Annotated in this window: 125 protein-coding genes, 3 pseudogenes and 1 riboswitch (1 of these 129 cut by a window edge); of the genes and pseudogenes, 84 read left to right on the top strand and 44 right to left on the bottom strand. The window is 34.5% G+C overall.

All coding sequences use genetic code 11. From position 1 onward, the window contains the following. The 6 genes from iadA to ACOZIR_RS17470 all read left to right on the top strand — a co-directional run. Window positions 1–1048, top strand: the 3' portion of a protein-coding gene (gene iadA / locus ACOZIR_RS17445) for a beta-aspartyl-peptidase (RefSeq protein WP_310878966.1). It extends 125 nt beyond the left edge of the window; 1048 of the gene's 1173 nt are visible here — the last part of the coding sequence; its start codon lies off the left edge, out of view; it ends in the stop codon at window positions 1046–1048. Between the two features lie 93 nt (window positions 1049–1141). Further along, on the top strand, window positions 1142–3700 hold the full coding sequence (locus ACOZIR_RS17450; RefSeq protein ID WP_340141438.1) for a cyanophycinase: 2559 nt from the start codon (window positions 1142–1144) through the stop codon (window positions 3698–3700). 212 nt (window positions 3701–3912) lie between these two features. After that, a complete protein-coding gene (locus ACOZIR_RS17455) occupies window positions 3913–5286 on the top strand; it encodes a sigma 54-interacting transcriptional regulator (protein WP_421535720.1) in 1374 nt (457 codons plus the stop codon). Window positions 5287–5431: 145 nt separating this feature from the next. After that, a complete protein-coding gene (locus ACOZIR_RS17460) occupies window positions 5432–5611 on the top strand; it encodes a hypothetical protein (protein ID WP_416226470.1) in 180 nt (59 codons plus the stop codon). A gap of 225 nt (window positions 5612–5836) precedes the next feature. Beyond that, window positions 5837–7651: a reverse transcriptase domain-containing protein gene (locus ACOZIR_RS17465; RefSeq protein ID WP_416226469.1), complete on the top strand. Its 1815-nt coding sequence runs from the start codon at window positions 5837–5839 to the stop codon at window positions 7649–7651. A 107-nt stretch (window positions 7652–7758) separates the two neighbouring features. Beyond that, window positions 7759–8487, top strand: coding sequence for a sigma 54-interacting transcriptional regulator (locus tag ACOZIR_RS17470; protein ID WP_421535738.1), 729 nt, complete (start codon window positions 7759–7761; stop codon window positions 8485–8487). A gap of 70 nt (window positions 8488–8557) precedes the next feature. Here the strand turns inward: ACOZIR_RS17470 and ACOZIR_RS17475 are convergent, their stop codons facing one another. Further along, window positions 8558–9634, bottom strand: a complete 1077-nt coding sequence (locus ACOZIR_RS17475) for a cyanophycinase (RefSeq protein ID WP_045291360.1) — start codon at window positions 9632–9634, stop codon at window positions 8558–8560. Between the two features lie 410 nt (window positions 9635–10044). Here ACOZIR_RS17475 and ACOZIR_RS17480 point away from each other — a divergent pair, with 410 nt between their 5' ends. Together ACOZIR_RS17480 and ACOZIR_RS17485 are read left to right on the top strand one after the other, a co-directional pair. Beyond that, window positions 10045–11313: an MFS transporter gene (locus tag ACOZIR_RS17480; RefSeq protein WP_045291359.1), complete on the top strand. Its 1269-nt coding sequence runs from the start codon at window positions 10045–10047 to the stop codon at window positions 11311–11313. Further along, window positions 11303–11704, top strand: coding sequence for a MerR family transcriptional regulator (locus ACOZIR_RS17485; protein ID WP_340141437.1), 402 nt, complete (start codon window positions 11303–11305; stop codon window positions 11702–11704). The genes ACOZIR_RS17480 and ACOZIR_RS17485 overlap by 11 nt, the downstream gene beginning before the upstream one ends. A 112-nt stretch (window positions 11705–11816) precedes the next feature. On the opposite strand, the gene ACOZIR_RS17490 is transcribed toward ACOZIR_RS17485, so the two are convergent. Then, the gene (locus ACOZIR_RS17490) at window positions 11817–12563 is read right to left on the bottom strand and encodes a uridine phosphorylase (RefSeq protein WP_340141436.1); all 747 of its coding nucleotides are present in this window, start codon (window positions 12561–12563) and stop codon (window positions 11817–11819) included. A gap of 305 nt (window positions 12564–12868) precedes the next feature. On the opposite strand from ACOZIR_RS17490, the gene ACOZIR_RS17495 reads away from it, so the two are divergent. The 3 genes from ACOZIR_RS17495 (at window position 12869) to ACOZIR_RS17505 (ending at window position 14841) form a co-directional block, all read left to right on the top strand. Continuing rightward, window positions 12869–13426 carry a GNAT family N-acetyltransferase gene (locus tag ACOZIR_RS17495; protein WP_421535721.1) on the top strand — a complete coding sequence of 186 codons (558 nt, stop codon included), beginning with the start codon at window positions 12869–12871 and terminating at the stop codon, window positions 13424–13426. A 52-nt stretch (window positions 13427–13478) separates the two neighbouring features. Next, the gene (locus ACOZIR_RS17500; protein WP_045291352.1) at window positions 13479–13928 is read left to right on the top strand and encodes a GNAT family N-acetyltransferase; all 450 of its coding nucleotides are present in this window, start codon (window positions 13479–13481) and stop codon (window positions 13926–13928) included. A gap of 148 nt (window positions 13929–14076) precedes the next feature. Continuing rightward, a complete protein-coding gene (locus ACOZIR_RS17505) occupies window positions 14077–14841 on the top strand; it encodes a methyltransferase domain-containing protein (RefSeq protein WP_045291351.1) in 765 nt (254 codons plus the stop codon). Between the two features lie 102 nt (window positions 14842–14943). Here the strand turns inward: ACOZIR_RS17505 and ACOZIR_RS17510 are convergent, their stop codons facing one another. Further along, window positions 14944–15579, bottom strand: coding sequence for a YitT family protein (locus ACOZIR_RS17510; protein WP_310878970.1), 636 nt, complete (start codon window positions 15577–15579; stop codon window positions 14944–14946). 112 nt (window positions 15580–15691) lie between these two features. On the opposite strand from ACOZIR_RS17510, the gene ACOZIR_RS17515 reads away from it, so the two are divergent. Beyond that, complete coding sequence (locus tag ACOZIR_RS17515) at window positions 15692–16144, top strand: MarR family winged helix-turn-helix transcriptional regulator (RefSeq protein ID WP_045291349.1); 453 nt, start codon at window positions 15692–15694, stop codon at window positions 16142–16144. 19 nt (window positions 16145–16163) lie between these two features. Beyond that, window positions 16164–16688: a GNAT family N-acetyltransferase gene (locus tag ACOZIR_RS17520; protein ID WP_421535722.1), complete on the top strand. Its 525-nt coding sequence runs from the start codon at window positions 16164–16166 to the stop codon at window positions 16686–16688. Between the two features lie 269 nt (window positions 16689–16957). Here the strand turns inward: ACOZIR_RS17520 and ACOZIR_RS17525 are convergent, their stop codons facing one another. Beyond that, window positions 16958–17566, bottom strand: a complete 609-nt coding sequence (locus tag ACOZIR_RS17525; RefSeq protein ID WP_421535723.1) for a metalloregulator ArsR/SmtB family transcription factor — start codon at window positions 17564–17566, stop codon at window positions 16958–16960. Window positions 17567–17884: 318 nt separating this feature from the next. Here ACOZIR_RS17525 and ACOZIR_RS17530 point away from each other — a divergent pair, with 318 nt between their 5' ends. After that, complete coding sequence (locus ACOZIR_RS17530) at window positions 17885–18553, top strand: type 1 glutamine amidotransferase domain-containing protein (protein WP_340141433.1); 669 nt, start codon at window positions 17885–17887, stop codon at window positions 18551–18553. Window positions 18554–18676: 123 nt separating this feature from the next. Here ACOZIR_RS17530 and ACOZIR_RS17535 read toward each other — a convergent pair whose 3' ends face one another. Next, window positions 18677–18871, bottom strand: a complete 195-nt coding sequence (locus ACOZIR_RS17535; protein WP_045291347.1) for a hypothetical protein — start codon at window positions 18869–18871, stop codon at window positions 18677–18679. 236 nt (window positions 18872–19107) lie between these two features. On the opposite strand from ACOZIR_RS17535, the gene ACOZIR_RS17540 reads away from it, so the two are divergent. Genes ACOZIR_RS17540 through ACOZIR_RS17550 form a run of 3 tightly spaced genes read left to right on the top strand, consistent with a single transcriptional unit; the run spans window position 19108 to window position 20204 of the window. Next, on the top strand, window positions 19108–19572 hold the full coding sequence (locus ACOZIR_RS17540) for a hypothetical protein (RefSeq protein WP_045291346.1): 465 nt from the start codon (window positions 19108–19110) through the stop codon (window positions 19570–19572). A gap of 49 nt (window positions 19573–19621) precedes the next feature. After that, on the top strand, window positions 19622–19981 hold the full coding sequence (locus ACOZIR_RS17545; protein WP_045291345.1) for a hypothetical protein: 360 nt from the start codon (window positions 19622–19624) through the stop codon (window positions 19979–19981). A 28-nt stretch (window positions 19982–20009) separates the two neighbouring features. Further along, complete coding sequence (locus ACOZIR_RS17550; RefSeq protein WP_045291344.1) at window positions 20010–20204, top strand: DUF6980 family protein; 195 nt, start codon at window positions 20010–20012, stop codon at window positions 20202–20204. A 92-nt stretch (window positions 20205–20296) separates the two neighbouring features. Here ACOZIR_RS17550 and ACOZIR_RS17555 read toward each other — a convergent pair whose 3' ends face one another. Next, window positions 20297–20689: a bleomycin resistance protein gene (locus tag ACOZIR_RS17555; protein ID WP_045291343.1), complete on the bottom strand. Its 393-nt coding sequence runs from the start codon at window positions 20687–20689 to the stop codon at window positions 20297–20299. Window positions 20690–20885: 196 nt separating this feature from the next. Here ACOZIR_RS17555 and ACOZIR_RS17560 point away from each other — a divergent pair, with 196 nt between their 5' ends. The 8 genes from ACOZIR_RS17560 (at window position 20886) to ACOZIR_RS17595 (ending at window position 30053) form a co-directional block, all read left to right on the top strand. Further along, window positions 20886–21074, top strand: a complete 189-nt coding sequence (locus tag ACOZIR_RS17560) for a hypothetical protein (protein ID WP_310878972.1) — start codon at window positions 20886–20888, stop codon at window positions 21072–21074. A 382-nt stretch (window positions 21075–21456) separates the two neighbouring features. Continuing rightward, a complete protein-coding gene (locus ACOZIR_RS17565) occupies window positions 21457–21981 on the top strand; it encodes a hypothetical protein (protein WP_328120048.1) in 525 nt (174 codons plus the stop codon). 543 nt (window positions 21982–22524) lie between these two features. Continuing rightward, window positions 22525–23121: a class I SAM-dependent methyltransferase gene (locus ACOZIR_RS17570; RefSeq protein WP_045291339.1), complete on the top strand. Its 597-nt coding sequence runs from the start codon at window positions 22525–22527 to the stop codon at window positions 23119–23121. Between the two features lie 303 nt (window positions 23122–23424). After that, window positions 23425–23640 (top strand): DUF6366 family protein, encoded by a 216-nt coding sequence (locus ACOZIR_RS17575; protein WP_045291338.1) that lies wholly within the window; start codon window positions 23425–23427, stop codon window positions 23638–23640. Window positions 23641–24030: 390 nt separating this feature from the next. Further along, the gene (locus tag ACOZIR_RS17580; protein ID WP_045291335.1) at window positions 24031–24702 is read left to right on the top strand and encodes an HAD family hydrolase; all 672 of its coding nucleotides are present in this window, start codon (window positions 24031–24033) and stop codon (window positions 24700–24702) included. Between the two features lie 797 nt (window positions 24703–25499). After that, window positions 25500–28013 (top strand): PEP/pyruvate-binding domain-containing protein, encoded by a 2514-nt coding sequence (locus ACOZIR_RS17585; protein ID WP_340141432.1) that lies wholly within the window; start codon window positions 25500–25502, stop codon window positions 28011–28013. Window positions 28014–28114: 101 nt separating this feature from the next. After that, window positions 28115–28690 carry a TetR/AcrR family transcriptional regulator gene (locus ACOZIR_RS17590; protein WP_328120050.1) on the top strand — a complete coding sequence of 192 codons (576 nt, stop codon included), beginning with the start codon at window positions 28115–28117 and terminating at the stop codon, window positions 28688–28690. A gap of 16 nt (window positions 28691–28706) precedes the next feature. Next, window positions 28707–30053: an MFS transporter gene (locus ACOZIR_RS17595; protein WP_421535724.1), complete on the top strand. Its 1347-nt coding sequence runs from the start codon at window positions 28707–28709 to the stop codon at window positions 30051–30053. Window positions 30054–30282: 229 nt separating this feature from the next. Here the strand turns inward: ACOZIR_RS17595 and ACOZIR_RS17600 are convergent, their stop codons facing one another. After that, window positions 30283–30477: a hypothetical protein gene (locus ACOZIR_RS17600; protein WP_237758414.1), complete on the bottom strand. Its 195-nt coding sequence runs from the start codon at window positions 30475–30477 to the stop codon at window positions 30283–30285. Window positions 30478–30855: 378 nt separating this feature from the next. On the opposite strand from ACOZIR_RS17600, the gene ACOZIR_RS17605 reads away from it, so the two are divergent. Then, complete coding sequence (locus ACOZIR_RS17605) at window positions 30856–31293, top strand: NUDIX hydrolase (RefSeq protein WP_045291327.1); 438 nt, start codon at window positions 30856–30858, stop codon at window positions 31291–31293. A 105-nt stretch (window positions 31294–31398) separates the two neighbouring features. After that, window positions 31399–31782, top strand: coding sequence for a YkvA family protein (locus ACOZIR_RS17610; RefSeq protein ID WP_045291325.1), 384 nt, complete (start codon window positions 31399–31401; stop codon window positions 31780–31782). Window positions 31783–32292: 510 nt separating this feature from the next. On the opposite strand, the gene ACOZIR_RS17615 is transcribed toward ACOZIR_RS17610, so the two are convergent. Next, on the bottom strand, window positions 32293–32790 hold the full coding sequence (locus tag ACOZIR_RS17615) for a DUF2062 domain-containing protein (protein ID WP_052942376.1): 498 nt from the start codon (window positions 32788–32790) through the stop codon (window positions 32293–32295). Between the two features lie 315 nt (window positions 32791–33105). Between ACOZIR_RS17615 and ACOZIR_RS17620 the strand changes: the two genes are divergently transcribed. Continuing rightward, window positions 33106–34017 (top strand): peptidoglycan-binding protein, encoded by a 912-nt coding sequence (locus ACOZIR_RS17620; protein WP_045291322.1) that lies wholly within the window; start codon window positions 33106–33108, stop codon window positions 34015–34017. 232 nt (window positions 34018–34249) lie between these two features. Here the strand turns inward: ACOZIR_RS17620 and ACOZIR_RS17625 are convergent, their stop codons facing one another. Together ACOZIR_RS17625 and ACOZIR_RS17630 are read right to left on the bottom strand one after the other, a co-directional pair. Then, window positions 34250–35440, bottom strand: a complete 1191-nt coding sequence (locus ACOZIR_RS17625; RefSeq protein ID WP_045291321.1) for an FtsW/RodA/SpoVE family cell cycle protein — start codon at window positions 35438–35440, stop codon at window positions 34250–34252. A gap of 141 nt (window positions 35441–35581) precedes the next feature. Further along, on the bottom strand, window positions 35582–36697 hold the full coding sequence (locus ACOZIR_RS17630; protein ID WP_421535739.1) for an FtsW/RodA/SpoVE family cell cycle protein: 1116 nt from the start codon (window positions 36695–36697) through the stop codon (window positions 35582–35584). Between the two features lie 905 nt (window positions 36698–37602). Between ACOZIR_RS17630 and ACOZIR_RS17635 the strand changes: the two genes are divergently transcribed. Beyond that, the gene (locus ACOZIR_RS17635) at window positions 37603–38199 is read left to right on the top strand and encodes a YdcF family protein (protein WP_045291317.1); all 597 of its coding nucleotides are present in this window, start codon (window positions 37603–37605) and stop codon (window positions 38197–38199) included. Between the two features lie 112 nt (window positions 38200–38311). Here ACOZIR_RS17635 and ACOZIR_RS17640 read toward each other — a convergent pair whose 3' ends face one another. Beyond that, a complete protein-coding gene (locus ACOZIR_RS17640; protein ID WP_045291315.1) occupies window positions 38312–38926 on the bottom strand; it encodes a DUF998 domain-containing protein in 615 nt (204 codons plus the stop codon). 287 nt (window positions 38927–39213) lie between these two features. Further along, on the bottom strand, window positions 39214–39627 hold the full coding sequence (locus ACOZIR_RS17645) for a hypothetical protein (RefSeq protein WP_045291314.1): 414 nt from the start codon (window positions 39625–39627) through the stop codon (window positions 39214–39216). Between the two features lie 98 nt (window positions 39628–39725). Here ACOZIR_RS17645 and ACOZIR_RS17650 point away from each other — a divergent pair, with 98 nt between their 5' ends. Further along, the gene (locus ACOZIR_RS17650; RefSeq protein WP_310878977.1) at window positions 39726–40229 is read left to right on the top strand and encodes a DinB family protein; all 504 of its coding nucleotides are present in this window, start codon (window positions 39726–39728) and stop codon (window positions 40227–40229) included. Window positions 40230–40326: 97 nt separating this feature from the next. On the opposite strand, the gene ACOZIR_RS17655 is transcribed toward ACOZIR_RS17650, so the two are convergent. Then, window positions 40327–40827 carry a GNAT family N-acetyltransferase gene (locus ACOZIR_RS17655; protein ID WP_045291312.1) on the bottom strand — a complete coding sequence of 167 codons (501 nt, stop codon included), beginning with the start codon at window positions 40825–40827 and terminating at the stop codon, window positions 40327–40329. Between the two features lie 130 nt (window positions 40828–40957). Between ACOZIR_RS17655 and ACOZIR_RS17660 the strand changes: the two genes are divergently transcribed. From ACOZIR_RS17660 to ACOZIR_RS17710, 11 genes are all read left to right on the top strand, one after another. Continuing rightward, window positions 40958–41263 carry a hypothetical protein gene (locus tag ACOZIR_RS17660; RefSeq protein ID WP_045291311.1) on the top strand — a complete coding sequence of 102 codons (306 nt, stop codon included), beginning with the start codon at window positions 40958–40960 and terminating at the stop codon, window positions 41261–41263. Window positions 41264–41475: 212 nt separating this feature from the next. Then, entirely contained in the window at window positions 41476–41706 is a 231-nt protein-coding gene (locus tag ACOZIR_RS17665) for a DUF3923 family protein (protein ID WP_045291309.1), read from the top strand. Window positions 41707–41746: 40 nt separating this feature from the next. Next, window positions 41747–41947 (top strand): hypothetical protein, encoded by a 201-nt coding sequence (locus tag ACOZIR_RS17670; RefSeq protein ID WP_152640838.1) that lies wholly within the window; start codon window positions 41747–41749, stop codon window positions 41945–41947. A 115-nt stretch (window positions 41948–42062) separates the two neighbouring features. After that, the gene (locus ACOZIR_RS17675) at window positions 42063–42416 is read left to right on the top strand and encodes a hypothetical protein (protein WP_045291307.1); all 354 of its coding nucleotides are present in this window, start codon (window positions 42063–42065) and stop codon (window positions 42414–42416) included. A gap of 111 nt (window positions 42417–42527) precedes the next feature. Then, window positions 42528–42860, top strand: coding sequence for a hypothetical protein (locus ACOZIR_RS17680; RefSeq protein ID WP_045291306.1), 333 nt, complete (start codon window positions 42528–42530; stop codon window positions 42858–42860). A gap of 92 nt (window positions 42861–42952) precedes the next feature. Continuing rightward, on the top strand, window positions 42953–43528 hold the full coding sequence (locus tag ACOZIR_RS17685; RefSeq protein WP_045291305.1) for a hypothetical protein: 576 nt from the start codon (window positions 42953–42955) through the stop codon (window positions 43526–43528). A 384-nt stretch (window positions 43529–43912) separates the two neighbouring features. Then, window positions 43913–44836 (top strand): LysR family transcriptional regulator, encoded by a 924-nt coding sequence (locus tag ACOZIR_RS17690; RefSeq protein WP_193377148.1) that lies wholly within the window; start codon window positions 43913–43915, stop codon window positions 44834–44836. A gap of 165 nt (window positions 44837–45001) precedes the next feature. Then, the gene (locus ACOZIR_RS17695; RefSeq protein WP_080890148.1) at window positions 45002–45691 is read left to right on the top strand and encodes an alpha/beta fold hydrolase; all 690 of its coding nucleotides are present in this window, start codon (window positions 45002–45004) and stop codon (window positions 45689–45691) included. 249 nt (window positions 45692–45940) lie between these two features. Then, window positions 45941–46171 carry a hypothetical protein gene (locus ACOZIR_RS17700; protein WP_045291303.1) on the top strand — a complete coding sequence of 77 codons (231 nt, stop codon included), beginning with the start codon at window positions 45941–45943 and terminating at the stop codon, window positions 46169–46171. A gap of 98 nt (window positions 46172–46269) precedes the next feature. Then, complete coding sequence (locus ACOZIR_RS17705; protein WP_045291301.1) at window positions 46270–46539, top strand: hypothetical protein; 270 nt, start codon at window positions 46270–46272, stop codon at window positions 46537–46539. Between the two features lie 164 nt (window positions 46540–46703). Continuing rightward, window positions 46704–47117 (top strand): YjdF family protein, encoded by a 414-nt coding sequence (locus tag ACOZIR_RS17710; RefSeq protein ID WP_045291298.1) that lies wholly within the window; start codon window positions 46704–46706, stop codon window positions 47115–47117. Window positions 47118–47158: 41 nt separating this feature from the next. Here the strand turns inward: ACOZIR_RS17710 and ACOZIR_RS17715 are convergent, their stop codons facing one another. The 3 genes and pseudogenes from ACOZIR_RS17715 to ACOZIR_RS17725 form a co-directional block, all read right to left on the bottom strand. Continuing rightward, a complete protein-coding gene (locus ACOZIR_RS17715) occupies window positions 47159–47746 on the bottom strand; it encodes a DUF4825 domain-containing protein (RefSeq protein ID WP_310878980.1) in 588 nt (195 codons plus the stop codon). 119 nt (window positions 47747–47865) lie between these two features. Next, window positions 47866–47977, bottom strand: a pseudogene (locus ACOZIR_RS17720) (IS6 family transposase); the annotation flags it as partial. A gap of 1 nt (window position 47978) precedes the next feature. Next, on the bottom strand, window positions 47979–48818 hold the full coding sequence (locus ACOZIR_RS17725; protein WP_045291296.1) for an alpha/beta fold hydrolase: 840 nt from the start codon (window positions 48816–48818) through the stop codon (window positions 47979–47981). 435 nt (window positions 48819–49253) lie between these two features. Between ACOZIR_RS17725 and ACOZIR_RS17730 the strand changes: the two genes are divergently transcribed. From ACOZIR_RS17730 to ACOZIR_RS17750, 5 genes are all read left to right on the top strand, one after another. Further along, the gene (locus ACOZIR_RS17730; RefSeq protein ID WP_310878981.1) at window positions 49254–50030 is read left to right on the top strand and encodes an SDR family oxidoreductase; all 777 of its coding nucleotides are present in this window, start codon (window positions 49254–49256) and stop codon (window positions 50028–50030) included. 235 nt (window positions 50031–50265) lie between these two features. Beyond that, entirely contained in the window at window positions 50266–51057 is a 792-nt protein-coding gene (locus ACOZIR_RS17735; protein WP_045289874.1) for a phosphotransferase, read from the top strand. A 683-nt stretch (window positions 51058–51740) separates the two neighbouring features. After that, window positions 51741–51974, top strand: coding sequence for a hypothetical protein (locus ACOZIR_RS17740; protein ID WP_045289872.1), 234 nt, complete (start codon window positions 51741–51743; stop codon window positions 51972–51974). Window positions 51975–52060: 86 nt separating this feature from the next. Then, window positions 52061–52606, top strand: a complete 546-nt coding sequence (locus ACOZIR_RS17745; RefSeq protein ID WP_272946305.1) for a polysaccharide deacetylase family protein — start codon at window positions 52061–52063, stop codon at window positions 52604–52606. 315 nt (window positions 52607–52921) lie between these two features. Beyond that, a complete protein-coding gene (locus ACOZIR_RS17750) occupies window positions 52922–53044 on the top strand; it encodes a hypothetical protein (RefSeq protein WP_272946304.1) in 123 nt (40 codons plus the stop codon). A 926-nt stretch (window positions 53045–53970) separates the two neighbouring features. Here ACOZIR_RS17750 and ACOZIR_RS17755 read toward each other — a convergent pair. From ACOZIR_RS17755 to cax, 6 genes and pseudogenes are all read right to left on the bottom strand, one after another. Continuing rightward, window positions 53971–55074 carry a GerAB/ArcD/ProY family transporter gene (locus tag ACOZIR_RS17755; protein WP_340141431.1) on the bottom strand — a complete coding sequence of 368 codons (1104 nt, stop codon included), beginning with the start codon at window positions 55072–55074 and terminating at the stop codon, window positions 53971–53973. 19 nt (window positions 55075–55093) lie between these two features. After that, the gene (locus ACOZIR_RS17760) at window positions 55094–56287 is read right to left on the bottom strand and encodes a Ger(x)C family spore germination protein (RefSeq protein ID WP_045289868.1); all 1194 of its coding nucleotides are present in this window, start codon (window positions 56285–56287) and stop codon (window positions 55094–55096) included. A 30-nt stretch (window positions 56288–56317) separates the two neighbouring features. After that, window positions 56318–57820 (bottom strand): spore germination protein, encoded by a 1503-nt coding sequence (locus tag ACOZIR_RS17765; protein ID WP_421535725.1) that lies wholly within the window; start codon window positions 57818–57820, stop codon window positions 56318–56320. A gap of 292 nt (window positions 57821–58112) precedes the next feature. Beyond that, window positions 58113–59006, bottom strand: a complete 894-nt coding sequence (locus ACOZIR_RS17770; RefSeq protein WP_340141429.1) for an AraC family transcriptional regulator — start codon at window positions 59004–59006, stop codon at window positions 58113–58115. A gap of 492 nt (window positions 59007–59498) precedes the next feature. Next, window positions 59499–59756, bottom strand: a complete 258-nt coding sequence (locus ACOZIR_RS17775) for a hypothetical protein (protein ID WP_340141428.1) — start codon at window positions 59754–59756, stop codon at window positions 59499–59501. Between the two features lie 396 nt (window positions 59757–60152). Beyond that, a pseudogene (gene cax / locus ACOZIR_RS17780) lies at window positions 60153–61197 on the bottom strand (calcium/proton exchanger). Window positions 61198–61637: 440 nt separating this feature from the next. On the opposite strand from cax, the gene ACOZIR_RS17785 reads away from it, so the two are divergent. Beyond that, window positions 61638–63134, top strand: a complete 1497-nt coding sequence (locus ACOZIR_RS17785) for a class I adenylate-forming enzyme family protein (RefSeq protein WP_045289860.1) — start codon at window positions 61638–61640, stop codon at window positions 63132–63134. A gap of 79 nt (window positions 63135–63213) precedes the next feature. Here the strand turns inward: ACOZIR_RS17785 and ACOZIR_RS17790 are convergent, their stop codons facing one another. Continuing rightward, a complete protein-coding gene (locus ACOZIR_RS17790) occupies window positions 63214–63435 on the bottom strand; it encodes a hypothetical protein (protein WP_045289858.1) in 222 nt (73 codons plus the stop codon). A gap of 480 nt (window positions 63436–63915) precedes the next feature. Here ACOZIR_RS17790 and ACOZIR_RS17795 point away from each other — a divergent pair, with 480 nt between their 5' ends. Then, window positions 63916–65118: a DUF4145 domain-containing protein gene (locus ACOZIR_RS17795; RefSeq protein ID WP_045289856.1), complete on the top strand. Its 1203-nt coding sequence runs from the start codon at window positions 63916–63918 to the stop codon at window positions 65116–65118. 165 nt (window positions 65119–65283) lie between these two features. Then, a complete protein-coding gene (locus ACOZIR_RS17800) occupies window positions 65284–65448 on the top strand; it encodes a hypothetical protein (protein WP_160297351.1) in 165 nt (54 codons plus the stop codon). 314 nt (window positions 65449–65762) lie between these two features. On the opposite strand, the gene ACOZIR_RS17805 is transcribed toward ACOZIR_RS17800, so the two are convergent. Next, complete coding sequence (locus tag ACOZIR_RS17805; RefSeq protein ID WP_045289854.1) at window positions 65763–65984, bottom strand: hypothetical protein; 222 nt, start codon at window positions 65982–65984, stop codon at window positions 65763–65765. A 205-nt stretch (window positions 65985–66189) separates the two neighbouring features. On the opposite strand from ACOZIR_RS17805, the gene ACOZIR_RS17810 reads away from it, so the two are divergent. Continuing rightward, window positions 66190–66570 (top strand): immunity 22 family protein, encoded by a 381-nt coding sequence (locus ACOZIR_RS17810; RefSeq protein WP_045289918.1) that lies wholly within the window; start codon window positions 66190–66192, stop codon window positions 66568–66570. 415 nt (window positions 66571–66985) lie between these two features. Here ACOZIR_RS17810 and ACOZIR_RS17815 read toward each other — a convergent pair whose 3' ends face one another. Beyond that, the gene (locus ACOZIR_RS17815) at window positions 66986–69208 is read right to left on the bottom strand and encodes an MMPL family transporter (RefSeq protein ID WP_340141427.1); all 2223 of its coding nucleotides are present in this window, start codon (window positions 69206–69208) and stop codon (window positions 66986–66988) included. A gap of 136 nt (window positions 69209–69344) precedes the next feature. Here ACOZIR_RS17815 and ACOZIR_RS17820 point away from each other — a divergent pair, with 136 nt between their 5' ends. The 4 genes from ACOZIR_RS17820 (at window position 69345) to ACOZIR_RS17835 (ending at window position 73589) form a co-directional block, all read left to right on the top strand. Continuing rightward, a complete protein-coding gene (locus ACOZIR_RS17820; RefSeq protein WP_045289851.1) occupies window positions 69345–69968 on the top strand; it encodes a TetR/AcrR family transcriptional regulator in 624 nt (207 codons plus the stop codon). A gap of 291 nt (window positions 69969–70259) precedes the next feature. Then, entirely contained in the window at window positions 70260–71033 is a 774-nt protein-coding gene (locus tag ACOZIR_RS17825; RefSeq protein WP_045289849.1) for a TerC family protein, read from the top strand. Between the two features lie 741 nt (window positions 71034–71774). Continuing rightward, window positions 71775–72101, top strand: coding sequence for a general stress protein (locus tag ACOZIR_RS17830; protein WP_045289847.1), 327 nt, complete (start codon window positions 71775–71777; stop codon window positions 72099–72101). Window positions 72102–72827: 726 nt separating this feature from the next. Next, window positions 72828–73589 carry a PAS domain S-box protein gene (locus ACOZIR_RS17835; protein WP_421535726.1) on the top strand — a complete coding sequence of 254 codons (762 nt, stop codon included), beginning with the start codon at window positions 72828–72830 and terminating at the stop codon, window positions 73587–73589. Between the two features lie 300 nt (window positions 73590–73889). Here the strand turns inward: ACOZIR_RS17835 and ACOZIR_RS17840 are convergent, their stop codons facing one another. Together ACOZIR_RS17840 and ACOZIR_RS17845 are read right to left on the bottom strand one after the other, a co-directional pair. Next, on the bottom strand, window positions 73890–74102 hold the full coding sequence (locus tag ACOZIR_RS17840; RefSeq protein ID WP_045289843.1) for a hypothetical protein: 213 nt from the start codon (window positions 74100–74102) through the stop codon (window positions 73890–73892). A 314-nt stretch (window positions 74103–74416) separates the two neighbouring features. Further along, complete coding sequence (locus ACOZIR_RS17845) at window positions 74417–74839, bottom strand: Lrp/AsnC family transcriptional regulator (protein ID WP_045289842.1); 423 nt, start codon at window positions 74837–74839, stop codon at window positions 74417–74419. A 144-nt stretch (window positions 74840–74983) separates the two neighbouring features. Here ACOZIR_RS17845 and ACOZIR_RS17850 point away from each other — a divergent pair, with 144 nt between their 5' ends. Further along, window positions 74984–75190 (top strand): DUF1272 domain-containing protein, encoded by a 207-nt coding sequence (locus tag ACOZIR_RS17850; protein WP_080890125.1) that lies wholly within the window; start codon window positions 74984–74986, stop codon window positions 75188–75190. A gap of 380 nt (window positions 75191–75570) precedes the next feature. Here ACOZIR_RS17850 and ACOZIR_RS17855 read toward each other — a convergent pair whose 3' ends face one another. The 3 genes from ACOZIR_RS17855 to ACOZIR_RS17865 all read right to left on the bottom strand — a co-directional run bounded on the left by ACOZIR_RS17855 (window position 75571) and on the right by ACOZIR_RS17865 (window position 76889). After that, a complete protein-coding gene (locus ACOZIR_RS17855; protein WP_045289841.1) occupies window positions 75571–76068 on the bottom strand; it encodes a DinB family protein in 498 nt (165 codons plus the stop codon). A gap of 171 nt (window positions 76069–76239) precedes the next feature. Continuing rightward, complete coding sequence (locus tag ACOZIR_RS17860; RefSeq protein WP_045289840.1) at window positions 76240–76551, bottom strand: DMT family transporter; 312 nt, start codon at window positions 76549–76551, stop codon at window positions 76240–76242. Continuing rightward, window positions 76551–76889 (bottom strand): DMT family transporter, encoded by a 339-nt coding sequence (locus ACOZIR_RS17865; protein ID WP_045289839.1) that lies wholly within the window; start codon window positions 76887–76889, stop codon window positions 76551–76553. Before ACOZIR_RS17865 ends, ACOZIR_RS17860 begins: the two co-directional genes overlap by 1 nt. A gap of 184 nt (window positions 76890–77073) precedes the next feature. Between ACOZIR_RS17865 and ACOZIR_RS17870 the strand changes: the two genes are divergently transcribed. The 6 genes from ACOZIR_RS17870 (at window position 77074) to ACOZIR_RS17895 (ending at window position 80952) form a co-directional block, all read left to right on the top strand. Beyond that, window positions 77074–77961, top strand: coding sequence for a LysR family transcriptional regulator (locus ACOZIR_RS17870; RefSeq protein WP_045289837.1), 888 nt, complete (start codon window positions 77074–77076; stop codon window positions 77959–77961). A 168-nt stretch (window positions 77962–78129) separates the two neighbouring features. Beyond that, window positions 78130–78606 (top strand): hypothetical protein, encoded by a 477-nt coding sequence (locus tag ACOZIR_RS17875; RefSeq protein ID WP_080890124.1) that lies wholly within the window; start codon window positions 78130–78132, stop codon window positions 78604–78606. An 81-nt stretch (window positions 78607–78687) separates the two neighbouring features. Further along, window positions 78688–79173, top strand: a complete 486-nt coding sequence (locus ACOZIR_RS17880; RefSeq protein ID WP_045289833.1) for a hypothetical protein — start codon at window positions 78688–78690, stop codon at window positions 79171–79173. Window positions 79174–79233: 60 nt separating this feature from the next. Further along, window positions 79234–79833, top strand: coding sequence for a hypothetical protein (locus ACOZIR_RS17885; RefSeq protein ID WP_045289831.1), 600 nt, complete (start codon window positions 79234–79236; stop codon window positions 79831–79833). Window positions 79834–79837: 4 nt separating this feature from the next. After that, complete coding sequence (locus ACOZIR_RS17890) at window positions 79838–80371, top strand: hypothetical protein (RefSeq protein ID WP_160297350.1); 534 nt, start codon at window positions 79838–79840, stop codon at window positions 80369–80371. Window positions 80372–80433: 62 nt separating this feature from the next. Next, window positions 80434–80952, top strand: a complete 519-nt coding sequence (locus ACOZIR_RS17895; protein ID WP_045289826.1) for a hypothetical protein — start codon at window positions 80434–80436, stop codon at window positions 80950–80952. A gap of 81 nt (window positions 80953–81033) precedes the next feature. Here the strand turns inward: ACOZIR_RS17895 and ACOZIR_RS17900 are convergent, their stop codons facing one another. Further along, window positions 81034–81180: a BH0509 family protein gene (locus ACOZIR_RS17900; RefSeq protein WP_014460666.1), complete on the bottom strand. Its 147-nt coding sequence runs from the start codon at window positions 81178–81180 to the stop codon at window positions 81034–81036. Window positions 81181–81773: 593 nt separating this feature from the next. Here ACOZIR_RS17900 and ACOZIR_RS17905 point away from each other — a divergent pair. Then, window positions 81774–82523, top strand: coding sequence for an SAM-dependent methyltransferase (locus ACOZIR_RS17905; RefSeq protein ID WP_045289824.1), 750 nt, complete (start codon window positions 81774–81776; stop codon window positions 82521–82523). A 1006-nt stretch (window positions 82524–83529) separates the two neighbouring features. Further along, window positions 83530–84132 carry a hypothetical protein gene (locus tag ACOZIR_RS17910; protein WP_375156333.1) on the top strand — a complete coding sequence of 201 codons (603 nt, stop codon included), beginning with the start codon at window positions 83530–83532 and terminating at the stop codon, window positions 84130–84132. Between the two features lie 158 nt (window positions 84133–84290). Here the strand turns inward: ACOZIR_RS17910 and ACOZIR_RS17915 are convergent, their stop codons facing one another. After that, window positions 84291–84482, bottom strand: coding sequence for a hypothetical protein (locus ACOZIR_RS17915; RefSeq protein ID WP_045289820.1), 192 nt, complete (start codon window positions 84480–84482; stop codon window positions 84291–84293). Between the two features lie 402 nt (window positions 84483–84884). On the opposite strand from ACOZIR_RS17915, the gene ACOZIR_RS17920 reads away from it, so the two are divergent. Beyond that, window positions 84885–85088: a cold-shock protein gene (locus ACOZIR_RS17920; RefSeq protein WP_013056405.1), complete on the top strand. Its 204-nt coding sequence runs from the start codon at window positions 84885–84887 to the stop codon at window positions 85086–85088. A gap of 280 nt (window positions 85089–85368) precedes the next feature. On the opposite strand, the gene ACOZIR_RS17925 is transcribed toward ACOZIR_RS17920, so the two are convergent. Then, entirely contained in the window at window positions 85369–85572 is a 204-nt protein-coding gene (locus ACOZIR_RS17925) for a cold-shock protein (RefSeq protein ID WP_045289817.1), read from the bottom strand. Between the two features lie 284 nt (window positions 85573–85856). Between ACOZIR_RS17925 and ACOZIR_RS17930 the strand changes: the two genes are divergently transcribed. Further along, on the top strand, window positions 85857–87257 hold the full coding sequence (locus ACOZIR_RS17930) for a DEAD/DEAH box helicase (RefSeq protein WP_045289815.1): 1401 nt from the start codon (window positions 85857–85859) through the stop codon (window positions 87255–87257). Between the two features lie 225 nt (window positions 87258–87482). Here ACOZIR_RS17930 and ACOZIR_RS17935 read toward each other — a convergent pair whose 3' ends face one another. Continuing rightward, entirely contained in the window at window positions 87483–87683 is a 201-nt protein-coding gene (locus tag ACOZIR_RS17935) for a cold-shock protein (protein ID WP_013056409.1), read from the bottom strand. Window positions 87684–88427: 744 nt separating this feature from the next. After that, on the bottom strand, window positions 88428–89072 hold the full coding sequence (locus ACOZIR_RS17940) for a hypothetical protein (protein WP_045289813.1): 645 nt from the start codon (window positions 89070–89072) through the stop codon (window positions 88428–88430). A gap of 355 nt (window positions 89073–89427) precedes the next feature. Here ACOZIR_RS17940 and ACOZIR_RS17945 point away from each other — a divergent pair, with 355 nt between their 5' ends. Further along, window positions 89428–91023 (top strand): acetolactate synthase large subunit, encoded by a 1596-nt coding sequence (locus tag ACOZIR_RS17945; protein ID WP_340141424.1) that lies wholly within the window; start codon window positions 89428–89430, stop codon window positions 91021–91023. A 19-nt stretch (window positions 91024–91042) separates the two neighbouring features. On the opposite strand, the gene ACOZIR_RS17950 is transcribed toward ACOZIR_RS17945, so the two are convergent. Together ACOZIR_RS17950 and ACOZIR_RS17955 are read right to left on the bottom strand one after the other, a co-directional pair. Next, on the bottom strand, window positions 91043–91606 hold the full coding sequence (locus ACOZIR_RS17950; protein WP_045289811.1) for a hypothetical protein: 564 nt from the start codon (window positions 91604–91606) through the stop codon (window positions 91043–91045). Window positions 91607–91937: 331 nt separating this feature from the next. Further along, on the bottom strand, window positions 91938–93368 hold the full coding sequence (locus ACOZIR_RS17955; RefSeq protein ID WP_045289809.1) for a PQQ-dependent sugar dehydrogenase: 1431 nt from the start codon (window positions 93366–93368) through the stop codon (window positions 91938–91940). A 293-nt stretch (window positions 93369–93661) separates the two neighbouring features. Here ACOZIR_RS17955 and ACOZIR_RS17960 point away from each other — a divergent pair, with 293 nt between their 5' ends. Beyond that, window positions 93662–94036: a cupredoxin domain-containing protein gene (locus tag ACOZIR_RS17960; protein WP_045289808.1), complete on the top strand. Its 375-nt coding sequence runs from the start codon at window positions 93662–93664 to the stop codon at window positions 94034–94036. A 224-nt stretch (window positions 94037–94260) separates the two neighbouring features. On the opposite strand, the gene ACOZIR_RS17965 is transcribed toward ACOZIR_RS17960, so the two are convergent. Beyond that, the gene (locus ACOZIR_RS17965; RefSeq protein WP_045289806.1) at window positions 94261–94665 is read right to left on the bottom strand and encodes a hypothetical protein; all 405 of its coding nucleotides are present in this window, start codon (window positions 94663–94665) and stop codon (window positions 94261–94263) included. 250 nt (window positions 94666–94915) lie between these two features. Between ACOZIR_RS17965 and ACOZIR_RS17970 the strand changes: the two genes are divergently transcribed. Then, complete coding sequence (locus tag ACOZIR_RS17970) at window positions 94916–95233, top strand: DUF3243 domain-containing protein (protein WP_028410038.1); 318 nt, start codon at window positions 94916–94918, stop codon at window positions 95231–95233. 247 nt (window positions 95234–95480) lie between these two features. Here ACOZIR_RS17970 and ACOZIR_RS17975 read toward each other — a convergent pair whose 3' ends face one another. Together ACOZIR_RS17975 and ACOZIR_RS17980 are read right to left on the bottom strand one after the other, a co-directional pair. After that, window positions 95481–95651, bottom strand: coding sequence for a hypothetical protein (locus ACOZIR_RS17975; protein WP_169746647.1), 171 nt, complete (start codon window positions 95649–95651; stop codon window positions 95481–95483). Between the two features lie 116 nt (window positions 95652–95767). Then, entirely contained in the window at window positions 95768–95947 is a 180-nt protein-coding gene (locus ACOZIR_RS17980) for an H-type small acid-soluble spore protein (protein WP_013056420.1), read from the bottom strand. A gap of 417 nt (window positions 95948–96364) precedes the next feature. Here ACOZIR_RS17980 and ACOZIR_RS17985 point away from each other — a divergent pair, with 417 nt between their 5' ends. The 3 genes from ACOZIR_RS17985 to dapA all read left to right on the top strand — a co-directional run bounded on the left by ACOZIR_RS17985 (window position 96365) and on the right by dapA (window position 98423). Further along, window positions 96365–96652 (top strand): hypothetical protein, encoded by a 288-nt coding sequence (locus tag ACOZIR_RS17985; RefSeq protein ID WP_045289804.1) that lies wholly within the window; start codon window positions 96365–96367, stop codon window positions 96650–96652. A gap of 61 nt (window positions 96653–96713) precedes the next feature. Then, a complete protein-coding gene (locus tag ACOZIR_RS17990) occupies window positions 96714–96971 on the top strand; it encodes a hypothetical protein (RefSeq protein ID WP_028410040.1) in 258 nt (85 codons plus the stop codon). Window positions 96972–97229: 258 nt separating this feature from the next. Then, a riboswitch (Lysine riboswitch) is annotated at window positions 97230–97408 on the top strand. A gap of 127 nt (window positions 97409–97535) precedes the next feature. Further along, the gene (gene dapA / locus ACOZIR_RS17995) at window positions 97536–98423 is read left to right on the top strand and encodes a 4-hydroxy-tetrahydrodipicolinate synthase (RefSeq protein ID WP_045289800.1); all 888 of its coding nucleotides are present in this window, start codon (window positions 97536–97538) and stop codon (window positions 98421–98423) included. Window positions 98424–98680: 257 nt separating this feature from the next. Here dapA and ACOZIR_RS18000 read toward each other — a convergent pair whose 3' ends face one another. Beyond that, the gene (locus ACOZIR_RS18000; protein ID WP_310878082.1) at window positions 98681–99526 is read right to left on the bottom strand and encodes a DMT family transporter; all 846 of its coding nucleotides are present in this window, start codon (window positions 99524–99526) and stop codon (window positions 98681–98683) included. 278 nt (window positions 99527–99804) lie between these two features. On the opposite strand from ACOZIR_RS18000, the gene ACOZIR_RS18005 reads away from it, so the two are divergent. Further along, window positions 99805–100230 carry a CBS domain-containing protein gene (locus tag ACOZIR_RS18005; RefSeq protein ID WP_221815487.1) on the top strand — a complete coding sequence of 142 codons (426 nt, stop codon included), beginning with the start codon at window positions 99805–99807 and terminating at the stop codon, window positions 100228–100230. 192 nt (window positions 100231–100422) lie between these two features. Here ACOZIR_RS18005 and ACOZIR_RS18010 read toward each other — a convergent pair whose 3' ends face one another. From ACOZIR_RS18010 to ACOZIR_RS18020, 3 genes and pseudogenes are all read right to left on the bottom strand, one after another. Then, window positions 100423–101073: a DUF421 domain-containing protein gene (locus tag ACOZIR_RS18010; protein WP_045289795.1), complete on the bottom strand. Its 651-nt coding sequence runs from the start codon at window positions 101071–101073 to the stop codon at window positions 100423–100425. Between the two features lie 387 nt (window positions 101074–101460). Then, window positions 101461–101709 carry a YesK family protein gene (locus tag ACOZIR_RS18015; protein WP_080890123.1) on the bottom strand — a complete coding sequence of 83 codons (249 nt, stop codon included), beginning with the start codon at window positions 101707–101709 and terminating at the stop codon, window positions 101461–101463. A gap of 73 nt (window positions 101710–101782) precedes the next feature. Further along, a pseudogene (locus tag ACOZIR_RS18020) lies at window positions 101783–101992 on the bottom strand (NADP-specific glutamate dehydrogenase); the annotation flags it as partial. Window positions 101993–102247: 255 nt separating this feature from the next. Here ACOZIR_RS18020 and nikA point away from each other — a divergent pair. From nikA to ACOZIR_RS18080, 12 genes are all read left to right on the top strand, one after another. After that, the gene (nikA, locus tag ACOZIR_RS18025; protein WP_310878081.1) at window positions 102248–103870 is read left to right on the top strand and encodes a nickel ABC transporter substrate-binding protein; all 1623 of its coding nucleotides are present in this window, start codon (window positions 102248–102250) and stop codon (window positions 103868–103870) included. Between the two features lie 16 nt (window positions 103871–103886). Next, window positions 103887–104831, top strand: a complete 945-nt coding sequence (nikB, locus tag ACOZIR_RS18030) for a nickel ABC transporter permease subunit NikB (protein WP_045289788.1) — start codon at window positions 103887–103889, stop codon at window positions 104829–104831. Then, the gene (gene nikC / locus ACOZIR_RS18035; protein ID WP_310878080.1) at window positions 104828–105661 is read left to right on the top strand and encodes a nickel ABC transporter permease subunit NikC; all 834 of its coding nucleotides are present in this window, start codon (window positions 104828–104830) and stop codon (window positions 105659–105661) included. The genes nikB and nikC overlap by 4 nt, the downstream gene beginning before the upstream one ends. A 16-nt stretch (window positions 105662–105677) precedes the next feature. Next, the gene (gene nikD / locus ACOZIR_RS18040; protein ID WP_045289784.1) at window positions 105678–106505 is read left to right on the top strand and encodes a nickel import ATP-binding protein NikD; all 828 of its coding nucleotides are present in this window, start codon (window positions 105678–105680) and stop codon (window positions 106503–106505) included. Window positions 106506–106537: 32 nt separating this feature from the next. Beyond that, window positions 106538–107359, top strand: coding sequence for a nickel import ATP-binding protein NikE (nikE, locus tag ACOZIR_RS18045; RefSeq protein WP_045289781.1), 822 nt, complete (start codon window positions 106538–106540; stop codon window positions 107357–107359). A gap of 101 nt (window positions 107360–107460) precedes the next feature. After that, window positions 107461–108777, top strand: a complete 1317-nt coding sequence (locus ACOZIR_RS18050) for an MATE family efflux transporter (protein ID WP_045289780.1) — start codon at window positions 107461–107463, stop codon at window positions 108775–108777. Between the two features lie 598 nt (window positions 108778–109375). Next, complete coding sequence (locus tag ACOZIR_RS18055) at window positions 109376–110071, top strand: Na-translocating system protein MpsC family protein (RefSeq protein WP_043981826.1); 696 nt, start codon at window positions 109376–109378, stop codon at window positions 110069–110071. Window positions 110072–110248: 177 nt separating this feature from the next. Continuing rightward, window positions 110249–110464, top strand: a complete 216-nt coding sequence (locus ACOZIR_RS18060) for a hypothetical protein (protein ID WP_045289779.1) — start codon at window positions 110249–110251, stop codon at window positions 110462–110464. A gap of 139 nt (window positions 110465–110603) precedes the next feature. Continuing rightward, window positions 110604–111293, top strand: a complete 690-nt coding sequence (locus tag ACOZIR_RS18065; RefSeq protein ID WP_045289777.1) for a Na-translocating system protein MpsC family protein — start codon at window positions 110604–110606, stop codon at window positions 111291–111293. A 117-nt stretch (window positions 111294–111410) separates the two neighbouring features. Next, window positions 111411–111842 carry an ATP-binding protein gene (locus tag ACOZIR_RS18070; RefSeq protein ID WP_045289775.1) on the top strand — a complete coding sequence of 144 codons (432 nt, stop codon included), beginning with the start codon at window positions 111411–111413 and terminating at the stop codon, window positions 111840–111842. Between the two features lie 510 nt (window positions 111843–112352). Then, window positions 112353–113741, top strand: coding sequence for a PLP-dependent aminotransferase family protein (locus ACOZIR_RS18075; RefSeq protein WP_045289773.1), 1389 nt, complete (start codon window positions 112353–112355; stop codon window positions 113739–113741). A gap of 112 nt (window positions 113742–113853) precedes the next feature. Further along, entirely contained in the window at window positions 113854–115182 is a 1329-nt protein-coding gene (locus ACOZIR_RS18080; RefSeq protein WP_421535727.1) for an MFS transporter, read from the top strand. Window positions 115183–115343 lie beyond the last annotated feature (161 nt).

Here is a 115343-nt window from a genome sequence, read left to right on the forward strand (position 1 = left end):
TCCTATTGATGTTGTAGACGCCGCCAATCACATTATAGCCCCTGGCTTTATTGATTCACATGTTCATATTATTGGCGGAGGAGGAGAGGGGGGATATAAAACACGCACGCCTGAACTAATGTTAACGGATGCAACGGCTGCTGGTGTTACAACTATTGTAGGTGTCCTTGGAACAGATGGTACAACAAGAAGAATGGAAAGTCTTCTGGCTAAAGCAAGAGGATTAGAAGAAGAAGGGATTAGCTGCTTCATTCATACAGGCTCGTATCAAATACCAGTAAAAACGTTAACTACCAGCATCGAAGAAGATCTTATTTTAATTGATAAAATTATCGGAGTAGGTGAAATTGCCATTTCCGACCACCGTTCTTCTGAACCGACATTTGAAGAACTGGTGAAGGTGGCTTCCGCTGCCCGCAATGGAGGGATTTTATCAGGAAAAGCCGGAATATTAGAGATTCACGTAGGAGACGGGGAACGGAAATTATCTTTATTAAATCAAATCGCAGATGAAACGGACCTGCCAATTCGTCAGTTTCACCCTACACATATTAACCGAAATGAAGATCTGTTTAAAGAAGGAATTCAATTTGCAAAACGAGGTGGCTATGTAGATTTTACGACTAGCACCATTCCCTATTTTTTAGAAGAAGGCGAAGTTAAGTGCAGCAAAGGGTTACGCATCATGTTTGAAGAAGAAGTTCCGATTTCGAATATTACGTTTTCATCCGACGGACAAGCGAGCCTGCCGTTTTTTGATGATAACGGAGACTATAAAGGGCTTCAAGTTGGAAAAGTGTCTTCTTTATTTCAAGAAGTACGAGATGCAGTACTAGAAGAATCAGTGCCGTTAGAAACAGCTCTTCAAGTCATTACTTCTAATCCTGCCAAACTATTAAAACTGGCCAATAAAGGGCATATTCAACCTGGAAAAGATGCAGATTTAGTCCTTTTAGACAAAGAGACGCTAACAATTAAAACAGTTTTTGCTCAAGGTAAAGTAATGGTAAAAGACGGTGTTCCTGTTGTGAAAGGAACGTTTGAATAACAGGTTTTAGACATCATTTAACGAAAGTATCGCGGAAAGGATACGAGCTAATTAGAGAAAGGTATTAAAATTTGCGTGGAAAGGATCTTTCAAATGAAAAAGAAACTTGTTTCATGTCTTATCAGCTTTACATTACTTTCTTCTTTGAGTACACCGCTGCTTGCAAAAGCACAAGAAAATACTGGAGACATTAAAGGCAGCCTTGTTATTGCAGGCGGAGGTGTAGGGACATCTAATCACGATGTATATGAAAAATTTCTCTCGCTTGCTGGAGGAAAAGAAAAAGCAAAAGTAGGGATTATTCCAGCTGCCAGCACAACGCTGCAGTCTTCCAAAAAGTTTAAAGATGACCTCGTGAAATATGGAGTAAACTCAGATTCTATTAAAATTCTTCCTGTTTCAAATCACGATTTTTCTGACACACAAAAAGATGAATCAACCTGGAAGAATCAAGTGAACGATAAGAAGTTATCCCGTACCATTAAAGGACTAACAGCAGTCTGGTTTGTTGGAGGAGACCAAACGAAAATTGTAGATTCCCTTCGTCAAAATAATGGAAGCGATTCTGAAGCGTTAAAAGCTATTTGGGATATATACCGTAAAGGAGCAGTTATCGGAGGTACAAGTGCAGGAGCCGCAATTATGAGTGACGTCATGATTACAGGCGGAGATAGTCTAGGAGCTTTAAAAGAAAGTATAGGAAACAAGGAAACCTTAAATAAATATGTAAACAAAGACCAGCATCATAAAAAAGAGTATGAGCCTTTGTCAGTTCAAAAAGGTCTGGGTTTTTTCCAACACGGAATAATTGATCAGCATATGGATGAACGGGCACGACTTGGGCGACTTGCAGTAGCTGCGTATACTTCTGAACGTGACAAAGAAAAAAACTTTGCATACGGTGTGGACGAGGATACGGCTATGATCGTTAACAATAAAAATCAAAAGATTGAAGTTGTTGGACGAAGCGGAGTAGCCGTCTTAGATACGAGCAAAGCTCAGCTTGTGTCTAAACAAAAAGCGAGTTCAGGCTTAGAGAACATAAAGGTTAGTTACTTATCTCCTGGAGATAAAATTAACTATCATTTAAAATCATTTGAATTTCCAAAGGATAAAGTAGAAACGAAGGGATTTGAATATTACTCGTTTAACGCACTGCCTGCTACGGGTGTTTTTACGCCATACGGAAGATTAAAGGCTTATTTATCCTATTCTCTTGTTGACAATAAATCGATGAAATCTGCCAACAGCTATGTTTATGATAGTCAAGGGTCGGGATATGAAATTGCTTTTCAAAAAGATCGTGATACAAACGGCTATTGGAGATATACTGACGGACAAAAAGATGACTATTCCATTGTGAATGTTAGAATGGATATTGCGCCTAAAACCGTCAAATTCCAGCCGAATAGAAAAACTAGTTTAACGTATAAAAAACCTGCCTTTTCTTCACCTGAAAGTCCTGTATACGACAAGATTAAAGGTAACCTCTTGATTGCAGGAGGAGCGCTAGGCAGCAGTAATTCAAGCGTGTATAACAAGTTCATTAATCTTGCAGGAGGAAAACAAGCCAAAGTAGGAATTGTGCCTGCAGCGAGTACTAAGTTCGACTCCTCTAATCAGTTTAAAGCTGATTTAATTAAATACGGAATGAAAGCAGAAAATATAGAAATTTTACCTGTTTCAAATCATGACTTCAAAGGGACCCCAGAAAACGAGTCGAATTGGAAAACAAACATGAATAGTGATAAACTAGCGCAAAAAGTTAAAGGGCTAACAGGCATTTGGTTTGTAGGAGGAGATCAAACCTTGATTACGGGCTCGTTGCGTAATGAAAATGGTTCGGATTCAAACGTTTTGCAAGCCATGTGGCATACGTACAAAAATGGAGCAGTACTTGGCGGCACGAGTGCCGGAGCGGCAATTATGAGTAATACCATGCTGGCTGGCGGAGATAGCTACGGAGCTCTTTCATACGGATTTACAGACACATATGATGATATGAATCAGCAAGAAGGCGGTCCTGCTTATTTAGAAAAAGGGCTTGGCTTTTTCCAATACGGTCTTGTAGATCAGCATTTTGACAACAAAGCAAGACTAGGACGTCTTATTGCAACAGCATATGAAAAAGGAAATAAAAATCAGCTTTCTTACGGCATCGATGAAGATACTGCTATGTTGGTAAACAATAAAGAAAAACAAATAGAAGTTGTTGGAAGAGGCGGTATTACGCTAGTTGACTTAGCAAAGGTACAGGCAAATGAAAAATTTCCGAGTGATTATAAAAATATTCTTATCTCTTGTATCACGCCAGGCGACAAAGTAAATCTCACAACAAAAGAAATCGTCATAAACCCAGCTAAAACATCTACTAGAAAAAATGAATACTACGGTGAAAAAGTTGGACCAAATACAGGTCTTTTTTCTCCGCATGGTGTATTAAGAAAATTTTTAGCTTACGATCTTATTGATAATGCTCAGAATAAAGAGGTAAAGAGCTATACGTTTAACCAAAACACAGGTTTTGAGCTTACCTTCCGAAAAAGCGCGGAAAGCAATGGGTATTGGGCTTATACCGACGGTCAAAAAGACGATTACTCCATCGTAAAGGTAGCCTTAGATATCAAACCAATAAACGTAGATATTAAATGAGAAAAAAGTAATTCAATGCATCTAGCACTTTAGCATATCGTGCCTCCACCCATTAAAGTGGAGGCGCTTTTTTCTACTTATTTTTATTTACAAAAGGGACAAACGTCCGCTAGATGAAATGCACAGCAAAGTATAAAATGATAGGTACAGTATTCCAAGACTAATCTCTGAAGGCAAGTCAAGTTAAAGGCCTGTAGAAAGGTGTCCATACGATGAAAAAGAAATTAGTTTTAATAACAGGAAGCAAGCAAACTAAAATCATTTTACATAACCAATTAAAAGAGTTATTAGGCGATTACATTTTTATTGAATGCTTTGCGGTTGACGAAGAATTACCGAAAAAAATTGATGGCGATGTTGTACTCTACTCATCAGAGAGTATAAAGAACGAAATGAAGGACAGATTAGAGGTTCAATGTGCACATGAAATCGTAGGAAATAGAACGATTCACCATAAACATATAAATGAATTGTTGAAAATTCCTGCCCATACTAAAGTATTAATTGTAAACGATGATGATAGAGAAACTCTTAAGTTAATAGAATCTCTTTATCAAGTAGGAATTAATCATGTTCAGTTTATTCCTTTTAAAAAGAAAAAGACCTATTACGAAGGTGTTGAAATTGCTGTTTCTCCAGGTGAGGCTCACTTATGTCCGCCATATGTAAAGCATGTAATTGATATAGGTGTTAGGCTTTTTGATATGGCGACTATTTTTGAACTTATAAAATCATTTGGTTTTAATCAGTCTAATCATTCAATTATTTGGGATCGCTATTTACGAAATATTATTGAGCTGCAAAAAAAACTAATAGAAGCAGAAGAGCAAATGAAAGAACTTCACCTTCATGTAAAGAGTGTTGTAAATGTAGTAGAAGATGGTATTCTTGCTGTGGATTTTAATAAAAGAATTACGTTATTTAATAAAAGGTTAGAATCATTGTTTCAGCTATCTTCTTCTGATGTTGTAGATCGTGAAATTCAACATGTCATTTCTAACGAAGGCCTTGTGGAGTTTATTACATCGTCCGAAGAGAAAAGTCAGTACTTTAACGTAAACGGGTACGAAATGGTCATCTATAAGTCGATAATTCAGGAAAGCAATACTACGGTAGCAACGTTTAAAAGTGTGAATCAAGCTGTTGAAATAGAAGGAAAAGCGCAGTCAGAATGTAGAAAAAACGGCTTTTCTGTTAAGTATGATTATCAAGATATTATTGGAGAACACCCAGCTTTGCTTAAAACGATTGAAATTTCCCGGAAAATGGCGGTTACTGAGTATCCTATTTTAATTCAAGGAGAAACCGGTACAGGAAAAGAGCTGTTTGCTCAGGCTATCCATAATCATTCTACACGTAAAAATGGACCGTTTCTTGCCGTGAATTGCAGTGCCATGACCGATACATTGCTAGAAAGTGAGCTGTTTGGGTACGAAGAAGCCAGCTTTACAGGAGCCCAAAAAGGCGGCAAAAAAGGGCTGTTTGAAAGCGCTGATAAAGGTACGATCTTCTTGGATGAAATTGGTGTGCGCCCATACGGGCATATAGAGAATCTCCTTAGACAAGAGATGGGAGTCTGCGCTTAACCCATTTACCACCTTGCTTACCCACAAAGGGAAACCCGGAGGGGACCAGAGCATGCAAGGAAAGCCCTAAGTTACCAAAATGACCTAGGTACGACTGAGGGGCAAGGTAAAAAAATGTTATGAATAAGGATGAATGCTAAACTGCGTGAACCATAGTCCAAAGTGGAGTATCGTCGCCCGAAGTGAAGGGTCATTGAAACGCTTCGCAGTCAAGAATGGAAATATTGCCAAAGTTTCCATTGAACATACGCGATACGTATGGCAGACCAAAGACTGGCTAACTTGGATAACAAGTAACGGACGAAAGTGGCATCCGACATCATAATTAGTCTAGTTTCTATATGTACTAAATGGGGATTACCTAACTTGGAACGCCTCGTAAGGAGGCTATTGAGGATGATACCAAGTGTAAAAAGCAAGGTATGTGGCTCATGAAAATCCAATATGGTAACGGAGTTCTCGTAGTAGTCAGAGCGAGGGAAAGCCTCGTACAAGGCAAAGGAGAACAGTCTTTTCGACTAATATTAAATTGGGAAGGGGCGTGAGGCTCTTGCGAAGCCCAAAAATCGTATTAGGAAATCTAGCATCTCACAGTAACAAAGCAGGATATAAATACAAAAAATTATATCGGAATCTGTATAACCCATTATTTTTTCTTGATGCCTATCAAAATATATACGCCAGCGAAGGAAACATGACTGCTGGAACAGATGGAAAGACCATTGACGGAATGTCTACAGAAAGAATCTCAGCGCTAATTGATAAGTTACGAGATTATTCTTACCAACCAAAACCAGTAAGAAGAGTTTATATTCCAAAGAAAAATGGAAAGAAGCGTCCGTTAGGCATACCTTCCGTAGAAGATAAGTTAGTTCAAGAAGTCATAAAAAACCTATTACAATCCATCTATGAACCAACCTTTAGTAAGTTCTCTCATGGCTTTCGCCCTGAAAAAAGTTGCCATACAGCACTAATTCAGGTCAAAGGAACCTTTACTGGGAGTAGATGGTTCATTGAAGGTGATATCGAAGGTTTTTTCGACAATATTAATCATCACATCCTTATCTATACCCTAAGGAAGAGGATAGATGATGAACAATTTATTTCGCTTATATGGAAGTTCCTTAGAGCCGGATATTTAGAGGAATGGAAGTTTCATAAAACGTTTAGTGGTGCACCACAAGGTGGTATTCTTAGCCCTTTACTAGCAAATATTTATCTAAATGAGTTAGATAATTTTATAAATCGGTATAAGTCAACTTTTGATGTAGGAAAAGTTAGAAGGATAAACCCAGCTTATTCTAAAATACAACATCAAATAAACAGGGTTAAGAAAGAACTAAGGGAATCCAAGGAAATAGATGAAGTACGGGAAAAAGAATTAACCAATAAGGTACATGAGTTGTTAGCTGAAAGAGAACGTATTCCTCAACGATATCCGATGGATGAGAATTATAAACGAATTCAATATGTTAGATATGCAGATGACTTTCTCATTGGAGTTATTGGAAGCAAGGAAGATGCGTACAAGGTAAAAAAAGACATTGCTAATTTCTTGAAATCGGAACTTAAGCTAACATTATCCGAGGAGAAAACACTTATAACAAATACGAGGCATAAGGCTCGATTTTTAGGATATGACGTTAAAGTTTTGCGAGATTTCCACTCTAAACGACGAAGCGATGGAATAAAAACAAGAGCATTCTCGTTAAAATGTGAACTATATATGCCTACTGATCTTGTTTATAGTCGCCTGTTTAAAAAAAGGGTAATAAAGGTCAACCAAAAGACAGGTCAATGGAAACCAATGCACCGTCCAGAGTTAATTAAATTGGTTCCTCTTGAGATTTTAAGAAACTATAACGCCCAGATACGTGGAACCTATCAATATTATCAACTGGCAGTTAATGTGTGCCATCTAAACAGTTATAAGTATCTCCTTGAATATTCTATGTACAAAACCTTAGCAAATAAGTACCGTACTACCTTAGGTAAAGCTAAACAAAAATTTATGGTGAATGGAATATTCCAAGTCAGTTATATGACAAAGTCCGGTAAGAAAACGGAAGTGCTTTATGATAAGGGATTTCGTAGGAATAAAGCTCCTATAACTAAAAAGGATATAGAAAAACTTCCTTCGGAAGTATCATACCAATCCCGAACATCGCTTATCCAAAGGTTGATGGCTAATCAATGTGAATGGTGTAAGGCTGAAGAAGGCTCAATGGAAGTTCACCATGTTCGAAAGCTAAAGAACCTTAAAGGGAAAAAGAAATGGGAAAGACAGATGATAGCAAGAAGTCGTAAAACGATGGTACTTTGTCGAAAGTGTCATCATGACCTGCATAATGGGAAGCTAGACTGAAAAGATGGAGAGCCGTATACCTTGAGAGGGGTACGTACGGTTCGGGGGGGAGTTCTCGGAAACCTAAGACCGAGAGGTCTTAAGGCGCCGGGTTCTTACCCTACGATATCAGTCCGCGCTTACAAACCCAGCTTTTAAGGGTGCTTCAAGAAAAAGAAATTAGACGGGTAGGAGGTACAAGAGTCATTCCAATCAATGTAAGGATCATAGCAGCTACTCACAACAATTTACTACATAAAATGAAAGAAGGTTTGTTTCGAGAAGATTTGTACTATCGTTTACATGTATTATCTTTAACGATTCCTCCTTTAAGATATAGAAGAACCGATATTCCTTTACTAATTCATCATTTTATTTCCAAATCAAAAACGTGGACCCATATCCATCCAGAAGCGATGAAGCTGCTTATCGAATATGAATGGTTAGGAAATATAAGAGAATTAAAAGGCGTCATCGAGTATTTGCTTACCGTCTGCGATGAAAACGAAGTGAAAGCAAAAGACGTAGAGTATAGGCTTAGTAGTCAAAAAGAGGAACATTCTTTGTATGAAGTTGAAAATGAATCGGTTGACTTAATCGAACTTCAAGAAAATCATGCCCTGTTAGAAACGATAAAACAGTGTAATGATACTGGAAAAGCAGCAAGCAGAAAGTGGATCACACAGCATTTAAAAGGCTTTACGCTTACAGAACAGCAGGTGAGAAATCGTTTGGATGTACTAGAAGAAAAAGAGTATATTATAAAGCGCAGAGGCAGAGCAGGAACGAAAATAACAGAAAAAGGACTGCATTATCTATATCATTTAAAAACAAAACAGCATTTAATCAATCCTTGATGTGCGTAAGGAAGGGAAACTTTACTGATCAAGTTTCCCTTTTCTATAAAAGAAGGTATTCATTTACCGTTTACGGCTGATTTCCTCCGTAAATTTTTCCTGTAGAAGAAGTAATAACACCGCCGTTTACGTTCAAAGTATAAGCTAATCCTCCAGAACCTGTCCAAGTGGAAAGATTAAAAGTGCTGCCATTAAATAGTTTATAGATAGAAATATTGTTGAACGTCAGCGGCTGACCGCTTACACAAGTGGTAGGGGCCATATTCGTTTTAGCTAGATAAACAGCTGCATTTGTAGAGCCTGGCTGCGTTACTACTTTAGCTGAACCATCTTTTTCTACCAAAAGTGCTGACTGTTCATTAACAGCAATCCCTTTTGCGCTTGTTCCAGTTTCTTCTCCGTCTTGAATATTACGTGCAAGAAAGGTTAAAAAGCGTCCCATTCTATCTCGTTGTTCAAAATGGGTGTCTGTTTGAATGCTGTTGTTATGAGGTGTTTGAATCAAATAATCTGTAAACGAAATAAGAGAACTATAAGGATTGTTTAGCGCTGTTTTAGAATCTAAAGTTGTAGATCCTGCTGAGATAGAATCATAAATGTGATCCCCTTGAATCATCGTGCCGGCACTCGTTCCCCCAAAAGGAATACCTTGATTAATACGATTATTTAATGCTGTAAGAGCTGGGGATCCTTCTAAGAAATCTACATAATCAGCTTGATTGCCTCCAGCAAAAAAGATGCCTTCTGCTTTGTTAATTTTATCTATTAAAGAAGAGTCTGAACCTGCTCTTATTAAATCATTAACAACAATTGTGCTAACAGAGTTAAGTGGCTTACCCATACTTTTAGCCAGGTCGTAGATATAAGAGTTATAGGCATCAGTACCCGTCGCTCGTATAACTAAGAAATCTCCGCCGTTTGCTTTTTGAATCATCCATTTGAATGCTTCATCTACATCGGTGCTTCCCCCCATATAGACTTGTCCAAAGGTTGTACTAGTCGCTTTGTCTGCAGTACTTCCGACCTTATAAAGCGTATAAGGTGCAGAAGCAGCAGAAGCTGAAATGGGCAGTAAAAGAGATGCTGCGAGAACAGCACCAGTAATGACCTGCTTTTGAATGCTTTTCTTACGTTTAGCTTTTTTCATAAAGTTCTCCTCCTTTAATAAGTGTTCATAGATGAACATGCAAATTTTATACCAACTTATTAAAGAGCTAAAACACTTTAAAAGAAAGGCTTTTGAAAAAAATATCGCATGATATAGGTTATTTATGGGTTGTTATTAAATTGTTTTATACCCAAAAATGACGAGAGTGACTCTAACTTAGGTGTCTAATAGTGAAAGAGTATATCGTAAAAGTGTACACCTCATTGAAAAATAACCTTTAAAAACTTAAAATTATAATAGAAAGGAAAAACAAGGATAAAAAAGGGCTGCCTCCGAGTAGTACTTTATTTGTTTAAAAGACCTTTGCTCTATTAATATCATTGTCTCTTAAACGTTTTATACTTAACATTTCTACACAGAAAAAATTATACACGAGAGGATCTGTCAAAATGAACAAACAGGAAAGTAGTTATAGATGGGTGGTTTTTGGAACCGCTTTATTAGCATATTATTTGATTGTCAGTCAACGAACAGCCCCTGGACTTATTACCGAGCAGTTAATGAAAGATTTTCATGTTTCAGCGTCTGTTATAGGATTAATGACTAGTATACAATTTTTAGCCTATGCAGGTCTTCAGATTCCTGTTGGTTTACTTTCTGACCGATACGGTCCCAATCGATTTTTGATTATAGGGTCGCTTTTAACTGGAATAGGAAGTCTTATCTACAGCACATCTCCCAACGAATATGTGTTAATTTTCTCTCGTTTACTAGTCGGTACGGGAGACTCCATGATTTTTGTCAATTTAGTGTTAATTTTAAGTCAGTGGTTCAAAGGAAATGAGTTTGTAAAGCTATTAGGTTTAATTGGGCTGGTAGGAAGTGTAGGTTCATTATCAGCTACGGTGCCTTTGTCTATGTGGATTTCCTTTTCAGGCTGGAGGGTTCCTTTCCTTAGCATAGGTCTAGTTTTAATGGCGGTGTCCTACCTGCTTTATGTCGTTTTAGTCATAAAACCTAAACGGTTATTTCAAGATGATGCTAAAGCAAATAAATCCTCTGTCAAGACTCAAGAAAGCGTATGGGCAATTCTAAGAAGGGTAATGACGACTCGTCAAGCATGGGCAACATTTCTTTGTCATTTTGGTGTAGTGGGTACATACATTGGTTTTATTGGTTCTTGGGGAGTTCCTTATGGAATGAATGTGTTTCATTTATCTCGCGCTGATGCAAGTCAGCTTATTATGTACGGTTTGTTTGGCGCTATGATTGGCGGACCTTTAATCAGCTGGATATCAAGCAGGTTAAATTCCATTAAAAAAATTTATTCACTTATTCATCTTATTGTGGTGCTTAGCTGGACTGCATTATTATTATCCGGAGTGAAACCTTCATTCATGCTAGTCGTTATTTTGCTTTTTATCATCGGCTTTGGAAACGGCGCAAGCGCTTTGACATTTGCCGTAGTACGTCAATCTTTCTCAGTAAAAGAAGTAGGGGTTGTATCAGGTTTTGCTAATATGGGAGGTTTTTTAAGCGCCGTATTATTACCTAGTATTTTCGGAAATGTCCTTGATTTATTCCCTGAGCGCTCGCTGCAGATCGGGTATCATTATGCTTTTATGATTCCCATTTTGTTTTCAATGATGGGGTTGTTAGGTGTCTTACTAATTAAAGAAAAAGGAAAAAAGGAGCAGAAGGTGCTGAATGCTTCTTAATGTCTTATACAATGAGAGTGAGAGACATGCAAAAAAAATGGGGCTGTCTGCGTCTACATTGTGCTACTATGAAAAGGAAGGCATTTTACCGTTTGTTGAACAAAATGAACATGATCAGTGCTCATACACGGATCAGAATATCGAGTGGGTCAAGTTTATTTTAGCTTTACGTGCAACGGGAATGCCCCTTGCTGAAATCAAGCAGTATGTAGAGTCATATAAAAAAGGCGAAAGTACCATCAGCGAACATCGAAACATGATGCTTCAGCATAAAAAGAAAGTAGAAGCAGACATGTCGCAAACCTATCTGCATTTAGAACGAATTAATTACAAATTAGCGCTGTATGATACGTTGGAAGCCGGTTTAAATAATAAACAAATAAAAATTTAAATGCTGATAATAAAGAGGCTCCTCTTTATACACAAGCTATAGACTTCAGGTGTGAAAAGCTATGAAACGAACAAAACAAGATAACTGCAAAGTTATCTTGTTTTGTTCTATTCTAATATATACTGCTTAAATAAAGAGCCACATCGCGAATTGCTTTATCAGTTTCACTTTCTATTAACGCTCTGTCCTTTGTATACGAATAAAGAGTGTCGCCGTGAAGAAGGTGGTCTGATAAATTTAATAAGCCGACAGCGCGCTTATTAAATTTATGAGCAATGGCCAAAGTAGTAGCTGTCTCCATATCCACACCGAGAAAACCTGCAAGCGACCATTCCTTTACCATGTCATGCGTCTCGATCAGCATGGCACCCATACTGACCGTATGTCCTTTTATATAGCTGTAGCCTTTTTGTTCACAATATCTACAGGCGGCTTCCACTAGCTCTTTGTCAGCTTCCACAAGCGTTTGTTCTGGTAAATACCAGTGTGATACGCCATCTTGCATTTTTGCTGCAGATACAATTAAGATATCTCCATATTGTACAGTGGAAGATAAGCCTCCAAAATATCCCGTTTGAATAAATAAGTCGGTTCCGCTGCCGGCAAATTGATGTACGATGTTTGACGCCATCGGACTGCCATACACATTCGCAAATCCTATATTTCTGTTATTTAACTTACCTATTACCGTGTTCCATTTAGGTATATGCACATCAGTGGATAAGATCTCTTTCCATAAATTTATATTATCTTGAAATGCCCACTCACCATGAATAATAAATGCAATAGGCAGCTCTTTTTCTGATAGCTTTAATACATTTAGCCAATCTTCTTTTTTAAAATCACCATACAGCTTCATCTTTTTCTCCTTATTATCTCATTTAGACTAGTTAGAAAAGAGTTCTTCATTACTAGCTTTCATTCCTTTAATTTTTATAACTAACAAATATAAAAGAAATGAAGGTTCTGATTTTAAAATGAAGTTATACGTGCTTTTTTTACTCATTTCTCGACAAATATTTAGTATTAAAAAGGAATTCAGTAATAATAAAAGAAATTCAGTAATAATAAAAGAAGTTTCTTACTAGCGGTTATTTAAATTAGATAAAGCTGTGAGAAAAGATCCATTTAGTTAATGAATGGATAAGAGGAGGGAAGGTACAGGTGTCAAATTATTTTCCCGTCATTAAAACAAAAAGGCTTATCCTAAGGGAATTTGAGACAGAAGACGCAAGCACTATTTTAAAATACTTATCTGATAAAGAAGTAATGAAACACTACGGACTAGAGCCTTTTAAAACGGTTGAAGATGCTTTAAATGAGATTGCGTGGTATAAATCAATCTTAAACGAAAAATCTGGAATAAGATGGGGTATTACTCTTAAAGAACAGGATGACATTATTGGCAGCTACGGGTTTCTTAATCGAGTTCATAACCATTACCGTGCAGAAATTGGATATGAGCTAAGCAAAGATTACTGGGGGAATGGGATTGCTAATGAGGCATTGGGCGCCGTTATAAAATATGGTTTTACACATTTTAATTTGCGGAGAATTGAAGCATTAATAGAGCCCGCTAATGCTGCTTCACAAAAATTAATAAAAAAGCATGGCTTTATAAAAGAAGGCCTACTAAGAAGCTACGAATTTACGTGTGGAAAATTTGATGATTTGTATATGTATTCTTTATTAAAGCAAGACTTTAAGAAGCTTCAAGCTTAGATAACGACATTAAAAATACAAATAGCACTATGACAGGGAAGGGGGAAAATGTATGGCCCATTTTAATGTTGATATTGTTTACTATCATCCTCAATTTGCTGAGGCAACGGTAAAAATGTGGAGAGATAGTAAAGAAAAAGCGATTGAACAAATGGAAATGCACAGTTTTGACCGTCATGTCTATTTTTTAAATCATATATTGTCAGCACACTATAAAATTGAATTAGTGTTAATGGATGAACAAATAGTAGGAATGATTGCTTATCATGCTGATGAAATTAGCCAGCTGTACGTTCATGTAGATTATCAAGGAAGAGGAATCGGACAGCTTTTACTCGAAAGAGCCAAGACAGAATCAAATGGAAAATTAATATTACGTACATTTCAACGAAATAAAAATGCCCAGAGGTTTTACGAGAAACATGGCTTCAGTATTATAAAAAGAGGATGTGAAAACGAAGAGCAATTACCCGATATTACATATGAATGGACAAGCAAATGAAGCATACGTAATTTTAATAAAGGAGCGGTTAGTGTGAATACGTTAGCACATGAAACATAACAACGCTGTCTATATGTTCGTGGCCCGCCTTTTACTAGTTTAGGATAGATGATTAATGCTGACTGACTATTAAAAGGAGGATTTTAACATGATAACGGACCAACAATTTTTAAACGCTGTAAATAATACAAATGTTGATTTTACTGGATGGGATTTTTCTGCTATTACTCATACTGGTCGTATGGATAGTAACATGCTTTCGTGGTCATATGGAAGTGAAGCTTGTCACCTTATTCAAAATTCTAATGTCGCTTTAGATATGGGAACAGGAGGAGGAGAATTTTTATCTTTGTTACAACCTTTTCCTCACGTTATGTATGCTACCGAAGGATACAAACCTAACGTTCCAATCGCTAAAAAACGATTAGAACCGCTTGGTGTCACAGTTGTTGGACGAACGGAAGACGCAAATTTACCGTTTAAAGATCGTACATTTGATTTAATTTTGAACCAGCACGAATCTTTTTGTGCTTCAGAAGTAAGAAGGATTTTGTCAAAGGAAGGCACGTTTTTCACGCAGCAAGTGGGAGGGTTTGACTGTTCACGAATCAATGAGTGTATAGGAGTTCCACTAAATAAAGAGTTTTCTAATTGGAATTTAAAGAAAGCAATAGAAGAGCTTGAACAAAATTCTTTTAATATCATCTTTTGCAAAGAAGAATTTCCTGTGCAGAGATTTTATGATATCGGGGCGCTAGTTTTTTATCTAAAAGCAATTCCTTGGCAAGTCCCTAATTTTGATATCAAAACACATATCGGCGGATTGTATAATATCCATCAAATTATAGAGTCTCAAGGTTTTTTTGACGCAAAACAACATCGTTTTATTATTAAAGCTGAGGCAAAAAAATAGGATAATCACACGCAGAAAGCGGATCTCTGACTGGAGGTGCGCTTTCTGTTTATTAATGATGACTATATATAAAATTCATGATGTAGACAGAGGCCGTTTCAGTTATGTAATGGAACGCTTATGATTTTGTGAGGTAGGAGATTTTGGTAATATGCAGTCTACTGCTTTTTGAGTAATGGGCATGAAAAAATTAAGCAGCACACCTCCTAAACACACGGTTAATAACGTTCCAACACCAATTGGTCCGTTTAAAAGCATCGCAGCTAGTAAGAATGTGAGGTAAATAAATGTTCTTGAGAGAAATAAATTCGTTTTAGCTAGTTTTTGTATGATCAATGTTAAGCGGTCAATCGGAATAGGTGCAAAATTTGTATGTAAATAGGCTGAGGTTCCCACTCCTATAATGATTAAACCGATTCCGAAACAACCTACTTTGCTGTACCAACTTTCGAACGTAATCCAATTCTTTAATAAAAAAAGCCATATATCGATACCAAGACCTGTGATGAATGCTGTTAACAGTCCCAGTATTTCTGGCTTTTGTCTGCTTAAAAGAGAATTACCACAAATTAAAATACAGGCAAGTATGATTTCCCAGCTTCCAACGCTAAGACCTACGTTTAGTGACAGTCCAACTAACAGCGCATCAAAAGGTGAAGCTCCTAGGTTAGATTGGATCGTCAAAGCAATTCCAAGAGTTAATAGTAAAATTCCTCCTGCATAAACAACATACTTCATTGTCATCATCCTTTTTTATTAATTTTGTTGCAAATGCAACTATTTTAAGGTACATTAAACGTATATTATTTTTATTGTATTTGCAATAAAAATATGTGCAAAGGAGATATTTATGAGTGAAATTCTGCGTGAAATTGGAATGATAGCAAGAGCATTGGATTCGATTAGTAATATAGAATTTAAAGAGTACGACCTGACTAAGGGTCAGTATTTGTATTTAGTGCGAATATGTGAAAATCCGGGAATCATTCAAGAAAAGTTAGCTGAAATGATAAAAGTAGATCGAACAACAGCGGCTCGGGCTATAAAAAAGCTTGAAATGAATGGTTTTATTGAGAAGAAAGACGATCTCCACAATAAAAAAAATAAAAACCTTTTTCCTACTGAAAAAGGGAAGAGCGTATATCCGTTTATAAAAAGAGAAAATGATTATTCTGATAAAGTGGCATTAGAAGGTTTTACCCAGGAAGAAGCAGATACCATTCTTAAGCTGGTTCAAAGAGTAAGGAAAAATATCGAAACAGACTGGGAGTTTGTCAAAAAAGGAAATAAGAGAAATTATTGAAGATATAAAGGAGAGGCGTATGTCAGTGATGATGGATATAAAAAAGTGTACTCTTGAAGATGTAAATCACCTTCAAGATATTAGCTATAAAACATTTCATGAGACATTTAAAGATCAGAATTCACAAGAAAATATGACAGCTTATTTAGAAAAAGCATTTACAGTCGAACAGCTAGAAAAAGAACTATCCAATGCATCCTCGCAATTCTTTTTTATGTATGTTAATCATGAAATTGCAGGTTATTTAAAGGTTAATATGGATGACGCTCAGTCTGAAGAGATGGGGGAAGAAGCCCTTGAAATTGAAAGAATCTATATAGGTAACAGCTTTCAAAAACAAGGACTTGGTAAACATTTATTTAATAAAGCAGTAGAGATAGCAACGATATTTAATAAAAAGAAAATTTGGTTAGGCGTATGGGAAAAAAATAAAAATGCGATTGATTTTTATAGGAAACAAGGGTTTGTTCAAGCTGGATCTCACTCTTTTTATATGGGAGATGAAAAACAAATAGACTTCATTATGGTTAAAACACTTTTATAGTTTTAAAAAATAAGGATTATTCACTAATTTAACTGGTAGAGGATAATCCTTATTGCATACAGAGGTTTTATACTTTTTTTCAAAGCAGATGCTTTTAGGGCAAGCAGTAAGCAAACTAATATGGCTGCTGTGCCAGCGCACATAGGAGAATGAAATTAATGTCACATGTTTACCAAAACGTTGGCTTTTTTCATTTTGGAAATTACATTTTCACTTTAATTCTATTTGAAATAACACAAACTAATTAGATATATATCGAATTAGAAAGCTTAAAAAAGAACGTTTTTACCTTCATTGTAAAAAATAACGGGCCACATCTCTTTCGGATTTAACTCATATTCTCCATTTTGTCTATACATAAAATGCTGCATAATTAACTCTCTGCGAATCGTTGCATAATCTTCATGATACTTTTTTATATGTTCATTTAATTCTTTTTCTTGATACGTTTTTCCGTGCTGTAAATCACGTATTAAATAGGCTAATATTACGTTCTTTTTCTTTCTTTGACTTGGAATGATCTTTAAACTTCCATCACTATTTATAAAGTTTTTAACAATCGATAATTTGTCTTTATCTTGTAAATGGTTTTCTTGATTTTCCATCGAATCCTCTCCAATACTCAAAATAGCCTTCGAGTTATATTCAAGTCTTTCAAGGTCTAGATAAAAATAAATAATGTTCCCTTGTCTTCTTGGATAAATAATTCCTACATTTCTTAGTTTTGAAATGTGATGAGTAATAGTTGAAGGCTGCAACCCCAGCTTATAAGCAATTGCTTGCCCGTGAAGAGGTCCTTTTTTTAATAGTGAAATAATTCTAATCCTGGTAGGATCACCAACGGCTTTATGATAATTGACCAACTTATCTAATTGCATAGCTTACTACCTTCTTTCTCTAATTCGATATACATCTAATTTGATATTAATAGAATTGGATGTATATGTCAAAAAATATTTAAAGTGAAGAATTGTAACACTGTATATAAAAAAATCTGCCCTGTATAATCTTCAAACTATAAAAAAAGCGCCTATTTCTTCGTATAATTTAACCATTATTTTTACCTGTTCTTTTTATTATTAAGAAGAAGTTACCATGTTTTCATCAAATAATACCGGGGAACATATTCAAAGAGATAAATGAATTATTAATAATACGTGTATGTAAATAATAAATGAAAAAGGAATGAGTAAATCATGGTAGGAAATTCAAAAGTTTTAATGGTTGTTACAAATGGACATACGATGGAAAATGGAGAGCTTGCTGGAATTTGGCTTACAGAATTCTCTGAAGCATATTTAGAATTTAAGAAAGAAGGATACGAAGTAGTCGTAGCAAGTCCAAAAGGCGGAAAATCGCCTGTGGATCCTAACAGCTTAACAGATGATGTAACGGATGAAGACAAAGAAGCAGGAAAGCTTTTAGAGAATACAAATTCATTAGCTGACGTAAGTTCACAAGACTTTGCAGGTATGTTTGTACCTGGCGGACACGGAACAATGTTTGACTTTCCAGACGATACGCACTTACACCGTTTGCTAACAGAATTTGCTGAAGACGACAAGCTGATTGCAGCAGTATGCCACGGACCGGCAGCTCTTGTAGGCGGAAAACTAAAAAACGGTGAACCGATTGTAAAAGGAAAACGTATTACAGCGTTTACTGATGCAGAAGAGAAAGATACAACGCTAGATAAATACATGCCGTTTCTTCTTGAAACAAAACTTCGTGAGCTAGGCGCTGAGTTTATTGCAAAAGACAATTGGAGCGATCATATTGAAGTAGACGGAAAGTTGTTAACAGGGCAAAACCCACAGTCTACAATCAGCTTAGCAAAAGAATTTGTACGTGCTTTAAACGCGTAAAAGTATGTATGACCTAAATGGGGACGTCTCATGGTTGTTTGAGACATCCCCATTTTCTTTAGGGTGAGATAAAAGGGGAATTAAGGAAAACAAAAAGGGGCGGCTATCTAAATAGCTGCCCTTTTATTTATTGGAAGATTTGTTTCTGAAAATGTATGTAGTAATTCCTGTCACAATCATAACAGCTACAATACAAATAACCAGACGCACAATCTGTGTTACAAAGATATTATCTGCAATGCTCATATGTTTCGTTAGAATTAACGTTCCATAAGCAGCTAAAACAGATAAAAACATATTGACGATTCGTTGAGCCATGTTGTTTTTACTCCTTTCGCTTCACTCCTTTACACTTTAACATATGTGTTCGCTGTAAAAAATATCGAATTACAAGTATGTCAGAAAATCGGCACTCTCGTAAAAATTTCCACATGTAAGAAAGTAGCCAATATCATATTAGTTATGACGACTAAACACAGTTCAGAGAAGGAAATGAGCTTTCTTTAGTCGAATTTAACATGCTTATATTCTTTTTTTAGATAGGTGGGAAAAGCTTGTTTGATAAATTGAAAAAGCTATTTATGGATAAACAGGGTCATGAAGCAGATGACAAATACATTTTAGTACCTGAGAATGAAATAAATGAGACTTTAAAAAGAGATATTGTGGGGTTGGAAGAAGTAGGAGAGGCATACTGCAAAAGTCTTCAGCAAAAATATAGAAGTAAATTTGAACGTTATGGTAAGCAGAACTTAAAAATATGGGTGTGCCGGGATATTGATGGCGACCAACTGCCAAATCTAAGTTCGGAGCAGTGTTTAGAAAAAGAATATCGTTCCCAGGTTGGGATAAACTTTGATGGATTTACAGATGAAGAAGATGCATACGTTTATTACATCCAGTTGTGGTATTACTTTGGTGGGTATTTTAAAGGGGCAGGCACTTTGTATGATTTGTCAAAAAATCATTTAGAAGCTGATATTGAAGAAAAGTTAGAAGAATTACTGAACCAATTATAGATTTCTACTTAGCACTGAGTTTATTTGTTAATACACAGGGGGAAGGAATATGAGGGGGAGGCCAGAGTTAGAAATAGAAAGGGAAAAAGTTTATAAAACGAAAAAAAATCCTAACGGAACATTTATAGCGCGAATTATTCAAGTGCCTAAGGAAGAAAATATGTTAGATTTTATGCTGGAAATTAAACACTTAAGGAAAAAGGAACTTACTTATAGAAATCTATTAGTAACGACTGAAAACTGGTATGATTCTTTTCGTCTTGCTAGAGGAGACCTAAAATGGGTATCTTTGTATACAGTAGCGGTATGGGACTGGTTAGGACATAAATTAGTTGAGGTAGCAGCCCCGACCGGTAAGGAAAATTATCGTATTTCAAATGACCACTGCTCAGCATACCGAGAAAAGTAATAATGACGATACAGTAAGGAGAAAACAAATGAAAAAGCATTGCTGCGATTATATGAATTACCATGCGAACTTTACGTGTGATATTCATAGTGATCCATTTGAGTGCCCAGATAATCTGATCTTATTTGATAAAACGAACAAGGAATACAGTTTAATTATCCATGATGGTGGCTCCTCCACTATTGGGATTTCATTTTGTCCATGGTGTGGTGCAAAGCTATGAATTAAGAAATGAAGAGGTATCTTTTGCTCAAGAGATCCTCTTCACTCTTGGAATGGGCGATAAAATCACGAACATAAATCAAAATAGTTCTATTATTGTATTAAATAAGTCTGAGAAAATCTTAGCAAGTAGCCATCTGGGTCTTGAACTATAAATTCTTTCTGAGTAAAGCCACTATAGTTATTTATCATAGTGTCTCTAAAAAGTGAAATATTATGGTTCTTTAAGTTTTGTAAAATAACCTCTATATTTTCTACTTCAATTTGAAAATTAATCCCTCGACCATATGGGTATTCAAGTTCACCAGTTTCCCAATGACCATTACATTGCTCAATCATCATTTGTGCTCCGTTTAATGAAATAAATGCAAATTGGTCTTCTGGACGTTCGTATGTAAGCTCAAACCCAAGCATCTCTAAATAAAATTTTTTTGATTTGTGAATATCTTTTACGGAGAGTTCTGGTATTAACTTATTGAATTTCATGTGATCGCTCCTTTATTTACATGGCTGCTGTTTGTTTTAATAATACCGTATAGATATAACCTGTACACGCCTACTTCTTTGTTATGTAGAAGTAAAGTCAGAATTTCTTTTACGTTGACAAAGGGTTCATATGATATTCATAGTAGTTTAGAGCCATAGTATTATAGATATAAAATACCGAAATGGAGGATTAGGCTTGATCTTACGTTATCTAGCTATGTTATCGGGATTAGGAATTGTTTTATTAAACCTTTTTGATCCTATACATCAAGGGGTTACGCGCTGGTTGATGGTCATCTGCGGTTTATTCATCTTTAGTAGCCATTTAAAATTCATCTTAGATAAGAAATCGAAAACAACGGATACTCAAAAGAAGACCTACTAATAAGAATTTCTTTTGATGTTGTACTGTTGATAATTATGTAAATGAAAAACCTATAGAATATGCAGTAAAGAAATAAAAAAGAAAATTATATGTTATAATAATCATTAATATCCAGATAAAGGAACTTATTATTATGAATCGTAAATTTAATTCTCTATTTATAGTCTATCCTATCGTTTTCTTGGTAGTGCGTACTGTTTTTGCTTTTGTGAAAAATAGCGCTGAGCAATCTGTCTATGAGACGTTAGTTATACTTGCCATGTATTACTTGGCAGTTAGTGTTTACTATTCGATTGACTTGTATATTCAAAAGAAAAATAGTTAATAGATTAGAAGATGCTGAGAGTCAGAGTAAAAACAAACGATATAAAGGAGTCTAACAGTGTGCATTAAGAGCTATTTTTTGTTTATTTTCCCACTCATTTTACTATTATTAGCAAGCTGCGATCCATCTTCTACACCTAAAGAAAAATACTATTCAAGTACCAAAGCCACCAATCTTGAATTAGAAAACGTTCAATCAGTATCAATAGGAAGTTCTAAATATGACGTAGCAAGTTGTTTGAGGAAGAAACCAAAATTTATAGAGGTTACTGAGCAGCCTCCGTATACTACCTACATTTACGGAAAAAGTACAGAAACGTATGATGTTGAATTTAAAATTGTAGATAATAAAGTCAGTAGCTATGACTTACTTAGCAGCAAGTATGGTACGGAAAAGGGAATACATACTAGTGACAGCAAAAAAGATGTTATTAGGGCGTATGGAAAAAAATATTACGAAAGAGAAGATACCGGAGCAACAATAATAGGGTATTTTGATAAAAATCATAAACTCAATATTGAGTTTTCTTTAGATGACAAGGATGAAGTTGGAGGCATTTTGGTTCAAAAAATAAATAATTAAGATGAGTAATAGTCATTTTTGCTGCAGCTTTTAATATGTACTCATTTATGTAAATTGGGTATGTTTGAGCTATAAATCTAAAACAAATAAACAGAAAGGGTCTTTTTCTATTGAGTACGTTTACTAAAGCAGTACCGTCAACTTTTATACTGCTCTATATAGTATTTTTCTTTTTAGATATTTCTTATCATTATGGTGTTCCTTATTCATATAGCTTTTTTCTTTTTTTATTTTTGTCGTTAATATCTCTAGTTTTATGTTTAATAATATGGTTTAAGGACAGGGAACGTCTTTTTCTATTTTTGGCTGTAGTTTCAATCCTCCAACTTACGTTTACTGTCTTTATTTATCTTTTGCCAGAAGCAGGAACTAAGCCATTAATTTATGAAAAAGTAATCACAAAAGAAGATGTTTTACATAAATAAGCTTACATAAAAAATGTTTTAAAAAAGATAGTATCATCTTAATTTTTTTATTTTGGGCTATAATGAATCTTATATAGCTTTAACGTTTCATAAATAGAACTAAGAAAGTGAGAAGAACATGGAAAATAGTGTTTTTGAAAAGATTGCAAAAAGATATGATTCAGAAGAACGAATTGAATTGGCTAAAATTATCGTGAAGGAAGTCAGGAAAGAATTATCCAAAAATGAATCAAAATCTTTAATAGACTATGGGAGCGGTACAGGCTTAGTTAGCTTAGAATTATCGGATGTAGTTGACTCTATTTTGTTGGTTGATTCATCTGAACAAATGTTGGAAGTGGCGAAAGCTAAGATTTCTCACAAAGGACTTACGAATTCCAAAATACTTTGTTCAGATTTCACTCAAGAAACTCCTGAAATTAAGGCAGATATAATTTTAATGTCATTAGTCCTTCTTCATGTCCCAGATACTAAAAAAATCTTAAAGGAATTATTTAATATTTTAAATGATAACGGAAAGCTGATTATTGTTGATTTTGATAAAAACCATAGTGTCAATCATCCGAAAGTTCACAACGGCTTTGCACATAACGAACTGACAAAAATATTAGATGAAATTGGGTTTAAATCAATAAGAATAAAGACCTTCCATCATGGTCATAAGATTTTTATGAATCAAGATGCTTCTATGTTTATGTCTAGCAGTATAAAGTGAGTCTTCAATATAGGCGTCTATAATTTCAGAGAATTTATGATTGGATGAAAGGCTTAACAATTTAGAGAATAAAAGCATTTTTAGAATTACGTTGTTTATAATAAAAGTTCCATTAGAGCTAATGTATGTACTAGTTCAATAAACCCTAAAAAGGATCTTCCACTGAAGGTTCTTTTTTACTTTTATTTAACACTCAATATGTTAAATAAAAACTTATATCATATATAAGAATAAAATTAGTATGGTTTTTATTACTATTTTAACTATAATATGTTATATTATTTTAAAAATGGTGGTGTGAAAATGAGCGAAAATAACGAAGCACCTGAAAGAAGAAGAGAGAGGCTAAAACAAGAAGAAATAAAAAGAAATCCAGCGGGAAATGTTAATGATGCATTTAATAGAAGTGAAGCCGGAAACCTATCTGGTTTAGCAGGTAGGTTAAGTTGGAAGGGTCTAGGTGTACTTATTGCTGTAATAATTATAGGTTTTATTGTTGCGTCCCTATTCTTAAAATAATATGAGGTTTATAAATTAAGAGTAATGGAGGAGTCATTTTGAAAAGATATGTAGTGTTTATTGGCAGTTTTATAGTGTTACTGTTTGCTTTTCAAACTGTTTCTGGACTATTTCTTACACTTACATATGTACCTGATCTTTCACAGCCTTTGAGTAACTCAACGGTCAGTGTTTTTTCTTTTAATTATCCATTTTTAAGTTCGATTATAGCGGCTACCTTTTCATTTATTATTTCAAACAAAGTATGTAAAGTTAAAAAGAGCACCTATAAATGATTAGGTGCTTTTTTGTGCTAAGAACATGCATTATGGTTTTTAATAACTGTAGTTTCCTTTTTATGGTATTATATATAAATACATATTTAATACTGCCGAAAGAGAGAGATACTTAATGTTGCAATCACTAATCTTTGATATGGATGGAACGTTGTTTCAAACAGATAAAATTTTAGAGTTATCACTTGATGATACCTTTAACCATTTGCGTACACTTAACCAATGGGACGCTAGTACTCCTATTGATAAGTATCGTGAAATTATGGGTGTACCTTTACCCAAAGTATGGGAAGCTTTATTACCTACTCATTCGTATGAAATCAGAAAGTATACGGATGACTATTTTTTGAAAAGCTTAGTTGCAAACATAAAAAAAGGGAAAGGTGCTTTATATCCCAATGTAAAAGAGGTCTTTAGCTATTTAAAAGAAAATAATTGTTCCATTTACATAGCAAGTAACGGTTTAAAAGAGTATTTAGAAGCAATTGTAGATCATTACGATTTGAATAATTGGGTGACAGAAACATTTAGTATTCAACAAATCCAAACCCTCGATAAAGGAGAGTTAGTCAAAACGATTATAAAAAAATATGATATCAAATACGCTGCAGTAGTAGGAGACCGCCTATCTGATATCAATGCTGCAAAGGATAATGATTTAATGGCAGTGGGGTGTAATTTTGATTTTGCTCAAGAAGCTGAGCTTGCACAAGCGGATGTGGTAATAGATGATTTGAAGGAGTTAAAAACTATTGTATCTAACATAAATAGTAGCTTGTCAATCTAATAGACCGATCTTTGGACATAACCATTATAGATGGTTAATGTCTCAATTTTATTAAGAAAATAAATTTTTTATATGCTATGTAAAAGGATAAGTCTTTAAAGGCCTATCCTTTTAATTTACCTTACAGTATTAGAATCCACTTGATTTTGAATCTTCACTGCAATTTTTGCTTCGTCAATGAATTCACATATATAGAGATCTCAATCTATTGAAGCTGAAACATAACTAATGAGTGGCTCCCCTACAACTCTCCAATGTTTACATAATCTTTTCTTGTCATTAATAAAGGATTTACAATACTGAGCTATGCTTAGGTTAAGATTTCCAAAATAGTTTTATATTAAAAATAATTCTATGAGAAAGGAGATTTTTAATCATGACTTCGCATATGACTCGTAAATCTGATAGTGCTCACTTATATATTAGAGGATATAAAATAAAATTGACACTCAGCCAGTGGAAGCTTGTAAGCACTCCGAGATAATGGTTAACACAACTATAAAAAGAGGAAAACCTCCATCTTAATTTAGATGGGGTTTTTTGCATTTCTTTTATTAACCTTTTAATTAGTTAACTATTTAGACTTTATAATAAAAAAGACTAATGAAAGTAAAAAAATGGAATAAAAAAGAGGAATATTATTTAAGTAAAATTAAAATAAAGCACAACTAAATATGCATTTTTTTAATGTTTTACCACTTTTTATTGACCATAAAAATTTAAAAGAATTAAAATAAATATAAAGTAAGTAGTTACTTACATTTTAAAATAGTTTTGTGGGAGGATGAATATTTTTAATGTATAGTTTAAGTTTTCAGAAGGTCGACGAGGCGAATGAAAGAGTTGGAGCAAAAGCTTTAAACCTTATAAAAATGAAAAAAGAAAATTTACCGATTCCAGATGGCTTTGTTATTCAAACCGAAGCTTTAAAGCGATATATCGAATGGAATGGGATTGATCGTCACACGGATAATATACACGAGAGAATTTTGCACGGGGAAATTCCTATTGAAATTGAATCGGATCTCATAGAGGCATTTCGAAACCTAAAGTGCTCTTATACGTCAGTAGCTGTTCGTTCCTCATCCAGTGCTGAAGATTTAGAGGGTGCATCTTTTGCTGGCCAGTATGAAACCTATCTTAATGTGAAAAGTATAGAGGATTTTTTGAGTAAAGTGAAAGCGTGCTGGGCCTCATTTTTCACTGAAAGAGTCGAACAATATACTCAAAATATGTATGCTGATTTTGACGAAGTTTCAATGGCAGTTGTTGTTCAAGGGTTAATTCAGTCCGAAGTATCGGGAGTGATATTCAGTCAAAATCCTGTCACTCATAATACAAAAGAAATGATGATTAATGCCAGCTATGGACTAGGAGAAGCAATCGTATCAGGCTTAGTAACACCTGATGTTTACCTGATTAATAAACAAACCTTTGAGATAGAGAAAGAAAAAGGGCTAAAGGAAGTAAAAATAATTCCACTTGATGAAGGTGTTGAAGAAATCGAAACAACGGAAGATGAGCAGCAAAAATTTTGTTTAACAAACGAAAAAATCATTGAGCTAGCGGAAATAACAAAAGAGGTAGAAGCTCTTTATCAACACCCTGTAGACATAGAGTTTGGTATTCAATATGATCAAGTATATCTATTGCAGGCAAGAGCGATTACAACATTAGCAGAAGATAATAAATTAACTTCTTTCCAAAAAGATATATCTTTAAGTTTCGAGGATATGGAAGAGTTTTGGATTTTAAATGACACAAGTTTTTCTCATGCTGTTAGTCCTTTGTACGCTTCATTTATTATTCCAGCATTTTCTGAAGGAACAGCTGCTAGTTTTCAAAAGTTAAACTTTATATTTAATAGGCTTAATTTAAAAGTGTATAAAGGACATATCTATACAAGAACGGAGCCTTTTAAAGGAGATTCTGATAAGAGAAGCCAAAAACATAAAGAATTAATGGAAAGGATTTATCCGATCTTAACAAAACGAATGAATCAAATTATTAAGGAACAATTTTTATCTTACTATGACAAATTAGATAGCTTTACCTGGGAAAATTTCAACCTTCAGAGAGGAAAAGAGATTCTTCAAAATCTAGCTGATTTTTATAAAACGGCATATGATTTGCATTTTGACATTGTTATACCTCAAATGTCTCTAAATACTACAGTTGAAGAATCCTATAAAAACCTTACAAATAAAAAATCTGGACATGATGTTTATGAGCTATTGACCGGGAAAATGAATAAATCGTTGGAAACGGATCAACAGCTTTCTAGACTTGCTTTAACAGTGAAAAGAGATAGTGAACTTACTGAAATCTTTCAAGAAGAATGCACAGAAACTTTATTAAAGAAATTAGAGGGAAATAAAGCAGCAAAAAGCTTTATGGCTGAAGTAGATACTTTTCTAAAACAGTATGGATACCGAAACGTTGTAAGTCACGATTTTGTAGGAGAAACTTGGATAGAGAACCCTCTTCAGGCATTATCGATTATTCAAGGATATGTTAATGACGGTTACAACTTTGATGAGAATTTTAAACAGACGGTCAAGAAACGTGAACAGAACTACAATGAACTCCTCGAACAGATAGCGGATAGCAAACATAAAGAAGAGTTTAAAAAATATTATCAGTGGGCATTAGATGCATCCGTTATAAGAGATGACCATCATTTTTATATCGATGCAATGTTGGATGCAAAAGCTCGTTTATTCCTACTCAAGCTAGGTGATTTACTAGTTAATTATCATGTTTTTCTAGTGAAAGAAGATATTTTCTTTTTATATCTTGATGAGCTAGAGTCTCTTTTAGAAAATCCAGTAGATGTGACAGAATTAGTTGAGAAACGTAAAAAAGAACACGCAGAACATGAGCAAATGCCTAACTTGCCTAGATACTTCGGCGTCCCTGAACCAGCTCAGCTGAAAGAAGCTGAGAAATATATGGGAGCTATTGAGGAAAATGACGCTAACAGCGAACATTCTATTAAAGGGTTAGCCTCTTCCTCGGGAACATATACCGGAAAAGTAAAAGTTATTTCAAATACGAAGGAATTTTCCAAGCTGGAAAAAGGTGATGTTTTGGTATGTAAGACCACTACTCCACTTTGGACTACTTTATTTCAGACTGCGGGGGCTGTTATTACTGACGCTGGGGGTATCCTTTCTCATTCCGCAATAATTGCACGTGAATATGAAATTCCTGCAGTAGTTGGTACGAAAATAAGTACGGATAAGCTAAAGGATGGCGATATGGTTATGGTCGATGGTACGAATGGAATTGTCACGCTTTTAAATGAATAAATAGTTCTCTTCGCTTCCATTTGACAACAGCTCTTTTTCCTTTATATACTGCCTAATGGAAAGTAAATACTTACATTCAGGAAGCATAAAGGATGATTAACATGAAAAAAGATGAAACAAAAAAGAAGATAACAAAAGCTACAATAGAACTGCTTAAAGAAAAGGGCTATAAAGGTACTACTACTAGAGAAATTGCAGAACAAGCTGGCGTGAATGAATTGACTGTTTTTCGCCACTTTGGCAATAAAGAAGGCATTATTCAAGCTATTGTCAAAACAACAAGCTTTTCACTTGAGATCTTTGATAAATCAATTGAATGGGAGCTTGAAAAAGATTTGACGAATTTCGGTTACCTGTTACTAAAAGACTTTGATAATAACCGAGACATGATTTCAATTGCTTTAAAAGATCCTTTAATTTTCTCACAGGCGCACGAAGAAATTATAAAAAAAATTAATGATACGAAAAAAATACTAAAAGAATACTTTGAAGAAATGCAAGAGAAAGGATATATCAAAGAATTAGATTGCTGCACACAAGCAGAGATTTTCCTAAGTACGTATTGGGGATATTTTATGTATAAACTGAATTTTGGAGACAAAGCCTTACATGCAGATTATCAAGGTATGATAAAAAACAGTATAAACACGTTTATAAAAGGAATTTCTCTCCACTAAAAGGAGGCAATAATGTTTGGGTAAACATAAAGAGCTTATCTTGGTTATTTCATTACTAATTGGGACATTTCTTGTACCAATTAATTCGACCATGATTGCCGTTGCTCTATCAACCATATCAGCTCATTTTAATGAACCACTTGCAAATATTTCGTGGGTAGTAACTATTTATTTAATTGTAATGGCTGTTACTCAGCCTATCGCTGGAAAGCTAGGAGATTTGTACGGAAACAGAAATATCTATTTATGGGGCGTAGTGTTCTTTCTAATAGCATCTTTAGGCTGTATATTTTCAACTAATCTCATTTCCCTTATTATCTTTCGATCACTGCAGGCAGTAGGAGGAGCTTTACTTACTCCAAACACTATAGCAATCATTAGATATGTTGTACCAAAAGAACGGCTTCCTAAAGTTTTAGGTATATTTGGAATGGGGATGGGTTTGGGTGCTGCAATTGGACCTTTATTAGGGTCTGTCCTGCTGGAAAACTTCAATTTGGAAGCTATATTCTGGATCAACGTTCCTTTTCTTTTCTTAGCTTTAATCAGTGGAATAGTTATGATTCCTAAATTTAATGTTAAAAAGCAAACAAGTACTTTAGATATTCAAGGTTCTATCTATTTAGCGATTAGCATTTCTTTATTAATCTTGTTGACACACGGTATGGAATTTACCAATGCTTCAATAATGGGAATAATATTTATTCTATCTACAATTTTGTTTATCAAAAGAGAAAATACGGCAGAAAACCCGATTATCGATTTTTCTTTATTTAAAAATTCCACTTTTACAAGCGCTAATTTATCTATTATGCTTAGCAATTTTGTTATGTATGTAATTTTATTAATTATGCCGCTGTTAATGAAGTCTCAATTTCATTTATCTACAGCGCAAACGGGTATTGTTTTATCGGTTTTTTCGATTTCAATGTCTGTAAGCGGTTGGATAGGAGGAGTATTAAACAATAAGTTTAGCTCTAAAAAAGTGATCGGATTTTCTTTTGCTATGATCATTGTCTCTACTATTCTTTTTCTATCTTTAGAGAACGTTGGATCTATTCTTTTTCTTATAGTGGCTTTAATTATTGGAGGTTTTTCGACCGGAATAGGTTTAACAAGCATGCAGGTTGCCTCGCTAGACTCGGTAAGCAAAGAGCAATCTGGTACAGCCTCCGGCATTTATTCAACGTTTCGTTATTTCGGAAGTATTATTTCGTCCACGCTTATCGCTCTTGTTACAAGTTATAACTACATCTTCATTATTTTAGGGATATCGGGGATAGTAGGTATACTAGTAGCTAGAAGCATTAAATCTAGTAGCCAAGATGTAATAAGCAGCAATAATTCCAGTGCAAAAGCATAGTTGTTTTTTGATAAAGCTGTTGGTTATATATACGATTTACTATTAGTCTATCAAGATAAGTAATGCTTCTGAAATAGGGGCATTACTTATTTTTCGACTAAATTTCTGTGAATTGCTTTTTTAAATGGTAGTATTTAGCTGAAAAGATATACAGATAAAAAGTTCAATCACAATGAGAGAAGGGTTAATCTCATTTGTCATTACAAATATATTTATAGTAGCACTAGAGCTAAAAAGCGCGGGCTAGGTTGAAAGATAAAACCTTTTGCTTATAAGAAAGGCGGGGAGAAATGGCAATAGGAATCGCATTAACTGTTTTAGTAGTAGGTCTTTCTTTACTTCTTATTATCTCACTTACTGATATGATGATTATAGATATAATAGATCCTATAAAAATAGCAAAATTCACTACTCCAATTCCCATACCAGTTAATCCTCCGTAAAATTAGCTTATGCTAACAACACCTAGACTAATCATTTCTGCAGTTAAAGGTATTGTATATTTTAAAGAAGATGTTGTTCTGCCCAGTTTGTATGAAAGTAAAAGTAAGCAAGTAACTGTAGTTATAACAATCAAGTGCATTATAGCCATTTTTAACCCCCTTGAGCTGTATGATGTGAATTTTACTGTTAATTCACCTATAAATAAACAGTTTTTTGAATCTAGAAACAACGATTGGGAATAAATTACAGATTGTCTATCTCATAGATTTTAAAAGCGAGTTTAGATCAACCCAACATATGTATGTATAATTTACCAAAGAAGTTTTCCAATTAGTAGCTGTTAAAGGAGGAAGGGAACGTGAAGAATAAGACCACTATAACAAAAGTTATGGCTTACATAACTAGATTCAATGAGCCCTATACAGAGTTACTAGTTTGCGAACACAAAGATTATCCAGAAGCAGGAGTTCAAGTTCCAGCCGGTACTGTAGAAGAAGGAGAAACAATTGAAGAAGCTTTATATAGAGAGGTCGAAGAAGAGTCTGGGTTAATGGAGTTTTTATCGGTAACAAAATTGAAAAAATATGTTTATCATCATGAAGGTAAAAATCAGTATCATGAACGACATGTTTTTCATTTAGAAGTTCAAGAAGAAACGGCAGAACGGTGGGAATATAAGGTGAATTCTGAAGGAGAAGATGCAGGATTAATCTTTTTCTATTATTGGGTTCCTGTTGGAGCTGTTCCAAAACTAGCTGCAAATCAAGATGATTGCATTAATCAGTTATTTTTATAGTTCTAAATTTATTAATAAGAGAAATGTGTAGATATCAAAGGGAATAAAAGTAATTTTTATATGGCATCAAACCGTCCAGATATATAGCAAAGGAGAATAGGAAACATGCTTAATCAATTAAAGCTGTGGGCTAAAAAGTTAAAAAAGCAGCTATTTATCTTATACTTAGCTTATAAAGATGAACGAGTATCCTGGTATACCAAAGTATTTACTGCTTGTGTGGTTGCATATGCCTTCAGTCCAATCGATTTAATTCCTGATTTTATACCGGTTTTAGGCTATATTGACGATATAATCATTGTTCCTTTAGGAATTATGCTTGCTTTGAAGATGCTTCCTAAAAATGTAATAGAGGACTGCACAATAAAAGCAGAGGAGCTCATTCAAAATGAAAAACCTAAAAATTGGGTTGCGGGTTCAATTATTATCATAGTGTGGCTGCTTATTTTTATGTGGAGCTGTTTTATTGTTTTTAAGTTCTTAAACTGAATGTACTCTTATAAAGAAAAAAAGATATATATAAGGAAGCTAAACAATCTCTAGAGAGTTTATTGAGTAGTAGGTCAAATGCTTGGAATGGGGCTTGTAGTAAAGGATTTTATCGGGAGAATCAACTGGAGAAGTATACTTGCATACAATCCTGTAGAATACTTTGCATTAATCCTAGCAGCTAGCGGGGTCAGCATCTCTTTGATACTAGGTATACAAAGTTTGTATCGATGGATCATTGATCAAAGAAATCGAAAGAAATGGGTGAAACAGACTGTATTATCTTCAACAAAGGAGTGAAAGCAGATCCTTATTTCCTCCATATGCATCTTAAAGCAAAAACAAAGGTTGTATCTTAGCCCATGGTTGGTAACCTCAGGTATCAATTATGGGCTAATTTATCTCTATGCCTTTTGAAGAAATGTTCAGGTTAATGGTTATATTTTTATATAAATTATATTGATTTACAAGTAGAAATAAAGGTTGAAATTAAACTAATAATCCATTTGTTTAGTACGTTTTTTTTACTATCCATTTTTTAGAGATGTAGTGTAAGAGAAAGCCTCTGTACTGATTTATAATATAGTAGCTAGCAATATAGAGTATACTTCCAAATAAGAAGCTATTAAGAATCATACCTGTTAAAAAATTCTTTCCTATTTTTGCTCCTAGTTCTAGTCGATTATCTAAATCTCCATCTGTATTCTGAAGTAAAGTTTGATCAAGATCGATTGGGAATATATATCCTCCAACTACTGTATTCAAGTAAAACATAAACGGAAAGGCCCACATAAAAAACATTCCACCAATAAGTCCTGCTATGCTGTTTCCTTTACATAATTTAGCTAAACCTACGGATATTATAAGGCCAAATCCAAAGGTAGGAACAAAGTTCACAACAGAACCTAGACTAAAACCTAGCGCAACTTTATGTGAATGATCTTTTAATCGTAATAGTTTAATAAGTAAGTATTTAAACCGGCGCTTCAAAACCACTATTTTGCTCACATTATTCCTCCTATCTCTTTACGCTTGTATCCTATTTTTTCTTTTTATGGTTACAACCATAAAAAGGTGCTTTATTGTATGAAAGATTTAGCGGTATATACGTAAAAAGAAGAGTAAGGTTAAAGAATCGTAACTTTAACCATTATAAGTATATTTATACTTTATATGACAAAATAAATAATTACATCCTAATAAATCAAGTGTTTTTTAAAATTGTCACAAAAAATTCACAAATGGGTTGTTTCTTTTCTATTTCTCCCTGCTAAAATTTTATAGTCAAGAACAAGAAAAATATAACATCGGGGGATATACTTAGTGAAAAAGATAATTTCTTCATTAGCTTTATGCTCATCATTGATTGTTTTACCAACAATAAGCCATGCAGCTTTAGGAGACAAGCTATTAAAAGAAGGTATGACAGATCCAGACGTAAAAGAATTACAGGATGTTTTAAGACAGAAGGGCATATTTTCAGCTACTTCGACTGGCTATTTTGGTTCAATTACAAAAGATTCAGTTCTAAGCTTTCAGCGTTCTCATAGTTTAACCGCTGATGGAATTGTGGGACCCAATACATATCAAGCGTTAATAGCTACTTCAACAAGTGCGGTTACAAGCAGTACGCTTCTAAAATATGGAATGACTAGTAATGAAGTTGAAAAAGTACAGCAGCTGTTAAAGGAAAAAGGTTACTTTAACGCCACACCAACAGGGTATTTTGGCACAATTACTCAAACTGCCGTTATGAATTTTCAGCGGGATCATGGGTTAGCTATGGATGGAATAGTAGGTCCGGCTACTTTAAATGCCTTAAATAACGCATCTACTAGCACTACTGGTTCTTCAACTGTTAATAGTTCAACGCAAGCGACAGCTAGCGATATTGTTGCTTATTCTAAAAAATTTATAGGGGTGCCATATGTTTGGGGAGGCACGTCTCCAAACGGTTTTGATTGCAGCGGTTTCATTTATTACGTATTTAAAAATGGAGGTGGAGTAACTGTACCGCGAACAGTAGCTACCTTGTATCAGTCAGGAAAAAGTACATCTACTCCGAATATTGGAGATATCGTATTCTTCGATACTACTGGAGGTCCTTCACATGCTGGAATTTATATTGGAAATGGGCAATTTATTCATGCTGGAAGTTCAACGGGTGTAACTATTGCATCGTTAAGCAATTCTTACTGGGCACCTCGTTATTTAGGAAGTAAATCTATCCTATAATAGATTACTAGTAAAAAACACAGCAATTGAAACTAAACGGTAGCTTTATTATTATGTATGTAAATCAAGTAAAAAGTCCTGATATATAGTCAGGACTTTTTATTATAGCAGCGAGCAGTGGTGTTAATATGAAGGTTGAGCTTGCTTGAAAGAATTAGAGATATGTGTCTTCTGTAAAAGCTTGTTAATAACAACCACAATAGCCAACATACACCACTTAGCGATTCAAACGTTAAACATTCCTTATATAAGCTTGTTCCACTGACTGGCTTTTATATGTTTGAGTGTATGTGTTAAACATCGAAACATTGGTAAGTATTCCTGCAGCAAGCATTAACAATGTAAGCGAAGAACCTCCAAAGCTTATAAAAGGGAGGGTGACCCCGGTAATAGGAAGAAGACCCGTGACAGCTCCAAGGTTTACAAATACTTGAACAGCCATCATAACGGAAATACCAATAGCTAACAGTGCTCCAAAAGGATCACGACACTTAATAGCTGTTTTTAATCCTTTAAAAATAATAAAAAACAGTAGCCCTAATACAAGAAGTACACCCCAAAATCCCAGCTCTTCTGCGATAATGGCCATAATAAAATCCGTATGTGATTCAGGCAAGTAGCCCGTTTTTTGAATGCCTTGGCCCAGCCCCATACCCAATATTCCTCCATTTCCTATAGCTACATAGGAATTAACAAGTTGATATCCATCGCCTTGTTGATTTTCAAAAGGATGTAAGAATCCAGTAAAACGAGCTAAACGCCCCGGAGAAAACAAAAGGTCCATGTTTCCGGTTACTAATAAAACGGCTAACATAACAAGTGTTCCAATTACGCCTAATAAACTAATTTTTAAAATGGATTTTTTTGAAATGCCTGAACATAACACAATAGCTGCAACTGTTCCTAAAATAAGCAAGGCTCCGCCATAATCAGGCTGCAAAATAATTAAAAAACAAATAAAAAGCACAACCAGCATAGGTGGAAGAATCGACCTTTTTAAATCATTGATATACTCTTGTTTGTTTGCAAAAACAGCAGCTAAATAGATAATGAGCGTTAATTTTGTTATTTCTAACGGCTGAATAGCAATAGGCCCAATTTTAAACCAACTTTGTGCATTACCTGCTGTATGTCCAAAAGCTAAAACTAAAATAAGGAGTGCAACAGCGACACCTAATAAAATTTTTAATACTGCTTTTTCCTGATAAATTTTATACGGAATGATAGCCGCTAATGTGAATATGATAAAGCCTGCTATAAGAGCAAGCTTTTGTTTTTTATAAAAATAATCCCCAGATACACCATAACGACTAATCGCTGTTACCATGCTGGCACTGTAAACCATAATTAAACCGATTAGGCTTAAAACAACTAATGCAGCAATAAATTTGTAATCGTAACACTTTAGAATTTTTTTGAACATAAAAACTCCTCCTAAAAAAACCACCTAATAACGGCTATATACAAGAGAGAAAATAAAAAAATACACATATATTTCAATACTTTCATACGAATCTTTAGGTCTGAATTTATCTCTTTAGCTATTTTTTTACTAGTCATTGTATTACCTCACATCCTGATCAAACATATAAGCCTTTGATCGAAAGCTTATATTTAATACTAGTCCCATCAAAAACATCGTACTCATTAACGCACTTCCTCCGTAGCTTATAAACGGCAGTGGTATTCCCGTTATCGGAAGAAGGCCTATACACATGCCCACATTTTCTAAGACATGAAAGAAAACAATTGAAATAACGCCGGTACAAATGTATGTAGAGAATTGATCTTTCGTCTGAAATGCGACGGTAATAATTTGGTAAATAAGCACCATAAATAAGAAAAGGATAAGGCTAGTTCCTACGAAGCCGTAACTTTCTCCAATTGCACTAAAAATAAAGTCTGAATGTTTTTCAGGAACATATACTGAAAACTTTGATGTATCTCTTCCTGAAATGGATCCTGCACCTATTGCTTTTAACACTTGCATATAGTTGTAAGACAAGCTGTTTGCATAAGATTCCGGATCAAACCACGCATAGATACGATCAAACTGATAGGATTGAACGTGCAAATATTTTTCCAACATTTTTGGGTGGTTCAAAACCATATATAAAATACCTGAAGCGATTCCTATAATAGAAGTAAAGGTAGGAAGAATGAGCTTAAAACTTACCCCTGAAACGAATATCATGACAAAGAATAAAAAGATCATCACAAGTGCCGTTCCTAAATCGGGCTGCTGCATAATAAGAAGAATAGGGACAGCTAACGTAGCTCCTAGCTTTCCAACGAGTAAAACATCGCTTCTTATATCTCTTACGCGAAATTTTTCGTTGTGATTTCGTATCACTTTACTAAATGCTAAGATTAAAGAGATCTTTGTGAATTCCGAAGGTTGTATCGATCCAATACCAGGAAGGACGAACCAGCTTTTTGCACCATTTTTGACAGGAGCAATACTTTGAGGAGAAACGATGAGTAAAATAAGGATAAAAATATTTAGCCCATAAAAGAACCATGTGAATTGGTCCCATTGTTCCTCATCGGGCCTCATGGTGAGGAAGATAATTCCAATACCTACTGCGTACCATTCGACTTGTTTAATTACAAAGTTTGTAGAATACTGTCCTGTTTTTTGCGCGTTATAAATAGCTATACAGCTAATGATAAAAAACAGCGCAGCAGTGTAAAAGCGAGACCATAATTAAAGCTTTCCGACTTCTTGCGTTCCATCTTTAAAACACCTTTTCTTTATTAAATTTCTATTCCAATCACTGAACATAAGTTTCTCTAATATATGTAGAATTAAAAAAACATCAATAAAATAGATTTCTTCTCATGATTTATCCCAAACCTCCAATCTGTTTTACCTGTATTTTTTATATAAAAGGTCTACCAAGGGATAGCCTGTATAATTAAAAGCGTTTAATAGTCCTAATTTAATGAAAAAGCTATTTTTTGACTTCAACTTATTTTTTTTGTTGAATACTATAAATTTGCCTAAAGGAAACTTTTTGGGCGTAAGAAACCCTTTAAAAATAAAATTTTAACTTAGAAGAGACTGAAATGCCTATATACGCTAGCAAATCATATAGTTTAGTTGAATCCTGATTTATTTTTCCTTCGGGAAACAGTTTAACATTAAGGAAAAATATTTGCCTAATAAAAAACTTAGAATCTTACTAAAGATTAAAGTGCACTGGCTCAATGAATATAGAAAGCTATGATGTCGTTAATTCTCTTTTAACTCAAAAAGCTGACCATGATGGTCAGCTTTTTAGGTTAATAAATAAATTATTTTGCTTGCTTCTTGTGTCATCGTGATTTTATCATAGGAAAATGAAAAATAAGTGAAAATATAAATATTAATACAAATAAGTAAAAATATTAAGTTTATAGAAATTTAAGGTGATATATAAAAATATTTAGAAAGAATGTTTGTTAAAGTTTTACCTTCTAACTTTTATATAAAAGTGTGATCACTTGCAGCGCGCAAAATTTTTTTGAAGATTACCTTTTTATTTTTATGAATATTGAGCTTTATGATACGATATGAAGTGAACTTTTTAAATGAGGGTCTATATGCAAAAAATTAAAGGTAGAAGAGTAAAGATCAGCATATTCATGCTGGGATTAGGGATTATTTTTTTTCTGTTTGCCGGGAAAGAGCTTGTCGTAAACGAAAAGCCTGTAAAATCTGACGTGATTATTGTGTTAAGTGGTGATAATGATCGGCTGGAGAAAGGAATTGAATTATATAAAAAAGGCTATGCGTCTCATTTAATTCTTTCGAACGGTCAAGAGAATAATTTTTATCATCAAGCCAAAGACTCTGGGATACCTGAGGATTCAATTATATTAGAAAATCACGCTACAAGTACTATGGAAAATGCTAAATTTACAAAAGAGCTAATGATGAACAATCATTTTCAATCCGCTATTGTTGTTTCTTCCAACTATCATATGAAAAGGGTAGAAAAAAACTTTAATAAAGAATTTAAGGATACCAAAATACAATTAACCTATTGTTCTAGTGGAAGTCGTTATTATAATCCACAGAGATGGTGGGAAACTGCTTTAAATAGAAAAGTTACCTACACAGAATACGTCAAGCTTATTGGCAATTATTTTGGTTTTAGCGGAAAGAAATCTAAAGAATTATTAAGAGAATTTATCTAACAAAATCGTATAAAAAGTCCATAGGGGATGCCTCTATGGACTTTTTGCTGTTTAAAATTACGAGTAGTTTAACGTAATCTTATAAGCTCATATGAAATGGAATGATAATAGATTACTTGTTTAACATAAAGGAAAGCACGGTGCCCCATATAAAGATTACTAAATAGAATAATCTTTGCAACAGGCCGGTAGGCATAGGAACAAAAAATACAAGCATAATAAGTATAAGGATGACTAGTAAGGAGACTAAGCAGCCATAAGTCCAATACTTGCCCCTGTTTAAAGAGGATGCATATATCCAAAGACCAGCTAAAACATTGATCATGCCAAGCTGAGCGAATATTGAATGCCAAAATAAATTTATATCAGCCGGTATAAAGCCTGAAACAATATTACCTAAAGCTAATATAAGAATAAAAGCTGTTGCAAGTTGGGTTATTTTTGTTTTCTTTAGGTTTTGTGAAATGTACAAAACACCAATTGAAAGTGTTAATCCATTTATAATAAACAATACGTTCATCCAGAAATGGTGAGGAGAGCAAATTTCATGAGGTGCAATTGAATAGGTGTAGGTTCCACAAGAAGTTACGCCAAGATCACTCATTGCGTGATTTAAAAAACTGTAGGGAGCAGTTGAAGTCAAAATAAAGAAAGGTTCAACTAAAAAATACAAGCAAGTAGCAAACCAGCTTAAAATGCCAACCTTTTTTGATATATACAGAATCATCACCTCTTAAAAAGTGTTATATACGAATTATATATCCAAATAATGTTAAAAATAATGACCTTGAAGCCTATTTTTATATAGGGCTTGGGGTTGGTGTGAGGAAGGAGAACAAAGTGTTTAACTTGGAGGTGTTTAGGAAAGGACCTCTTTACTAATGCTTTGTAGCAGTAGAGAGGTCCAAAAGCAGCTTAATTAGAAATGAACAACGTTGATTATTATACGGCCTGACTTACGTGTAGTTTAATGTATCCAAAACGCGGTGGCATTCAAGATGTTTTCTCTAGAATTTAATAATCTGCTGTTTTTTGAATATCTACATCATATTCATGTGCAAATGTTTCTAACTCCTTAAAAACATTTGGTGGATTAAATAATGTTATTCGCATATTCCACCCGTTTTCTACTTTTACTACTGCTAATTTTGATTTCCAACTTAACCGTTTAAATACAATTCTTTTAATGTCCCTTGGTTTAACGGTTTTTGCATATACTTTAAACCATAATATATATATTCTATAGGTTAAAGTATCTCTGTCTATTTCAAATTCATATCTTATGAAAAGCACAAGAAACGAACAAAGGATAGCCAAAAGAAGTAAAAAGGCAAGTGCTTTATACTGAATTGCTTGAATCCATAATAAAGCATTTAAAGGTAATAGAGTAAAAATAATAGTTTTTTGAGCGGTAGCTTTAAATAACATAAAGTCCCCTTCCTTTAGTAAATAAACCAACTTATTTTTCTTCTATGATATTATTTAGTTATTGATTTAGATTAGATTTATATCGGGAGGTCTTTTATATGTATAATACCATTTCAGATTTTATCCAAGAATGGAACAACGAAGCCATGCTGACTCAAAAAGTTTTAGATAGCTTGACGGATGATTCGTTGAAACAACAAGTGTATCCTGAAGGGCGTACGTTAGGGAGAATTGCTTGGCATTTTACAACAAATATTCCAGATTACCTAACTGAATTCGGATTAAGCATAGACAGAATTGAAAGTACAGCAAGTGTTCCATCTTCAGCACAGGAAATCGCTATAACCTTTAAAAATGTAAGTTCTCATGCTGCTAAAATCATTGAACAGCAATGGACAGATGAATCCCTAGAACACACTCAAGAAGCGTTCGGAAGAACCCAATCAAATGCCACAATCTTAATGGGACTAATCAAGCATATTGTTCATCACCGAGGTCAGATTACCATTCTTATGCGTCAAGCAGGCCTAAAACCTGCTGGAGTTTATGGACCTCCAAAAGAAGATTGGGTTCATTTAGGTGTGGAAAACCCACCGCTTTAATAATATCAGGTAAATAAAAAAGAGGCTGCCCATAGAAAATACTATAAAATTATTTTCCAGGCAGCCTTTACGTAAAACCTAATTAATCAGTTAGTGCTTACTCTGAAAAAGCTTTTGAGTAATGTACAACACCTTGCACATTTTTTAGAGATCCTTCTGTTAACTCTATGGCCATAAAAAATTCTTCAGGCACGTCAAATGGAGCATATATATTCCATAAGCTAGCTGGTTTAAATCCAAACTTAGGATAGTAATCTTTGTGCCCTAAAACAATTGCTGAATGATAACCAAGCTCTTTTGCGCGTTTTAACGCAGCATGTATTAGTTGGCTCTCAACACCTTGCTTTTGATACGGAGATGCAACTGAAACTGGAGCAAGTGCCAAAGAATCGATAGCAATTGTTATTTTAGATAAAAGAATATGACCTATAATACCTGCATTCTGATTAAATGCGATTAATGAAAGTTCAGGAATAAAGGGATCTGACTTTCTAATCCATTTTACCAGTAAATGTTCTTTCTTATCGCTGTATTCTTCATTTAAAAAGGCGCTTTTCACAACTTCTTCAGTGAGTTCTTGTTTAATTAAGATATCTATAATTAGTATGTATATATTTTATAGTGTTATATTTTATGAGTCCACCTTTAATACATAATATTTGTAAATTTTTATGGTAAAATATACTATATATGTTAAATTGGAGTGTGTAAAGAAGGGGTAATATCTGATGTTAAACGTATTATTTATATGTTTAGTAAGCTGCTTCATCATTTATATTGGGAAACATGTATGGAAAAAAGGTAGTACTAATTTTATTGCTGGGTATGGAAAGATATTTACACCTAAGGATGAAAAACAGCTCGCTAAAGGAATTGGGCTTATTATTATGTTATTTGGCTTTGAATCTATGATATTTCCTATTCTCTCTTTGCTTTTTGAAGGGATAGGCTTTTATTATGGATTGCTGGTTGTGTTGAACTTCTTCGCTTTATTCGGGCTTATGATAAAGGATCAGGTGCAAAGAGAAGCCTAAAGGGGGAGAAAACGATCAATAAAAATATTCGGCTTATGATTGGTTTAATCAGCACTATTATCCTATGTTTTTATGGAATAAGAGGTTTATTCATACATGAAACAATACCGTTTTCTTCTTATCTCTTTGCGGTAGGTGGAGCTATTTCTACCATTGCTCTTATCTGGGGATTAATAAAGAAAGATGCAGCTTAAATTGAAAGAAGTGATGATGTGAAAAGACGATGGATTTCCTGGTGTATAGCTAATATAATTTGGATCATACTTTTCGCTGTAGGCACAGCTGTTATCTGGACAAGAGAAGTGGATGGAGCGGGTGTTACCCAAACACCGGAGCTAAAATTATTGGGATTTATAGTGTTGCTAATTGCATTTATTTTCCCTTTGATTATTCAAGTTATATGGCTAATTATTAATTTTAAAGTTAGTAAGCATGTACTATAGAAAATAGGAAGGATGTTATGAAATAGAAAGGGTGATATGTATGCAAAGAAAAAAGTGCTCTAAATGTGATTCAGCTCTAACCAAAGCCCGTATTCAATCATCACCTGGTACAGTAGGTGTAAATAAAACACCAAGCAGCGTATTGAATAATAATCACAATTACAGTGAGTTAATACCTTACGTTTGTTCAAGCTGCGGTTATGTGGATTTTTATGTGGAGGAACCCGGAAAGTTTGTTTAATAGAACTTTTAGGATTGTTCGTTTTCGAATACATTATGATACGTCACTGAACTTGGTATATCGCCTAATATCAATTTTAATCAAGGGGTAAGGAAAATGATTTTCGGAGGCTATTATGAAGAGAACACTTAGTTTTCTGTCAGTAGTTTATTTAACCGTTCTAACTGCATGTAATCAAGAAAGTACAGGAACGAATAAAGAAAGTTCTTCTGCCATCATTATTGTAGTTGAAAACAAGGAATATAACGGAACAGAAGATAAATTAGATCAAACACAAGAAATAGGAGGCCAAATAGGGACAATAGAAAAGAAAACTAAAGCAACTAAAATGCCCGCAGGTAATAATCAATCAAACTATTTTACAGTTGGTTCAAAAATCTATTCAGTAAAAGGAACAGAGGATTATATTATAGTTAAAGATAAAGATCATAAAAGTCAGTTAATGAAAAAGGTCGTCCAAAAAAGGTGAGTATTATTTAATTTGACTACTTTATCTTTCAGAAAATACGTTCTATGTGAGCGTATTACATATATCAAAACCTAATTATAGTAAAGAAAAAAATTTTTTAAGAGGTCGAAAGTGAATAAAAAAATTCGATGGGGTTTAGCTAGTTGTATAACAATTATAGGGGCGTTAAGTATATATTTTTTCTTTTTTTCTTACGACAAGTTTTATGTAACAAAAGAGGAGAATATGTTTAACACAAAGCTTTTAAGTGATACATATGGAAATTATAAGTGTATGGAGATGGCCGATCAAACGAAGTACGACTCTAAGAAATATTTTAGAGCCTTTGGCAAAACACAAAATGGTGATTTTATTTATGGTATTAAAGGTGATCCTAAGCATGAACAAGTGTTGCTAATTGAAAACACAGAGATGCCTATGTGGTTTTTATATTCTCGTCAATAAAGATACTAAAGTGTCTATAAAACTCATTATATTAAATAAAGATAGTGTATCATTTTTATTTTGAAATAGAGGTGGGATAAAAAAGGGGTGTTATGAAAAAGTTCTATCTTGGTTCGTTTGTTATTTGTTTGTTGTTTATCATTTCCGCTTGTTCAAAAACGGAATATGTAAACAATGTTGATTACTTAAAATTACAAAAAGCAGAGGTAATGCTGACAGATGATAAAAAAATCGTTGGGGAAATGATAGTACCTGATAAAAAGAATAAAAGTAAACGTATCGTTCCAACGGAGTTACACTATACATTCACGATGGAAAATACGTCCAATAATAGTATGGCTCTCGCTGACCCTGATAAAATAAACATTCGCATAGAACCAGATAAAGAGTTAGTATCAGCTGTAAAAGAAGCAATTGGTTCAAATATTTATAATATGGATAACAATAAGTTAGGGATTGGTATGAGTATAGGAGAAACTCCATCTAAAGGAACAAGTAAATTCACTCTTAGTTATACCTTAGGAGCAAAACAAAAAAATAGTGAATTACCTCTTTTGCCAGCTGAAGAAAAACTAAAAAAGCTACAGGCTAATGCATTAAAAGGCACACTCATCATCTCTCAAGATGACAAGGACATTGCGGATTTCAGGTTAGATTCAAGACAATAAACATGCTTTCAAGTGTAAATAAGCGAATAATCGACTTACTCTGGTAACATACGGAGTTAGTGGATTATTCTTTTATATTTAAGCGCTTTTATGTGACAGCTTTTTTTACGTGTGAGATTAGTTTTAATCATTTAGTCACGATAAGCGCTCGAATAATTTCATTCCAGTAGTATTTGAAGCTTTTTTCACTTGTTTCTTTTTGCGTGAGGCTAATTGATTCTTTTGTATTTTCTTTTTTTATAGTCATTATGATTTCCCCTTATCTCTTTATATTTAGTATGTTGTGGTTTGATTTACCATATTTTATAATGAAATTAACGATCGTTACAGATGAACATTCCGATTGAATCAATCGAAATATCCGATTATAAAGAGGTGAGAAAAATCGAAATAAAACAACTGATTACATTTAAAACAGCTGCAGAAAACTTAAATTTCACCCATACGGCTAAAATTTTGAATTTTGCTCAATCAAGTGTTACTGCCCAAATAAAAGCTCTTGAAAATGAACTTGAAACTCCTTTATTTGAACGTCTCGGAAAGCGATTGGTTTTAACAGAGGCAGGTAGAGAATTTAAAAGTTACGCCGATAAAATGATTCAACTGACTAAGGAAGCAAAAAACGCTGTAGGTGGAGTGGAGGAGCCTGCGGGTACGCTTATTATTGGATCTTCTGAAAGTCAGTGTACATATAGATTGCCTCCAATATTAAAAGAGTTTAAGGATCAATTTCCAAAGGTTAAAATGATCTTTAAGCCCATCTACTCTCAAGAACAAACAAGAGCGCAGCTACTAGATGGAACTCTTGATATTGCCTTTACAATGGAGCCTATTCAGCATTACGATGCAAATCTACATACGCAATGTCTTGTTGCAGAAAACCTAAAAATTATAGCTTCTCCTCAGCATCCTTTAGCTGATAAAGTGGAAATTTACTTAGAAGATCTTGAGAATGAGACTCTGTTGTATACCGAATCAGGTTGTTCATATCGAGTAGTATTGGAAAACTTGTTTCGCGAGGCGGGTATTTGTACATCCACTAAATTTGAATTTGTAAGCGTAGAAGCTATTAAGCAATGCGTCATGCTAGATTTAGGTATTGCGATATTGCCCGAAGTAGTAGTAAAAGGAGAGCTTGAGAACGGCATGTTAAAAGAATTGGCTTGTACTAAAATTGATACGCCTCTTTATACACAGATGTTTTGGCATAAAGATAAATTTATGTCTCTTCCTTTACAATCTTTTATTCAATTGGCTTGCAGTACTTTTGGTTTAAATTATATAGGTATCGAAAGTAAAAAACTCTAGGTGAATTATGCTGACTAAAGAATTACACAGGATACATAAAATAATCTAATATCTTTCCTAATAAGATAAGAGGTGAAGGAAATCTTCATTTCTTCACTAATATATAGATGAACCTTAATAAACTAGATTTTAATTGGTGAAATCTGAGTTAGGAGTTGATCTAATTTGAAAATGGGAGTAAATCAAATTGAACTAAATGGTTTAACATTTCAATATCGAGAGTCGGGCGAAGCTTCGGCACCCGCCATTATTGCACTTCACGCTTTGGGAATGAGTGCAGAGTCGTGGGATGAAGTAGCAGCTGTATTAGGAGAGGAATATCGATTTTTAGCTTTAGATCAGCGAGGACACGGTGGAAGTGAAAGAACCGGCACCTATACGTTTGAACTTATGTGTGATGACTTACTTCAGTTCGTAAATGCGATGAATTTGGAGCGCTTTACGTTGATTGGGCATTCTATGGGCGGTACGGTGTCCTATCTTTTTTCTGAAACATTTCCAGAAAGGGTAGATCAATTGATTGTTGAAGACACTCCTCCACCTTTTACAGGAGAAAAGTTCGAAATTCCTGCCAAACCTCCTGGTTCTTTACCGTTTGACTGGAAGGTTGTACCTTCAATTCTTCAACAGTTAAACACCCCCAACCCTAAATGGTGGGGAAGTCTTACAGAAATAATTGCACCTACTCTCATTATAGGAGGAGGATCGAGCCATATCCCTCAAGATAAATTGCAGGAAGTTTCTAAGCGCATTCCAAATTGTAAATTAGTAACGATAGAAGGGGCTGGACATGAGGTGCATGCAGGAAACTTATCCGCTTTTTTAACTGCTGTGAAAAGCTTCCTTGTTTCGTGACTTTCTGGATCTTTTATTTAATTTGAAAATTTGGTTAAGTAAATAACATGGTTAAAGTTATTAAACTTTTATAGAAAGGGAGACTATACGTTAGTCTCCTTTTTAATACGCGAATATGTTAATATATAGATTATATGTAATTAAATTCATAATAAAATATTTTTTATGAAATATAAATAAATGTCTTTTAATAGTAGTAGAGAATGCTATAACTCATTGAATGCGTATTTTTGAAAGGAGGAGAGTTTCTTGTTGAAATTTATAGAAAAAGGTTTTGTCTATGGCCTTATTTTAGGAGGGTCATTAGGTTTCTTTGTGATTCCATATAAAGAAGTTGAATCAGTCGGTGATGGTGTAACAGAAACAACCTATTTAAACCTTATTGATTATATTATTCACCTAATTCGCTTTAGTATAGTTATAGCTGTATTAGGGGCTTTAGTAGGATTTTTTCTTTATAGAAAAAAGAGTTTGAAGTGATCCATCCAAGCTTTTTTTCTACTGATGATTAAGTACATTATGGCAGATGATAACTAAATGGGCCATATAAACATGTACCTAGTTCAGGGAGGTCCAAATTGAAAAAACGTTTTAGTCAATATTCACTGTGGTTATCGTTGCTGGGGATGGTTGTTGGTGTTGGACAGTATTTTACACCCATACACAGCTCAAAAATTTTGTATGTATGTATCACTGTTTACTTAATAGGATTCTCATGTGGAATAATAGCTTTTGGAAAACAAGAAAAAGGGCTGATGAAATATTTTAGTTTAATCTCTTTTGTAGTAATTCCAATATTTATGATAGCGGGCTTTTTATTTTTTGCAATGAATTTCGGCGAAAAATAAAAGAAGGTAGTGATATTAAAAGTTTTTATGTTAAAATTTGTATGTGAGATGTAAAAACATAATTCGGTTGGTAGTCCGGATGCATTGATATGTATTAATGTCAGTAACCTTCCCCTCCTCGGGATGTCCATCATTTCATAGTATGTGTAGAGGAGGGAATCGTTATGTCACTAACGATTTACCATGATGGTCAGTTTTGGGTAGGAATTATTGAAGTTGTAGAAGGCGGTAAGTTAAAAGCATTTCGTTATATATTTGGAGCAGAACCAAAAGATACAGAGATATTAGACTTCATTTATTACAAATTGCTAGAGGTGATCAATCAATCAGTTCATGCAGGTCTTGATGCAAAAATAAAATCTAATAAAAAGGTAAATCCAAAACGCTTACAGCGCCAAGTAGCAAAAGAGATAAATAAGGTTGGTATTTCGACTAAAGCTCAAGAAGCCATGAAGCAAGAGTACGAAGAAAAGAAAAAAAGTAGAAAAAAGAAAGCTAAACAATATCGTGAAGAACTGAAGGAACAAAAGTATTTCCTAAAGAAACAAAAGGCAAAAGCTAAGCATAAAGGCAAATAGAAAACAAATAAAGAGCCTTATTTAAGGCTCTTTATTTGTTCTTATTCTTTTACTATAGGAACATTCTTAAAAAATTGTTCTCGAATAGCTGCCGATTTAACTGTTTTATTTATCTTTTCTTTATTATCATCTATAAATTGCTGTGTTTTTTCTTTATCAAATAATTTATTACTATCCGGTAAAGTTTTAATGTTGTCAGAAATAAACTGTTCCATTTCTTCTCTAGATACTGAGAATTTTTGATTGTCTACTTTAAAATTGTAACCTTGAGCATTAGGCACTAATATTGTTAAATAAATAGCATTGTAAAGAAAGTTTTTCTCCAATGTATTCTTACCGTTAAACCAATATTTTAACGTTTCATCTTCTGATAAAGAGCCTTCTTTAGTACCATAAATTATTTTTGGTGTTTTATTATGTAGATCGATTTCTTTAAACGTTTCTCCTCCAGGCAATGCTCTTACGATAGCTACTACGTTAGAATTATCTCCGACATAAGTTCCGCTGTGCTCTTTAAACCTTTGTACATCAACAGTGTTAATACTTGTGACTTCTTCTTTTGAAGAACAGCCGGTTATGCCTACTAGGAGTAATAAGATTAAACAAAAAAATACCTTAAAATATCTCATAAAAACCCTCCATTTTCTTACTTTAATACCCTTATGTGGATATTTCATGAATTATTAGTGTATCGTAAATAGGCTGCCTTGAAAAGATGCAGGTACTTTTGTACAAAATACCCTTTGCTATAGGAAACGTTTTTGTCAACTGCTAGTAGAAGGAAGGAATTTTGAAATATGAAAAGACCCCAAAGCTTTCTTAAAAAAGCGCTTTGAAGTCTTCATTCCTCTTTTTTTATTTTTAAGAGCTAATCACTACAATTGCTTCGATAATTTGGTCCCAGTCCTCACTATGAACTTCATGTCCTGTACCCTCAAGAGCTATTAATTTAGCATGAGAAATAGCTTTTGCAAGCGCAAGTCCATGTTCATAAGGCAGTGCCGGATCTTTTGTTCCATGAATAATCAGCGTAGGTGTGCTAATTTCACTCAACCTGTCATAATATTGGCCTCCTCCTTGAAGCAAAGCATGGTTAAATCTACTCGGCAGCTGTTTGGCACGGACAGCTTCTCTTTTTGCTAGCTTATACATTCTTTCCTCTTCATAAGGTTTTGTTCCACTTAAAGTTTTCCATCCACCTGCAAGGTAGTGAACGATTGCCTCTTGATTTGACCAGTCTATGGAAGTGCTTTTTGTATGATAATCAAGTATACGCTGTTCCATTGGAGGCAATTTTTCCGCCTCAGTTCCAAATACGCTTGATGCAATTAAAGTAAGAGAATCTATGCGATCCGGATATCTAAGAGCAAGAATCTGACCTATCATTCCGCCCAAAGACATTCCAACAATATGAGCTCTTTCTATAGAGTAAGCATCTAAAACGCCAATTGCATCATCAGCCATATCCGTTATTGTATAGTTAGAAGTACCCGGCGGATAAGTGGTAGAGCGGCCTAAATCACGATGGTCGTAACGAATAACAAATCTCTCTTGTTCAGCGAGGCGAAGACAGAAGTCTTCATCCCACCAATCTAACGAGGACATTGCTCCCATTATTAAAAGTACAGCAGGATTTTCTGGGTTCCCAAAACTTTCTGTGTAAATCTCTACGTTATTTATTTTTAGTATTTGTTCATTCATTCGTATACCTCCTTTTAAATGTTAGAGAAATGAAAAGCAGCCCTTTATTCAGTTCTCTAAAATGAGGATATTTCCTTTTGGAATTTTACTGAGGAAATCCATTATTCTGTCTATCTCTTTACCAAAGATTGAAATATAACCAAAACCAAGGGAAGAGGACAAGCATAAACTTGTTAGAGATCGAGAGTTTACTACCTGTAATAAGTTCTGTATTGACTAGAATAGAGCAGGAAAGTTGAAGGCACGTATGGAAGACTAATCATGTGAGGTGAAAACGAGAATGAATGATTACTATGGAGAAAATACCTTTTAACCTTTACTTACATTTTTTCATTTATTCCAACTCAATAGATTAATATACATATATAGGATTGCTGAACACATGTGCTATTGGTGAGCATACCTTTGTTCAGCGTTCCCATGAGGAGATGCTTTATGAAGCGATTAATAAATAAAATTGCGATTGTGACTGGTGCTAGTCGGGCAAAAGGTATTGGTACTGAAATATGCAGGGAGTTAGCTAGAGAAGGCGCAGATATTTTTTTTACTCATTGGTCAAATTATGATCGTTTAATGGATTATTGTAATGAGGATGATTTTAATTGGTCGAAGCATCTGATTGAGGAGATACGCAGTCTGGGAGTACGATGTGAATCGATGGAATTGGATTTATCACAGCCCGATGCATCAAGAAAACTGCTTGATACAGTTCAAACCAAACTGGGTTCTCCATCAATCCTTGTAAATAATGCAACACATTCTGTGGACGTAGATTTTCGTTCGATAGATGCTGATATGCTTGATGCTCATTATAACGTGAATGTTAGAGGAACATGTCTTTTAACTGTTGAGTTTGCACGTCTAATCGAAGGTAAGCATGGCGGTCGAATTATTAATATGGTATCAGGTCAAGACAAGTCACCTGAGCCTGGAAATTTGGCTTATGTTGCAACAAAAGGGGCTGTTTCTACATTTACTAAATCAGTTGCTATTGAATTAGCACCTCTTAAAATTACTGTTAATGCTGTAGATCCTGGACCAACTAACACTGGCTGGATGAACAGTAAGTTAAAGGAAGAGTTACTGCCAAAGTTCCCAATGGGTCGACTTGGTGAGCCCCGAGATGCCGCGAAATTAGTTATCTTTTTGGCAAGTGAAGAATCAGAATGGATTACCGGACAAATTATTCACTCAGATGGAGGCTTTTGGTGATTTAACATAGCAGTAGTCTTCCACTTTTTTAGGAAATTTTTGTATGAAACAAGCAGTTAAAAGGATCTTCGAATGAAGATTCTTTTTTATAATGTAACGTAACATTAATGGGCCATGAAGGGAAAAGTACGGGCTTTTCTAAATCAGTAGTAAAATAAGGTATCTTATTATGATGAATGTTTTATCACTTTCACTTATTGACGACAAATCGGGTATATTCAGGGGGAATATTTATATGTCAGGCTTTGAGGACGAAGAAGTGCTAACAGGAGGGAATGTCTCTAACGTTTATCGCTCGGGAGATACTGTACGACGAGAATTAAAATCAGATAGTCATAAATTTCATAAGCTATTAAAGCATTTAGAAAACAAGGGGTTTAGTTATGCACCAAAATTTTTAGGCATTGACGAAAAAGGGAGAGAGGTCTTGTCATTTATTGAAGGTGAAGCTGGTAATTATCCCTTGAAGAAATATATGTGGTCCGATGATGTTTTGATAGAAATAGGGAAAATGCTCCGTCTTTATCATGATTCAGTGAGTGATTTTTTATTTGATGACAGCTGGAAATCAATAGATAACACGCCTAAACCATTTGAAATACTATGTCATAATGATTTTGCTATATACAACATTATTTTTAATGATGAGAGACCAACAGGAATTATTGATTTTGATGTTGCAGCACCTGGGCCAAGACTTTGGGACATCGCTTATACTCTTTATACGTGCGTCCCTTTGAGTAGATTTTATCTTTCTGAAACAGGTGAGAAAATTCATTATAATTCATCACAGCATGCTCAACATAGAAAGCGAAGAGTGAAATTATTTTTTGAATCTTATGGCGAAGAATTACAGGAAGGTTATTTAGAAATGGTATTGCTGCGATTAGAGGGGTTATGTAAAACAATCACAAGAAAAGCCAATGATGGTGATATTGCGTTTCAAAAAATGATAGACGAAGGGCATCTTGAGCATTATCAAAACGATATCAAATTCATTTATGAACATAGGAAAGAATGGATTTAATTTTAATAGAGGAGCCCTGGTCATGCGAATTATTAATATTAGAGAACAGGTAGAGTACAAAGACAAAGCTATTGAATATATTCAGCGTAAGTGGGCGAGTAAAGAGAATTTAAGGCTTTATGAAGACTGTATTATACATAGCTTAAAGACAAATAATTGTATTCAATAGATTAACTATTAATTTTTATTTGAAATGTTTTTAACGGTTTCAATCAGTGAATAGCGGGTATAAGTTGATTATACAAGCGTAGTGCCCCCCAGGAACATGCATGTATATTTCTTTTTCTTACTTACCCTGTTTGAACCCTCCTATTGTGGAGGGTTCTTTTTTTGTGTTTAAAAGATACAACTTTTTAGACTATATACACCGGACACCTTAATCATATCTTATAGTCAATAAATCAATGCAACAACAGTGTTACGAGATGAAAGAGGTTCAGTGTAGTTTTGAATTGCGGTAACAAAAACGACCGTTACGTACTAAAGGCTAGCTTTTTATATGTGCTCTAGAAAGAGGCATTATACTCACTAGGAATGAATGTAAGAGAGATTGCAGAAATACTATGGACAGATATGCCAAATTTTAAATTGGTAAAATATTTTTTGTGATTTTACGCGCTTTGCTTATGCCAATTTTCGTTTTTTTCATAGTATGTACTATAAACGTATAAGGAGGTGAAGTTATGCCAGGACGTCGTAGTGGAGATCGTCGTACATCTCAATCTCGCTCTATAGTAGATAATTTTCGAAGAGGAGATAAAATTCAAGTTTTTTCTGCTGGAAGACAACTTGATGGAAATGGTACGTTTATTCGAGCAGAAGGCGGATTTTTAGTATGGGAAGATAATTCAGGTAATAGAAATACGACTAGTTTAGAAAGTATCAGCGTTCGCAGATTAAGAAAACGCAATTGTTAATAATTTGGACAGGCTCTGATTTTATATAAATAAAAAACACTTTCAAGCTGATAACTAGGTATGGATTACCGAGCAGTCACTTGGAGGTGTTTTTTTCTCATGAAGAACTATTGAAGAAAAACGAGGTGAAGGCAACCTTTTTTGTGGTCGGTACTAAAGCAAAAAAGTACCCTGAACTGATTCAGCGCATGCACAATGAAGGGCACTTAATCGGAATTCATAACTACGTACATCACTCCAACTGGTTTATGTCGCCTTGGAAAGTTAGAAATGGACTTAAAAATACAGCCAAGGTGATTAAATCTATCGCTGGAGTCACACCTATTTATTATCGCCCGCCTTGGGGAATGCTCAACCTTTTCGATTTTATTAGAAGAGGTAAATATAAGATTATTCTATGGTCAATCATGGCGGAAGATTGGCGAACCTCTGGCGGAAGCGAAAAGATTAAACAACGTCTAGCGAACATAAAAGGCGGAGACGTCATTTTGCTGCACGACTGCGGAGATACGCTCGGGGCGGAATCTGAAGCTCCAAGAAACACAATTAATGCGTTAAGAGATGTATTAAAAACAGTGCAAACAAAAGGATTCACTTGTGTCCATGTTGATGAATTGGTAGAGAAGCTATAGGTAGTAAGAGGATTAGAGGATTATCTTTATTAAAGCTTGCAAATGAAACTTTAATTCTTGTTATTACAGTAACTAAATATCTTGTCTGTTATAAAAAAAGAACCTCTATTTTTAAAGAGGTTTTTTTTATGACCAGTAAAAATTTATGGTAATATAATCATATATTGGTTATATTTATAATTTCGTAATTTTTAAAATCTGTGTTGATTGAATCAGCAGTCAATTTAAACGAAATCTATGAAAGTAGGGTAGTTCTTGAAAAAAGTTATTTTGAAATTCTTTGTATATTTTTTAATCTTCTTTGGAGGAAACTTAATGATTAATATTCTGTTTACTTCTAATTTTAATCTTTTAACAGCATTTCCAACTGCTATTGGAGTTTCCTTTGGGATTGCTGTTTTTGAGTATTATACATATAAAAGAGGGAAGGAAGCATAAAGTGCCGTGTTTTTGACCCAATACATAAAATAATTTATTAGAAATTTAAATATCATAGTATTAAATTATAAAGATTTTGAGGTTTAAGATGGGAAATCTGTTTAATTGTTTTTACTTTTTTATTGCCGTTTTAGTTGGCTTATACTTTTTTATTACTAATAAACACTCTAGAAAACCATTATTCATGTTCGTATTATCGCTGCTTTTATTTTATAGCAGCGCGTATTTCTTTTACTATAAGACTTATCCAATTAACTTACTCAGTACATCATCCATACTTGTGTTTTGGTGGATCATTCTTTTATTACTAAGAGAGATTTATTCTAGAGAAGAAAATATTTTCTGGAATCTTTGTTTAATCTATGTAGCGCTATACCACTCTTTTCATTATGTTTTTGATTCATTGGCTCAAAAGAATGTTTGGTATGGATCTATCTTTTATGTTTATACAAATGTGGGATTACTTTTTCTAGGCTCATACTATTTATTAAGAATTCACAAAAATAGAAGTGTGAGTTAGGGTGAACAAAGCTCCTTAGAGCTCATTGTCCACAATTCTTGTTGCATTAAATTTTTATAACAGATTGCTTTGCAGAAAATCAATTATTTTTCATCATTTAATAAATATTATTAAATCTCATAGACGCCTTGTATATTTTTATATTATTTACCGCAATTTAAAAGAAAAAGGTGAGGCTGATATAATGGCTAAAATAATTCCATCCTTATGCATTTTGCTGGGGGCTTATGTTCTTATTGTATTCATCGACGTTTTTCAGGGAAACTATATGTTTCAATCGTTTTATAACCTAAAACAATATTTTGTAATTGCCCGTGGGGAAGATTATTTTTTAGTTATTTTATTTGCTTTGATATTCCTTACTGTTAGCATTTTTCCTGTTTTTAAAAAATAATAGCCTCCCTTGTCATGAAAGGGCAGGCTTTATTTTTTGTTTTATATATGCTGTAATCAGCAATAGAATAGGAATTGCTATATGAAAAGGGAGGTGTAGTAAATAAGGAACAATTTTGAGTCCTTCATTTATATGAGCTTGGTAACTAGGAGCAATCATCAGTGAGGAGAAAAAAATGACACCGCCAATTAAATAAATGTTTGTAACAGAAGATTTCATTCGAAACAAATCAGCCGCGCCAATCACTGCACAAAAGAAATAGATGGTTATCTTAACAAAACCTAAAATGACCATAAGAATAAGAATAAAGGTATCCAACCTTTGAATAAAACTAGCTATGTTAATGTAACTCACAGCTGTAAGAGCCGGGAAAGAGGATCTTAAAACAGTCTCTGGTCCGAGTACACACAAAAGAATAATCGAGTTAATGGTTAAGACAATTCCTCCTGATATAATGGCGGATAACCCAATTATTGCAGCCTGACTTTTTTTATTCAAATAAGGAAGAATCATAGTGAAGGTAATCAATTCCCCGAAAGGAACAGTAATACCAAGAGGGACTAACTCTTTCCCTATGTTTCCCCATCCATTTGCTAATACAGGTTGAAGGTTCTCCACTTTGATATAGCCTCCCACTACATACAAAACATTTAATATAAAAAGAGTCAGTAAAATAACAACAAAACATAGGCATGTAACTCGTGCGAATGCTTCTATTCCTAAGTGAATACTATAAATTAACACAAAGGTCATGCATATGCCCAGCGTAATAATTGATGTAACATAGTAAGAAGAGCTAATTAGTAATTCTTCAAAATCACGCAGTACTCTGGAAGCAATATAAACAAAATATATAATATAACAAAAGCTGATAGCACTGCCTACATATTTACCCCAGATTTTAATGAGATAGCCGGTCAAAGGAATGTTAGGGTATCTCTTGTATAAGGAGATATACACTAAATACAGTACACATCCAAAAATAGTAGCTAAAAGGGGGACTATCCATGCATCTTGCTTAGCAGCCTTTCCGATATCTAAAAGTAACGTACTGCCTAATATAAAGATAAACATCATACAAAATAGTTGAAACCCATCGATTTTTATTTTAGTCAATGCTTTTTCAGCTCCTCATTTAATTTACCTCATAAGGATTTGTCCGCATTCCGGTATTTACAATACTGACGTTCACATTCGTGGATATCTTAGCGCTTGAAAATAGATTCTCCCAATTCTGTTTATGCTGGCGCCAATAACTGGGGTTAGTTCGAGACAAGCTATCACCAAAGCCAAATATATCTGCCTTTTCTTTTTGTGCGATGTGAATAGTTTTTGTAATTTCCTTTTGTATTTCCTTTTGGACTTCTTTTTCCAACTCTTTTAATACCTTAGGGTTGCTTAAATCTTTTTGGCATGATATTTCCGTAATTTCTCCCATTATGTTCAAGTCTGTATGAATGAAAGGTTGTCCACGGCGGATTGCTGTTTTTATTTGGCCTTTTATTCCAGTCGCTGTAACTGTGATATTCCCATTTATATTACAAGGGAAAACAAGGGCTGTGCTTTTCACTTCAGACGTAATAAGTTGAACAGATCGAGCCTCATCGCCATCTAGCCATCGAACTAATTTTCCTTTTCTAAACATGGCTAATCCGTTTACCTGCATAGCACTTGGGCTGGTATTGTCTAAATTGCCTGCTTCTTCTGCCTTCTGAGAGGGCTTGTTAATGGTGATTCCAGGAAGAGATAGATCTTTTCCCTCACTCAAAAGCATAGAAATAACTTCATATGCTTGTACATTACTAACTATTCCGTACATTTTTTGATTGTTCTGGGTTGTACTTAGGATACTTTTGACTGGAGTAACCTCGAAAGGTTCAATTACACCGAGCAATTTCTCAGCAGTTCCATCACGTGCAATAAAAACTGGAATACTTGTACGGGCTTGCTTGCCTCGATCCAAGGCATCAAATAATAAGCTAAGGTCATTTCTTGCTAACTTTTCACCTACAACGATAAGCGAAAGATGAGAAGTAATATGTTCTCTTGGAATGACGACAGAGGCTTTTTTTAATGCTTCCACTAACGTTTTGGCAGTTACTGTGTAATTAATGACAGGAAGACCTTGTCCTCCCGACGAACTGCCTTGTGACAAACCACTTGGGTTAATAATCTGATAGGTTACTTTATAGGGTTCTTCCGAATTTTTATTCTCATCAATTCCCAATCCTATGATGACTCCTATTTGGTTCAATTCTCGATAATTCGAACACCCTGAAACGCATAAACAAAGGGCAGTGATCCATAAAAGTGAAAGGTAACTTTTCATTTTTTATCCTCATTCATCTTTATGTGGTTTCTATTTATTTTGTTGTTTTCTTAAAAGAGATGGTAAAGAGAATCGAGCTAACGCATCCTTTTGCTCTTTAAAATCAAAGGGAGCAAAAGGAGAAAAATAGGGAATACCGAAAGATCTTAGACTACTTATATGAAGACATATACATAAGGTCATAAGCAAAATTCCATATAAGCCAATAAATGCTGAAACTATAATCAGGATAAATCGAAAACCACGGGCCGCATTGACAATGCTAGTAGATGGCAGTGTAAAATTGCTGATGGCAGAAATAGCAACAATGATCACAACAGCAGCTGATACAAAACCTGCTTCTACAGCTGCTTGACCTAAAATCAGTGCTCCTACGATTGAAACTGCTGGTCCGATTGCTCTAGGCATTCGGATTCCTGCCTCTCGCAACATCTCAAAAGCTAGTTCCATCACTAACATTTCTACAATTGCTGGAAAAGGAACTCTTTCTCTTTGAGCCATTAAGCTGACCATTAATGTGTTTGGAATGAGTCCCTGATGATGCGTAATCAATGCTAAATAGATAGCGGACGCATACATAGAAAGAAAAAAAGAACTAAATCTCAAGATCCTTAAAAAGGAAGAAATGTAATAATTTTGATAATAATCTTCGGGAGACTGAAAAAATTGAGAAAAAATAGCGGGCGCAATTAATACAAAAGGTGTTCCTTGTACAATAATAGCAATTCGGCCCTCTAATAAATTTCCTACAACGGCATCAGGTCGTTCCGTATTTAATAGAAGTGGAAAAATAGTTGTCCTATCATCCCGGATAAATTCCTCAATATAGTTCGACTCGAGGACCCCATCTACCTTAATCTCTTTTAAACGTTCTTTGATTTCCTCTACAATACGTTCATCTGCATTTCCTTGAATATACATGATCCCTATATCTGTGTGAGTTACGCTTCCAATTTTCATGCTGTCTAAACGTAAATTAGAATCCTGAATTCTAGCTCGTATTAAAGAGGTATTAGTCCTTAAATTCTCTGTGAAACTATCTTTAGGTCCTCTAACAACAGTTTGACTGGTTGGTTCTGTTACTGCGCGGGACTGAAGTTTTTTTGTATTGCCAGTGAAAATTTTAGAACTTCCATTCATTAGTATGACCGTATCACCAGTTAAAACTGCCGACACAAATTCATGCCAATTTTCTTTTATAGTCAATTGAGATACAGTCAATATTTGAGGTATTTGTTCTTCTATCTTTTCGACGGTTACTACTTGATTACTTTCTTTAAACCACTGAATAAGAGGAGTCATGATATTCTCATTTATAATGTTTTCATCTGCTAATCCGTCAAGGTGAATAACGGCTGCTTTTAACGTATTTTGATACGGAGACTCAACCATTCGAAACGATACATCAGAACTATTTCCTAATTCGTTCAATAGTCTCTCTATATTTTTATTTACATCATCATATAAGGGAGTTGCTGAACAAGCTGTTGTCTTTTCTTTGTTAGGGCTTTTCAGAAGATATCTTTGTCGCACGTTTTACCACCTTTTATATGAGTGAATATTTGTTATACAACGAGTAACGTTATCATTCCTATAAAATGTAAAAAATATGTACGTGAGGAAAATATATAAGATGTTTTTATAGCCGGTATCGTACATTACGATAATTAAAAATGAAGTGAATATTCATATTGATTGATTCTAAAATTCCAAATGCAAAAGAATAAAAAGCCCTCTCTTAAATTTAATTGATTAGAGATTAGGCTTTTGTATAGGAGTATTTTCAACATTATAAGTGAATTTCTACTTGGAATGCTTTTCTCTTTTATGCCTTAACAGCCTGTTTTTTTACAGGAATGTAGATGTCGATCTCTTTATTTTCTGAACCATAGCATCTTTTATCATACAGTTCAAATTCCATTGATCCGTAGTGCTCATAACCTGATTCAGGGAACCATTCTGTAAAAACATAATTCCACGTGGACTGAATGGAAGAAGTAAAAGATTCTTCATTTGATTTTGGTGTAGTAAATACAGCATATTCTAGTTCAGGGAAGCTTCTGTAAACTGTTCCTTCAGGCGCTGGAGTGCCTTCCTCTACTTCCATGCCAATTACATAAACAAATTCACCCGTTTCAGGATTAAAATCAGTGCAAATGCCAAGCTCCGCGTTTTCGTTTAGGGGATTGGGGATTTTAGAGCCTAATCTATTTTGCATGTACTGTTGCCAAAATTCAGGAATGTCTTTGTTATTCTGGCCACCCTCGTTCTTCGTTTTTAGCTCATATCCAATGACATAAAAAGCAGGTTTAGTGACTAGTCTTGGTTCCATCTTATTTCCTCCTGACAAAAGTGTGGTAGTTAGGTAGGCTTTTCCCCGCAGCGGTCCAGATATTCTCCTTGCGTTACGGTATTGTTTCGGTGAAACATCATAAAATTTTTTGAACGCTCTGTTAAATGATTCTTGATAGTGGAAACCAACATCAAGTGCGATATTAATGACTTTTTCATCTGTGAAAAATAAGCGTTCTGCTGCGCGTGTAAGTCTTCGTTTTCTCACGTAATCCATCACAGATTCTCCCACCATGGCCTGGAAGACACGGTGATAATGAAAAGGAGAAAAACAAGCGATTTCTGCTAATTTCTCTAAAGTAATTTGTGTCTCCAAATTTTCCTCAATGTAATCTAGCGTTCTCTGTATACAAGTTACATAATTCATTTACATTCACCCACCTTACGTTCACTATAACAGCAAACAAATCTTTGTTCTTAACATTTTTTGCTATATTCATTTAGATGAGGATGTTTTTGTAATATACGCCTCGAGATGTATAGTTTTATAGGGGTGTAGATAGTGAATTTTTTTTATGTAAATTAATAATATTGATACATAGTTAAAGGTAAAGTTTGAATTGATTTTATGAGGAAGTCCACTTAATTATTATGAAACTATAAATCAAAAGTTACTTAGTGAATTATCTTATCTAACCTCAAAAAATGCTTAAGAACGCTGAATTGTAAATTTTATTGCCTTTTTCATCAGAAGCTTATTATTTGAAAAAGGGAATTCTGGTACTAATTATGAATACAATTTACAATATGCTTTAAATATATTCTTCAAGAATTAAAGATTCCCCCACCTTAGGCTTGCTAAGTAGGGGGAATCCAGTATAAGAACATTTTTAAAAATCGAATAGAGGATTATTAATGCTCACTTTCGTCTATTTCGTCTTATTTTCACGTAAGTAGTCGGTGATGTACCAATGACGTTCCCGCAGGAGTCTAATGCTTTCACTTGAAAATAGGGACCAGCTGTCTCAGCATGAATATCTGTTTCAAATCCAGTACGAGGGGCAGTAAATACCACTACTGCTAATTTAAAAGGTGTTGGTCCCGCCAGTACCTGCCAAGCGACTGTTTCTGTTGATCCATTCCATGATGCGTAAACTGTAGCTTGACCGTCATGCAATAAGTCTACCGTTATGCTAGGCGGATAAAGTGGTAGACCTACCCACTTATTTTTAAATGCTCGATACGAAAGATTCTGATTTTAGCAGGTCGAGGGAAGTATAAAACGAAAAGTAGCAGTGACGACTTTATAAATGAAAATAAAACCGCAAATGGAAGGGAAGGGGAAAAGATAGAAAATTTTCTGGATGAAAAAATATTAATACGGAAGGATCTTGGACGAAAAAGTGAAAAACAATTTAATAAATAGAAGTGTTTAGTATACTTTAAATACTTCTATTTAGACAAAACACACGTAAAAAACGAGCTCTTGCTTATGAAGGGCTCGTTTATACATCATTGATGTAGCAAAACTTTGATTATGTTTAAAAACTTCCGCTTTGTTTCGATAGTAATTTTATAAAAGGTAAAAACTGAAGCCTATTGCAATGTAGGTACCAACAAGTAAAACACCTTCGAACCAGTTGGAATCACCGTCGTTCACAACGGTCACCGTCATGAGAGCGGCAAGGATCATCGCAATCATTTCCGCTGTATTAAACACAAGGGGCAAGAAATCGTACAAGTATGAGAACAGAAACGAGTATAGGAGCAACAAACATGGCCGTTTGGACGGTTGAACCAATGGAAATCTCCACCATTACGTCCATTCTATTATTGTAGGCCATTGCAATTGCTGACACGTACTCTGCAGCACTTCCCACTATGGCCACAACAATAATTCCAATAAAAACGTGACTCCAGCCTAAAGCATCACCTACTGGCTCAATGGTGCCAACAAGTTTTTCACTAATATAAGCTAGTACAATTGTGGCCAGCCCAAGCACAACGACTGCTTTCTTTTTTCCCCATTCTGGTTCTTCTCCATTTTCTTCTGTGTTTCCAGTGAAAATCCCTTTATGTGTGACAAGTTTAAAAAGAAGAGCAAGCAGGTAAATAGTCAGCATCACAATAGCAAAAGAAGTGGATAGAACCTGCATATCTTTATCATCCAAGCGTTTTGCAAAGATAAATGGCAATACAAAAGTTACGATAATAGCAAACATTAATAGGGAGGTATTATGTCATGTTTTAAACACACTAAATTTTTGCTTTTTAAACCGAATTCCTCCAACAATCATGGATATTCCACTGGCAAAAAGAAGATTAACAAGAACTGCTCCCGTAATTGAGGAAATGACGATTTTATTTAATCCTTTACTTAATGCAAAAAATGAAATAATAATTTCCGCAGCGTTGCCAAACGTAGCATTAAGTAATCCGCCTGCTGTTGGACCTACTACAACGCTAAGGCTTTCAGTGGAACGCCTAATGTAATTAGCCAAACTAATTAACGTCACGCAATAAATAAAAAACATGAAAATATAATTCCAATTAAAAATGCTGCCAATAATTGGAAGATGCACACCAATAATCATAAAAATGAAAAAGACTTTGTTCATATTTTCCTCCATGGTCATTTATAGATCCTATAGCAAGAAGAGAAGTTCTATATTATCTTAGCGTTTTTATTAATATAACTCTTAAGATTTTTGTTATTCACATGGAGAGTGCAACTAGCAATTAACTCGACGCATAGAAAGAGAACATATGTAATAGCTGATACAAAGGGGGCCAAAGTTAAAAAAGAAAAGAATCATACAAGATCAAACGCTATGAACTCCTCAGCATAAGCTGCAAAGTATATTGAATAGTCTGTTCTAAATAACTAATATGTCTCTTTTACATGGTAAAAAGATATGGGTTTTTCAAACACCCACAATTAACGTTTACGTTAACGTCAATTGCGGGTAATGTAGTTTATAGATTTAAAAGTAATTAGAATAAAGCACCATTTAAATATGATTCAAACTGGTCATTATCATTAAAGGAGAGAGCTATCATGTATACACTTGGAGAACTATTAGAGCAAAGGGCTGCACAATCTGCTGAAAAAGAGGCTTTAATTTGGAGTACATCTTTCCATACATTTAAAGAATATAATGAACGTGTCAATCAACTCGCTCATTACCTGTTAAGCCATAACATTAAAAAAGGGGATCGAATTGCAATTCTCTGTCAAAACAATCATCCGTTTCCTACGATTCTGCTAGCCGCATTAAGAATCGGAGCCGTAGCGGTTCCGATTAGCTGGCAGCTGACGAAGTATGAGATTATCGATATTTTAGACAGTGCACAACCTAAAGTTATTTTCTACGACCAAAAATTTCATGAGGCTATTCCTTTTGATTCTGAACTATTAAATGACGTTATTACTTTACAAGTAGGAAGAAAAAATAGTGTGGAGACAACTGAAGAATATAATGAAATTTTTTCTGCGTATTCTATACTAAATCCAAATATAAAGGTCTCTCAAGATGACATTGCGATGCTTCTTTTTACTTCTGGAACAACTGGCAATGCAAAAGGCTGTATGATTGAGCATGGTCATGTGTATTCTTATATACAACCATCGAGTCAACGAATAGACTATGAAGAAGATGGTCGATTTCTTGCCTCGCATCCTTTTTATCATATGAGTTCTATTAATAATATTTTGAAGTCTGTTTCCAACGGAATGGGGTTATTTCTGTTGTCAGATCCTACACCCGAAATCATTTGGGAAACGATTGAAACTCATAAGATCACGATGATGCTAGCGTTTCCTTCTATGTATATGCAAATGCTTGAAATAGTGAAAAATGCGGATTCAAAGAGCTCTTCACTAAAGGTTGCTATTGCAGGAGGAGCAAAAGTTCCTGCTTATCTTATTAAAGAGTATGAAAAGTTAGGCATTAGAATGATGCAAGGGTATGGAAGTACAGAAGCATGGACAGTGAGTGTATGGACACCGGATATGGGAAATGAAAAAATTGAATCGGCGGGTAAGCCTCTTTCCGGTGTAGAAGTAAAAATTATTGATCCTGAGTCAGGACAAGAAGTAAAAACAGGGGAAGTTGGAGAAATCATTATAAAAAGCCCCTACTGTTTTAAAGGCTATTGGCATAATCAAGAGGCGACTGACAAAGTGCTACGAGACGGTTGGTTCTATATGGGGGACGCTGGAAAGATAGATCAAGACGGCTTTTTATATATTATGGGACGCTATAAAGATGTTATCGTATATGGCGGCGATAATATCTATCCCGATCAGGTCGAAGAAGTAATTGAGCAAATGGATACTGTTATAGAAGCTGCTGTGGTAGGAGTAGAAGATCCTGTTTATGGAGAAAAACCTAAAGCTTATGTAGTAAAGGATCCTCATTCTTCTTTAACAAAAGAAGATATTCTAAACTATTGTAGAGAACGATTGGCAAGTTACAAAGTTCCAGAAGTTTATTTTATTGATCAACTTCCTAAAAATCAGCTCGGTAAAGTATTAAAAAGAGAACTAAAATGAAGAGTGTTAAAAGCGCGGACTGAATTCAGCCCGCGCTTTTATGATTTAATAGAAGTAATATCATTTTAACGCAAAAATGTTAAGTAGAAAGTTTCCTGATATCAGAGTAACAAATACAAAGTGTATTTTCATATTCGGATTTGTATCCTGTAAATACGAGATTTCTTTCTTTATCATCGTAGTGAAATCCGAATTTCTTTAAATCATCTTTCAAGATATCTTCACTAATTTTAATGGAAGAAGCAATATCTTCATAAGAAGCACCATTATTTAGTTTTTGAACAATCTCACCTATTAACAAGTTACGACCTCCAGTAGCATATGTTTCTTCAGTAATAATTTATCCTAAATAGCTGCTTTTATGAAAGTTGTATGGAAAACCAATCTAGATGATTATTTCTTTATAAACAGATAATTTAACCCGATTTATACAATTTCTAAAACAGTGATGATAGCCACTAAGGTTATGTAGTTTTTTAAAGGAGAGATTTTTTGTGAGATTTTATGCTAAAATAATATAAAATATCTATAACTTTACATATAAAACTAACTGTTGAGTGCTAACGAATTAATACATAATAATTGGTATCAAAAACATGATATAAAGTTTGTTTATCTACTCCAGATAATCAGTTTCCTAATTTGCAAAGGTTACTATCATATCAAGTGAAAGAGTAATAAAAGCATTCCTTAAATAAATTTCAACTAAATAGTATTGAAAACGAGTAATTTTTAATGAAATTTTTAGCTTAATAGATACTAAGAAACAGGAGAGAGAAAGATGAATTTTTTATTTGATTTCGTTAGACAATTCTCGACCGAATTAGCAAACTTGGCTGAGCGTATAGAAGATAATTTGTTTAACGAGCCTCATGCCTCATTGATACAGGCCCGTTTATATAGTGAGCACCTTGTGAAGTTAATGAGTAAGGAAGAAGAACTTGAGGAGCTATATGCCCTTAAGCACGCTGAGAGAATACATAAATTATATAGTCAAAATGCGATTGAAGAAGATATTTATCTAAAATTAGAGTGGATTCGAAAGAAGGGAAATAAAGCTGTACATGACGTGAAGGAAGTAGAGACTGCCGATGTGCTGCAGACTCATAAGTTTTTATTTGAAATAAGCGTTTGGTATATGCAGCTGTATGTGACGTACGAGTTTAAAGCTCCGGCGTATAAACTTCCTATTGCCTCAGAAACAAATAACGATCAAGATAAAACACTTAAACTATATCTAGATCAAAAGATTGATGATATGAGGTTAGAGATTCAAAAACAATTTGATGATATGAGGTTAGAAAAGGAAGAAGTAAAAAATGTAGCGAAACTAAAGCTTTCCGCCACTAACGAGGCAATGCTATCTCCCATGAATGCTCATCTTCAATTTAAAAATGAAAAGATTTTTATACCTAGCGAACTAGCGGATATGCCTATCACTACGCTTCCTGTAAATGGATGTAAGTATCTATTGAGTGAGTTTTTACGTGTAGGAATTACTTCTCTAAATAAAATTAACGATCCGATGGATGAGCTGCATATGAAATTAAATGGTATTGGTACCCAAGGTATGGAAAAGTTTTGGGAACAAATTAATAGTATTGAAAGTGTAGTACGTATGAATATGTCAGAAACCCACGACACTGAAGTTAAAACCATTACGATAAGCGAAAAGGTTGATAAAATCTTTGATAAACATAAATTTAAATTGAATCACCCAACGAAAAAGGCTATAGAATTTGAACACAGAATTACTAAAGAGATTGTATATTTACTACCTAATAAGCTAACAACGATTGTTCTACACCCAGATACAGCTAAGGAAAAGTTTGAAATTCCTGACAAACCGAGTCACAATACGGCATTAAGAAGCTTTCCGAAAGCGATAAACAAGGGGAAAATACCAACTAATTTTGGCTACTCTTTTAAATTTCAAAGCGAAGAAGAACTAGATGATTTTTTACATAAGCTAAATAATGCATAGAGTTAGGTAGTAATATGGCTAAGCGAGTTCGCTAAACGGAAAGGGTTCTTAACCCTTTCAAAATTTTAAGGGTTTTCACCTTTTAACTAAATGGAAATAGTTCCATTATCTTCAAGTTAGAAATGTCGTATATTTTATAAAGAATACCATACGGAGGAGATCACTATGAAAAAAGCTTTGTATTATGGAGGATGGGTAGTTGTTTGTTCGTCTCTAATCACTTTAGTTGCTGCTATTTACTCAAGTTCATCCCCTGTGGATCAGGTACCAGCTGTACAAAAGGAAGTTTCAGAATTCGATGAAGAAAATGAATTTATATTAAATTATTAAGCTCTTGTGAAAGCTTTTTTATTGAGGTTACATTTTAAATAGAAGAAATAAGGTGCTTAAAATAAAATGGATTTCTCTCTTTTTTTTATTATCATAAATATGTTCTTGTTCCCTTCGCTCCTCCTAACCTCATTTTAAATTTATTTGGGAGCGAAAGGGACACATAGCAGATAATAAATGAAAAGACATTCTATACGTATGATGAATAAAAAAGCAACCAACTATTTGGTTGCTTTTTTCCGAAAGTTAGACAAATATAATTGTATTTACCTAGTTAGTTTCACAAATTACATTTAAAATTTCACTCTAGATTTTTAATCTCTCAAATAACCAATAATTCCACCAAAGACTCCTATCGCAAGCGAAATGGGGATAGCTGCTATTCCACCATATGCCACTGCAAATCCTAATCCATCGCCATCTGAAGGATCGGTTATATGAGTTCCTTGTATGGTCACCCAAATGAGTAGAGCGCCAACCATTACAACAAAAGAAATGATAGTAGTCAGTAAAAATGCGCTAAAAGCTTTAATCATAAATTCTCCGTCACCCTCACAGTATACACTATTTGTTATTCTTCTTATTATAGTAATGATAACCAATAAAAACCAGGGGATTTTGTTTGAGGAGTTATCGTAGTGGGAGATGAAACAGCTTAAGTTACCTAATTGATGGGCAATTCGTATAAAGTTAGTGTAGAGATAAATGATTGAAAAAATGTTTGTTAGAAAGGTTGATTGTATGGAGAAGATAAGTTACGTATCTTTATGGGTTGGTAAATTTCCGTCTATTAAAGAGCTAGAAAATTATCTTTTGATTGCTTACACGGAAGACGGAGACACTATACCTTCACAATTCGAAAAGGACTTTAACATTGAGTACTTTGACGAAGATTTCAGTGAAGCTCACTATGAGGAGGTTAAGGTTCATAAACTTTCACAATTACTAGAAGGTTGTTCGTACGATGATGTAGTTATTCCTAACTTTGTTGAAAAATACGGAGAGGGCTTACCTACTAATGCTAACAGTTTGATTTTACTGTATGATTTTGAACATACAAAAAGCAGGGATGACGACGAAATTCACCGCGTTAAATATGTAGGAAGTGTTCAATATGAATAATTTAGTAAAATGTTTGTAGCTTGTTTACACAATAAATGTATTCACTTATAAAGGTTATAAAAAGGAGAAATTATGAGGAGGTGACGAGCTTGGAAATAACCCATTCAGTCATTATGAAGTCTGTAAAATGGGGAGTTATTGCCAACGCGATATGTGGAACGGCATTTGGTGTTTTATATCTACTGGGAATCATAAACGTTAGCTTGTAAGAATTGTAACAGCTCAACGTGGTGATAAAAAAACAATGGATAAAGAACTTTATATGCAAGGAATTTATAAATTCAACCAGTCCTAGTATTAGCCAGGGGCTGGTTGAATCATTTGGTTGCTTTTTAATGATAGTTGCTAGTTTCTTATTTCTACATTCATAGAAACTATATAGGAAATTACCTATAGAACATCTTTGTTTTACTACTTAATGCTCTTTTTCTGATACCATTTCCACTTTACTTGGCCAAAAAGCAAATCTTCCTAAAACCGTAGTGATTGCAGGTACAAGGAATGGTCGCACAATAAATGTATCTAACAGAACGCCTAAAGCAGTAATAATGCCGAACTGAACGAGAACTTGAATAGGCAGTGTTGCTAGAACCGCGAAGGTAGCAGCTAAAATAATTCCAGCTGATGTGATCACACCGCTTGTTTCGCTTACTCCTTCTTTAATGGCTTGTTTTAATGGCATTTGCTTCTTTTTCTGCCAGATGCTTGAGATCATAAAGATATTATAATCCTCACCAAGCGCTACTAAAAATACAAATGCGTATAAAGGAATCGCTCCTTGAATAGCATCTGCCCCCATGATGTTGTGAATGATAAGCCAGCCTAACCCTAAAGCTGCACTGTAAGACAAGATAACCGTTCCAACCAAGTAAAGCATAGCTACAATAGAACGTAAGTAACCCAATAGCAGCAGCGATATAAAAATAATGATTAGCGGGACAATGATACTGTTGTCTTTATCACTAACCGTCATCGTATCATATTGCGTCGCTGTTTGACCGCCAATCCATACTTTGGATTCCACTTTGGAAACTCCTGACTGCGATAGTGCCTTTTCTGCTGCATCTTTCAAGTCTGGAATAGCTTCCATTGCTTCTATACTATATGGATTTATATTAAACGTGACATCATATACTTTTAAATTCTTATTACTTTTACCACTTTGAGGTGCAGAAACGGTACTAATAAGATCATTTTTCTTTAATGCTTTTTCTAGATCTATTGATTTTCCTTCCGTATCAATAACTACTTGTGCTGGTGCCAGTTCGCCAGGAGAGTAGGCATCAGAAATAATCTTAAATCCTTCACGAGAAGGCATATCTTCAGGGAAAGAAGACAATAAATCATACGTGTACTTGATTTGACTAGAGTAAATGGATAAAGCTCCAAAAAAGACTAGACAAGCTACAATGATTGTCCATGGTTTAGTCGTAACGACATTACCAATCCAATTCCCGAAACGGTTTTTCTCTCTTCGGTCACGCACCGGTTTTCCTTTCTTTTTCGCTAATTCTTCTTCCATTTCAGGAGTACGAGGAACGAAAGGATAAAAAGAACCTCGTCCCATAACCGAAAGCAGGGCAGGGATAAGTGTTAAACTTGCTAGCCCCATAATAAGAATAGATAAGCTAAACGGGATTGCAAAACGGTGGTAAGCACCGTATTTTGCTACGATTAAAGCTAAAAGAGAGATGACAACTGTAAATCCACTCATCGCTATAGCACCTGAAGCACCTTTAAAGGCGTTGATAAGTGCTTGTCTCTTATCTTTTACTTTACGAAGCTCATCGCGATAATGGGAAATTAAAAATAAACAATAGTCTGTTCCGGCTCCAAATAATAAAACGGTCATAATGGATATGGACTGCGAGTCAACCGTAATCCATCCTTTATCTGCTAAAATACCGAGAATTGGACTCAGCGCCCCATAGGCAAAACCTACGCCGATTAAAGGAATAATCGCTAAAATTGGGGAACGATAAATAACAAGAAGTAAAATTAAGACTAATAAAACTGTCGCAATTAGTAACGAAACGTCTGCTCCTTCAAATAAGCTCGTTGCATCTACTTGAATTCCTACAGGACCCGTAACGCGCGTGCTTAATTTGTCTTTTTCATCTATATCTGTCGCAAAAGAATCGTATGAAACGTTTTCTTTTACTTGTTTTTTAATCGTATCTAGATTTTTTTCTAGTACATCCGTCTCAACGTTTTCTTTAAAGAAAATAGGCTGTACAAGCGTTGTACCGTCCTTTGAAATCATTTTTTGTAAAGCGGCTAACGGTAATTTATACAAAGGCAGAGTAGAAGTTTGTTCTTCTAATGGTTTCTTTTCTAAATCTGCCGCCACCTGCTGAATAGATTTTAAGTCATCAGTATTCAAACCTGAATCTTTATGCCATGTAAGCAGGGCAGGAACCCCTGATGAGTCAGGGAATTCTTTCTTTATGAGATTTTCAGCTTCTACGGAAGGTGAATTCTCACTTAAGTTGGGTGCATTGTTCACTTCCGTTTTATTCACGGCAGGCCAAGCAATTGTTAGAACTGCAGTTGCCAGAATCCATATGGCAATAACAACCCATCGACTCACTTTCCCAGTCATGAATCGGCTGAATGTTGCTAAAGGTGATTCTTTCATTAATTCTCCCTCATTTCCAAATCTGTTTGTTTCTATTACAATATATATAGAACCTTCAATAATTATATATACCAGAAGGTTAATTAATCAACTAGTTTAAATGTGGCAATTTCTTGAACTAGAAGGAGGCCCTCTTATGAATACTGATAAGACACCAAAAAAAAAGCCTGGCAGACCCAAAATAACAACAGAAAATAATATAACAAGAGAGCAAATTTTAAAGACTGCTGCCCATTTATTTATGGCATATGGATATGAAAGAGTCTCAATGGAGCAAGTGGCTGAGGCTAGCGATGTGACTAAGGCTAGCGTTTACTACTACTTTAAAAATAAGGCCACTTTATTTACCGTTTCGGTATCAAGCATGTTCCAACGTATTACAAAACAGACAGAGAAATTATTACAAAATTCCAATGGGCTAAAACACAGATTATATGAGGTAACATTGGATCATTTAAAGCGGCCGCATATTGATTTTGAAACATTATTGCAAGAAGCGACTTCTTCGCTTACAGAAGATCATATTCATGAAATTCGTGAAGCAGAGAAAGCCATACATCAGGCATTGGAGAACGTATTCAAACAAGCAGCAAACAACGGTGAAATTGTCGTAACAAGCCCTCGCTTGCTTGCGCATACATTTTCTATGGTCACAATGATTCGGAATAAAAAAGAATTAATAGCTGAATTAGGAGGACCTGAAAAAACGGCTAAGGCTCTAGTAGATCTTTTTTGGGTAGGGATTGGTCCTACTAACTGACCTTTTTTATTGCACATTACAAAGAAGAAATAAAGAACGGCTAAAAAATATTGAGCAGTATTTTTTAGCCGTTCTTTGCATTAATCATGTGAAAAAGCGAAGTTATATAATAAAAAACGCAAAAATTTAATAATTTGGTTTTTATTTGTATTTCAAGCAGTAATTGATAGAAGGTTAGTGTTAAAATAATGAAAATCCTATCTTTTGGGGTTGCCTTTAGAATATATGGTTATTCTATTGTAAACAAAACTTTTAGCATAACAGCTTACATTTTGGAAAGGAGAAAAATGGATGGAATCTATTTGGCTCGAATACGTATGGGCATTGTTGATTCTAATCGGGTTAGAAGGATTATTATCAGCTGATAATGCTCTTGTACTAGCAGTTATAGCTAAACATTTACCCGAGGATCAGAAAAAAAGAGCGATTAATTATGGAATTCTTATGGCATTTATTTTTCGATTTGGAGCTCTTTTTGCCATTTCATTTATCGCTAACGTCTGGTGGATACAGGCCGTAGGAGCAGCTTACCTTCTTTATTTAGGATTGAAGCATATCATTAAGGCACGGCTCGGGAAACATAATGAGAATATTCATAATGATGACGAAAAGGAGTCTGCTGGAAAAGGGTTCTGGCCGACGGTGGGGAAAATTGCGTTAGCCGACCTAGCTTTTGCCATTGATTCTATTTTAGCTGCGGTCGCTATAGCTCTTGGGCTTCCGGATTCACAGTTTGGAGAAATCGGTGGTATGGACGGAGGACAGTTTGCAGTTGTTGTTCTTGGAGGGATTGCAGGTCTTATCTTAATCAAGTTTGCAGCGACCTGGTTTGTAAAACTCCTTGAAAAGCGACCTGCCTTGGAAACTACAGCATATGCCATTGTCGCTTGGGTAGGTGTGAAACTTGCTGTTATTACTCTTGCGCATAAAGATATTGGTGTGTTAGATCCTCATTTTCCTCATAGCACCACTTGGACCCTGATTTTCTATGGAGTATTAGTTGGTATCGCGCTATTGGGTTGGTTTGCACCGGGCAATAAGTCATCAGAAAAGGCATCGGTTTAAAAGGTAATCAAGTGTGCCATACGCAACCGTAAATTAGACTTCTGCTAAACATTATCACTTTTTATTACCTTATAGAAAATACGCTCTCTAAATTTATCCATTACCCTTACTCTTTTCATCCAAACGGAGCCTTACTTTTAACATTTAAAAGCATGTTTAGGTTCTATAGAAAAAATGAGTTTGGTTGATTCATGCGTAGCTATTAAGTACGTTAATTCAAGCAGGGTTAACGTACTTTTTAATTGTAGCTATCTGGTTATCTTATTTGTTATTTTTGTTCCTTAAGGAAGACCAAATCATTAACGATTTGGCCTTCTTCCTTTTAGTAGAGAGAATGGTTTAAAGGAGTAAAAGCTATCGAGCTTCATGAAAAGATTGCCCAATATATGATTGATAATGAAATGTATCATGCCTATGATATAGAAGAACAAGTAACTGACGATTTAGAAAAGGTAGATAAAGCGTTAGATTTAGCGAAAGGTTAACTAAAATTTCCCCTCTGACAATAGAGAGGGAATTTTTTTAGGTTACATAAAAAGTTTTTTTGATATTTCTACAAAGGAAAAGAAGTCTATATTTTATTCTCTTATCAGTAGATAATTTACCCCATTTTATACAATATTTAGACGATATCTTATAGTCTTTTATCCCATATCCGAATAAATTGGTTTTAATTGGCTGCTGAAGGATACACCTATTAGTAGAACGACATATTCTATGGGGATAGAGGAGGAGAAAATAGTGAAGGAAATTAAAGTAGCAGAAAATAGTGGTCAGGCAAATAAGTTTATTGAAGAGTTTTTTGCTAACGGGTTTAGTAAAAGTGAAATTTATTTATTGACTTATAATAAAGAGCGCTCGGAATATTTAACAAATACAACAAATACAAAAGAATATCGGGCTTCTGAACAAGGAGTTTTTGAATCTGCAGTTAATAAGTTATTTTCTCGTGAAGATGAACTTCATTCTAAAATGGCCTCGTTAGGTTTAACCCTAGAAGAAGCTAAACAATGTGTCGGGGAAATGAAACAAGAACGTATAATAATCATTGCAAGAAAAGGTGTGTAATGGTTTTTCCTTGTAATAACTTTCGAAGAAACTAAGTAATCGAGAAGTATTAGTAAATCTTACTAGCATGCTGCTTTATATATAATATTTGTTCTTTGGTACGAATGTTTTATGAATCGGAAAGATACTGAACTAAAAGTATATTACTAGAGGTCGTTTACTAATCTCATATGGAGGTGAAAGGATAATGATTCGATTTTTTGGTATCCACATAGGGACGTTATACTTTCCTACAAGTATCCTTCTAATTACTTTATTAGTTTTAGTAGGTTTTATTATCTATTTTCTTAGTAGAAGGAAAAGAAATAGAGATAGAGATCAAACGATTCATTCAAATGAGAATATGGTAAAGGGGAAAAGATAAAACTTTGTAAATGATCTAAAAGGAGAATTAATATATTTCGTCATCAAAAAGAATTGCAGTATGAAGTGAAAGTAAATCATCCTAATCCTACAGTTCCTGATACAGCCTTACACTATGATTTAACCTATGAGAAGGTATGATTTAAATAAATGCAGAGAAGGCCCTTGAAATCATTTCCAAGGGCTGTTTTTATTTGTATTCTGTAAAGGACAGACGTCCTTTTAATCTTCTATTTTCTTATTATTTCTTATTTATAAATTCAAAGGAAACTTTATTATCGTTTTTTAAGATTTTAAACAAGCAATTGAATCCTTGATAAATTTGAAATAGTAGTCTAACCTTCATATTAAGGAGTGAAAATTATGAATGAAAACATTTCGGGTATTGATTATCAGGAAGTCATTGAATATGCGTTAGATCCACTCATTATTCATTCGAATCATAAGATTATATATGTTAACCACGCAGCTGAACATTTTTTTAGAGGAAAAAGGGAAGATATCATAGGTGCAAGTCCTTTAGATATATTTCAGGAAACATCTAAAGCAGCAATAAGGAAAAGAATCCAATCTGCCTATGAGCGCCCAGCAGAGCTCATTGAGGAAACCATATTTAGAATGGATGGGACAACTGTTAATGTTGAATTATATTGTCATCCCTTGCTGCTGGGAGATAAAAAAGTAATCCAAACCTATGTGAGAGATATTACGGTAAAAAAAGAGAGTGAAACAAGACAAAAAGAAATAATAAAGCAAATAAATGAACTGTCTACAACCCTTGTTCCTCTTTTAGAGGGGATCGCTGTACTTCCCTTAGTAGGATCCATAGATGAGGAAAGAGCAAACCAACTTCTAATGGCCGTTCCAGTAAAAGTGCAGACGCAAAATATAAATTGTTTAATTATAGATTTTTCAGGTATTTATACATTGGATTCAATTGTAACGGAGCATCTTTTTAAAATTAATAGCGTTATGTCACTACTTGGAGTGCAATGTATCTTAACAGGATTAAGACCAGAATTATCTCGCGCTGCTGTACAGCTAGGTATTAACTTAGCTTTTACCCCGACAATGGCTACTGTAAAAAATGCACTTCATTTTTTGGGGATTACTTTTAGTAAATAACCTATAAAATGAAAATACCTAAAGCAATTTTTACGTTTTTAAAGATACATATTATATAAATCTTTAAATTATACTTTTTATCGGAATTTTCTAATCAAAGGAATAATGGCGGCATCTTTACGGTTGCATGCTGTTTTAACTATTTCTAAGTAGTTTTTAAAATTAGATTTGTACCTTATATACATTAGAAAACAAAAGAAACTCCTGGCATATGCCGGGAGTTTCTTTTGTTTAAAATAACACATTGTGCGGTCGCATGTTTGTTAAATAAAAGAGAGAAGAATCATTGAATTGCGTTCTTCAGTTTAAGATCTTATATAAAGCTTCAGAAGCGTTATCTATATCATAATCGTTATAATGTAAGGTTTTTTGATCCGTAAGTGTAGTAATTTGAAAAATCTTAGATGTTTTACAATACGACAATTCCAGTACTTCAGGAATGGTATGAGTAATAGCGCTATCCTCATATTGAACAAGAGTATTAAGCGTTTTTTTTATTTCAAGTATATTCATAAAAGTACCTCTTTCCATTATAAGGAAACTCAGGGTACAAAGAGACCATATAATTTAAATTTTATATCCTTTCTCTATTGTAACATATGCTCGTATAGAAAAATACCTGTCGAGAATAGACAGTATGGTAACTGCAATTATAAATTCTATGCACTTCTAGTCCTGCTAGCTGGTCAGTTAAAAAGGCGGGAGAATTACGTAATATATCTATGGTTTATTAACATTTATTAGTCATTTAAAATTTATCCTAAGTAAGAAATGAAAGACAGAAAGTAACCAAAATGAAAAAAGAATAATGGAGATAGATTATTAGTCTATTTTATTGCTTTATAGACAACTGGTGAGGAAAGCTTAATTAATGTAGAGGGCTCTCCAAAAGCCATAGATGCATCAATAAATGTTTCAAGAGATTGAACGGAATTAGTTAAAACTTTTACTAGATAGTTGTATTGGCCTGCCAAACGATGACATTCGATAACTTCAGGGTGTTCTTTACAGTATTCTACGAATTGCTTACATTTTGTATTGCTATATAAAATAAAGGCTGTTACAGGTTTGTTGAAATTTTCAGGGTTAATTATTGCTCTATATCCATCTATTATGTTTTTTTCTTCAAGTTTTTTTACTCTTTCATTAACAGCAGGGGTAGATAAACCAACCAGCTTGCCCAACTGTGTAAAAGACAAACGAGCATTCTCTTGTAAATATAGTAATATATTTTGATCAATTTCATCCATAAAACATACCCCGCTTTAAATTATAAATTAAAATAATGAATTTTTCGTCAATATTAAAGCTATTCATTAGTAATACAATAAAATAAACATGTGAAAATAGAAATTTATACAATACAATTTAATTATATCAAAAGGAGGGATTTAATGGCTTTAGAAATGAGAAATACATGCGAAAAGTGCAATAAGAAACTCCATAATAGCTCTGTTGCTTATATCTGTACTCATGAATGTACATTCTGTGATAAATGTAGTGAAAGTGCGATGTATATTTGTCCTAACTGTGAAGGAGAACTAGTTAAAAGACCAAGGGGCAAAGAACATTCGTTAAGTTGCTCACTGAGCTTATCATAAATCTGGATACAATACTGTATAGATAGTGCAGTCAAAATAGCTACGATCAATGGGGGGCATTCAACAGCGAACCGCAACGGGTTTAAGTACGAAATAAATTATAAAGCATCATAGTGAAAGTAAGTCTACATGGTCATTGCAGTGTTGGACACTTTTCAATTGTCAGAAATGCAGAAAAAGACTTGTTTCGTCCCATACATTGTTCTTATAGGTAACAATTACACGACGACAAAGATTTTTAGAGTACTGAAAATCGAATTCAGTAATCGGTTGATTTATAGATAAAACAAAAGGTAAACTAAAATAAAGCCCTAAAAGTGTTTAATCGATGCTTCTTAGGGCTTTATTTCTGCCAACCATTGTGTCTCAATCGTTTTTTATTAAGCAGGAAAGCCTCCCGTTGGCGGTGGCCATGCTCCGTTTAATCTTCTCATAATGACAATTTCACCTAGATGATAGCTGTTGTGAGAAGCAATATTACGCAGTAATCCCCCTGGGGTTTCACTTGGCCAAGCATCCAGAGGTTCTTCGATTGCTAATGTATCAGCCAAGTGACAAGCTTCGTCAATTCCATCACAAAAATGCTGGATCGTCTTTTTCCATTCTTCCTCATCAGATGGAGCTGGATGTTCGGGCCAGCTTTCACTTACACTTTTCGGTCTCTCAGGGTTTTCTCCTTTAGCAAGAGCAAGTAAAAAGTCTTGCCAATAGCTCATATGCTTCACTAATTGATAAATAGAGTAAGGTAATTCCTTTTGTTTATGTGAAGCAAGTTCTATACTAATATCGGTTATTGCATTAATTGTTGGAAGATGACCTCTTTCACCTCTGAGTGATTTGATAAGTGCATCACGAAATGCTGTATTTGTTTGTGTCATGTTTTTCAGCCTTTCTTCTTCAAAGTCATACGCTTTTAACAGTCTAACACAAATCAGTTTAATATATGTACTTCCGCGATTTTGGAAATATGAAAACCCTTACTAAATACTAGTTGAATAGTAAATGCCCAATATAAGAATACGAGATCTTCGCTTAAACATCTTTGTGTGTCAAAAAGCCTTTAGTATAATAACCCCTGTAATAATAAGAGTAACGGAGATAATCTTTCTTTTGTTTTTTGATTCTTTAAATATATAAATGCCTAACAGTGTTGTACTAGCAATCGTTAGCCCTGCCCATATAGCAAAAACAATACCCATTTCGAAATAGTGTGTTGTTAGAGAAATGAAATAAATACAAGCAATGAACAATAAGAATGCACCTATTGTGGGAAAAGTTTGTCTAAAGCCTTTAGATAGTTTTACACACATTTGTCCTGCAATGCCCAAAACTAAACCAATCGTTAAGAATATGTATCCCATTACGCCGTCATCCTTTCTTTAGAGCTTCCTTTAATGTTAAGAGAAACTACACCGATTATAATAAGAGAAACTCCTAAGATTTTAGATAAAGAAATAGTTTCATCAAAAAAAACAATACCTGTGACAACCACAAGTACGGTTGCTCCTCCAGCATATAACGCACTTGCTACTCCTACTTCACCTTTGGCGTTAAGGAGCATATAAGCAGCAATCGAAGAACAATAAAACAGTATGGCAAAAACAGTCGGAACAAAGTTTGTGAATCCATTCGTAAGATTAAGAAAAAATACTGCAATTACCTCTAAGATAATGGCAAGAGACAATAATAAATAAAACAATTGGATTTCCTCCTTTCAGTAGCCTCATTTTAAGAACTTTACGTAATTGCTACTAAATAATTGCAGTAGCACTCGGATGTCATTATTTTATCTAGAGCCTGATATCTTGTAAAATAATGATAAATGATTGTAGATATCACTATTATTAATACCTAAATGAATGTAAGTGGAAAGGAGAATGTTTATGGAAGTAGAAGATATACGCATATTTATGGCTGTAGCAGAATACGGCAGTGTAAGTCTTGCTGCTGATAAGCTAGGTTATGTCCAACCAAATGTAACAGCACGTATTCGATCTCTTGAACGGAAAATTGGACACCCATTGTTTCATCGTCACAGACGTGGAATGACATTAAATGTAGAAGGCCGAAAACTTTTAACGTACGGAGAACAAATGATGCGGCTGATGGATGAAATACAGAAAGCATTTCAAGATGAGCATAACCTTGTCGGATCATTATGTATTGGATTAGTTGAAACGGTAGTAGGGTTTCCTGAAATCATTTCTTCCTATCATAATAAGCACAAAAATGTGGATATTTCTCTAGTATCAGGAGTAAGTACACAATTAATAGAGAAAGTTCTTAAGTTTCAGCTAGACGGGGCATTTGTAGCAGAACCAGTAAATGTGTCAACGCTTGATCAAATTCCGGCTTTTGATGAAGAAATTGTACTTGTATGCAGCGCAAATGAGAACGGTAAGAAACAGATTCAGTCTGCTAGAGAGTTACTACACTTACCATTTATCTTATTTAATGAAGGCTGCCAATATAGAGAAAGGCTACAGCAGTGGTTAAAAGAAGAGCAAATCGTATCGCCGAAAATTATGGAATTTGCTACACTCGAAACGATTATGGGGACAGTAGTTTCTGGCCTTGGTGTGACACTTATAGCTCGGTCATTAGCGGAAAGATATGAGAGGGAAGGATTAGTACAGCTCTTTTCAATACCTGAGCCTTACAGAGACCTTAGGATTGTATATGTTCGTCGTTCCGACTCCTATCTAGGAGTAACTGAACGTGAATTTATAAAGACAATCAGCGAGGTAAGAGAAGGGAAAAATCAGAAATAAACAGACTGTTTTTTCATAAAGAGCTTTTTTATTTAGCCTATGTTTAGTATGAATATACCAAGTGTTAATTTGAGCAGTAAAAGTGAGTTTTTTAATATCTAAAGAGGATTACGCTGCTTAACTTTTTATATGGTATACATCTAAAACATGTGTAAAGGAGCAGCTACAGTGAAGATAGAGGACAAAAAATTCGCGGAACGAGTACTGAAGCACTTACTTATTAGCAGTCAAATAGATGGCTTGAAATTTGGGCTTAATAGCTCTGTAACTCTATTGTATTTTACTAACTATAATAAAAAAGATGATAGTGATTTTGTATTGAATATCGAAACAACTTGGACTGTATATCCTGAAGCCCGCGATACATACCCATCATCAGAGGATGAAGTGCCTTTGCATACAGAAGAGCAATATTTTAAGCATATTTGGGATATCAGGAGACAAAAAGTAGTAGACGTTCAGCTGGATGCCGTATCGCCTCATCTTATCATTTCTCTAGAATCGGGGAGAGTATTATTTGTGAACGGTCATGATCCTGACTATGAATGCTGGCAATTAGGAGACCCTTTTGCAGGAAGTGATTGGCTTTTAGTTGCAGCTCCGGGTGATGACATAGCTGTTTGGTGTCCTGAGGAGTTTGAATGAGCGTTATGTTAACTATTCTTACATGTTGTATACAGAGAAATTACTAAGGGAATTGTTAAAATAGAATATGGAGGAAAATGCATGAATACGATCTTAGAGAGCTTTTATGACTTAAAGGAAATACTGAGTTCTTTTAATAACCTTCATGAAAAGTACAATTGGCTGTTGACTGATTTAGATGGATCTTTTCCAGATAAGTATCTTGATTACTTTACTGACTACAGAATTTACAACAATGGAACGAGCGGCAATACATATTGGATTACAGGTGAAAAACTCACGAAGCTTGCTAATAAAGAGGACATATATTTTATATGGGGAGTTTTTTCTGCCTTTGATAAGCAAGAAACTATAAATTTAGATAGATTTAAAGAAGGGCCTTATGCTGATGGTAATCCGGATTTTTGGATTGAAACACCAACACTTCAGCACCCTAAAGCAATTATAGAATTAGTTTTTTGGGACTCATCTTTAATTTTACTTCTAAGCAAGGACGAAGAAATATCTAGAAATCTTAGAACCAAGTTTACAAAATGGAAAGACCTAGACAAGTATAATAATAAATAGCTTCATGACGTACATGTACTATCGGAGGATTAACTAACTAGAAGTAGGAGGGAAAAGCTGATGATTGATAATAGGCTACGAAAGATAAAGAATCATGAAATCGATAATTCTTTATCTGAACTTACTGATACGGAAGTTTTATTAAATTTTCAGCGTGCCATTACCAGCTTATATCCCCATCTAATACGCATACATGCTCATGCTTATGAATCATGGGATGATATTGTCATCCCTTTATTTTATGAAATGGTTTATAAAACTTTTTCGTTTAAATATGGCGTTGAGATTATGGCAGATGAAGCACACCCTTTTTTATTTACTTTAAGGTGCTACAAAGGCGTTCATCATATCCAATGCCTTCCCAAAGCGTCATCGTTGCAAGGGATATTGAATAATGAGAAATTTGGCGTTAGTAAAGAGAACTTGGAAGGGAAAAAGCTTATTTTTAAGTCTTTTGGCGATAGTATTAATTGTTTAACAATGGGGCTAGATAGTGAGGATGCTCATGCTGTTCATTTTAATCTGGTTGAGGTAGATGTAGTATGTGCTCAGTCTAATAAATGTATTGATATTGACGGGTGTACTACATTTTTTATTCATAAAGACGATGTAGAATATGAATTTGTCGCTGAAACTTTTAACCAGAAGTTGCAAAAATAAAAAAGTGTCAAAAGAATATCAGCAAGATAATCAGAAAAAACCTTTTAAAATTACTAATGTTAAAGTAAAAGTAGTTAATGACAAAGGTTTGGTAGGATCTACAATAATAGAAGAGAATGGAAAAGAGAAAGAAATTGTGCCTCTTGCTCTTTACTACGATATGAAAATTAAGCACTATAGTGATAAAACCCTTATTGATTTTGATAAAGACGATTTAGATTTTAAAATTTTACCCGATAAAGAGCTAATAAAGGCCTCTAAGGATGCTATAGGGGTTAATATTTTTGATGACGAGAAAGGTCTTGATGGATTAGGAAGAGGATCAGGATATGGGGATTTTAATAGAAATAGAACTGGTAAAATAAATGTAAGTTATGACTTAGGATTCACCACTAATTCCAGAGGGCTGCCAGTGGCTCCTAGTAAAGAAAAAATAAAGATGATTAAGGAAAATGCTTTAAAAGGTGTTTTAGTAGTCATTAAAAATAAAAAAGAAATAGACCGCTATAACCTTAATGCCATAAACAAAATAGATTAATACATCCTATTTATTTAGCTACTTACCTAGAAAGCTTTAACTGCAAATAAAAGGAGAAAAGTATGAGAGAAGCAATTAAATCAAAAGTAGATAAATTAGTGGGCTTAAATCTAAGATACATAGGGAGAGCCTCAAATTTATTTTGGCTTGGATTTGGAGAAAAGATTTTAGTAACCAGAAGGAGGAAAACGGAAGAGGTAGCTGAATACGCTTTACATATTCAATGTTCTTGGCGTATTGCCAAAGGTAATAAAATTATAGTAGGCTCACGGGATTTCTATTCTCCAAGAACAGACTTGGAGAATGAAAATGAGCACTTTGAATGGGATGTCCAAGGAAATAATCGATTCGATGAAAGAATTAAATCGATTATAGAAGATATAAACCAACATACGATTGTAGAAAGATTTGAATCAGACGAAGTAGGAGGGCTAAAAAGCTTTTTATCTCAAGGTTATTTATTAGAGGTGTTTCCGGATACGTCAGAAGACGATGAATATAGTAAGTTCTGGAGACTTTTCAACCGAAAGGAAGACAGCTCTCACTTTGTTGTCACAGGAAATGGTATTGAAAACGAGTAATCTTATAATTAAAGAAACGAAAAAAGCACAAACCCGTTGATAATAAACGTTTTTGTGCTTTTTTCTTATTTTATAGTTGAGTTACATATAATCATAAGCGGAATCATCAAAATAGAGCCAGTGATAATATTCAACCTGCGGATCTGTCATTTTTAAAACTTCTTCTTCATTGAATTTTTTATACTCAACTAATTTCTGTACTTTAGAATTTCTTTCCACTTGGCTCATTTTAAATCCTCCTTATAGTTTGAAAAGTAACAATGTATTTAAATATAGAAAGCGTTTTCTTTTTTCTTATTTTTATTATATATCTCAATATGAGATTAAAACAATATCAATTATAGATGATTTTTCAAAAAACAATATAGAAATGGTATTTAAGCTACATAGCCGGTATTTATCACCACTATTCACACCGACGGAGTTTGCCCAGTATTTATTAAAACATAAAATTTTTATATCTATACACCTTATTTTTTTATAAAAAACTTACACATATGAACAACTATGTTTATTTAGCTGGACCCTACTGCTGCAAGGGTTCTTTTTTGTGTTTGATTTCCATAGGAGTGTTTATGTTAACTAGCTATATTTTGTCCATTTTGACTATTTAACTATGGCACAGTGGGGAAGGGTTTCATTAATTTTTAAGGAATTAATTATTAGCAGCGATAAAATGAAGCATGGAAGAACTTATTAATTATTGTTACATGTAAATATAAATATTTATTCTGAAAGGGGCTGGGACTATGAATGTTTCTATCCTAAATAACTTAATGAGAAAAATAAGTACCTAAAAAGGACAAAGGGGAGTTCAATCAATGGACAGAAATAAATACTCATCAATTGCCCACAGAGAACATTTATTTAGTAACCCGATAAGTGAAATTAAAATCAATAGAATTATTGATTTTCTTCAGTTAGAACCTCATGCAAAAGTGTTAGATATCGGGGCTGGGAAGTGTGAATTGTTAATACGTTTAGTTGAAAAGTATGGCATTGAAGCAACAGCCGTAGAGTCATATGAAGGTTCTATTTTAGGGGCAAAGCAACAGGCCCAAAAAAGAATTCCTGAAGAAAAAATTACGTACATTGTACAAGATGCCAAACAAGTGATAAGTGAATACGTCAATCATTTTAATGTAGGAATTTGTGTGGGTTCTGCTCATGCTTTGGGGAGCCTAGAATTAACGTTACAAGCTCTTAAAAGAAACGTCAAAAAGGGCGGCTTTATTCTAGTAGGAGAAGGGTACTGGAAAAAGAAACCTAGTCAGGAATATTTAGATGCACTTGGTGGAGCGGATGAGTCAGAATTAAAAAAACACCATGAGAATGTTTTTATCGGAGAACGTATGGGGCTCGTGCCGATTTGGTCAGTTGTTGCAAGTGATGATGATTGGGACGAATATGAAGGACTATATGCTATGTCTATGGAAAAATATTGTTATGAAAACCCGAACGACCCTGATTATCATAGTATGTTAAATGAAATTAGATCATGGAAACGTACTTATCTTACATGGGGCAGAGATACTTTAGGATTTGGACTTTATCTGTTTCAAAATCAATAAATTTTAACATGAGATTACTTCCATTATTGAACAAGAAATTTGAGCAAGAGGTGAGGATAAAAAAGAAGAATGATCTTACAGGTTCTGGTTTTTATATAGGAAGCATTTTGATCTCTTCGTTGACTTGGCTTCTTTTTCTATTGGTATATATCTTACTGTTAGGTTTCAAGGATTTGCACCTTAAGGAATATTTATATATACAAAAAGAATCCTTTGCCGATATGGGCAAAGGATTTTCAAGTTTATTGGAATAGGGGGAATATGCTATTAGTCTGTCCAGTTTTATAGATTAATATGCTGGCAAGATAAAATATTTATCATTTGTAAATAAAGTAATTTAAGTAAATGTTAAAGCATCTGAGAAATATAAAAAGCTTTATCATTTATATTTAATGGCGACAAAGAGGTTGTTTTTCTATAAAGGGAGTAATAACTAACCCTGTTATTTACCTATATAAACGTATTGAATTTACTTATTAAAAAGAAAACTGAATAAAAATTCAGTTCTTTTGGTCTGGTTATTTTATTGATTATTTTGAGCCTTCTTTATTATAAAAAATAAAGAAGATTGCCTTCATATTACATAAATAAAGATCTAAACTATTCTATTTCGAATAAAAATCATTATAAAATTTAACAAATAATATTTATCTCATTATTAAATTGAAATTTATGTAAAAAAACCAATAAATTTTATTAACTTGAAATTTGGTAGTATTGGCATTTCATTATACTTCGAATATTCATTATATTTATCATACAGAAATATGCATTTGGTTTTTTCTGTATATAGCATATTAAAGTTAGGAGGGATTAGGAAAGCTGAGTATAAACGCCCCATTGTAAAAACAGAAAAAGTACTAACATAAGTAATAAAAGTGGATTCATCCATTGGTTTACAAGCCGGTATTGGCTGTTTCATCAAGGTTTTACGCAGGGGCTGTTAATATTACTCTAATTTTTCTTACTAAAGTACCTAAATTAAAATAATACGGGAGTGAAGAATTTGCGAGTAAAACTTTGTCTTTCCGCACTATGTTGTCTTTTTGCTGTGATGGGATTTATACCAGTTTCTACGGGCGCGGCGTATGCTGAAAAAGAGTATACGATTAAGTCGTATCACTATTTAACTGTGGATGGAAAAGATGTGAATCTCCAGGCTAAAGCGAATAACATTTCCGACACGGACATAAAAGTAACCATGGTTCTACCTAAACAGAATAAAAATGGTGATTGGTTGGCATATGGATTTACGAGCAGGGAAGCTTTGAACGCATTTATTGAAAAAGATAAACAGAAACTTCAAAACAAAGTTAATATGATGGGCAGTGGTTCCTGTTGTACCGATTTCTATGAGTCTAAAAATAAAGGTGGACAGTATATTTATTGGAGAGACGGGTTTAAAAATTTGCCCTCGAGCTGGAATGACAGAATTTCATCCTTAAGTACGGCATCACCTTCTTCAAGCTATTCCACGACGCTGTGGGAGCACACTTCATCTCAAGGGTACGGGAAAGGAGTTTCCTTTAGACACTCCGATTGGTATGGTAAAACTGCTAATATGGCGTCGGATTGGGACAACAAGGCTTCTGCAATCGAAATTAAATAATAGGTGATTGCCAAGGGCTGGGCTAAAGATTTTTTGTTATTATTATTGCTTATTTCCTAAAGACACCATTATGATAACTAGCTCTATAAACTAAAAATAAAGCTAGCTGTGTTAAGCTAGCTTTATATTTTTTATGCTGTTTTGCAGAGTGATAAATTTCAACTGTCGTTCACTTTGTTATAAAAACTCTTTAGCAATTTCATCATATTACGCCCCGAAGTTCTTGACATTTGATGATGGTCTTCATCATCACGCGTACTCAGGTACCAGCTTCCCTTGTCATCTTCATTTAATCTATATACCTTATTGGTTCTACTATCTGTATAAAAGTTTCCATCCTTCAGTCTCAAACAATCCCCCCTCTACCACGTATCTATCCTGTATTATGCCCAAGATATCAATTTTATGAAAAAATTTATATACACAAAAACAGCAGGTTTCTTGATACGCTTATTATTTTGTATGTAATCTACAGAGGTGCAAAAATGGTGAAAGTCCATTGAATTTATGTGCTGCTAGTAAACTTCAAATTAGGTCTTTTTTTGATACATATTTTTCGATTTTGAAGTTTTCTCTGCTTTCCTATATTTGCTATCTTCGGTTCTGTGTGTTACGCTTAGGTTAATTATTTTTGTTCGGTGTAGAATTGAGAGAAGAGAAATCTCTTCCATAGAAATTTTCATCTTAAGATAGTATGGTTGGACAAGGGTAGTAATACAAGTGTGGAGTATTCCACACCAGGAGGCAATATTATGGAACAAGGTACAGTAAAATGGTTTAATGCAGACAAAGGTTTCGGTTTTATCGAAATTGAAGGCGGAGACGATGTATTCGTACATTTCAGCTCTATTCAAGGCGAAGGCTTTAAATCATTAGAAGAAGGTCAAAAAGTAACGTTTGACATCGAGCAAGGCCAACGTGGAGCACAAGCTGCTAACGTTCATAAAGTAGCATAATTAAAATGAGTAAAAAAGACTCCACCTAGGAGTCTTTTTTTTACTTTTGATTTCACTAGCTAGCAAAAAACATATTATATTATATTTTAAAATCTCGTTATAATAGAAAAACCAGAGTTTTAAGTCTGGTTTCTGGGTAAAACGAAGGGTACAAGGTATGGACTAGTTATACCATACACTAGAAATACAAAGTAAATATGACATGTTGGTTAAGAAGTTTACTTTCAGTTAAAGAAGTGCCGTAAGTTTTTTATAGATTTATACAAAAGACGGTCATAAATTATTTTTGATGGGGATTAGAAGACGCCTCTAAAAGCCGTTCTCCTGATTTCATTTTATAGCCACACAAAGGACACTTTTGATGATTTTGATAAGAGAAATTTTTTCTCATCCAACCATTACATTCTTCTGATTCACATTCCCAAATCTCTATTCGTTCTTTAGGTAAGGGCTCTTGATTTTTCTTCCTATGGTTATAATACATAACTACATCATCCCTCCTCCTAAATAGTATACCTTTTAAAAAAGAAATGGTAAGAACCATATCTTTCTAAATTAAACCACACTTTATACATCCTATAAAAATTTATAAATACACGAAAGCGCGGATAAAATAAGGCATGAAGTCGCTTTGTATAAATACGCTAAAATAAGATGTTCGTGAATAATAAGACTGATTTCCAATGCGCAGAAATGAATAAATAACAGCTCTGGTTAAAGAGTACTTTTCTCATTTCTGAATTTAAGTAAGAGAAGGAGCACGAAAAAATGAAAAAATTTTCTGATTTTAATTTAAGCAAGGATATTGAAAAGGCCGTTCATAACTTGGGTTTTGAAGAGGCTACGCCGATTCAGGCTGAAGCTATTCCGATAGCTATAACGGGTAAAGATTTAATTGGACAAGCTCAAACCGGTACTGGAAAGACAACAGCTTTTGGCATCCCCCTTATAGAGCGGGTTGAGCTTGGTGAAGAAGGGATTCAGGGAATAGTTTTAGCACCGACACGTGAACTGGCTATTCAAGTAGCTGAGGAGCTAAATCGAATTGGGCAGGTAAAAGGAGTTAAAACGCTACCCATTTATGGAGGGCAGGATATTAATCGTCAGATCAAAGCTCTTAAAAACAGACCGCATATTATCTCGGCAACCCCAGGACGCCTTAAGGACCATATGAAAAGAAGAACCATTCGTTTAAATCATATTCGTACAGCTGTTCTGGATGAAGCAGATGAAATGTTAAATATGGGCTTTATTGAAGATATCCAAACGATTCTTGGTGGCATCTCTTCTCCCCATCAAACCTTACTATTTTCAGCAACCATGTCGAAGCAAGTACAAAGTCTAGCTCAGAAATTTATGAACGCTCCTGAACTCGTAAAAGTAAAAGCGAAGGAGCTAACGGTAAAGAACATTGAGCAGCAGTATATGGAAATTCCAGAGAATCGAAAATTTGATGTTCTTTGTAATCTCGTAGACCTTCAATCGCCAGACCTTGCTATTGTGTTTGGACGCACAAAAAAACGTGTGGATGAACTTGCTGAAGGGCTAAAAAAGCGTGGGTATGCAGCAGAAGGCATTCATGGAGATCTTACACAATCCAAACGTGCCGATGTGATTCGTCAATTCAAGAATCATACGATTGAGATTATGGTTGCAACCGACGTTGCAGCAAGAGGGCTTGATATTACAGGTGTTAGCCATGTCTACAATTTTGATATTCCTCAGGACCCTGAAAGCTATGTTCATCGTATTGGCCGAACAGGACGGGCAGGTACTAAGGGATTGGCAGTTACATTCATAACTCCAAGAGAACGTAATCACTTAAAAGTGATCGAAGATGTCACCAAAACCAAAATGTCTAGAAAGTCACCTCCTACTTCTAGTGAGGTAATGGCAGGGCATCAGGAAGCAATCATTCACCAGGTTTTGACCGCTATTGACAAAGGGGAGTTTGTGGAATATAAGCCAATGGCGGAAAAGTTATTAGAAGAAGTGGATTCTGTTTCTTTACTGTCAGCCACTTTAAAGCTCTTAACAAAAGAATCAAATATGACCCCTGTCCAATTAACTGAAGTGGCACCGCTTCGTAATAAAAAGGCAAAAACAGAACGTAAGAGAAATAGGGGTAGAAAAGAAACAGCAGGCCGCAAAAAAACGTATAGAAAATAATCCCTGATTACTTTTGATGCGAGAAAGGATAAGGGCTATGAGTGAGAAATTATTTAGTAATGGGGAAATAGTAAATATAAGAGTATCGAGTGAATCAGTGACAATCTTAAAAAGTCATTATGTAAAAAACATGAACTATAATTATTGATGAATAAGTTTTGATATAAAAATCTTTTTAAGAAAAAACAGACTCTGAAAATAGAGTCTGTTTTTTCTTATGGTTTTTTATGCTTTATTTACGTTTGTCGCTTGTGGTCCGCGTTGCCCCTGTTCGATATCAAAAGTCACTTCTTGACCTTCATCCAAGGATTTAAAGCCTTCACCTTGAATAGCTGAGAAGTGAACAAATACATCTTCTCCACCTTCACGCTCGATAAATCCAAAACCTTTGTCAGCATTAAACCATTTCACTTTACCGTGTTCCATTTTTTGTTGCCTCCTAAAATATAGAAAATAAACCAGATTATCATTAAATCTAGCTTATTTATTATATTATCCCAATAGAGACATCTTAAACTTAAATTAATGTGATCTTTCCAACTTTCTTTATCATTACTCACTTCATTAAAAAAGGTGATTGGGGTATGACGATCTACATCATCATGAGGTTCTCGTGCAAAAACTTCAAAATATTTATAAGTGATCTTTTACACACGGAAATGATAGAAGTGAAAAATTAGCCAATGCCCATGCAATCGTTATAGGCATTGTATTTATAAATATGAACCTAAATTAGATGAGAGAGCATTATGAGACCCGTCTATCCAAAAGAAAGGGAAGTTCACTCAAAATTTTTAAAAAATAGTGGTGTAAAAATAGATTCTATTAGATAAAAATCTATGTACCTTTTTCATATAAATACAACCTTCGCACGAGCATCCCTAAACTTGTTTACAAATAAAAAATGACGCCGTTGGAGGCGCCATTTTTTATAGAACAGAGAAGGACACACCCTATGCACGGGCGGTACTCTTAACACATCGTCTTGATTTGATAATACCCAGTGTTTAAATTTAATAAACCTTTTTTTGGTATGACGAGTTATGGAGAATATCTACATGTACCTTTTTAGTGAACATAAGGTTTTCTGGAGGCATCAATCAAAAGAGTTCTTACAGGTACAGTTTTTCATGAAGAAATTTCAAATAATTTCAAGCGTTCTACTGGAGATTATTTATTGAATTTCTCTGGAAACTGCTTCACAACTCCCGCAGATATAGTATCTGCCATTAAGATGATATGTGAGACTCCTTCATCAATTGCAACGATTCTTGCTTCCCAATCTTTTTCTAAGCTTGCAGATAAATCATTTGTCACTAATTTTAGATGCATATACAGTAATTTTTTCAAATCTTCATTTTTCAAATAAGGGTTAGCCTGGCTAAGGAACGCTGCTATGTCATCAGCATTTCGATACCATTCTTTGTTTAATTGATTCACCAAGGCTTTCTTTCCCGTTTTAGCCGCATCTACAATTTTGCCAGCAATCACAATATGTTCTTTAAGCAAAGCTGTAAGTTTGTTCCCAGCTTTCTCTCCGTATATCGGCTTCACAGCATTCCCGATATCTTCCTGATTTTTTAATAGCCTTGCCAACACCTGTTTTTGGTCTTCTGATCCTGCTGTTGTTGCACTTGTAATATAATTACTTGTCCATAATACATGATCCATCCAAAGTCTTCTGAATTCATTTTCAAACGTTACCTGAGATTGACTAACACGATATTCTTGTGCTTCAGCACGAGCACTACTTGGTTCAACCAGCATGTTTAGCGAAAATAACATAATAAACCCCATCCATAATAATCTTTTCATAAAAACTGCTCCTTCCAATTTATATGAGTATTCGTCTTATTATTTGTATATGGGATTTTTTACATTCCTTAAAATGTTACTTTCTAATAATAATTCTTGATAGAGTATTGTCACGCTCCCAATCAGCTTACACGGATGAAAGGTTGACTCATCCAGTTATTTATACATTATCTAAAAAATGTATTTAACATAAGAACCTAATGGTTACACTAGAAACAATAGTTAGTGAGTATGATTTCATTCCATATATTTACGATTTCGGTTAGTTAAAACTAGAAAAGACAAGATAAGAATTAATGAGCTATTTCTTTCACATAAGCTTGTCAGAATACTATCTAAAGAGAGGTCGAACAATATGAAAGTGACAGACACACTTGTTCAATGTTTAGAAAATGAGGGAGTTGAATATATTTTCGGAATACCCGGTAAAGAGACATTGGATTTTATTGATTCTTTATCCAAGTCTAAACAGATTCAATTCGTGAATGTGCGGCATGAGCAAGGAGCTGCTTTCATGGCAGATGTATACGGAAGGTTAACAAACAAGGTAGGGGTATGTTTGTCAACATTAGGCCCTGGAGCTACTAATTTATTGACGGGAATATCTAGTGCAAAGCTAGACCACTCTCCTGTTGTAGCATTAACGGGACAGGCTGCTTTGGGGAGACAACATAAAGAATCACATCAATATATGGACATTATTAAAATGGTAGAACCGGCAACGAAGTGGCGTGTTCAAATAAAAGATTCACAAACGCTTTCTGAGATTATTCGAAAAGCATTTAAAGTTGCACAAATGGAAAAGCCAGGACCCGTAGTAGTAGAATTGCCAGAAGACTTAGCAACTCAAATCGTTCCCATTAAACCTATTTCACCTACATCTATGCCCGTAAGTATACCTATAATGGAGTCAATTCAGGCTGCTAATACTCTTATTAAGCAGTATGAGAGACCTTTTGTTATTATCGGTAACGGCGTTGTTAGACAGGAAGCCGTGGATGAGCTTCACCAATTTATTGAACGCCTTCAATCACCGGTTACCCATAGTTATATGGCTAAAGGTGTATTATCTAAAGATCATCCCAAAAATTTCTTTACGTTTGGATTTAATGAAAAAGATGAAGTGCTCCCAGGCTTAAAGGAAGCTGACCTACTTATTGTAATGGGGTTTGATTTTGTCGAGAAGTTACCCAAAGAATGGAATACGGAAAAAACACCAATTTTACATATAGATACTTTACCGGCAGAAATAGATGAATATTATCCTGTAGAAGTCGAATTGGTTGGAGATATAAAGCAAACTTTACGCGTATTCAATCAGCTGGATATCCCTTCTAAACCGTGGATACCCTCTGGCAATCTTCAGAAACAAATTAAGCAATCCTATCATATTGAAAAGAAAGAGATAGATACTAATTTACTACCTTTGACAATTGAGAATATCTTGCACAGTATTGACAAGCTCTCTTCAGAGGAAACAATTGTGATTTCAGATGTAGGAGCTCATAAAGTATCTATAGCCCGAACTTATCAACCCAAAAACGCTAACAAGTTCATTATATCAAATGGTTTAGCTTCCATGGGTATTGCTTTACCAGGTTCAATTGGAGCTAAACTGGCCTGCCCTAATGATCCAGTTATTTGTATTACTGGAGATGGAGGAGCTTTAATGAATTTTGCAGAAATAGAGACGGCAAAGCGCTTAGGGCTTTCATTCATCATTATTGTTTTAAACGACTCTACATTAAAAATAGAGCAGGAAATGATGAACAAAAAGTTTGGTAAGAGCTATGGAGTAACTTTTACAAACCCAGATTTTGTTCAATTGGCAACTAGCTTTGGAATTAAAGGAGAACGGGCAAATAGTTTAGTTGAATTTGAAAATATAATGAAAAAAGCCTTAAAAAATTCAGATGAGATTGTCCTAATTGACGTTCTTCTAAAAAACTAATTGCGATTTCTTCATTATTTTAAAAGAAAATAAATGTTTTTAATTTTTTTAAATAAGCTAAGCTGAGCTCAACCCAAATCCAACTGTAAAGGAAAGTAAATACAAAAATTAAACCAGTAGTACAAACAGAAAAATTATTGGAAATCACGGGACCTAGCACTGGGAATTTGAAAACGCACAATAAGGTCATAATCCCAACAGTTAATAGGGTAGCACCACTTATAATAATGTACAATCGCTTTTTAAAAAAGTAAAAAGCAGCTCCTATGCCTATTCCCAATATTCCTGTTGTAAAAGGAAAAATAATAAGTTCACTTGGCTGGATAATCAGAAGAAGCAGGTTTGTTAGTATATAGGTAATAAACCCTAGAGGGAGCGAAAGTACAAAACAAAAAAGAATGGGTGCAGTAGATAATGGACTAATGAACATTCCTATTCCTGGTAAGAAACCTCCTGCTGATTGAAAAAGGGCTGCTAAGTTGGCGAAAAGAGCGCCTGATACAAGCTGCTTAGTTTTAGATAATCTATTAAAAAGAAGCTGCGCAGATTTTACTTCATTTGAAAGAGACTTTAAAAAGTACATGAATTTCACCTCGGTTAACTGTATTTACATTATAAGGGGGGGTAAAGATTAATTTAGACCACTGCCCGATATATCAACTCTTACGTGTAATATATAAAGAAATTAAGAGGGAGGACTAATAAGTCGCATTTATTTTTATAGAGATAGGTCGTACTTTCTAAAGGTATGGTACTGTAGCCCATAAAATGAATCTTTTATGGGCTTTATTGATTAAAGGCTTTTTTATTTTCTAGAAAGTTCATTTGCTCATTCCTATAAAATAGCTGGTGAAAAAATTAAGCTATAATTTTTGGCGGGAAATTAATGTTTAGTCGAATTTTATAAGTGTAAATCATGGAACAATTTCAAAAACAGTACCTTGATTAAAGTCAGACACTTTCATAGAGCCATAAACTCCTAAATAAAGCCTGGTTTGATCCAGGTTCGTTCCCAAACTAACGTAGTAAGCTGATTGAGAACCAAAATTATAATCAATTTCCACAATATTAAAATCATTTAGCTTACAATCTGTACCTGCCTTGGTATAAGCTAAAACTCCTCTAACTGGGGATTGAGATTCTTTAATCTGGGCAATATCCGTAAACATAACGCTTCCTGTTAAGCTAGGGATTTTGTTTCCCATATATGGCTGAACTCCTGTAAGGGAGGTCCCTCCAAATTTATTAGGGCGGGGATCTTTGTGAAAATAACTAGTTAAAGGCTGAAGACGTCTCGCTGAAGTTTTTACTGCTTCATTGTAATAAGCAATTATTTTCTCATCCAAGGCCGGATTTTCAGAACACCTTTTTATAAATGAAGTTGGAAAATCTCCTTCCCATCCCCGCCATCCAAGGTTAATAAATCCTTCTTGGTTGGGTTTAGCTCTCATTAATGAAGCTTGAACAAGTTGAGGAACAGGTATTGGCTTATAATGAACAAATGAAAAAATAGACTCTACTACGTCTTGTCCCACGTTTCCCACATATTTGATGTACTGACTATAAAATTTTTGAAATGAAATGCCCGTTATATTGCGAACTCCTTTGGCAATGAGCGTAAGGGTTTCTTGAATAGGTGAAGGGAGTTCATTAAAGCGTGTGACTGCGGGTGGATTATGGATGAATGTATTCTTACTTACATCAATTTCAATTATTTTTCCGTAAATCTCCATATCATCCTGACTTAAATTAAAGGGGTCATATCCTGATCCGCCATCTCCGATTGTTAAGATAAGTTTTCCAGTTTCAGGTGAAAAGTTTAAGCTGTTAACACCATTATGATTAAAAAATGGTCTTCTTAAGTTAAGTAACGTCCGTCTTTTTTGAGGTTGACCATTTGGTTGGAAAATCCATTCTTCCACTGTATCAATATGATCATATTTAGTTTCTCTATTTATCCACTTTAGTTTTGAAGTTTTAGAATCACACGGGTTAGGCTTAAAATGTTCGGAAAGTGCACCTGGTCCTTGTGTTCCAGCTACGGAGTAATGAAGATAAAACAGACCGTTATAATAAAATTCTGGATGAAACGCTAGCCCTAGCAACCCTCGTTCATCATATCCACCGCGAGAAACACCTGGTTCAGAAGTACCCAATTTTATGATTTTTGAGCGAATATCTAAAAAAGTCTGTATAGCTTCATCCCTTATATAAAAGATCTCTCCTACTTGGGTTGCAATAAATAAGCTTTCAAATGAGTCACCCGGAAGTATAGCTGTTTTCAAAACGGTAGGTAAATTTATCTTACTAACAATAGGCCGTAAGCTAACCTTAGCTTTTATCAACTAACTTAACACTCCTTTTTAATGTTTTCTCTTATAAGAATATGATTGGAACTGTTCCATTAGTATCAATACTATTTTGTAAAGTGCGGTAATTTGATTGAGAGACGTAATCGAGAAGTGCTGGTTAAGCCTGCTATTTTCTTCTCTCAGCACTCAAGATTCTCCCAACGTTCATAACTATTTGTGACTTCCCAAAATTGAAATTAAGGAAAAATAATAATTAATTCACAAAAAATAGTGATATTATTTTATGAATTGGAAAAGAATATGACTTGTGAAAGGAGTGAATGCAAATGTCTATGAAAAACTGGTTAACGGGATGGGTTGTTTTGTTTGCGATGGTTATCGGTGTGATAACTTCAGGGTCACTCGGCGCTTTGGCCGAATCCGACGTGGTAAGACAGCAAGCCATGGAGGTTCAGTTGAACGATGATTACTTCAATCCAGAAACCATCACTATCCCGAGTGGAAAGACGATAACATTGATATTGAAAAATGAAGGTCAGAAAGAGCATACCTTCACAGTAGAAAAACTCGGTATTGACGCTGAAGTCCAGCCTGGAAAAGAAAAAACCATTACCGTGAAACCACAAAATCCCGGTACATATGAACTGATATGTAGGTATCATTTTAATAGTGGAATGGTAGGGAAAGTGATAGTCAAATAACAAGCAGGGCCAATTAAAAGTAATCGCTTTCATTTTTTTGCTTTCCCTAAATCATTTGATAGGTTATAATAAATATCTACAAAAATATTAAATGATATGTAAGTAACAAGCAATTACACCCTTAATATTTAACTAAAAAGAAAAACTCTCTTAAGGCATTAGGGGAGTTTTTCTTTTTTATGTATACCATGTAAGGGAAAATTCACCATAATAATAGGGCGAACTCACTTTTCAATTCTAACTAATGTTTTTTCCGGCATGTCAATATCATCAATGTCAAAGTAATGGATGTTTAACGTTAATTTCCTCTCTTGTTCTTCAGCTTCTTCCCCTATCCAACAACTATACAACTCAAAAAAGTCTCCTGACTTAAGATAGCGGTCCATCAATTTGCATAGTGCAATCAGTTTCTCTTTTGATTCTTTACGCCTGCTCTTATTCATATACTCCGTAATTTCAATTCCCCAGTCGCTTGCAACTTCATAAACATAAAGGGTAGTAAATTGATGTTTCTTTACGTTCAATCGATTTCTTTCATCTGAAAAGCAGCTCCCAATAGTAACTAAATCATCTAATTCCTTATTAATAGGTAATTCTACGTTTGAACCTATGTAAGTAGCTAAACTCATTTGTATTCACTCCGTTCCTCATCTAAATAACCGATTAAATTTTGTAAAACTAACCTAGTTTGTTAACATCCTAAGAAATACATCCTGTTATCAAAAAGGTTTTTCACTAAACTCTATTACAAATAATCGAGTTTTATTCAAGTTTCACTATTATTCTGCTTAATGAGTAGGCTACGAAATGTTTATATACCTGTAAATGGGGGATTTACCATATAAGAACATTGATACTTAATTGGAAGGAGAATGAAAAATGAACAATAATACTAAAACCGTTGAAAATAAAGTAGAGGATAAACTAAATGAAATGAGTCAAGAGAAGAAAGACAACATCCTTTCTAGTTTTAACGAATTTAAAAGTTACTTAGGAGATAAAGTCACAAAAGGTGAGAAACTAGGGTTAAATGATAATCAATTAGCTCTAGCAGCTAAAAAAATAGCTGACTATCTCGCAACCCATGAGGAGCCACAAAATGAAGAGCAATACTTGTTACATGAGTTATGGAAAGTTGGAAACGAGGAAGAACAACATCATCTTGCTCATATGCTTGTTAAATTAGTCAAAGAATAATCTACATCAATTATAGATTGCTTTTTGCCATTATTTATTAGGGATCAAGTGTATTCAATCAACATAGCAAAGAGCCACTTGCGTAAAACAAGTGGCTCTTTATAATGGTTAAGTGTCAGGTAATATCGTTGCAAAAGTAAGAATAAGCCGAAATCGAAATATGTTATCTGCAAACCCTTCTATTGTCAACTTAATAAAAATGCATAACTACAGAAAAGAAATAAAGGTTGGTTATTTCCTTGTCTTTTTATTCATTTTTTTTAGAATCTTCTTGGTAATGCTCATTTAAATATGGGTTCTCTGTCGTAGCAAAATTAACAGATTGAAGGCTAGTTTCAGGATCCATTCCGTAATAGCCTTTTAGTTGCGCATTTTCTAGCTCGCCACTTCTGAGTTGTGGTTCTTTTTTCTCTTTCATGCTGCACCTCTTTTTTCTTATAAATAAAGCTTACAGAAATATGGTATCAGTTATTGGGTTCTATTTGGAGATGGAAGAAAAGAATGTAAAAAACTACATTCTTTCTTTCCGACTTTTTATTTTTCTTCTAAATCAAGGACTGGAACCATACGGTCTTCATCATGTGTTCCTCTCGCATGAACGGTAGCCATACTTGATGTTTCATCTACACTTTTAATCCAAATAGGAACTCCGTGGTAATGAACATCAATTTCCTTGGGGGAAGAAAGAATTTGTTTAGCTCGATTTATTTCCATGTTATCACCTCATTTTTTAGTATGTCCCTGTGATACATCAATTAAAAGATAAAGCTATATTTCCTCAACAATAACTTGACTACATTCTATAACTCACTTCGTCAAAAATTAATCTATCCTTTAACCTTGCAAAAATCGAACATCAATGGGTTTGCTTAACCTCATTTTATTCTTTAATTCGAATACGTATAAATACGAAAAATGAGCACATACTGTACCTAATCAGATTTCTCCTTTTGCTGACGAATCGTTTCTCCTTTAATATGTTAAGTTTACAAAAAACACCTGTCTTTACAGGTGTTTTTTTTTTTTTTTTTTTTTTTTAGAAAATACATTAATTTGTATACAAACTAAGTTTTATTTTACTTCTAGCAGGGGAATAAAATAGTGAATTAAATCGGAGAGGATGAGGGATTTATGATAGAGATGGAGGTAAAGAACCTTCAAAGGTCAGAACCTAAATTTAGAAAGGCTGAATCAGAATACTTAAATAAGGCAATCGAAGAATATTTCGTTCGTCGTACATACCATAATGCACCAGTAGTTGATGCACTTCGATATGTACTAACGATTGATAATAAAAGGGAACGTTTAGAAAGTGCTGTTGAACTTTTTGGAGATAATATCAAAGAAGTAAATAACCAAGATATTATAAACTATTTAAATCAATGTAGATGTTATAAGGAAATAAGAGATATAGTCTAAATTTGATGCTATTTTATGAAAAAATGTATTGTTCATAAATAACCAAAAGGGGATTGGAGATATGAACTATAAACAAAAGGATTATTATATTAGCGCAAAAGAAAATGAATATTATAAAGTACTAAATGTAGTCGATTATATGTTAGAGGAAGCAAAAAGCAACAATAAATATCCTATATGGGGTGAAAAGCTAAGAACTGAGTTAAAAGAAAGTGCTGGCAACAATCTTACTCCATGGCATTTTAATACAATAATATCCGTACTTTTAGATTACGTACCTGATGAAGTAAAGAATAAACCTAATGCTAAGTCACTCTAAGCGGGTGGCTTTTTATGGTGTGCATAATATGTAAGTTAAAACATGTGGTGAATAGCAAAAAGAAAGGTGGAATAGTAATATGAGTGATACTGAGATTGTGGGTTTGAGTCAATAATCCGGAGGCATTCTCTAAAAAATAAGTGTAAGGACTTAATTACATGGTGTCCATAAAATTATACTTAAATGATTCTTGCGTGAAAGGAAATTTACTGTTATATTAAATGCAATTAAATATTTTCTTATTTCAATATTTTTTGAAGTGAGGATAGAGGCGCAAAGATCATAAGTATACAATTTGAGGAGAATGAGATCCAATGACAATTGTGGAAAGGGGTATTTGCCGAAGCCGAAAGAATCTCATGTTCTTGAAGCTGGTTCTGCTGTTGAATAAATACAGAACTGTCATATGGGAAACTGTATGGAGGGCTATCTTACGCACGGAAACTATTTTTGATAAATATTGTTTCTACTGCAGCAACGAATCCCTCGTTGCTGCTTTTTTGCGTTTCTTATGAATGGCCCTAACCCCTCTAATTTTAAAAATTTTATAAAGGGTGTGTAGTTATGAATTTTGGCCAAGTATTAACAGCAATGGTTACCCCGTTTGATCAGAATGGCGAAATTGATTTTAACGCGACGAAAACGTTAGTTGAGCATTTAATTACAAATGGCACAGATGGCTTAGTTGTAGCTGGTACAACTGGAGAGTCTCCAACATTAACCACAGAAGAAAAAATTGAATTATTCAAATGTGTTGTAGAAGCTGCTGCGGGAAGAGTCCACGTCATCGCCGGAACTGGCTCAAACAACACGCAAGCTTCGATTAGCTTAACGAAACTTGCAGAGGAAACAGGAGTCGATGGTATTATGCTCGTTGCTCCCTACTATAATAAGCCGTCTCAGGAAGGCTTGTACCAGCACTTTAAAACGATTGCCCAGTCAACCTCTTTACCAGTTATGCTTTACAATATCCCAGGGCGAAGCGTAGTTAACATTTCTGTTGAAACAATTGTTCGTCTATCAGAGATTCCTAATGTTGTATCAATTAAGGAAGCAAGTGGCAACTTGGATGCCATGGCAGAGATTATTAGCAAAACACCTAGCGACTTTACACTATACAGCGGCGATGATGGGTTAACAATACCAGTATTAGCAATTGGCGGGGCAGGAGTTATTTCAGTTGCTTCCCACATCATTGGCAATGATATGCAACAAATGATTAATGCCTTCAAAAATGGCGATGTCCAAAAAGCTGCTGCTACACATCGCAATCTGCTTCCCATTATGAGAGCATTATTTATTGCGCCAAGTCCTTCACCAGTAAAAGCTGCATTAAATCTAAATGGAATACAAGTTGGCGGTGTTCGTTTGCCAATGGTTCCTTTAAGCAATAAAGAGCAAAGTGCGCTAGAAGAAGTTCTGCAAGCTAGCGGCATTAACGTTACCTGTTGAAATAAATAAAAATAGATTAGAAGAGAGAGCATAGCTAAAACGACCGATTCAATCGAGGCATTAAGGCAAGATTTTGCCAAAAGCTCAAGATGGATGAATCATCATTTAGCTAACTCCTAAAAATAGAAAAACTCCCTTAACGCATTGGGGGAGTTTTTCTGTTTTTTCTATGTATACTATATACATCTTCAGTTGCCATACAGAAGGAGACCTATTTCACTATGTGTTCGTTCTTCTGTCGGTATTAGTGCAAAAACTTATATCTTAGTCAACACGATTCCGCATAGAGTAAGAATAATTCCTATTAATTGATATTTTTTAAGTCTTTCTTTAAAGATAATTAAGCTCCCAATTAAAACAACAATACAATTTAAACTAATGATTGGATAAACCACACTGGATGGACCTTCCTTTAGGGCGAATAAATAACAGCTGTAACCAATCGTACTTAATATACCAACTAGTATACCTATCTTTATTTCAATTTTATGTGCAGTTATTTTTTTAAGTTCTTTCCGAGCTAATAAACTTAAATAGACAGCTCCTCCGCCATACATTGAAACAAGCATTTCACCCATGCTAAAGTGCTGATACGTGCTGAATTTCATAATAACACCAACTGTGCCGATAGATAGAAGAGCTAAACAGCAGCTCAAAATCCATAATTTATACTCTATGTGTGCCGTTTTGTTTGGTTGATACTGAATAATACAAGCTGCCAATATAATAATGACGATACCAATCCAATTTGTTAAAGGAATGGATTGAGGAAATAATAAGGATGTAGCTATAACAACAATGACTGTATTCATCGCAATAATGGTAGATGTAATACTCGCAGGTCCTTTCTCAAAGGCTTTCGACATTTGGATATTGCCATTGGCATTTAAGATACCGATTAGTGCCCCCGTTAAAATAGGTAAAATGTGAAATTCAAAACTTCCTTTAATAAGAGTAAATAATAAGAGGATAAAAAAAGAAATCCAATAAAAGAAAAGTTGAATACACACTTTAGATAAATGTTGAAGAGCACCCCATTTAAATAAAGTATTGTTTACTCCGAAGCATACAGCTGTCCCTAAAGCAGATATAAACCATAACATAGTGTGTAATCCCTTCCTAGTAGTTTTTATACTACTAAATTATACAATTTATATAATAGTTTTAATATTTCAATTTAATGAAAAATAACTTCGAATAACTCTTTTGTAAAAGTATAAAGATGAGAAGAGGAGAAGTATAAATTTATTACGAACCAACGGGTTGTGCTCTTTTATTAAAACCTAAAGCTTTGTATCCTAAAACTCAAATGGACGTTTTAGAAGATGAGGTGCGGGAATCAAGTGAAGTAAGACAATGATTAAATAAAGGAGGAGTTGCTATGAATATAACAGAAGTGATGACTTCTAATATTGAGACAGGTAACCTTAAAAGTTCATGTGGTGAGGTAGCTAATATGATGAAGAATGTAGATGTAGGAGTTATTCCAATTTGTGAAAATGATAAGCTAATAGGCCTAATAACGGATCGTGATTTAGTCGTCAAGGGATTAGCTAATAATTTTAATACGAATACACAAATATCTGAAATGATCACCACTGATGTCATTACCGGTACAAAATACATGTCTGTAGAGCAGGCTACAGACATCATGTCTCAGCATCAAATACGCAGACTTCCTATTGTAGAAAATGGAAAACTTATTGGAATGGTTTCTTTGGGAGATTTAGCGGTAAGTAATACTTCAAATAAAGAAACAGGAAAAGTTCTTGAGAATATTTCAGCTCCTGCTGAGCTTAATAAATAAAAAAAGCCCTTTTTGTACTTCATCTTATAGATAAGAGCAAGCCAATAAAAATTAGCTTGCTCTTAGTTTATACATAACAACACGAATGGCTATTACAGCTTTTAAAGATCTTGTTTTCAATAGCTCCAGCAGTTTAGGGCTTTCTATAGAATTAGCCAAGTTTAAACCCATTTTCGTCCTGAATTTTTTTTATCATTCATTTTTTATATCCACAAAAAGTTGCCCGTTTAAAAAACTACAATATAAAATACGTTTTACGTCTTTGTATCCTCTTTGTTTCAATTCGTTGAAAAGCCAATAAGAATTTTTATTTATTAGATTTAAATGCTTTTCTTGAATGATTCCATCAATAACAAGGGGAAGTAAAAATACAGATCCTGATTTATCTTTGCTTTCTGATTTTTTAAATACAGATAATGTACCCGAAGGCTCTAATATCGCATAATCCACCTCACGGATATCTCCTATATTTTTATCCCGCAGTTGTAAAAGCAAGTCGTCCAAATTATAACGTGATTTCCTCATTTGCTTTTCATCAATCTTTCCTTGCCTTATTACAATAATAGGTTGCCCATCTAGTACTCTGCGTAACTTTTGACTTTTTAATTGGATATATGTAAGAGCTATTTGGATAACTGTTAATATAAAAATAGGTACAAGCTGATAAAGTAAAGAACCTCCCGTATCCTCAATTGCAACAACTCCAAGTTCACTTATCATAAGCACAACAACAAGGTCAATGACATTTAGCTGATTTATGCCTCGTTGGCCGATAAAACGAAAAATAATAATAATAACAACATATAATAATATTGTACGCCAGCTTACTTCGATGATTTCCACTTTACGCTCTCCTTTCATTAGAATCTTTTTCTCTCTTGGAACAGGGATGAATGTAATATATAGATTTATAAACTCAGCTGATTCTCTAAGAACTTGTATTGCTTTATGGTGAAAATTAAATGAATAACGTACAAAGTGTTTAAAGTGTTATTCATGGCACTAGATTTTTAACAGAAGCATTATATAAACAATTAACTGGGGAGAATCTTCATTATGTTAACTTTGTTTTGTATATCATATGCATTAAAAAAGATGCCGTTTAGGCATCTTGAATAGTTTGCTCAAGGTATTAGTATTTATACATTTAGCTGTTTAATACCGCAGTCATATTTATACTCTCATATCATCCGCATTATATAAACTGACTTTGTATGTGCTATATATACTTTAGTGGTGAATGTTTTTACTGAATTTTCTTTTCACAGATTCAGCTATAGATATAATTAGTAGGGAGATAAGTGATGAGATAAAAGCAGTAAAGCTAATTGTTCCTACTCTCATACCAATCCAGCCTCCGATAAGGAAACTTACGATAACAAGGCCAACACTAACCACTCCTACAATTAGAGGTGTTATATATTTAATAGTAGGTTTTTTTCTGCTGAGTGCATATGAAAGTGCAATTAAACCAGCAATATCTGTAAGTCACCCATTATTAACAGCCTTTAAATTCAAGATATCCATACTAGTATATTCTCCCAATGAAGTATCAAATAACACCTTGCTCAATCATAGCATCAGCAACTTTTATAAATCCGGCAATGTTTGCACCTACGACAAGATTACCAGGAGCGTTGTATTCTTGAGCAGCTTTCTTGCTATTTTGGTATATGCTTTTCATAATCGCATGTAATTTGCTATCGACTTCTTCAAAAGTCCAAGAAAGCCTAGTGCTATTTTGAGCCATTTCTAATGCTGATCACGTGATTAGCAGAGAAAAGTAATTACATTACTTTGGTTTGTATAACAATTTTTAAATACTCAAGTCTTTTGATTTTTTCTTAAATCTCAAGGGGTTTTTCTTTAAAAAGGGCAAGCATTACGTCCGGAAAAGTTACTTTCACAGATAGATAACAATATTGAAAATAAAGTTTTCAATATTACATTGACAAGAATACAAATCCTGCTTACAATTGAAAACGATTATCAACATCAAGTAGGAGGAGACACCGTTATGTCTAAGGGGAAAATTAGTCTGAAAATTAAGTTAACATTTGTGTTTATTTTAATTTTGTCAACATTATTAGTTGGTTGTTCAAATAATAATGGGGAATCAACATCGAAAGGCAGTCATGATAATATGCTTACGATTGCTTGGCCGAGAGATGTAGGAGAAATGAATCCACATGTCTACAACCCTTCACAATTATTTGCTCAATCTATGGTGTATGAACCATTAGTAAGCTATCAAGCCGGCGGTAAGATAAAACCAAATCTAGCTAAGTCATGGGAAATTTCTGAAGATGGTAAAGTATACACGTTTCATTTGCGTGAAGGTGTAAAATTTTCCGATGGAACAGATTTTAATGCAGAAATTGTTAAAAAGAATTTTGACACTATTTTGAATAATGAAGAATTACATAGTTGGTTGGGTTTCATTACAAAAATAGCTCAGACAGAAGTAGTGGATAAAAATACTTTTAGATTAACATTGACTGAACCATATTACCCAACAATTCAAGAGCTAGCTGTGGTTCGACCAGTTCGTTTTTTGGGGGAAGCTGGCTTTCCTAAAGATGGTGATACTTCAAAAGGTATCGTTAAACCGGTAGGTACAGGTCCATGGATTTTAGAAAAGTATAAAGCAGACGAATATGCTATTTATAAACGAAATGAAAATTATTGGGGAGAGATTCCAAAAGTAGAAAAAATCAAAGTGAAAGTTATTCCAGATGCGGAAACGAGAGTACTCGCATTTGAAAAAGGTGATTTGGACATGATTTATGGAGAAGGAGTTGTCAGTCTAGACACGTTTAAGCAATTAAAGTCTACTGGGAAATATGAAACTAGGGTTTCTGAACCAATTGCCACAAGACAGCTTGTTATGAATACAAAAACAGAACAGCTTTCAGATGAACGTGTAAGGAAAGCCCTGCATTATGGTTTTAACAAAGAAGCGTTGGTTAAAGGAGTGACTTCAGGTTTAGAAGAAAAAGCAGACCATATCTTACCTACAAATTTACCTTACACGAAAGATATTGATGTGAAGTTGGTAAAGTATAATGTAGAAAAAGCAAAGGCACTATTAGACAAAGCAGGATGGAAACTCCCTAAAGGAAAAACAGTTCGTGAAAAGGATGGAAAGTTACTTGAAATTGACCTAATGTATGATTCAGCAGAATCCATTCAAAAAGCAATGGCCGAAACTCTTCAATCTGAATGGGCGGCAATTGGGGTGAAATTAAACATTGAGGGAGTTGAACTACCAGACCAAGTTCAAAGATTTAAAGATAATAAATTTGATATTAATTTCTATAGTAATTTTGGTGCACCTTATGATCCTCATACATTTTTAAACATTGTTTCATCAAAAGGGTATGGGTTTAATGAAGCTATTTCAGCATACCCAAATAAAGATGAATTAATTAAACAAATGGCGAAGGTTCCTCAAACAACAGATGAAAAAGAGCGCCAACAGCTCTATTCGTCTATTTTAAAGTCAATACAAGACCAAGGAGCTATTATTCCTATTTCATATATGAAGAAAACAGCCATTTATCAAAAGAATGTAACGAATTTTAATTTCCCTGCTAATCGTGACGAGAATCCATTCACAGGAATTAGCATCAAACAGTAACTAGCAGGAGGTTTTCATGGGCAATTATATACTGAAGCGAATTATGTCCATCATTCCAGTTTTTCTTTTGGCCGCACTTCTCACAACTGGAATGGTTCACCTTTCATCGGTGGATCCAGCTGAAGCTTATTTAACCGCAGCACATATCCAACCGACTGATGAGATTTTAGCTCAAAAAAGACATGAGTTTGGTTTAGACCAACCATTCTTTATTCAATATGCAAACTCTATTATGAAGATATGCCAACTTGATTTTGGCATATCTTATGTTTCGAATAAGCCAGTTTGGGATGAAGTTATATATCGAATACCAGCGACCGTCCAACTAGCTATAGCGAGTATATTAATAGCCGTGTTCGTCAGCGTGCCTCTTGGATTTCTGGCGGGAGTAAAGAAGGGTAGCGCTATTGATCATTTTAGTCGTTTACTTTCCTTTTTTGGTGCATCTATTCCAACTTTTTGGCTGGGCTATATATTGGTTTTTTTCTTTTCTGTTAAGCTTAACCTTTTTCCAGTTGAGGGAATTGGGACATGGCAGCATCTTGTACTGCCTTCCATTACGCTAGCTCTTCCTTTAATAGCAATGTATACAAGATTATTACGTGCGAGTGTTCTTGAAAACTTGCAGCAACCATATGTTCTATTTGCTCGAACTAGAGGACTTAAAGAAAAAACAATTATGATAAAACATGTGCTGAGAATTGCTATTTCCCCAATGATAACTGGGCTTGGAATGAATCTTGGAAAATTGCTTACGGGCACGATTATCGTTGAAGCGGTTTTTTCTTGGCCTGGATTTGGGCGTTATTTCATTGAAGCTATTTTTAATCGTGATATACCTGTTATACAATGCTACGTACTAATAGCGGCTAGTTTATTTATTTTGAGTAACTTAATTGTAGATATAGTTCAAATGTATATAGACCCGCGTATTTCCAGGAAAGAAGGACAGCATCGATGATAACAAGTATACGTACGATATTTAAAAGTCAAAAAGTAATTCCCATATGTTCAACGATATTAGGTATTCTTTTTATCATCGCCATTTTGGCCCCTTGGATTACACCAAATGATCCCATTGCCGTCAATTTAGCTTATAAATTGCAGCCTCCAAGCTGGAATTTCCCATTAGGAACCGATCATTTGGGAAGATGTAACTTGTCACGTATTTTATATGGAGCACGCATCTCATTAGGTTTTGCTATACTTATTTTCATTTCATCATTAGCAATTGGTTTAATTATTGGAACTTTTTCAGGTTATAAAGGCGGTTGGATTGATCATGTTTTAATGAGATTTTGCGATGGTGTTATGGCTTTTCCAAGCCTTATTCTTGTACTAGGATTGGTTGGTATATTTGGTCCTGGACTGTCACAAGTAATCTTAGCGCTGATGCTTGTACAATGGGTTTATTACGCGAGAATGTTCCGAGGAATGGTCCTTAGTTTGAAAGAGCAGAACTTTATCTCCGCTGCGAAGATCAGCGGTTCTTCTCAATGGAAGATCATTAAAAATCATATTATTCCCAATGTGTTACCCCCGCTTGTTGTAATGGGTACGTTGGAAATGGGATGGGCTATCATGGATATATCTGCTATGTCTTTTCTGGGATTGGGCGTCCAGTCTCCTACACCTGAATGGGGAGCAATGATTCACGAAGGAAAATCATATATTCGGACGAATCCAGAACTGATGCTTTATCCAGGTTTGTCTATTATGCTTGTTATTGTTACATTCAATCTATTAGGCGAAGCGTTATCAGAACGTTACGGTGTCAAACGTCGATTTTGAAAAGGAATGAAGAAAGTTGGGAACAGAAGAGGCAAAAGTGTTACAAGTTAGAGATTTACGTGTTCAAATAAAAACAAAAAATGGTGTTGCAACTCTTGTTCAAGATATAAATTTTGAACTGAAGCCTGGGGAAATTCTTGGTCTTATTGGTGAAAGCGGTTGTGGTAAAACCGTTACAAGCATGTCCATTCTCCAGCTCCTCAATCGTAAGGAAACAACAATTGAAGGGAGCATAACGCTAAAAGGCCAAGAATTAAATGGTTTAGCTGAGAAAGAAATGCGTAAGATTCGTGGAAAGGATATAGCCTTTATTATGCAAAACCCGATGAATGCTTTTACGCCAGTTTTTACTATTGGACACCAATTTATTGAGACTATTCGCTCTCATACGCATTGGAATAAAAAACAGGCAAAAGAGCTTGCCGTTGAGTCAATGAAACAAGTGAATTTACCTGACCCTGACAAGCTTTTGAAATACTATCCTTTCCAACTGAGTGGGGGTATGCTTCAACGATTAATGATTGCTATTGCCGCAAGCCTGCATCCAGCTATTATTATTGCAGATGAACCGACAACCGCGTTAGATGTAAACAATCAGAAGAATGTACTACATCATTTAGATAAAATTCGTTCTGAATATGGTTCAGCAATTTTATTAATCTCTCACGACCTAGGAGTTATCTCTGAAATGGCAGATGAAGTAGCCGTTATGCAATATGGGAAAATAGTAGAAAAAGCAGGTGTATTTCAGCTATTTGATTCACCAACGCATGAGTATACAAAGAAACTGCTAAATGCAAGACCAGCATTATATTTAGAAGAACCTGTGATCAACTTAATTTGATATGTAAAAAGCATTTTATAAGAGGTGAACAAGTGAGTTTATTACAAGTAAATGAAGTCACTCATAGCTACGGAAACCGAACGTTTTTCAAATGGCAAAATCGTTCTAAGAAAGTACTTTCTGATATCTCCTTCTCTATTGAAGAAGGGACATGCTTAGGAATGCTTGGTACGAGTGGAGCCGGTAAAAGTACTTTAGGAAAAGTAATTCTCGGCTTGGAAAAGCCACAGCATGGACAGGTTCTTTTTCAAGGACATGACATCTATACTGTAGATAAATATACTCGCCAAAAAATTCGGCGTGATCTTCAAGTTGTTTTTCAAGATTCGTACTCAGCAGTTAATCCCCGAATGACGGCTGAACGTATTATTGCAGAACCGTTAGAAAACTATGAAAAATTAACATTGGCTGAACAAAAACGAACCGTGATTGAGTTATTAGAAAGAGTAGGGCTTGATGAAAAAGACTTAAAAAAATATCCGCATCAATTTAGCGGCGGTCAGCTGCAAAGGATCAATATTGCAAGGGCAGTCTCTCTTAAGCCAAAGCTCATTGTCTTAGACGAATCTGTAAGCAGTCTAGACATGGTTACGCAAACTCTCATTTTAGAACTATTAAAGGAGTTAAAAGAAGACTTTGGTCTGTCGTATTTTTTTATTACACATGATATCAAAGCTGCTCATATGATTAGCGATACATTAGGTGTATTAGAAAAAGGAGAATTAATCGAATACTATAATTCGAAAAATCAGTTCTTTACTTCAAACAATGCTGTGGTAAAAGAGATGAGAAGTTCTATACTTGCAGAGCATCCGCGTTTTCGTTCAATTAGAGCAAGGAATAATCATATCTAATTTAAAGGTATACCCATGTATTTAAAGGCCTCGATTTCATCCACGTAATCGAGGCTATTGCTTTTGTGTTTAACTCAAAATGATAGAAGGAGGCCGGTTGGATGAATCATCGTACGTATCTTACTTTGGCGATTCCCCTGACAATCTCAACGATGACTACGCCTTTATTAGGTGCGGTTGATACTGCTGTTGTAGGGCAACTTCCAGCTCCAGCTTATATTGGAGGAGTTGCGGTAGGAACTCTTATTTTTAATACGTTATATTGGGTATTTGGCTTTTTAAGAGTTAGTACATCCGCCTTTGCCGCACAAGCAAATGGGGCCAGTGATCCAGATCAGGGAGTACTTGCTTTATCCCGGCCATTTTTATTAGCTGTAATAGTAGGGCTGCTTTTTATTCTTTTGCAATGGCCGATTGAACATGCGGCTCTCTTAGTAATTTCTCCTGATGCTGATGTAAGTAGGTTTGCAGTAGAATATTTTAGGATTAGAATATGGGGAGCACCTTTTACACTGATGAACTATGTGATTCTTGGTTGGTTAATGGGAATGGCTAAGATTAAAGAATCTCTATGTTTGCAGATACTTACAAATGTTTTGAATATGTTTTTAGCTATTCTTTTTGTCCATGTTTTTTCTTTTGATGTACAAGGAGTCGCTACAGCAACCTTGATTGCTGAAGTTACAGCCTTCATATTAGGAGTATTCATCATTTTGAAAGCATCTCCGTTTAAATGGAAAATGCCATCAATTCAGGTACTTATGGATACAAATTCTATGAAGAGGATGTTTAATGTTAACAAGGATTTGTTTATTCGTACTATTTGTTTACTGGTCGTTATTAATATGTTCACAGCAAAAGGTGCTTCGTTTGGCACAGAGTTTCTAGCTGCAAATGCTGTATTATTTCAAATCCACTACATAATGGCTTATTTCTTTGACGGATTTGCTAATGCTTCCAGTATTCTTGTTGGTAAAGCAGTAGGTTCAAATGATAAAGAGCTATATAAAAAAATACTTACTTTATCTAGACAGTGGTCGGTAATAACAGCAGTTACTATAGCCAGTTTATATGCACTTTTTCAAGAGCAGGTTATTGGGCTATTTACAAATTTGCCTGATGTGATTGAACTTTCACTTACGTATGGAGTATGGCTTATCATCTATCCCTTTGTTGCTTGTTTTGGCCTTGTCCTTTATGGGGTTTTTACAGGAGCAACTGAAATTGCTCCCGTTCGAAATTCTATGATTTACGCGATGATTGTCTATATCATTATACAGATTACAGCAACTCCTATCTGGCATAATCATGGCCTATGGCTGGCTTTCATCATCTATACTATCGGGCGATCAGGGTTCCTAGTTATGTACACTCCTCAATTAAATAAAAAATTGTTACAGCTAAAGGGAGAAGGCTGAAAAAATTATAACAAAATAGCTCCGGTTCATTCGTGAGGGAATCCTTCAAAAGCGGATATACTAACGGTGCTGCTACTCTCTTAAATAGATAGGGTCATTAAGAAAGCAGCCAGGGAGGACGGCTTTCTTAATAAAGGTCTGTTAAATGATTAGTAGGTTTTTATTTAAGTAAAGCAAGAAATAAGTAAGCAGCCAAGCGCTTTTTTAAGAAAGCTTTGGCTTTTTTGCACGTTTCCAAAGCTTAATTCTCTTTTACAAACAATTGTCCTCGCTCTAAAAATATATAGATTTCTACTAAGAAATTAAAAAATTCGTTATCTGTCCCGACTGAATAAAAAAATTCCATTCATCATCGTATAATAAATTTCTTTATTAAAAACAGCAATACGAATCTAAAGGATTCGTATTTTCCGGTGACATTCAAAATGCGTCCCAAACAATAGAAAGAAGAGGTTTTGAACGTTTATAATTCGGTTAAACATAAGGTAACAAATTATTTTTTATTTATTCTGTGTATTTAAAAAATTCGTTCGTAATGATACAATAAAATGATGGAAAGAAGATACGATGCTTCTTTCTTAATAAAGGATGAAGAAATATGGATATTAAGGCTCAGCAAACAAAATTGGCGAATAACTTGGGCAAATTGTTACGAGATAACTTTGGAAAAGGCCCCGAGGCTGTTCATGTTACGATTTATGAACCTTATGTTGTTATTTATGTCAGTGGCTTTGTATCGCCGATGGAACAAGTACTGTTAAATCAGAATGAAGAACTTCAAGTGATGACTACAAGAGAGCTTTTGGTAAAGACTCTTGAACCTCAAATAACTGGGCAAATTAAAGGGATTACAGACCTTGACATCCAGCACTTATATTATGATTGGAATTTAGATCATCACTCCGGAATTTTTGTGGGAGTTTGTCTAGACGATTTGAAAGCCGATTTGACTGAGGGCGACCCTTATCCAGGAAAACAAGCAATTCATGATCGGATTATAAAGATGAGTGAGATTGCACAAAAAGGGCCTGAAAAAATCTCTTCATATAAATTAAGTGATCGTACATTGGTCATCGTAAGAGAAGGAATACTGGTGGCTATTGAAAAACAGCTAATTTCGTTGGGTTTTGATGACACCTTACGCATCTCTAAACGCCCTTTGGAAAAAGGAATCTTACGACAAAACGATGACTATGATGAGATATTAAATGCCGACATTCTTGATATTTTTGTAGATTGGGATTTTGAAAAGGATAATAGTATTATTACGCTTATTTTAAAACCAAAAAAGTAATGAGGCAGTAATGAATTGGACACATTGTGCCAAACATAAGCCGAGGAAGAAAAGCTCATACCTTTTCTTTTTCGGCTTATTTTTGTTGTCTAAAAAGAGGAAGTCCTTTTGTAACGGAATAATTCTCTAAAATAGCACCTAAAAACAGGATGTACCAACAGAAAGGATTTGGTCGGAATGGCTGATAATCATGAGATTGTATTGTTTATAAAAGAGCTTCGTCGATTGTTGCAGGATTACAAAAAATATGACAATGAACTTTACAAAGAAGAAATTAGCAAGGATATACTACTTTTAAGTACCATTATCTATGGAAGTAAAATCGGAATTTTAAATAAAAAAAGAATCTTTAAACACAGGAAATACAAAGGTAAACAGAAACCAATCTATTAAAGATATACTAGTATGCCTCGTTTACACCTTGTAAAAAGGGAATTCTTATCGCTAAAAATGATCTTATGATGAAGAAGGATTTTTCATAAAACATCACGAATAGTATACCTTATGAAACCAGAAACTAGGTGCACCATCTATGGATAAAACGAAACTGGAAAAAGAATTAAGTAGTTATATGGGAAGGTTACTTCGTGAAAATTTTGGAAGAGGTCCTGGAGGTGTATTCACCGTCATTTCTCCTCCTTTTATAACCGTTTATTTTAAAGCCTTTTTATTACCTTTAGAAAAGGCTTTGTTAGACAAGGGACAAGTTATCTATGTTCAAAAAACACGTGATTTGTTAATGGAGACTTTAATTGACGAGATAAAAGGATATATACAATTAAATATACATTTAGATATTGAAGAATTTTATTATGATTGGAATTTAGAGCTACAGTCTGGCATGTTTACCATGATTCATTCTAATAAAGAAAACATAGCCAATCATTCCTATAAAAATCAAAAATTGCTGCATAAAGAAATTGAGGAAGTGACTCAAAAAGCAGAAAAACTCCCTCAAGGTGTTTCTTCTTATTTATTAGATCAGAGAACACTCCTTATAATCAGGGAAGGTATTATGGTAAATGTAGAGAAAGAATTAGTCCAATTAGGGTTTGAAGAAAACCTTACATTGGCTAAAAGAAATCTCGAAAAAAGGCTACTCCGTGAGCATAGTCAATCATTAGAAGTGATTTTAGATTCAAAGGTAACAGATATACTGGTCGCATGGGATTTTCATAAAGATAAAAGTACAATTCTTCTGATTTTAAATCCAACTTTATAACGGCACTGATAAGCTAGGCACTGAACTAGATGTAGGCCAAAAAGAAAGGTTATCTAACCTTTCTTTTTGGCCTATTATTTTTTTACTACTATTAAAATAAAGAAAGTGGTGATAATGATGCTATTTCAATCGGATAAAGAAAAGGAACCTTTGACTATTGACATACACACTGAAGTGGATATAGTAGAAGCCCGTCAAAAAGGGCGAATGTTCTCTAATTGCTTAGGCTTCAGCACACTCGATCAAGCCCGAATTATTACGACTATTTCAGAATTGTCCAGAAATATATATAAATATGCCACTACGGGAAAAATTATAATGGAAATAATAGAGAATCAACTTGAAATAGGACTAAAAATAATTGCTATAGATAAAGGACCAGGCATTAAAAATATTCAAAAAGCGATGGAAAGTGGCTATACAACGTCAGGAGGGTTAGGCGTTGGTTTATCAGGGGTAAAAAAATTAATGGACGAATTCACCATATCATCTCAAGAAGACCATGGCGTTAACATCGAGGTTATAAAATGGAAAAAAAGAAATAAATAAAAGAAACACAAGCTAAAATGGAAACGTTTATTTACAACAGTAGGTAAAGATTTGTATAAATTCATCAGTAGTTAGACTGAAAAATAGATTTTTTTTAAGCCCTCTTAGAGTCAAAAAATTTTAAAAAGTTTAAGAAAGAAATGACTTCCTCTTTACAAAAGGCTCCTTTATTGAATAGGAGATAGCTTCTAAAAATATCATCCCCTGATGATCCTGCTTTAGGTCTAGGATACGGTTAAGATATTTCACATGCTTGAGTTGGTACCTCCAGCATGTGCTTCTCCTCTATTAACTCCTAGCAGTAGGACAAAAATTTTTCTCCGCAGTAATCACAAGAGGCTTAGAAACATGAGAAAAAGGTGTAGAAAATTATGAGTAATTGTATTTAATCGTTAAAATAATTGATCATAATCAAGTCTCAAAAACCATAGATTCTCGAAAATTATTAATAATGATAATTGTGATATAAACAGTACAAGTATATAATTGTGTGAAAAAAGGATGGATACTATGCCAATTAATTCGTTTGAAAATTATCCGATGAGCTGGAAACCATCTGTTGATAAAACAAGAAAGCCTATTTACCAAGCTATTGCAGGCCAATTGGAAGAGGATATTATCAAGGGAGTTTTATTACCTGGAACAAAACTTCCTCCACAGAGAGAGCTAGCCGATTATTTAGATTTAAATTTGAGTACGATTTCAAAAGCATTTAAAGTGTGCGAGCTAAAGGGTTTATTAAGTGCCACTGTTGGAAGCGGTACATTCGTATCGTATGATGCGTTATCGAATGCGTATTTACTGGAAGATACCAAGCCTAGCCACTTAATTGAAATGGGCGCGACACTGCCAGACAATGATTCGTACGAACCGCTTCTCCTTCAGCTAAAAGATATGCTACAAGAGACTGATTACGAAAAGTGGTTTAGTTACGGGAGGCCAGGTGAAAGTCTTTGGCAAAAAGATGCAGCTGTAAAGCTGATGAGAAGAGGTGGGTTCAAAACAACAGTTGATCACATTTTATTTGCAAATGGAGGACAAAATGCAATTGCTGCAATACTAGCGAGTCTTTGTCAGCCTGGAGATCGCATTGGTGTTGATCATCACACTTATCCAGGTTTAAAAACGGTTGCAGCTATGCTTAGTGTACAATTAGTACCGATAAAATCAAAGAATTATGAAATGAGTCCAACTGCTTTTGAATATGCATGTAAAAATGACAATATTAAAGGCATTTACTTGATACCCGACTATCATAATCCAACTGCTTGCTGTATGTCCGTTGAAAACCGAGAAAGGCTTGCCGTGATTGCAAAAAAATATAACCAATTTATTATTGAAGATGCAACGTATCATCTCCATCATGAGCGACCAATGCCAGCAGTAGCATCATATGCACCAGAACAAGTCATCTATATTGCAAGTTTATCAAAATCAATAGCACCAGGGTTACGACTAGCATATGTAGCAGCACCTAGTCGATATAAAGAGCCTATTTCAAAGGCTCTTTATAATTTAAATATATCAGTTTCACCATTATTAGCAGAGCTAACAGCACGTATTATTGTGTCAAATCAATTTGAATCCTTAGTAGAGAATCATCGTGAACAAGCTATTCTCAGAAATCGAATTGCAAATCAATATTTAGAAAATTACACCTGTTTAGGTATGGAAACTGGTATATTTCGTTGGTTACTATTACCAGAAAAGATTACAGGTGCTAAATTTGAAACATTAGCTGCGCATCAAGGCGTACAAGTGTATGCAGCAGAACGCTTTGTAGTGGGAAACAGTTGTCCAGATAGAGCTGTAAGGATCGCTGTTTGTGCACCGAAAACGATTGGAGAGCTTGAGCGAGGATTGATTATCCTTAAACGTTTACTTAACGACTATTTATAATATTGTTTGCCATACAATTATAATATTGTATGGCTTTTTTATGCGTGTTATGATAATCCAAATCTAGTGAGAAAATTTTTAAAAATAGAATGAGTTTTCTGAAAGGAAGGTTATGATGGTAAACGAGGATCATGTAAAAGCTCTAGACAACCAATCAACTTGTTTACAAGAATATGTTAATTCACCAGAGAAACAAAAAGCTTTATATAAACGCACCTTATTTGTGGTAAGTGTTTCTCAAATCTTTGGCGGTGCGGGATTGGCAGCAGGAGTCACTGTCGGTGCACTTATTGCACAACAAATGCTTGGTACAGATGCCTATGCAGGGGTACCGACGGCTCTATTTACTTTAGGATCTGCAGGAGCTGCTTGGTTAGTAGGAAAGCTTTCTCAAAAAAAAGGGCGTCGCGCAGGACTTACGACAGGTTTTATCCTAGGGGGTGTTGGAGCGATTGGGGTTATTTTTTCTGCCATTCTTAATAGTATCTTTCTTCTGTTTCTTTCGCTCCTCGTTTATGGAGCAGGAACAGCTACTAATCTACAAGCGCGTTATGCAGGAACAGATTTAGCCAAAGTAAAACAACGAGGGACCGCTGTTAGTATGGCCATGGTTTTCACCACATTTGGAGCCGTTGCAGGCCCGAATTTAGTTGATGTGATGGGGGATTTTGCACTTTCTATTGGTGTCCCAGCACTTGCAGGACCTTTTATTCTAGCAGCAGCTGCATATATAGTAGCTGGTCTTGTATTTTATATTATGCTGCGTCCAGATCCGTTACTGATTGCCAGAGCAATAGAAGCGAATAAACACGAACGTAACACTCAAAAAAATTTAAAGAATACTGAGCAATCAACGAACAAAAAAGGAGTGGCTGTTGGGGCCACAGTTATGGTCCTTACTCAAATTGTAATGGTTGCTATAATGACCATGACACCTGTACACATGAGGCATCATGGCCACGGGCTAACTGAAGTAGGGGTTGTAATTGGATTTCATATTGGTTCTATGTATCTGCCTTCATTATTTACAGGGGTCTTAATTGATAAAATTGGACGAACGGCGATGACAATTGCTTCAGGAATTACCCTTCTTTTAGCTGGGCTGGTAGCAGCTATGGCATCAAGTGATTCAATGGTTCTTCTAGTGGTTGCTCTATCGTTACTTGGATTAGGGTGGAACTTAGGGTTAATTAGCGGTACAGCTCAAATAGTGGATGCTACAGAACCATCAACTCGTGCGAAAACACAAGGTACTATAGACGTTTTAATTGCTTTAGCGGGAGCTTCAGGAGGGGCTTTATCAGGAATGGTTGTAGCTCAATCAAGTTATGGCGTTTTATCATTAAGTGGAGGAATTCTATCTTTAGTATTAATTCCGGTTATCGTATGGGCTTATAGAGGTACAGGGGAAAATAGAGTTAAAGTAGGTCAAGGACTTTAATTTATCTGTGGTATGGAAGCCTAGCTCTCAAATAAATGATGTCACTCAAATTCACTTGGATTCTCCCACTTTCATTTTAAGCATAAACTTATTGGCAATCCATAAATTTGTTACTTTTCTTACAGACGATACGCTAACATTTCGATCACACGAAAAACCTT

Origin of the sequence: Priestia sp. D3YE.R1 (assembly GCF_049199565.1) — a bacterium.
Lineage (GTDB): Bacteria > Bacillota > Bacilli > Bacillales > Bacillaceae_H > Priestia > Priestia aryabhattai.

Coding starts and splice junctions, on each gene's coding strand:
- ACOZIR_RS17970 (WP_028410038.1), top strand. CDS start 94,916: ATGAACAATAATACTAAAACCGTTGAAAATAAAGTAGAGGATAAACTA.
- ACOZIR_RS17900 (WP_014460666.1), bottom strand. CDS start 81,180: ATGAGCCAAGTGGAAAGAAATTCTAAAGTACAGAAATTAGTTGAGTAT.
- ACOZIR_RS17760 (WP_045289868.1), bottom strand. CDS start 56,287: ATGAAAAGTTACCTTTCACTTTTATGGATCACTGCCCTTTGTTTATGC.
- ACOZIR_RS17485 (WP_340141437.1), top strand. CDS start 11,303: ATGCTTCTTAATGTCTTATACAATGAGAGTGAGAGACATGCAAAAAAA.
- ACOZIR_RS17500 (WP_045291352.1), top strand. CDS start 13,479: ATGGCCCATTTTAATGTTGATATTGTTTACTATCATCCTCAATTTGCT.
- nikB (WP_045289788.1), top strand. CDS start 103,887: ATGGGCAATTATATACTGAAGCGAATTATGTCCATCATTCCAGTTTTT.
- ACOZIR_RS17740 (WP_045289872.1), top strand. CDS start 51,741: ATGCCAGGACGTCGTAGTGGAGATCGTCGTACATCTCAATCTCGCTCT.
- ACOZIR_RS17575 (WP_045291338.1), top strand. CDS start 23,425: ATGAGCGAAAATAACGAAGCACCTGAAAGAAGAAGAGAGAGGCTAAAA.
- ACOZIR_RS17585 (WP_340141432.1), top strand. CDS start 25,500: ATGTATAGTTTAAGTTTTCAGAAGGTCGACGAGGCGAATGAAAGAGTT.
- ACOZIR_RS17610 (WP_045291325.1), top strand. CDS start 31,399: ATGCTTAATCAATTAAAGCTGTGGGCTAAAAAGTTAAAAAAGCAGCTA.
- ACOZIR_RS17525 (WP_421535723.1), bottom strand. CDS start 17,566: ATGCAATTAGATAAGTTGGTCAATTATCATAAAGCCGTTGGTGATCCT.
- ACOZIR_RS17770 (WP_340141429.1), bottom strand. CDS start 59,006: ATGAATTATGTAACTTGTATACAGAGAACGCTAGATTACATTGAGGAA.
- ACOZIR_RS18050 (WP_045289780.1), top strand. CDS start 107,461: ATGAATCATCGTACGTATCTTACTTTGGCGATTCCCCTGACAATCTCA.
- ACOZIR_RS17450 (WP_340141438.1), top strand. CDS start 1,142: ATGAAAAAGAAACTTGTTTCATGTCTTATCAGCTTTACATTACTTTCT.
- ACOZIR_RS17640 (WP_045291315.1), bottom strand. CDS start 38,926: ATGATTCTGTATATATCAAAAAAGGTTGGCATTTTAAGCTGGTTTGCT.
- ACOZIR_RS17685 (WP_045291305.1), top strand. CDS start 42,953: ATGAAAAAGTTCTATCTTGGTTCGTTTGTTATTTGTTTGTTGTTTATC.
- ACOZIR_RS18065 (WP_045289777.1), top strand. CDS start 110,604: ATGGATAAAACGAAACTGGAAAAAGAATTAAGTAGTTATATGGGAAGG.
- ACOZIR_RS17870 (WP_045289837.1), top strand. CDS start 77,074: ATGGAAGTAGAAGATATACGCATATTTATGGCTGTAGCAGAATACGGC.
- ACOZIR_RS17475 (WP_045291360.1), bottom strand. CDS start 9,634: ATGAAAAAAGCTAAACGTAAGAAAAGCATTCAAAAGCAGGTCATTACT.
- ACOZIR_RS17950 (WP_045289811.1), bottom strand. CDS start 91,606: ATGTACTTTTTAAAGTCTCTTTCAAATGAAGTAAAATCTGCGCAGCTT.
- ACOZIR_RS17730 (WP_310878981.1), top strand. CDS start 49,254: ATGAAGCGATTAATAAATAAAATTGCGATTGTGACTGGTGCTAGTCGG.
- ACOZIR_RS17785 (WP_045289860.1), top strand. CDS start 61,638: ATGTATACACTTGGAGAACTATTAGAGCAAAGGGCTGCACAATCTGCT.
- nikA (WP_310878081.1), top strand. CDS start 102,248: ATGTCTAAGGGGAAAATTAGTCTGAAAATTAAGTTAACATTTGTGTTT.
- ACOZIR_RS17935 (WP_013056409.1), bottom strand. CDS start 87,683: ATGGAACACGGTAAAGTGAAATGGTTTAATGCTGACAAAGGTTTTGGA.
- ACOZIR_RS17735 (WP_045289874.1), top strand. CDS start 50,266: ATGTCAGGCTTTGAGGACGAAGAAGTGCTAACAGGAGGGAATGTCTCT.
- ACOZIR_RS17480 (WP_045291359.1), top strand. CDS start 10,045: ATGAACAAACAGGAAAGTAGTTATAGATGGGTGGTTTTTGGAACCGCT.
- ACOZIR_RS17815 (WP_340141427.1), bottom strand. CDS start 69,208: ATGAAAGAATCACCTTTAGCAACATTCAGCCGATTCATGACTGGGAAA.
- ACOZIR_RS17800 (WP_160297351.1), top strand. CDS start 65,284: ATGAAAAAAGCTTTGTATTATGGAGGATGGGTAGTTGTTTGTTCGTCT.
- ACOZIR_RS17505 (WP_045291351.1), top strand. CDS start 14,077: ATGATAACGGACCAACAATTTTTAAACGCTGTAAATAATACAAATGTT.
- ACOZIR_RS17965 (WP_045289806.1), bottom strand. CDS start 94,665: ATGAGTTTAGCTACTTACATAGGTTCAAACGTAGAATTACCTATTAAT.
- ACOZIR_RS17925 (WP_045289817.1), bottom strand. CDS start 85,572: ATGTATTATAACCATAGGAAGAAAAATCAAGAGCCCTTACCTAAAGAA.
- ACOZIR_RS17675 (WP_045291307.1), top strand. CDS start 42,063: ATGAAGAGAACACTTAGTTTTCTGTCAGTAGTTTATTTAACCGTTCTA.
- ACOZIR_RS17645 (WP_045291314.1), bottom strand. CDS start 39,627: ATGTTATTTAAAGCTACCGCTCAAAAAACTATTATTTTTACTCTATTA.
- ACOZIR_RS17580 (WP_045291335.1), top strand. CDS start 24,031: ATGTTGCAATCACTAATCTTTGATATGGATGGAACGTTGTTTCAAACA.
- ACOZIR_RS17855 (WP_045289841.1), bottom strand. CDS start 76,068: ATGACACAAACAAATACAGCATTTCGTGATGCACTTATCAAATCACTC.
- ACOZIR_RS18005 (WP_221815487.1), top strand. CDS start 99,805: ATGAATATAACAGAAGTGATGACTTCTAATATTGAGACAGGTAACCTT.
- ACOZIR_RS17535 (WP_045291347.1), bottom strand. CDS start 18,871: ATGGCTCAACGAATCGTCAATATGTTTTTATCTGTTTTAGCTGCTTAT.
- ACOZIR_RS17725 (WP_045291296.1), bottom strand. CDS start 48,818: ATGAATGAACAAATACTAAAAATAAATAACGTAGAGATTTACACAGAA.
- ACOZIR_RS17930 (WP_045289815.1), top strand. CDS start 85,857: ATGAAAAAATTTTCTGATTTTAATTTAAGCAAGGATATTGAAAAGGCC.
- ACOZIR_RS18075 (WP_045289773.1), top strand. CDS start 112,353: ATGCCAATTAATTCGTTTGAAAATTATCCGATGAGCTGGAAACCATCT.
- ACOZIR_RS17850 (WP_080890125.1), top strand. CDS start 74,984: ATGGCTTTAGAAATGAGAAATACATGCGAAAAGTGCAATAAGAAACTC.
- ACOZIR_RS17570 (WP_045291339.1), top strand. CDS start 22,525: ATGGAAAATAGTGTTTTTGAAAAGATTGCAAAAAGATATGATTCAGAA.
- nikC (WP_310878080.1), top strand. CDS start 104,828: ATGATAACAAGTATACGTACGATATTTAAAAGTCAAAAAGTAATTCCC.
- ACOZIR_RS17980 (WP_013056420.1), bottom strand. CDS start 95,947: ATGGAAATAAATCGAGCTAAACAAATTCTTTCTTCCCCCAAGGAAATT.
- ACOZIR_RS17635 (WP_045291317.1), top strand. CDS start 37,603: ATGCAAAAAATTAAAGGTAGAAGAGTAAAGATCAGCATATTCATGCTG.
- ACOZIR_RS17920 (WP_013056405.1), top strand. CDS start 84,885: ATGGAACAAGGTACAGTAAAATGGTTTAATGCAGACAAAGGTTTCGGT.
- ACOZIR_RS17805 (WP_045289854.1), bottom strand. CDS start 65,984: ATGATTAAAGCTTTTAGCGCATTTTTACTGACTACTATCATTTCTTTT.
- ACOZIR_RS17555 (WP_045291343.1), bottom strand. CDS start 20,689: ATGAAATTCAATAAGTTAATACCAGAACTCTCCGTAAAAGATATTCAC.
- ACOZIR_RS17860 (WP_045289840.1), bottom strand. CDS start 76,551: ATGGGATACATATTCTTAACGATTGGTTTAGTTTTGGGCATTGCAGGA.
- ACOZIR_RS17795 (WP_045289856.1), top strand. CDS start 63,916: ATGAATTTTTTATTTGATTTCGTTAGACAATTCTCGACCGAATTAGCA.
- ACOZIR_RS17520 (WP_421535722.1), top strand. CDS start 16,164: ATGTCAGTGATGATGGATATAAAAAAGTGTACTCTTGAAGATGTAAAT.
- ACOZIR_RS17845 (WP_045289842.1), bottom strand. CDS start 74,839: ATGGATGAAATTGATCAAAATATATTACTATATTTACAAGAGAATGCT.
- ACOZIR_RS17960 (WP_045289808.1), top strand. CDS start 93,662: ATGTCTATGAAAAACTGGTTAACGGGATGGGTTGTTTTGTTTGCGATG.
- ACOZIR_RS18055 (WP_043981826.1), top strand. CDS start 109,376: ATGGATATTAAGGCTCAGCAAACAAAATTGGCGAATAACTTGGGCAAA.
- ACOZIR_RS17905 (WP_045289824.1), top strand. CDS start 81,774: ATGGACAGAAATAAATACTCATCAATTGCCCACAGAGAACATTTATTT.
- ACOZIR_RS17515 (WP_045291349.1), top strand. CDS start 15,692: ATGAGTGAAATTCTGCGTGAAATTGGAATGATAGCAAGAGCATTGGAT.
- ACOZIR_RS17530 (WP_340141433.1), top strand. CDS start 17,885: ATGGTAGGAAATTCAAAAGTTTTAATGGTTGTTACAAATGGACATACG.
- ACOZIR_RS17880 (WP_045289833.1), top strand. CDS start 78,688: ATGAATACGATCTTAGAGAGCTTTTATGACTTAAAGGAAATACTGAGT.
- ACOZIR_RS17455 (WP_421535720.1), top strand. CDS start 3,913: ATGAAAAAGAAATTAGTTTTAATAACAGGAAGCAAGCAAACTAAAATC.
- ACOZIR_RS17885 (WP_045289831.1), top strand. CDS start 79,234: ATGATTGATAATAGGCTACGAAAGATAAAGAATCATGAAATCGATAAT.
- ACOZIR_RS17600 (WP_237758414.1), bottom strand. CDS start 30,477: ATGGGAATTGGAGTAGTGAATTTTGCTATTTTTATAGGATCTATTATA.
- ACOZIR_RS17750 (WP_272946304.1), top strand. CDS start 52,922: ATGATTAATATTCTGTTTACTTCTAATTTTAATCTTTTAACAGCATTT.
- dapA (WP_045289800.1), top strand. CDS start 97,536: ATGAATTTTGGCCAAGTATTAACAGCAATGGTTACCCCGTTTGATCAG.
- ACOZIR_RS17650 (WP_310878977.1), top strand. CDS start 39,726: ATGTATAATACCATTTCAGATTTTATCCAAGAATGGAACAACGAAGCC.
- ACOZIR_RS18080 (WP_421535727.1), top strand. CDS start 113,854: ATGATGGTAAACGAGGATCATGTAAAAGCTCTAGACAACCAATCAACT.
- ACOZIR_RS17510 (WP_310878970.1), bottom strand. CDS start 15,579: ATGAAGTATGTTGTTTATGCAGGAGGAATTTTACTATTAACTCTTGGA.
- ACOZIR_RS18070 (WP_045289775.1), top strand. CDS start 111,411: ATGCTATTTCAATCGGATAAAGAAAAGGAACCTTTGACTATTGACATA.
- ACOZIR_RS17940 (WP_045289813.1), bottom strand. CDS start 89,072: ATGAAAAGATTATTATGGATGGGGTTTATTATGTTATTTTCGCTAAAC.
- ACOZIR_RS17835 (WP_421535726.1), top strand. CDS start 72,828: ATGAATGAAAACATTTCGGGTATTGATTATCAGGAAGTCATTGAATAT.
- ACOZIR_RS17710 (WP_045291298.1), top strand. CDS start 46,704: ATGTCACTAACGATTTACCATGATGGTCAGTTTTGGGTAGGAATTATT.
- ACOZIR_RS18000 (WP_310878082.1), bottom strand. CDS start 99,526: ATGTTATGGTTTATATCTGCTTTAGGGACAGCTGTATGCTTCGGAGTA.
- ACOZIR_RS17810 (WP_045289918.1), top strand. CDS start 66,190: ATGGAGAAGATAAGTTACGTATCTTTATGGGTTGGTAAATTTCCGTCT.
- ACOZIR_RS17975 (WP_169746647.1), bottom strand. CDS start 95,651: ATGAAAGAGAAAAAAGAACCACAACTCAGAAGTGGCGAGCTAGAAAAT.
- ACOZIR_RS17840 (WP_045289843.1), bottom strand. CDS start 74,102: ATGAATATACTTGAAATAAAAAAAACGCTTAATACTCTTGTTCAATAT.
- ACOZIR_RS17985 (WP_045289804.1), top strand. CDS start 96,365: ATGATAGAGATGGAGGTAAAGAACCTTCAAAGGTCAGAACCTAAATTT.
- ACOZIR_RS17715 (WP_310878980.1), bottom strand. CDS start 47,746: ATGAGATATTTTAAGGTATTTTTTTGTTTAATCTTATTACTCCTAGTA.
- ACOZIR_RS17590 (WP_328120050.1), top strand. CDS start 28,115: ATGAAAAAAGATGAAACAAAAAAGAAGATAACAAAAGCTACAATAGAA.
- ACOZIR_RS17945 (WP_340141424.1), top strand. CDS start 89,428: ATGAAAGTGACAGACACACTTGTTCAATGTTTAGAAAATGAGGGAGTT.
- ACOZIR_RS17895 (WP_045289826.1), top strand. CDS start 80,434: ATGAGAGAAGCAATTAAATCAAAAGTAGATAAATTAGTGGGCTTAAAT.
- ACOZIR_RS17660 (WP_045291311.1), top strand. CDS start 40,958: ATGTTAAACGTATTATTTATATGTTTAGTAAGCTGCTTCATCATTTAT.
- ACOZIR_RS18060 (WP_045289779.1), top strand. CDS start 110,249: ATGGCTGATAATCATGAGATTGTATTGTTTATAAAAGAGCTTCGTCGA.
- ACOZIR_RS17825 (WP_045289849.1), top strand. CDS start 70,260: ATGGAATCTATTTGGCTCGAATACGTATGGGCATTGTTGATTCTAATC.
- ACOZIR_RS17550 (WP_045291344.1), top strand. CDS start 20,010: ATGAAAAAGCATTGCTGCGATTATATGAATTACCATGCGAACTTTACG.
- ACOZIR_RS17490 (WP_340141436.1), bottom strand. CDS start 12,563: ATGAAGCTGTATGGTGATTTTAAAAAAGAAGATTGGCTAAATGTATTA.
- ACOZIR_RS17670 (WP_152640838.1), top strand. CDS start 41,747: ATGCAAAGAAAAAAGTGCTCTAAATGTGATTCAGCTCTAACCAAAGCC.
- ACOZIR_RS17990 (WP_028410040.1), top strand. CDS start 96,714: ATGAACTATAAACAAAAGGATTATTATATTAGCGCAAAAGAAAATGAA.
- ACOZIR_RS17545 (WP_045291345.1), top strand. CDS start 19,622: ATGAGGGGGAGGCCAGAGTTAGAAATAGAAAGGGAAAAAGTTTATAAA.
- ACOZIR_RS17625 (WP_045291321.1), bottom strand. CDS start 35,440: ATGTTCAAAAAAATTCTAAAGTGTTACGATTACAAATTTATTGCTGCA.
- ACOZIR_RS17820 (WP_045289851.1), top strand. CDS start 69,345: ATGAATACTGATAAGACACCAAAAAAAAAGCCTGGCAGACCCAAAATA.